97 protein-coding genes, 1 tRNA gene, 1 pseudogene and 1 other annotated feature (1 of these 100 cut by a window edge) are annotated in these 89,691 nt (G+C 35.0%); of the genes and pseudogenes, 80 read left to right on the plus strand and 19 right to left on the minus strand.

The window, feature by feature from the left end:
* From glnA to KHA87_RS04905, 3 genes are all read left to right on the plus strand, one after another.
* Window positions 1-875, plus strand: the 3' portion of a protein-coding gene (gene glnA / locus KHA87_RS04895; RefSeq protein WP_213092979.1) for a type I glutamate--ammonia ligase. 460 nt of this gene lie to the left of the window's left edge; the window shows 875 of its 1,335 coding nt (coding positions 461-1,335); the start codon falls outside the window, past its left edge; the stop codon is at window positions 873-875.
* A gap of 129 nt (window positions 876-1,004) precedes the next feature.
* Entirely contained in the window at window positions 1,005-1,178 is a 174-nt protein-coding gene (locus KHA87_RS04900) for a hypothetical protein (protein WP_213092980.1), read from the plus strand.
* 182 nt (window positions 1,179-1,360) lie between these two features.
* Complete coding sequence (locus KHA87_RS04905) at window positions 1,361-1,600, plus strand: hypothetical protein (protein ID WP_213092981.1); 240 nt, start codon at window positions 1,361-1,363, stop codon at window positions 1,598-1,600.
* Window positions 1,601-1,695: 95 nt separating this feature from the next.
* Here the strand turns inward: KHA87_RS04905 and lexA are convergent, their stop codons facing one another.
* A complete protein-coding gene (gene lexA, locus KHA87_RS04910) occupies window positions 1,696-2,319 on the minus strand; it encodes a transcriptional repressor LexA (RefSeq protein ID WP_213092982.1) in 624 nt (207 codons plus the stop codon).
* 161 nt (window positions 2,320-2,480) lie between these two features.
* Between lexA and yneA the strand changes: the two genes are divergently transcribed.
* The 7 genes from yneA (at window position 2,481) to KHA87_RS04945 (ending at window position 7,708) form a co-directional block, all read left to right on the plus strand.
* Entirely contained in the window at window positions 2,481-2,804 is a 324-nt protein-coding gene (gene yneA, locus KHA87_RS04915; protein WP_213092983.1) for a cell division suppressor protein YneA, read from the plus strand.
* 10 nt (window positions 2,805-2,814) lie between these two features.
* Window positions 2,815-3,462: a YneB family resolvase-like protein gene (locus KHA87_RS04920; protein WP_213092984.1), complete on the plus strand. Its 648-nt coding sequence runs from the start codon at window positions 2,815-2,817 to the stop codon at window positions 3,460-3,462.
* A gap of 107 nt (window positions 3,463-3,569) precedes the next feature.
* Window positions 3,570-3,800 carry a DUF896 domain-containing protein gene (locus KHA87_RS04925; RefSeq protein WP_213092985.1) on the plus strand — a complete coding sequence of 77 codons (231 nt, stop codon included), beginning with the start codon at window positions 3,570-3,572 and terminating at the stop codon, window positions 3,798-3,800.
* Between the two features lie 111 nt (window positions 3,801-3,911).
* Window positions 3,912-5,918, plus strand: coding sequence for a transketolase (gene tkt / locus KHA87_RS04930; RefSeq protein ID WP_213092986.1), 2,007 nt, complete (start codon window positions 3,912-3,914; stop codon window positions 5,916-5,918).
* A 160-nt stretch (window positions 5,919-6,078) separates the two neighbouring features.
* Complete coding sequence (locus tag KHA87_RS04935) at window positions 6,079-6,828, plus strand: polysaccharide deacetylase family protein (RefSeq protein WP_213092987.1); 750 nt, start codon at window positions 6,079-6,081, stop codon at window positions 6,826-6,828.
* 144 nt (window positions 6,829-6,972) lie between these two features.
* Window positions 6,973-7,413 (plus strand): sporulation inhibitor of replication protein SirA, encoded by a 441-nt coding sequence (gene sirA / locus KHA87_RS04940; RefSeq protein ID WP_213092988.1) that lies wholly within the window; start codon window positions 6,973-6,975, stop codon window positions 7,411-7,413.
* Between the two features lie 79 nt (window positions 7,414-7,492).
* Window positions 7,493-7,708 carry a YneF family protein gene (locus tag KHA87_RS04945; RefSeq protein ID WP_213092989.1) on the plus strand — a complete coding sequence of 72 codons (216 nt, stop codon included), beginning with the start codon at window positions 7,493-7,495 and terminating at the stop codon, window positions 7,706-7,708.
* A 66-nt stretch (window positions 7,709-7,774) separates the two neighbouring features.
* Here the strand turns inward: KHA87_RS04945 and KHA87_RS04950 are convergent, their stop codons facing one another.
* Entirely contained in the window at window positions 7,775-7,975 is a 201-nt protein-coding gene (locus KHA87_RS04950; protein WP_213092990.1) for a hypothetical protein, read from the minus strand.
* A gap of 187 nt (window positions 7,976-8,162) precedes the next feature.
* Between KHA87_RS04950 and KHA87_RS04955 the strand changes: the two genes are divergently transcribed.
* On the plus strand, window positions 8,163-9,914 hold the full coding sequence (locus tag KHA87_RS04955) for an ABC transporter transmembrane domain-containing protein (protein ID WP_213092991.1): 1,752 nt from the start codon (window positions 8,163-8,165) through the stop codon (window positions 9,912-9,914).
* 1 nt (window position 9,915) lies between these two features.
* Window positions 9,916-11,706, plus strand: a complete 1,791-nt coding sequence (locus KHA87_RS04960) for an ABC transporter ATP-binding protein (RefSeq protein ID WP_213092992.1) — start codon at window positions 9,916-9,918, stop codon at window positions 11,704-11,706.
* Window positions 11,707-11,743: 37 nt separating this feature from the next.
* Here KHA87_RS04960 and KHA87_RS04965 read toward each other — a convergent pair whose 3' ends face one another.
* On the minus strand, window positions 11,744-11,911 hold the full coding sequence (locus tag KHA87_RS04965) for an aspartyl-phosphate phosphatase Spo0E family protein (RefSeq protein ID WP_213092993.1): 168 nt from the start codon (window positions 11,909-11,911) through the stop codon (window positions 11,744-11,746).
* A gap of 331 nt (window positions 11,912-12,242) precedes the next feature.
* Between KHA87_RS04965 and KHA87_RS04970 the strand changes: the two genes are divergently transcribed.
* The 3 genes from KHA87_RS04970 to KHA87_RS04980 all read left to right on the plus strand — a co-directional run bounded on the left by KHA87_RS04970 (window position 12,243) and on the right by KHA87_RS04980 (window position 14,111).
* Entirely contained in the window at window positions 12,243-12,956 is a 714-nt protein-coding gene (locus KHA87_RS04970; RefSeq protein WP_213092994.1) for a cytochrome c biogenesis CcdA family protein, read from the plus strand.
* A gap of 103 nt (window positions 12,957-13,059) precedes the next feature.
* On the plus strand, window positions 13,060-13,416 hold the full coding sequence (locus KHA87_RS04975) for a response regulator (RefSeq protein WP_213092995.1): 357 nt from the start codon (window positions 13,060-13,062) through the stop codon (window positions 13,414-13,416).
* A gap of 206 nt (window positions 13,417-13,622) precedes the next feature.
* The gene (locus tag KHA87_RS04980) at window positions 13,623-14,111 is read left to right on the plus strand and encodes a CcdC family protein (protein ID WP_213092996.1); all 489 of its coding nucleotides are present in this window, start codon (window positions 13,623-13,625) and stop codon (window positions 14,109-14,111) included.
* Between the two features lie 49 nt (window positions 14,112-14,160).
* Here the strand turns inward: KHA87_RS04980 and KHA87_RS04985 are convergent, their stop codons facing one another.
* Window positions 14,161-14,586 carry a DUF2621 domain-containing protein gene (locus KHA87_RS04985; protein WP_213094246.1) on the minus strand — a complete coding sequence of 142 codons (426 nt, stop codon included), beginning with the start codon at window positions 14,584-14,586 and terminating at the stop codon, window positions 14,161-14,163.
* 132 nt (window positions 14,587-14,718) lie between these two features.
* On the opposite strand from KHA87_RS04985, the gene KHA87_RS04990 reads away from it, so the two are divergent.
* From KHA87_RS04990 to KHA87_RS05010, 5 genes are all read left to right on the plus strand, one after another.
* Window positions 14,719-14,815, plus strand: a tRNA-Sec gene (locus KHA87_RS04990).
* Window positions 14,816-15,296: 481 nt separating this feature from the next.
* Window positions 15,297-15,440 (plus strand): hypothetical protein, encoded by a 144-nt coding sequence (locus KHA87_RS04995; protein WP_213092997.1) that lies wholly within the window; start codon window positions 15,297-15,299, stop codon window positions 15,438-15,440.
* Window positions 15,441-15,490: 50 nt separating this feature from the next.
* Entirely contained in the window at window positions 15,491-15,634 is a 144-nt protein-coding gene (locus tag KHA87_RS05000) for a hypothetical protein (RefSeq protein ID WP_213092998.1), read from the plus strand.
* 601 nt (window positions 15,635-16,235) lie between these two features.
* Complete coding sequence (locus tag KHA87_RS05005) at window positions 16,236-16,838, plus strand: pyridoxamine 5'-phosphate oxidase family protein (RefSeq protein WP_249310135.1); 603 nt, start codon at window positions 16,236-16,238, stop codon at window positions 16,836-16,838.
* Between the two features lie 380 nt (window positions 16,839-17,218).
* The gene (locus tag KHA87_RS05010) at window positions 17,219-17,557 is read left to right on the plus strand and encodes a helix-turn-helix domain-containing protein (protein WP_213092999.1); all 339 of its coding nucleotides are present in this window, start codon (window positions 17,219-17,221) and stop codon (window positions 17,555-17,557) included.
* Between the two features lie 610 nt (window positions 17,558-18,167).
* On the opposite strand, the gene KHA87_RS05015 is transcribed toward KHA87_RS05010, so the two are convergent.
* Window positions 18,168-18,389, minus strand: coding sequence for a spore germination protein (locus KHA87_RS05015; RefSeq protein WP_213093000.1), 222 nt, complete (start codon window positions 18,387-18,389; stop codon window positions 18,168-18,170).
* A gap of 694 nt (window positions 18,390-19,083) precedes the next feature.
* On the opposite strand from KHA87_RS05015, the gene KHA87_RS05020 reads away from it, so the two are divergent.
* Together KHA87_RS05020 and KHA87_RS05025 are read left to right on the plus strand one after the other, a co-directional pair.
* Window positions 19,084-20,220, plus strand: coding sequence for an exonuclease SbcCD subunit D (locus tag KHA87_RS05020; protein WP_213093001.1), 1,137 nt, complete (start codon window positions 19,084-19,086; stop codon window positions 20,218-20,220).
* Between the two features lie 5 nt (window positions 20,221-20,225).
* A complete protein-coding gene (locus KHA87_RS05025) occupies window positions 20,226-23,360 on the plus strand; it encodes an AAA family ATPase (protein WP_213093002.1) in 3,135 nt (1,044 codons plus the stop codon).
* Window positions 23,361-23,459: 99 nt separating this feature from the next.
* Here the strand turns inward: KHA87_RS05025 and KHA87_RS22365 are convergent, their stop codons facing one another.
* Entirely contained in the window at window positions 23,460-23,585 is a 126-nt protein-coding gene (locus KHA87_RS22365; RefSeq protein ID WP_283249411.1) for a hypothetical protein, read from the minus strand.
* A gap of 171 nt (window positions 23,586-23,756) precedes the next feature.
* Here KHA87_RS22365 and coaW point away from each other — a divergent pair, with 171 nt between their 5' ends.
* Genes coaW through selB form a run of 3 tightly spaced genes read left to right on the plus strand, consistent with a single transcriptional unit; the run spans window position 23,757 to window position 26,701 of the window.
* Window positions 23,757-24,572: a type II pantothenate kinase gene (gene coaW / locus KHA87_RS05030; RefSeq protein ID WP_213093003.1), complete on the plus strand. Its 816-nt coding sequence runs from the start codon at window positions 23,757-23,759 to the stop codon at window positions 24,570-24,572.
* Window positions 24,573-24,608: 36 nt separating this feature from the next.
* Window positions 24,609-24,803: a hypothetical protein gene (locus KHA87_RS05035; RefSeq protein WP_213093004.1), complete on the plus strand. Its 195-nt coding sequence runs from the start codon at window positions 24,609-24,611 to the stop codon at window positions 24,801-24,803.
* Window positions 24,804-24,820: 17 nt separating this feature from the next.
* Window positions 24,821-26,701 carry a selenocysteine-specific translation elongation factor gene (gene selB / locus KHA87_RS05040; RefSeq protein ID WP_213093005.1) on the plus strand — a complete coding sequence of 627 codons (1,881 nt, stop codon included), beginning with the start codon at window positions 24,821-24,823 and terminating at the stop codon, window positions 26,699-26,701.
* Between the two features lie 52 nt (window positions 26,702-26,753).
* Here selB and KHA87_RS05045 read toward each other — a convergent pair whose 3' ends face one another.
* The 4 genes from KHA87_RS05045 to kynU form a co-directional block, all read right to left on the minus strand.
* Window positions 26,754-27,482 (minus strand): class I SAM-dependent methyltransferase, encoded by a 729-nt coding sequence (locus KHA87_RS05045; RefSeq protein ID WP_213093006.1) that lies wholly within the window; start codon window positions 27,480-27,482, stop codon window positions 26,754-26,756.
* 251 nt (window positions 27,483-27,733) lie between these two features.
* Window positions 27,734-28,564 (minus strand): tryptophan 2,3-dioxygenase, encoded by an 831-nt coding sequence (gene kynA, locus KHA87_RS05050; protein ID WP_213093007.1) that lies wholly within the window; start codon window positions 28,562-28,564, stop codon window positions 27,734-27,736.
* A 19-nt stretch (window positions 28,565-28,583) separates the two neighbouring features.
* Window positions 28,584-29,204, minus strand: coding sequence for an arylformamidase (gene kynB, locus KHA87_RS05055; protein ID WP_213093008.1), 621 nt, complete (start codon window positions 29,202-29,204; stop codon window positions 28,584-28,586).
* A 16-nt stretch (window positions 29,205-29,220) separates the two neighbouring features.
* Entirely contained in the window at window positions 29,221-30,495 is a 1,275-nt protein-coding gene (kynU, locus tag KHA87_RS05060; protein ID WP_213093009.1) for a kynureninase, read from the minus strand.
* A 204-nt stretch (window positions 30,496-30,699) separates the two neighbouring features.
* Between kynU and KHA87_RS05065 the strand changes: the two genes are divergently transcribed.
* The 14 genes from KHA87_RS05065 (at window position 30,700) to KHA87_RS05130 (ending at window position 44,215) form a co-directional block, all read left to right on the plus strand.
* Window positions 30,700-31,044 (plus strand): DUF485 domain-containing protein, encoded by a 345-nt coding sequence (locus KHA87_RS05065; RefSeq protein WP_213093010.1) that lies wholly within the window; start codon window positions 30,700-30,702, stop codon window positions 31,042-31,044.
* A complete protein-coding gene (locus KHA87_RS05070; RefSeq protein WP_213093011.1) occupies window positions 31,041-32,579 on the plus strand; it encodes a solute symporter family protein in 1,539 nt (512 codons plus the stop codon). The genes KHA87_RS05065 and KHA87_RS05070 overlap by 4 nt, the downstream gene beginning before the upstream one ends.
* Before the next feature lie 294 nt (window positions 32,580-32,873).
* Window positions 32,874-34,049 carry an ABC transporter substrate-binding protein gene (locus KHA87_RS05075; RefSeq protein WP_213093012.1) on the plus strand — a complete coding sequence of 392 codons (1,176 nt, stop codon included), beginning with the start codon at window positions 32,874-32,876 and terminating at the stop codon, window positions 34,047-34,049.
* Between the two features lie 106 nt (window positions 34,050-34,155).
* The gene (locus KHA87_RS05080) at window positions 34,156-35,034 is read left to right on the plus strand and encodes a branched-chain amino acid ABC transporter permease (protein WP_213093013.1); all 879 of its coding nucleotides are present in this window, start codon (window positions 34,156-34,158) and stop codon (window positions 35,032-35,034) included.
* Window positions 35,035-35,050: 16 nt separating this feature from the next.
* Window positions 35,051-36,028, plus strand: coding sequence for a branched-chain amino acid ABC transporter permease (locus tag KHA87_RS05085; protein ID WP_213093014.1), 978 nt, complete (start codon window positions 35,051-35,053; stop codon window positions 36,026-36,028).
* Entirely contained in the window at window positions 35,997-36,776 is a 780-nt protein-coding gene (locus KHA87_RS05090; RefSeq protein ID WP_481748335.1) for an ABC transporter ATP-binding protein, read from the plus strand. Before KHA87_RS05085 ends, KHA87_RS05090 begins: the two co-directional genes overlap by 32 nt.
* A complete protein-coding gene (locus tag KHA87_RS05095) occupies window positions 36,776-37,483 on the plus strand; it encodes an ABC transporter ATP-binding protein (RefSeq protein ID WP_213093016.1) in 708 nt (235 codons plus the stop codon). Before KHA87_RS05090 ends, KHA87_RS05095 begins: the two co-directional genes overlap by 1 nt.
* 409 nt (window positions 37,484-37,892) lie before the next feature.
* Window positions 37,893-38,480, plus strand: a complete 588-nt coding sequence (locus KHA87_RS05100; RefSeq protein ID WP_213093017.1) for a TerD family protein — start codon at window positions 37,893-37,895, stop codon at window positions 38,478-38,480.
* Between the two features lie 48 nt (window positions 38,481-38,528).
* Window positions 38,529-39,110 (plus strand): TerD family protein, encoded by a 582-nt coding sequence (locus KHA87_RS05105; RefSeq protein WP_213093018.1) that lies wholly within the window; start codon window positions 38,529-38,531, stop codon window positions 39,108-39,110.
* A 27-nt stretch (window positions 39,111-39,137) separates the two neighbouring features.
* Window positions 39,138-39,716, plus strand: a complete 579-nt coding sequence (locus KHA87_RS05110; RefSeq protein WP_213093019.1) for a TerD family protein — start codon at window positions 39,138-39,140, stop codon at window positions 39,714-39,716.
* 51 nt (window positions 39,717-39,767) lie between these two features.
* Window positions 39,768-40,502, plus strand: a complete 735-nt coding sequence (locus KHA87_RS05115; protein ID WP_213093020.1) for a DUF475 domain-containing protein — start codon at window positions 39,768-39,770, stop codon at window positions 40,500-40,502.
* A gap of 100 nt (window positions 40,503-40,602) precedes the next feature.
* Entirely contained in the window at window positions 40,603-41,793 is a 1,191-nt protein-coding gene (locus KHA87_RS05120; RefSeq protein WP_213093021.1) for an HpcH/HpaI aldolase/citrate lyase family protein, read from the plus strand.
* Complete coding sequence (locus KHA87_RS05125) at window positions 41,738-43,105, plus strand: phosphoribosyltransferase family protein (protein WP_213093022.1); 1,368 nt, start codon at window positions 41,738-41,740, stop codon at window positions 43,103-43,105. The genes KHA87_RS05120 and KHA87_RS05125 overlap by 56 nt, the downstream gene beginning before the upstream one ends.
* 15 nt (window positions 43,106-43,120) lie before the next feature.
* A complete protein-coding gene (locus tag KHA87_RS05130) occupies window positions 43,121-44,215 on the plus strand; it encodes a cysteine protease StiP family protein (RefSeq protein WP_481748350.1) in 1,095 nt (364 codons plus the stop codon).
* Window positions 44,216-44,223: 8 nt separating this feature from the next.
* On the opposite strand, the gene KHA87_RS05135 is transcribed toward KHA87_RS05130, so the two are convergent.
* Window positions 44,224-44,460, minus strand: a complete 237-nt coding sequence (locus tag KHA87_RS05135; RefSeq protein WP_213093024.1) for a hypothetical protein — start codon at window positions 44,458-44,460, stop codon at window positions 44,224-44,226.
* A gap of 134 nt (window positions 44,461-44,594) precedes the next feature.
* Here KHA87_RS05135 and KHA87_RS05140 point away from each other — a divergent pair, with 134 nt between their 5' ends.
* Both KHA87_RS05140 and KHA87_RS05145 read left to right on the plus strand, forming a co-directional pair.
* Window positions 44,595-46,205 (plus strand): YceG family protein, encoded by a 1,611-nt coding sequence (locus tag KHA87_RS05140; protein WP_213093025.1) that lies wholly within the window; start codon window positions 44,595-44,597, stop codon window positions 46,203-46,205.
* Between the two features lie 17 nt (window positions 46,206-46,222).
* On the plus strand, window positions 46,223-47,332 hold the full coding sequence (locus KHA87_RS05145) for a toxic anion resistance protein (RefSeq protein WP_213093026.1): 1,110 nt from the start codon (window positions 46,223-46,225) through the stop codon (window positions 47,330-47,332).
* Window positions 47,333-47,554: 222 nt separating this feature from the next.
* Here KHA87_RS05145 and KHA87_RS05150 read toward each other — a convergent pair whose 3' ends face one another.
* Window positions 47,555-48,517, minus strand: coding sequence for an FUSC family protein (locus KHA87_RS05150; RefSeq protein WP_213093027.1), 963 nt, complete (start codon window positions 48,515-48,517; stop codon window positions 47,555-47,557).
* 223 nt (window positions 48,518-48,740) lie between these two features.
* Between KHA87_RS05150 and pssA the strand changes: the two genes are divergently transcribed.
* The 5 genes from pssA (at window position 48,741) to KHA87_RS05175 (ending at window position 53,329) form a co-directional block, all read left to right on the plus strand.
* A complete protein-coding gene (gene pssA, locus KHA87_RS05155; protein ID WP_213093028.1) occupies window positions 48,741-49,232 on the plus strand; it encodes a CDP-diacylglycerol--serine O-phosphatidyltransferase in 492 nt (163 codons plus the stop codon).
* 99 nt (window positions 49,233-49,331) lie between these two features.
* Window positions 49,332-50,285, plus strand: a complete 954-nt coding sequence (locus KHA87_RS05160; protein ID WP_213093029.1) for a 2-hydroxyacid dehydrogenase family protein — start codon at window positions 49,332-49,334, stop codon at window positions 50,283-50,285.
* A gap of 113 nt (window positions 50,286-50,398) precedes the next feature.
* Window positions 50,399-51,352 carry a hypothetical protein gene (locus KHA87_RS05165; protein ID WP_213093030.1) on the plus strand — a complete coding sequence of 318 codons (954 nt, stop codon included), beginning with the start codon at window positions 50,399-50,401 and terminating at the stop codon, window positions 51,350-51,352.
* A 250-nt stretch (window positions 51,353-51,602) separates the two neighbouring features.
* The gene (locus tag KHA87_RS05170; protein ID WP_213093031.1) at window positions 51,603-52,487 is read left to right on the plus strand and encodes a YitT family protein; all 885 of its coding nucleotides are present in this window, start codon (window positions 51,603-51,605) and stop codon (window positions 52,485-52,487) included.
* Between the two features lie 227 nt (window positions 52,488-52,714).
* Complete coding sequence (locus KHA87_RS05175) at window positions 52,715-53,329, plus strand: ABC transporter ATP-binding protein (RefSeq protein ID WP_349305578.1); 615 nt, start codon at window positions 52,715-52,717, stop codon at window positions 53,327-53,329.
* Between the two features lie 65 nt (window positions 53,330-53,394).
* Here the strand turns inward: KHA87_RS05175 and KHA87_RS05180 are convergent, their stop codons facing one another.
* Window positions 53,395-54,303, minus strand: coding sequence for an MBL fold metallo-hydrolase (locus tag KHA87_RS05180; protein WP_249310137.1), 909 nt, complete (start codon window positions 54,301-54,303; stop codon window positions 53,395-53,397).
* 112 nt (window positions 54,304-54,415) lie between these two features.
* Here KHA87_RS05180 and KHA87_RS05185 point away from each other — a divergent pair, with 112 nt between their 5' ends.
* From KHA87_RS05185 to catA, 5 genes and pseudogenes are all read left to right on the plus strand, one after another.
* Window positions 54,416-55,498 carry an ArsR/SmtB family transcription factor gene (locus KHA87_RS05185; RefSeq protein ID WP_213093033.1) on the plus strand — a complete coding sequence of 361 codons (1,083 nt, stop codon included), beginning with the start codon at window positions 54,416-54,418 and terminating at the stop codon, window positions 55,496-55,498.
* 70 nt (window positions 55,499-55,568) lie between these two features.
* Window positions 55,569-55,721 carry a hypothetical protein gene (locus KHA87_RS05190; RefSeq protein WP_213093034.1) on the plus strand — a complete coding sequence of 51 codons (153 nt, stop codon included), beginning with the start codon at window positions 55,569-55,571 and terminating at the stop codon, window positions 55,719-55,721.
* A 216-nt stretch (window positions 55,722-55,937) separates the two neighbouring features.
* On the plus strand, window positions 55,938-56,393 hold the full coding sequence (locus tag KHA87_RS05195; RefSeq protein WP_349305555.1) for a DUF3995 domain-containing protein: 456 nt from the start codon (window positions 55,938-55,940) through the stop codon (window positions 56,391-56,393).
* A 13-nt stretch (window positions 56,394-56,406) separates the two neighbouring features.
* Entirely contained in the window at window positions 56,407-57,135 is a 729-nt protein-coding gene (locus KHA87_RS05200) for an isoprenyl transferase (protein WP_283249412.1), read from the plus strand.
* 110 nt (window positions 57,136-57,245) lie between these two features.
* Window positions 57,246-57,883, plus strand: a pseudogene (gene catA, locus KHA87_RS05205) (type A chloramphenicol O-acetyltransferase).
* A 49-nt stretch (window positions 57,884-57,932) separates the two neighbouring features.
* Here the strand turns inward: catA and sstT are convergent.
* Together sstT and KHA87_RS05215 are read right to left on the minus strand one after the other, a co-directional pair.
* Entirely contained in the window at window positions 57,933-59,180 is a 1,248-nt protein-coding gene (gene sstT, locus KHA87_RS05210) for a serine/threonine transporter SstT (protein WP_213093035.1), read from the minus strand.
* Between the two features lie 228 nt (window positions 59,181-59,408).
* The gene (locus tag KHA87_RS05215) at window positions 59,409-59,900 is read right to left on the minus strand and encodes a hypothetical protein (RefSeq protein WP_213093036.1); all 492 of its coding nucleotides are present in this window, start codon (window positions 59,898-59,900) and stop codon (window positions 59,409-59,411) included.
* Window positions 59,901-60,035: 135 nt separating this feature from the next.
* Here KHA87_RS05215 and KHA87_RS05220 point away from each other — a divergent pair, with 135 nt between their 5' ends.
* The 12 genes from KHA87_RS05220 to KHA87_RS05275 all read left to right on the plus strand — a co-directional run bounded on the left by KHA87_RS05220 (window position 60,036) and on the right by KHA87_RS05275 (window position 71,066).
* Window positions 60,036-60,872 carry a DUF2935 domain-containing protein gene (locus KHA87_RS05220; protein WP_249310139.1) on the plus strand — a complete coding sequence of 279 codons (837 nt, stop codon included), beginning with the start codon at window positions 60,036-60,038 and terminating at the stop codon, window positions 60,870-60,872.
* Between the two features lie 257 nt (window positions 60,873-61,129).
* Window positions 61,130-61,396 (plus strand): CD3324 family protein, encoded by a 267-nt coding sequence (locus tag KHA87_RS05225; RefSeq protein ID WP_213093037.1) that lies wholly within the window; start codon window positions 61,130-61,132, stop codon window positions 61,394-61,396.
* A gap of 315 nt (window positions 61,397-61,711) precedes the next feature.
* Window positions 61,712-62,350: a FusB/FusC family EF-G-binding protein gene (locus KHA87_RS05230; RefSeq protein ID WP_213093038.1), complete on the plus strand. Its 639-nt coding sequence runs from the start codon at window positions 61,712-61,714 to the stop codon at window positions 62,348-62,350.
* A 122-nt stretch (window positions 62,351-62,472) separates the two neighbouring features.
* Entirely contained in the window at window positions 62,473-62,796 is a 324-nt protein-coding gene (locus KHA87_RS05235) for a hypothetical protein (RefSeq protein ID WP_213093039.1), read from the plus strand.
* Between the two features lie 195 nt (window positions 62,797-62,991).
* On the plus strand, window positions 62,992-63,804 hold the full coding sequence (locus KHA87_RS05240; RefSeq protein ID WP_213093040.1) for a DeoR/GlpR family DNA-binding transcription regulator: 813 nt from the start codon (window positions 62,992-62,994) through the stop codon (window positions 63,802-63,804).
* A complete protein-coding gene (gene murA / locus KHA87_RS05245; protein WP_213093041.1) occupies window positions 63,791-65,104 on the plus strand; it encodes a UDP-N-acetylglucosamine 1-carboxyvinyltransferase in 1,314 nt (437 codons plus the stop codon). The genes KHA87_RS05240 and murA overlap by 14 nt, the downstream gene beginning before the upstream one ends.
* Window positions 65,100-65,717: an NUDIX hydrolase gene (locus KHA87_RS05250; RefSeq protein ID WP_213094252.1), complete on the plus strand. Its 618-nt coding sequence runs from the start codon at window positions 65,100-65,102 to the stop codon at window positions 65,715-65,717. The genes murA and KHA87_RS05250 overlap by 5 nt, the downstream gene beginning before the upstream one ends.
* Window positions 65,718-65,991: 274 nt before the next feature.
* On the plus strand, window positions 65,992-67,269 hold the full coding sequence (locus tag KHA87_RS05255) for a histidine--tRNA ligase (RefSeq protein ID WP_213093042.1): 1,278 nt from the start codon (window positions 65,992-65,994) through the stop codon (window positions 67,267-67,269).
* Window positions 67,270-67,388: 119 nt separating this feature from the next.
* Entirely contained in the window at window positions 67,389-67,916 is a 528-nt protein-coding gene (locus KHA87_RS05260; protein ID WP_213093043.1) for a DinB family protein, read from the plus strand.
* A gap of 53 nt (window positions 67,917-67,969) precedes the next feature.
* Window positions 67,970-68,226 (plus strand) — a binding site (T-box leader).
* 175 nt (window positions 68,227-68,401) lie between these two features.
* Entirely contained in the window at window positions 68,402-69,955 is a 1,554-nt protein-coding gene (lysS, locus tag KHA87_RS05265; protein WP_213093044.1) for a lysine--tRNA ligase, read from the plus strand.
* A 179-nt stretch (window positions 69,956-70,134) separates the two neighbouring features.
* Entirely contained in the window at window positions 70,135-70,542 is a 408-nt protein-coding gene (locus KHA87_RS05270) for a GNAT family N-acetyltransferase (protein ID WP_213093045.1), read from the plus strand.
* Between the two features lie 38 nt (window positions 70,543-70,580).
* Complete coding sequence (locus KHA87_RS05275; protein ID WP_213093046.1) at window positions 70,581-71,066, plus strand: tetratricopeptide repeat protein; 486 nt, start codon at window positions 70,581-70,583, stop codon at window positions 71,064-71,066.
* Between the two features lie 124 nt (window positions 71,067-71,190).
* Here KHA87_RS05275 and KHA87_RS05280 read toward each other — a convergent pair whose 3' ends face one another.
* On the minus strand, window positions 71,191-72,063 hold the full coding sequence (locus tag KHA87_RS05280) for a pentapeptide repeat-containing protein (protein ID WP_213093047.1): 873 nt from the start codon (window positions 72,061-72,063) through the stop codon (window positions 71,191-71,193).
* A gap of 216 nt (window positions 72,064-72,279) precedes the next feature.
* On the opposite strand from KHA87_RS05280, the gene KHA87_RS05285 reads away from it, so the two are divergent.
* The 6 genes from KHA87_RS05285 (at window position 72,280) to KHA87_RS05310 (ending at window position 76,487) form a co-directional block, all read left to right on the plus strand.
* The gene (locus KHA87_RS05285) at window positions 72,280-73,038 is read left to right on the plus strand and encodes an SDR family oxidoreductase (RefSeq protein WP_213093048.1); all 759 of its coding nucleotides are present in this window, start codon (window positions 72,280-72,282) and stop codon (window positions 73,036-73,038) included.
* 62 nt (window positions 73,039-73,100) lie between these two features.
* The gene (locus KHA87_RS05290; RefSeq protein WP_213093049.1) at window positions 73,101-73,517 is read left to right on the plus strand and encodes a DUF1801 domain-containing protein; all 417 of its coding nucleotides are present in this window, start codon (window positions 73,101-73,103) and stop codon (window positions 73,515-73,517) included.
* 229 nt (window positions 73,518-73,746) lie between these two features.
* Window positions 73,747-74,256: an RNA polymerase sigma factor gene (locus KHA87_RS05295; RefSeq protein ID WP_213093050.1), complete on the plus strand. Its 510-nt coding sequence runs from the start codon at window positions 73,747-73,749 to the stop codon at window positions 74,254-74,256.
* Window positions 74,257-74,268: 12 nt separating this feature from the next.
* Window positions 74,269-75,405 carry a DUF4179 domain-containing protein gene (locus KHA87_RS05300; RefSeq protein ID WP_213093051.1) on the plus strand — a complete coding sequence of 379 codons (1,137 nt, stop codon included), beginning with the start codon at window positions 74,269-74,271 and terminating at the stop codon, window positions 75,403-75,405.
* A gap of 292 nt (window positions 75,406-75,697) precedes the next feature.
* Window positions 75,698-76,213, plus strand: a complete 516-nt coding sequence (locus tag KHA87_RS05305; RefSeq protein ID WP_213093052.1) for an AAA family ATPase — start codon at window positions 75,698-75,700, stop codon at window positions 76,211-76,213.
* 109 nt (window positions 76,214-76,322) lie between these two features.
* On the plus strand, window positions 76,323-76,487 hold the full coding sequence (locus KHA87_RS05310) for a hypothetical protein (RefSeq protein WP_213093053.1): 165 nt from the start codon (window positions 76,323-76,325) through the stop codon (window positions 76,485-76,487).
* A gap of 118 nt (window positions 76,488-76,605) precedes the next feature.
* Here the strand turns inward: KHA87_RS05310 and KHA87_RS05315 are convergent, their stop codons facing one another.
* Window positions 76,606-77,460 (minus strand): VOC family protein, encoded by an 855-nt coding sequence (locus tag KHA87_RS05315; RefSeq protein ID WP_213093054.1) that lies wholly within the window; start codon window positions 77,458-77,460, stop codon window positions 76,606-76,608.
* A 242-nt stretch (window positions 77,461-77,702) separates the two neighbouring features.
* Between KHA87_RS05315 and KHA87_RS05320 the strand changes: the two genes are divergently transcribed.
* Window positions 77,703-78,272 (plus strand): histidine phosphatase family protein, encoded by a 570-nt coding sequence (locus KHA87_RS05320; protein WP_213093055.1) that lies wholly within the window; start codon window positions 77,703-77,705, stop codon window positions 78,270-78,272.
* Between the two features lie 62 nt (window positions 78,273-78,334).
* Here KHA87_RS05320 and KHA87_RS05325 read toward each other — a convergent pair whose 3' ends face one another.
* Window positions 78,335-78,892: a cysteine hydrolase family protein gene (locus KHA87_RS05325; RefSeq protein ID WP_213093056.1), complete on the minus strand. Its 558-nt coding sequence runs from the start codon at window positions 78,890-78,892 to the stop codon at window positions 78,335-78,337.
* Between the two features lie 318 nt (window positions 78,893-79,210).
* Here KHA87_RS05325 and solA point away from each other — a divergent pair, with 318 nt between their 5' ends.
* Window positions 79,211-80,335 carry an N-methyl-L-tryptophan oxidase gene (gene solA / locus KHA87_RS05330; RefSeq protein WP_213093057.1) on the plus strand — a complete coding sequence of 375 codons (1,125 nt, stop codon included), beginning with the start codon at window positions 79,211-79,213 and terminating at the stop codon, window positions 80,333-80,335.
* Window positions 80,336-80,760: 425 nt separating this feature from the next.
* Entirely contained in the window at window positions 80,761-81,459 is a 699-nt protein-coding gene (locus KHA87_RS05335) for an SGNH/GDSL hydrolase family protein (RefSeq protein ID WP_213093058.1), read from the plus strand.
* A gap of 83 nt (window positions 81,460-81,542) precedes the next feature.
* Here the strand turns inward: KHA87_RS05335 and KHA87_RS05340 are convergent, their stop codons facing one another.
* The gene (locus KHA87_RS05340) at window positions 81,543-82,352 is read right to left on the minus strand and encodes a DUF4405 domain-containing protein (protein ID WP_249310141.1); all 810 of its coding nucleotides are present in this window, start codon (window positions 82,350-82,352) and stop codon (window positions 81,543-81,545) included.
* Window positions 82,353-82,520: 168 nt separating this feature from the next.
* Between KHA87_RS05340 and KHA87_RS05345 the strand changes: the two genes are divergently transcribed.
* The 8 genes from KHA87_RS05345 (at window position 82,521) to KHA87_RS05380 (ending at window position 89,653) form a co-directional block, all read left to right on the plus strand.
* Window positions 82,521-83,291: an aminoglycoside phosphotransferase family protein gene (locus tag KHA87_RS05345; RefSeq protein WP_213093060.1), complete on the plus strand. Its 771-nt coding sequence runs from the start codon at window positions 82,521-82,523 to the stop codon at window positions 83,289-83,291.
* 86 nt (window positions 83,292-83,377) lie between these two features.
* Window positions 83,378-84,457, plus strand: coding sequence for an undecaprenyldiphospho-muramoylpentapeptide beta-N-acetylglucosaminyltransferase (locus KHA87_RS05350; RefSeq protein WP_283249413.1), 1,080 nt, complete (start codon window positions 83,378-83,380; stop codon window positions 84,455-84,457).
* Window positions 84,458-84,477: 20 nt separating this feature from the next.
* Complete coding sequence (locus KHA87_RS05355) at window positions 84,478-84,981, plus strand: GNAT family N-acetyltransferase (RefSeq protein ID WP_213093062.1); 504 nt, start codon at window positions 84,478-84,480, stop codon at window positions 84,979-84,981.
* 26 nt (window positions 84,982-85,007) lie between these two features.
* On the plus strand, window positions 85,008-85,514 hold the full coding sequence (locus tag KHA87_RS05360) for a GNAT family N-acetyltransferase (RefSeq protein WP_213093063.1): 507 nt from the start codon (window positions 85,008-85,010) through the stop codon (window positions 85,512-85,514).
* Window positions 85,515-85,749: 235 nt separating this feature from the next.
* Window positions 85,750-86,316, plus strand: a complete 567-nt coding sequence (locus KHA87_RS05365) for a hypothetical protein (protein WP_213093064.1) — start codon at window positions 85,750-85,752, stop codon at window positions 86,314-86,316.
* A gap of 383 nt (window positions 86,317-86,699) precedes the next feature.
* Window positions 86,700-87,254, plus strand: a complete 555-nt coding sequence (locus KHA87_RS05370) for a GNAT family N-acetyltransferase (protein WP_213093065.1) — start codon at window positions 86,700-86,702, stop codon at window positions 87,252-87,254.
* Window positions 87,255-87,273: 19 nt separating this feature from the next.
* A complete protein-coding gene (locus KHA87_RS05375) occupies window positions 87,274-88,164 on the plus strand; it encodes an alkaline phosphatase family protein (protein WP_213093066.1) in 891 nt (296 codons plus the stop codon).
* Window positions 88,165-88,316: 152 nt separating this feature from the next.
* A protein-coding gene (locus KHA87_RS05380) for an IS3 family transposase (RefSeq protein WP_213093067.1) occupies window positions 88,317-89,653 on the plus strand; the annotation gives its coding sequence in 2 pieces (ribosomal slippage) (window positions 88,317-88,704 and window positions 88,704-89,653; 1,338 coding nt in all).
* Window positions 89,654-89,691: the final 38 nt, after the last annotated feature.

Genomic DNA, 89,691 nt, shown 5'->3' on the forward strand with positions numbered 1-89,691 from the left:
GCGGATATTTTGACCTTGCCCCAACAGATTTAGGGGAGAACTGTCGTCGTGATATAGTACTTGAACTAGAAGAGATGGGATTTGAAGTAGAAGCTTCCCATCATGAGGTTGCACCAGGTCAACATGAAATTGACTTTAAATATGCGGACGCAATTAAGGCTTGCGATGATATTCAGACCTTTAAATTAGTAGTTAAAACAATCGCCCGTAAGCATGGTTTACATGCAACCTTCATGCCTAAACCGTTATTTGGAGTTGCAGGATCCGGAATGCATTGCAATCTATCCTTATTCAAAAATGGTAAGAATGCCTTTTTTGATACAAAAGGAGAACTTCAGCTAAGTGAAGTTGCATATCAATTTATTGCTGGTGTCATTAAGCATGCAACAAACTTTACAGCTGTAACAAATCCAACAGTAAATTCCTATAAGCGTCTTGTTCCTGGATATGAGGCACCTTGTTATGTTGCTTGGTCTGCACAAAATCGCAGTCCTTTAATTCGAATTCCTGCATCTCGCGGATTAAGTACTCGTATCGAAGTTCGAAGTGTGGATCCATCCGCAAATCCATACTTGGCAATGGCAGTATTATTAAAATCTGGATTAGACGGAATTAAAAATAATTTGAAGGCTCCAGCACCTGTTGACCGAAATATCTATGTAATGAATAAACAAGAGCGTGAAGAAGCAGGAATCATTGACTTACCAGCAACACTATTCCATGCATTAGGAAATCTAAAATCGGATGAAGTAATGGTTAATGCACTTGGTGATCATATTCTTGAGCATTTCCTTGAAGCGAAGGAAATTGAATGGGATATGTTCCGCACACAAGTCCATCCTTGGGAAAGAGAACAATATTTAAGCATATATTAATAGAGGAACCCCTTGATACCTTAGGTATACAAGGGGTTTTTTTATTATAAAAATCAATATTGGTATACAAAAACTTTTACATTGTTTCAGTTGAAATACAAATACTATGTCCAAAGGGGTGAAATGGTTATGAAATGGAATGAAGAAGCAGCTCCAAACAATAATATTCCTTCTGAAGTACTCCAAACCTCAAAATTTGCTTCAGATGAACAAAAAGATCATGAATTTTCAGAGGAGCTATCAGACGGTGGAGAAAGAGACGAAGCAATCAAAAGACAAATGAAAAATAATCGCAAAATGTAGCACCGTGTTGGGTGCTATTTTTTTGTCTTTATATCTAAAAATAAAGAGGAATGGCGTTTAGAAATGAAGAATAAAATATATAAGAGTTTTGATTTCTTAAAATAAAATATATTAAAAGATATTCATGTAGATACTTTGGACAAGCATAAGATAATACTACTAAAGTGGAGAGGTGGTGTATTATGCTACAGATATATGATGTTGCTATTATTCCTTTAATTATTGGGGTGGTAGAATTATTTAAAAGAGCTGGATTGTCTAAAAAGTATTCTCCATTCATTGCTGTTATACTCGGGCTTTTATTTGGAATATTTTATGTAAGTGGTAGTATAAAAGAGGGAATCATTATTGGTTTAATGCTAGGTTTATCTGCAAGTGGTTTATATAGCGGCACTAAAAACATGACGAAGGGGGACAAATAACGTCTCTAGTAAAATGTTTTTCTGCTGTATTTTTCGGTAGAGTTAAAGAAAAATCAAACCCCAAAAGGAATATGGATTCCCTTTGGGGTTTGATTTTAGTGAATTACTTGCCTATAAAGTCCAATCACTTTGCCAAGGATAGTAACATTTGGTAATATAATAGGTTCCATTGTAGAGTTTTCAGGTTGGAGACGAATGTAATCTCTTTCTTTAAAAAACCTTTTTACTGTAGCTTCATCTTCCTCGGTCATTGCTACTACAATATCTCCATTGTTTGCTGTCTGCTGTTGTCGAACTACTACATAATCACCATCCAGGATTCCTGCTTCGATCATACTTTCTCCAACGATTTCAAGCATAAATACATTTTCGTCTGCAGGTGCAATATGCTCCGGAAGAGGAAAATACTCTTCTACATTTTCGATAGCTGTAATAGGCAATCCTGCGGTAACCTTTCCTACTAGAGGAACATTCACAATGTTTTGTCGTGGAATTGTATCCTCCATTAGGTCGAGAACCTCAATTGCTCTTGGTTTTGTCGGGTCCCGGCGGATCAAACCTTTGCTTTCTAGTCTGGAAAGATGTCCGTGCACGGTTGAACTGGAAGCTAGTCCAACTGCCTCACCAATTTCACGTACTGATGGCGGGTATCCCTTCATTTTCACTTCTTGTTTAATAAAATCTAAAATATCCTGCTGCCTTTTTGAAAGTTTTGTCATATTTTACACCTCAACGATCGAAGATTCGACTTATTATTAATTTCATTATAGCATTACATTTCCAGATATACAAACATAAGTTCGAAAAATGTTGACAACAAACAAATGTTCTTATTATAATTAAGTCAATAAACGAACATACATTCGAAAGAGGCGGTTTTATGTTATTGTTATGGAAAAAATATTCATATGCTATTATTCTACTTGTTCTTTCATTCATACTTGGATTTTTTATGATATTACAGTTGGAGGATCACTCCAAAGACTATGAACATATTACGGTATCGGAAGGTCAAACATTGTGGGAAATTGCAGATATGTATAAAATTAAAAATGGCATGTCCCATACGGAATTTATTAAATGGGTGCAAGATGAAAATGGTTTAGGCTCCACTGATATTAAGGAAGGACAAAGTATTGTAATTCCAATAAAAATAAAAGATAAGGTTGAAAATGTACAACAATTAGCTTCAGATGCAAAGTAGGTAGTTATTAATGAATACTATTATTTATTGTAGGGTCAGTACCACAAAGCAAACACAGGAAACATCGCTTGCCCGTCAGGAAGAGGAACTTAAGAAAGCTTCACAAGATTGGAATCTTACAGTTGTCGAGATTATTAAAGAACAGGCTAGCGGCTATGATCTTGATAGACCTGGTGTTCTTAAATTACTTGATATTATTAAAACAGATAATATAGAGGCGGTTATTGTTCAAGATGAAACTAGATTAGGCAGAGGAAATGCAAAGATAGCCTTGCTTCATTGTTTAATAAAAGAAAATGTAAAGGTATATAGTTTAGACCATAATGGAGAATTGGTGCTTTCTGAATCAGATTCGATGGTGCTTAATATTGTAAGCATGGTGGAGGAATACCAACGTAAATTACATAATCTGAAAATTAAACGAGGGATGAGAAGAGCGGTGGCAAAGGGTTATCATCCCGAAAAGAATCTCCATGGAAATGGAAATATTTTGGGGAGAGAAAGAAAAGAAATTCCGGTCGAAGAAATTGTACGATTAAGAAATAATGGACTTACATTTGCTGAGATTGCTGCGACAATGCGTGGATTTGGCTATCGTATATCAAAAGCGACAGTGCATAGAAGATACCAGGAATATATAGAAGAACATCAACTCTAATTTTTTTTGTAGCTCCTTTCTTGATAAAGGGCTATTTTTTTAGTAACATAACCTTTATTAATGTAGTATAGATAGGATTTTTATCCTTCAAAAAAGGAGAAAAAATAATGCTTTCAAAAGATAAAATTGCAAGAATTAATGAATTGGCTAAAAAGTCAAAGGAGAGTGGATTGAGCGAGGCTGAAGCAAAAGAACAATCAAAGCTAAGAAGAGAGTATTTAGAATCTTTTCGTTCATCAATGAAAAATACAATAGAAAAAGTAAAAGTTTTTGATCCTAACGGAGATGAAGTAACTCCAAAGAAACTCCGTGACCTTCAAAATAAAAGACTTCATTAAATTAAGCTTTTAAATATTTTTTGAAAATAGATGGTAATTTATTGAGTTAATGAGATAAACATAAGATAATATTAAGTTGAACGTTACTTTATTTAGAGAGGATGCATAATATTGTTTGATAATACAGATAACCTAGCTGTTACGACCATACGGACACTTTCCATTGATGCTATTGAAAAGGCAAATTCAGGCCACCCTGGTTTACCTATGGGAGCTGCTCCAATGGCATACACGCTATGGACTCGTTACATGAATCATAATCCAAAGAATCCAAGCTGGTTTAACCGGGATCGCTTTGTCTTATCAGCGGGACATGGTTCCATGCTCTTATATAGTTTGTTGCACTTGTCAGGGTACGACCTTAGCATGGAGGAATTAAAGAATTTCCGTCAATGGGGAAGTAAGACACCTGGACATCCGGAATTTGGTCATACTCCAGGGGTTGAAGCTACAACAGGTCCACTTGGCCAAGGTATTGCTATGGCAGTGGGTATGGCAATGGCTGAACGTCATCTTGCTGGTATTTATAATAAAGATAATTTTGAATTAGTTAATCATTATACATATACCCTTTGTGGTGATGGCGATTTAATGGAGGGCATTTCAAGCGAAGCTGCATCTTTAGCTGCTCATTTGAAGCTGGGCCGATTGGTTGTTTTATATGATTCCAATGATATTTCCTTAGACGGTGACCTAGATAAATCCTTCTCAGAAAGTATTGAAGGTCGCTTTAAGTCATATGGTTGGCAGTATATTCGTGTTGAGGATGGCAATGATTTTGCAGCAATTGCTAAAGCAATAGAAGAGGCGAAATCTGATGTTAACCGTCCTACCATGATAGAGGTTAAAACAGTTATTGGATATGGTTCACCAAATAAATCAGGAAAATCTGCCGTTCATGGTGCACCACTTGGTGCTGATGAGCTTAAATTAACGAAAGAGTTTTATAAGTGGACATTTGAGCAAGATTTCCATGTTCCATCTGAAGTGTATGATCGCTTTAATGAAATGATTGTAGAAGCAGGGGCAAGAAAAGAAGAGGAATGGAATCAATTATTCGATGAATATAAGACGAAATATCCTGAATTAGCTTCTCAACTGGAATTGTCATTAAGAGGTGAGCTTCCTTCTAATTGGGATAAAGATATCCCTGTCTATGAAGAAGGCAAGAGTATAGCAAGCCGCGCTTCAAGCGGTGAAGTTTTAAATGCTATTGCAAAAAATGTACCTACTTTCTTTGGAGGATCTGCTGATCTTGCCGGTTCCAATAATACAATGATAAAAGGAGAAAAAGATTTCGCTCCTGAATCATTTGATGGACGAAATATTTGGTTTGGCGTTCGCGAATTTGCAATGGGTGCAGCATTAAATGGTATGGCACTTCATGGTGGAGTACAAGTGTATGGAGGTACATTCTTTGTATTCTCTGATTACTTAAGGCCGGCAATTCGATTAGCTGCCCTTATGAAATTACCAGTTACGTACGTATTTACTCACGACAGTATTGCAGTTGGAGAAGATGGTCCGACACATGAACCGGTCGAACAATTAGCAGCAATAAGAGCAATGCCAAATGTTTCTGTCATTCGTCCTGCAGATGGTAATGAAGCAGCTGCCGCATGGAGAGCAGCATTAACATCCAAGGACAAACCAACAGCTCTTGTTTTAACTCGTCAAGGGTTGCCAACTCTGAAATTAACTGCTGAAAAAGCAAATACCGGAGTTGAAAAAGGTGCTTATATTGTTTCGCCTTCTAAAAATGAAACCGCAGATGTGCTTCTTTTAGCTTCAGGCTCTGAAGTATATCTTGCAGTTGAGGCACAGACAGCACTCCAAAAAGAAGGTATTGATGCTTCCGTTATCAGTATGCCTTCATGGGATCGTTTTGAAAAGCAAAGTAAGGAATATAAAGAATCAATCCTACCGAAGTCTGTTAAGAAAAGATTTGCTATTGAAATGGCTTCTCCATTTGGATGGGACCGCTACGTGGGTGATGAAGGAGAAATCTTAGCTATTGAAGGCTTTGGTGCTTCTGCTCCTGGTGGAAAAATAATGGAGGAATACGGATTTACGGTTGAAAATGTAGTGAAAAATGTGAAGAATCTTTTACAAAAATAAAAGGTCAGGAAAACACGCATTCAATGCGTGTTTTTTGTTTTGGGAGTTAAACATCTATGTTGCGCCAGCGTACTGTAATTTTCCATTAATTTTGAGTCATATCATAACGATTAAAAGGGAAACTTTTATTAAATGATATTTTTACTGAGAGGATACCCTTATGAAAAAAATGTGGATATTTGCATTAATATTAATTGCTGGCAGTGCTTTATCAGGAAATAATATAGCTTTGTCAAAATCTACAATGAGATTTGAAATCGAAAAGTCAGGAGATGCGGTATGGAATGCAAGAACTCAGAAAAAACTCGTGGCATTAACCTTTGATGATGGACCTCATCCAGAATATACCCCTGATATCTTAAAGCTTTTAAAGAAGTATCATGCAAAATCAACTTTTTTTGTCATAGGAGAACTTGTAAAACAATATCCAGAAATTGTACAAGAGGAAGTAAAAAACGGACATGAAATTGCAAATCATACATTCAGTCATCATTTTAGAAGTAATTTATCGAAAAAACATTTAAAAAAGGAATTAAAAAAGACAGAGGAAATAATTAGAGAAATCACTGGTGTAAGTACTGCATTTTTTCGCCCAATTGGCGGTTATTATAATCAAAAAATTGTACAAACTGCAAGAAATTCCGGTTACCGTGTAATTATATGGACATGGAATCAAGATTCAAAGGATTGGAAAGAACCTGGTGCAGAAAAAATTGCAGAAAATATTCTCTCCGATACAATGCCAGGGGATATTATATTAATGCATGATGGAGGCGGAGACAGGAGTCAAACTGTTAAAGCACTGGAAATAATCTTACCGCAATTAAAAAAAGCCGGATATGAAATGGTTACTGTTTCAGAACTATTAATGAGAACGGAGTATGACGGGTTCCCTTTTTATCTGCCTTAAATAATTATATAAAAATTATTATAAAATTATAGTTTCGCGATAATTCGACAAAATAAACATAATTTTTAAACAATTTATGACACGCTCTATTTCTTATTTCATATATAATGATAGGAAAGAAAAAACTCGGGAGTGAGATTTTTCATGAGATCCTATCAAATTTATTCTATTGAAAACGAGGTCGCAGATTATTATTACGGACGAGAACGAATGTTTTACGATTTATTTTTGCAGTATTTATACGTTTCTGGGAGCTTAAAAGAAATTATTAGGAAGCAAATAAACTATATAACCAAACCTTTTCCTATATTAAATATTCACCATTTACTTAATCAAAGCTTTTTAAGGAAGAGTGAAATGATATGGGATGGAGAAAAGTATCTTTCTAAAAGAAATAGCAGTGAAAATGGAGTGGAGCTGCAAATAAGAGAGCAAATGCTGATTTTACATGCATGGGGTCACTTTGATTCGGAGTCTATCTTTTTGGAGGCTTTAAAAAAATATGACGGACGATTATTGGCAATAGATATTGAAAATGAACGATTTGGGTGGATAAAACCACTGAAAGAACGAAAATTCGTTTGAAAGACAATGGAAATATTGTATAATGGTTGAGGATTTAGTACACTGATAAATAGACAACATGAAGGAGGAAATAGAATACATGGCTTGGTGGGGTTATTTACTAATCGTTGTGGCACTACTTGCAGGAATTGCCATCGGATTTTTCATAGCACGAAAATATATGATGAACTACTTAAAGAAAAATCCACCAATTAATGAACAAATGCTTAAAATGATGATGACACAAATGGGTATGAAACCGTCGCAGAAGAAAATCAATCAAATGATGAATGCGATGAACAAGCAAATGAAATAATAAACAATCAACAGTTAAAAAGCCACTATTTCTTCATGAGAGATAGTGGCTTTTTCTTCGTTTCTTCTAATCCTGCCACGGATTATTATTATTAAACACATTTACCGCCTCATCAATTGCATTCATAACATTTTGGTCGCTTTGCTGACTCGTTTGATTATCCGTTTGTACATCATTTCTAACGTCCTCAGCGAAATTGTCGAAGGTTTTGTTCACTTTTTCCATGATCTGATCATTATTAGGAGAATTATCCTTAAAATTTTCCATTTTATTCACCTCTATGTAATAGAATGTCTATTGCATTGGAAAATATACATCTTGCCAAAGGAGTAATATAGAAATATTTTTTCTACATAAGTAATAGTCTCTCCTTCTTTTCTAAAGGCTAAATATTTGTTAAAATTAGAAAGCGTTTGTAAATTCAGATATTGATATGCGGGGAGGGGGAATTAATATGCGGGTCTTCATTGATTTAATGTGGTTTTTTAAACAGGAAAAGAAGCCTTATATAATAGGCATATCCATATTAGCTTTTGTTGCTGTATTACAACTAGTACCACCTAAAGTAGTTGGGTATATAGTGGATGAGATTAAGGATAACAAGCTGACGCCAGCCCTACTAACCAAGTGGGTTATTGTGTTAATTGTAGTGGCTGCATTAATGTATGTACTTAGGTATTATTGGCGAATTATGATTTTTGGATCTTCTTATAAGCTCGCACGTGTTCTTCGCAACAGGCTTTTCCATCATTTTACGAATATGTCTCCATCCTTTTATCAAAAAAATCGTGTAGGAGATTTGATGGCTCATGCCACCAACGACCTGCAGGCGATACAAGGAACAGCAGGAAGCGGCGTGTTAACACTGGTTGATTCCATTATGACCGGAGGTTCGGTTATTATTGCAATGGCAGCTACTATTAGCTGGAAGTTGACGCTTATTGCACTCATACCGATGCCTATAATGGCCATCTTAACAAGCTTGTACGGGTCCATATTACATAAGAGATTTCATAAAGCACAAGAGGCATTCTCTAGTTTGAACGATAAAACGCAGGAAAGCATAAATGGAATAAAGGTCATTAAAACCTTTGGACAGGAAAAAGAGGATATAATGTCCTTTGTTAAGCAATCAGATGATGTAGTGAAAAAAAATATAGCTGTTTCCAAAATAGATGCCCTGTTCGATCCAACTATTTCGATTATTATTGCTTTATCATTCTTCCTATCCATCATTTTTGGGTCAAGGCTTGTAATCCATAATGAATTAACGATTGGCCAATTAATTTCTTTTACAACCTATATTGGATTACTGACATGGCCGATGCTAGCGTTCGGAAGTATTTTTAATATTATGGAACGAGGAAGGGCATCGAATGATCGGGTGAAAAAACTACTAGCAGAACAGGTGGAAATTAAGGATAATCTTGATGCGATGAATGAAGCTCCAACTGGTTCCATCTCATACAAAATAGATGCTTTCCGATATCCAAATGAAGAAAAAGAGATATTACAAAATATTTATTTTTCTATAAATCAAGGAGAAACGCTTGGAATTGTCGGTAAGACGGGATCGGGAAAAACAACCTTGTTAAAATTGTTAATCCGCGAATTTGAAGGATATGAAGGGAAAATAACATTCGGGGATTATTCCATACAAGATTATAAAATGGATCGATTGAGGGAAGCCCTTGGCTATGTTCCGCAGGATCATTTTCTATTTTCCGCGACAGTTGGAGAAAACATTGCCTTTACGAATCCTTTCATTGAAAAAGAAAAGATAGAGGAAGCAGCCAAGCTTGCCCATATTCATCATGATATTGTTCAATTTACGGATGGATACGATACAGTAGTGGGGGAGAAGGGAGTTTCCTTATCCGGAGGACAAAAACAAAGGATTTCGATTGCTAGGGCACTTATTATGGATCCGGAGGTATTGATTCTGGATGATTCATTGTCAGCGGTAGATGCGAAAACAGAAGAGTCCATTTTAAAAGCATTAAAGGAAGAAAGAACCGGCAAAACAACGATTATAACTGCTCATCGATTAAGTGCAATAAAACATGCGAATTTAATTCTCGTATTGGAAGATGGAAAAATACTAGAACGTGGAAATCATGAGCAGTTAATGGAGCAGGGCGGTTGGTATAAAGAGATGTACGAACGCCAACAGCTGGAAGAGCTTGTAGAGCATGGGGGGAAATAATATGGATAAAATTTCAACAATGTCCGGGAAGGAACAACGAAAAGTATTATTTCGGCTAATGAGCTATGCAAAACCCCATTTAAAGATTATTGTATTCGCTTTTACATTATTACTGCTAGCGACTTTAGGGGATATATATGGTCCGATTATTATTCAAAAATTCATCGATAATTATTTAACTCCACGCCACTTTCCATATAAACCGCTTGTTACATTAGCAAGTCTTTATATTGGGATTCAAATATTTAAAGTAGTAATTTCTTATTTTCAAATCTTTAAATTTCAGGAAATTGCTATAAAAATTATTCAGCAATTAAGGATAGATGTATATTCAAAGGTTCAAACCTTAGGAATGCGATATTTTGACAAAACACCTGCAGGAAGTATTGTTTCTCGTATAACGAATGACACGGAAGCTATCTTTGATATGTTCGTGAATGTAATGGTTACTTTTATCCAAGGTGCATTTCTACTAATTGGTATATTTATTGCTATGTTTTCCTTAAATACAAAACTGGCATTGTTTTGCTTATGTATTTTACCGCTTATCTTTTATGTAATGGTATTATATCGGAAATTCAGCTCTGTCTTTTACCAAGAAATGCGTGAGCGCTTAAGCCAATTAAATGCAAAACTAAATGAATCACTACAGGGTATGTCCATCATTCAAGTCTTTCGTCAAGAGAAGCGGCTTAGAAAAGAATTTGCTGATATTAATGAAAGACACTATAAGGCTGGAATGCGAAATATAAAAATTGACGGTTTATTGCTTCGACCAGCTATTGATTTAATCTATGTATTTGCCTTAATCATTGTATTAAGCTTTTTCGGGATATCATCCTTTAATCACACCATTGAAATTGGGGTATTATATGCATTTATAAATTATCTGGACAGATTCTTTGAACCTGTGAATCAAATGATGTTTCGGCTTTCTATGTTTCAACAGGCGATTGTAGCATCCTCCAGAATTTTTAAAGTAATGGATGAAACGGAAGTATCTCCAGCACAGCTTGAGAATGAGAAACTGCGAATACATGAGGGGGAAATCGAATTTAGAAATGTTAGCTTTTCCTACGATGGTAAACGGGAAGTGCTGAAAAATATATCTTTTGTAGCAAAACCAGGTCAAACCATAGCATTAGTTGGCCATACGGGAAGTGGTAAGAGTTCCATTATTAACTTAATGATGAGATTTTATGAATTTGAAAAAGGGGATATTTTTTTAGATGGTAAGTCTATAAAGGAATATCCGATAGAGGAGTTAAGAACAAAAATGGGGTTAGTTCTTCAAGATCCATTTTTATTCTATGGAACGATTAAAGACAATATTCGACTTCATAATATCCACATTACAGATAATGAAATAGAGGAAGCGGCACGGTTTGTGCAAGCACACAGTTTTATTGAGAAGATGGATGAACGATATTCTCATAAAGTAGTAGAACGCGGTGCAACCTTTTCAAGCGGACAGCGCCAATTAATTGCATTTGCAAGAACCATTGCTACCGATCCGAAAATATTAGTATTGGATGAAGCAACGGCAAATATTGATACAGAAACAGAAGAATTAATTCAAGAGGCACTTCAAAAGATGAGAAAAGGCCGTACAACTATTGCCATTGCTCACCGACTATCTACCATTCAGGATGCAGATTTAATACTAGTTCTCCATCAAGGGGAAGTAGTGGAAAGAGGAACACATCAAGAATTAATTTCTATCGGTGGTTTATATCACAAAATGTATTTATTACAAAATGGAATGACAGAGCAAGTAGAGCATAGTATATAAAAAAAGAACGAGCGAATTTTTTTTCGCTCGTTTTATATTAATTAGTCGTCAATACAGAAGTGGTTGTTTTTCTGTTAATGTAATTTTGGTTATATTTATTTAGTAAAGTATCCAATTCTTGACTGTAAAAAATGGTATTGGGAGAATGTAATCCTTCATTCATGACAATTTCTATTAATTGAGCCCGTTTTTTTTCAATTAGCATAGATAGTTGTTCTTTTGTCACGGCTGTGGTCCTTTCATTTATAAGTAAACATGATGAACAATTAGTAATATAATATATTTAGTACTAGTATAACCAATCTTTTACACTTTTTCAAAAAAGAAGTTCCCTTTTCTCCAGTTATTCTAATTTATGTAAGAACCTATTGGATGAAAATATTAGAACATACAAATAAGAAAGAATCAAGTGCCACAAAAACTTCACAAGCTTTCTATTCATTTATATATCATAAATTTGGTAATATATTAGTAATAACGTATTCATATCGTTAAAAACACCAACATGGTTGAGTGATTATCAGGAGTTGTGATTTATGTCTAGTGTTGATTTGAATTTTTTTCTAGCACTTGGTGCTGGTTTTCTAAGTTTTATTTCTCCATGCTGCCTGCCCCTCTATCCAGCTTTTATCTCCTATATAACCGGAATGTCTGTAAATGAGCTAAAAACAGAAAACGCCATGCTTCAAAAGAGGAGTATGCTGCATACATTATGCTTTATACTTGGTTTTTCAATTGTATTTATTGCTTTAGGCTATAGTAGTTCCTTTATAGGTAATTTTTTTAGTGATTATAAGAATTGGATAAGACAAATCGGAGCAATTCTTATCGTCTTTTTTGGATTGGTAGTAATAGGGCTGATACAACCAAAATTTTTGATGAAAGAGCACAAATATCAATTTAAAAGCCGTCCACTCGGATTTATTGGATCCGTTCTGATTGGTATTGCCTTTGCCGCAGGATGGACACCATGTACAGGACCGATTCTTTTAGCGGTATTTTCTTTAACTGTAAATAATCCAGGATCAGCAGTCTTCTATATGATTGGATATATACTTGGATTTGCTATCCCATTTTTTGTGTTATCCTTTTTCATCGGGAAATTGCAATGGATCCGCAAGCATAGTGCCAAGATTGTCAAAATTGGCGGCGTGATAATGATTCTTATGGGAATAGCCCTATTCTTTGACTGGATGACTTTAATTACCAGCTATATGTCTCTATTATTCGGTGGATTTCAAGGTTTTTAAATTTTTCATCAATTTGATTGCATCTCTTATAGGCAATTTGATATAGTTAGATTGTTGATAGTACGTTCGGAAAAATGCTGTTAGGGATGAGGGGGAAGCATCTATGGCAAAAGTACTTGTAGTAGATGATGCAAAATTTATGAGAGTTACGCTGACCAATATGCTAGAGAACGGTAATCATCAAGTTATTGGTGAAGCGGAAAACGGACTGCAGGCAACAGAACTTTATCGAACACTTAAGCCTGATGTGGTTACAATGGACATAACCATGCCTGAAATGACTGGAATTGAAGCGGTGAAACAAATAATTAGCGAATTTCCCGATGCCAAAATCATCATGTGTTCCTCCATGGGACAGCAACAAATGGTGTTAAGTGCCATTGAAGCTGGTGCAAAAGATTATATTGTAAAACCATTTGATGAAAGTAGAGTAAATGCTGCGATTAGCAGAGTATTGTAAAAATCATTCGAAGCAACATTTCGAATGGTTTTTTCTTTTTTCCCCTACCAATCCAACTGTCAATTTGATTAGGTTTTTTATTGTTCATGTCTTATGCATTTGTGTTCTAAACAAAAATCGTTATAATAAATATGTAAACTTTGTTAATAGGGTATGGGAATTTAAATTATATAAGAATAACAACAATGTGAAGAGGATGATTGTATATGACGGAAATAATTGTCTCATCCATCATAGCCTTATGTATGGGTGCAATGGTCATATTTATTAGGCTGAAGGCATCAAATAAACCTGTTTCTGTGAAAAAAATTATTTTGCCGCCAATCTTTATGAGTACTGGTTTCTTAATGTTTGTAGTACCGTATTTTCGGTTGTCTTTTGGTGAAGTAGCGGAAGCTGTAGTGGTTGGGATGGTTTTTTCAACCTTATTGATCAAGACTTCACGCTTTGAAGTGAGAGAGAATGATATTTTTTTAAAGCGCTCGAAAGCATTTCCATTTATTTTAATCGGACTTTTAGTGATTCGGATTGTGATGAAGGTAGTACTCAGTTCGGAGATTGACCTTGGCCAGCTTAGCGGAATGTTTTTCCTTCTAGCATTCGGTATGATATTGCCATGGAGAATTGCAATGTATTTGCAATACAGAAAATTAGCAAGCGGTATGGACGAAAATATACAAACTAAAGGCGTTTAAAAAAGCGAAGCACTAGGAACAGTGCTTCGCTTTTTTTGTAAATCATTTTCTAAAATAAATGCTCGTATGGGGCTACATCTATTTGCATTTCATTAAGCTTTTTTCTTAGAAATTTATGATCCCTTTTGGGTGTTGCCAAAATATATCCCCGAATAACGTGATCTTGAGTAATGGACTTAGCTTTGTCCTCGAGCGCAATTTCACCAATTTTACCAGCGATTTTATGTCTAGCTACATCTCGGAATAATTCTGGTACCGGACTTACCAATTCCTCCAGCAATAATTTATTTTCATTTGTCCAAAGATTACGGGTGGAACTAACATAATGTTCTTCCCAATCCATAATGGATTTTCCATCTTCCTTCGGTAATTTCTTTAAAAATTTCCGGAACATAAAAAATCCTCCGATTGCCATTAATGAAACTAGCACAACAACCCAGAAGAGGATAAATAATAAAAACCAACCATGAAGCACCATCCAATAAACCTCCTAAGACTATCTATTAACATTATAGTAAAGTTTCAAACGAACAGACAAGCTTAAATACATAAGAATTCTTTTACTTGTGAATAGCTGCCATATTCTCTATAATGATAAAAGTGTTACGGGGCTGATTGTGTTGCTGGTGCATACCGGGGTCTTCAAAACCTTTTGGGAGGCGCGTGCCGTCTCTGCTGGGTTCGATTCCCAGGCAGTCCCGCCATAATATGCAATATAAAGGTTTATCAAACGTTAACAATTCATACCCTGAGTTATTTATTATAGATACAAAGGTTACACAGGATTACTTATAATTGAAACCTTGTGAATTTTTCTTGTCGCAAATACAAGTGCTAATGTAGGAAAGTCTAATGGATTTAGATTGATTTATTAGGTTATTAAAGATGATAAAGAAAATTACTTACTGACCATCTACTCCAAGAAGGATAAAGATAATCTATCTAAGCATGAAATTAAAAGATTAATACAATTATATTGTAGAGAAAAGATCTCCTTAATAAAACTTGTGGAGGTCTTTTTTATTTGTGGAAGTTAGTATCCTCTTTCATTTCTATATAGTTAAAATTGACTAGTAAAATTATCCTAATGAACACTTCAAGTTCTATATTAATCTTGAATAATGGTAAATGTAGGAATGGAAGAATTATATTAGAAAAAACTATCGGGGGAATAGACTAATGAAAATGATTAAGTCAGTAATAGCAAGTGTAATCATGTTACCACTGTTAATTTCTACAAATAATGTTTCTGCTGTATCAAGTGTAACACTTACACCAATAATTACACAATTGGGTTCTACTATTATAGTTCAAATAACGGAACTTTGAATAACTCTGATAGCTTAACATATCGTTTATACGAAAAAGTAGGAAATGATATGGAACTAGTTTTAGAAGATCCTAACGGCTTTGAAACTTACTTTGAAGATGTAGGTAAAAAAGGTACATTTGGTTTAACTGTTAGTGTTAATAAAAATAAAGAGAGTAAAATGGTATATTTTAAAGGTTACAAATTTGGTTAATATTTATGTCACATAGTCAATATCCTAGTTTTGATGCCGACATACTGCTGGTGCAACTCGTTTCCCTTGTAACACAGCCGGAACCGTTACTACTTACAGAGTTGGAGGTAACGGATGGGATAGGCAGGAATACAGGAAGTATATGACAAACTAATTATGGAGTAGGTATGTCGATAGTACAGGTGCATGGACAGCGTGGGTTAAAATAGGTCCTGTATAATCCGCAATTGGAGAAAACTTCGCTTTTTTATCGCAATTGGTGTGGGGCAAGCCTAGCCCCGTGCACGTCTTTTAAATTGGAATACGTTGATTTATCTCTTGATTTAACGGATTGATTTATCGTGAGGTCTTCCAAACCTTGTTAATTAAAATTGGCCAAAAGTTACGGGTGAAGGAGGTATATTTTAATTGTCATAAGTTATACATAATATTTCTGAATGTAGAGGGTGAGGTACCTTCACCTTGTACAAGAGCCATCCTCTTAATGAGAGACAGTGCTTATTCTATTTGCTGTGTTTTTTCTGAGAAGTACTTTCATCAGTTTTTTGTTAAACTAAATTAGTAAAATGATTACAAAAAGCATTGAAAGGATTGTACAGAATTGTCTCAAGGAGAACGAATACTGCAAAAACAATATGGCACTACGAAGAGAGCTATAGCTTTTTATAATAATCAAATGCTCAGTTATTTAAATGAAGAAATGACGAAATTTATATCGAATCAAGGTATGGTGTTTATAGCGACAGCTGATGCAAACGGAAACTGTGACTCTTCTTTTAAAGCTGGATCAAAAGGTTTTGTGCGTGTTATTAATGAAAAAACATTGATATATCCTGAATATAGAGGAAACGGTGTTATGGCAAGCTTAGGAAATATTATAGAAAATCCCCATATAGGACTATTGTTTATAGATTTTTTTGAACATCAAGTTGGACTGCACATCAATGGGAAAGCTTCTATTATTGAAAATAACCAATTATCTTCGTTAAAAGTGTCAGAAAAAATGGTTAATGATATAAACGAAAAAGAAGGTAATAAGCCAGAACGATGGGTTGTAGTCAATGTGGATGAAGCTTATATTCATTGTTCAAAACATATACCGAAGTTGAATCAATTGGACAAAACAATACATTGGGGTACTGATGATATTAAACAAAAGAGAGGCGATTTTTTTAATGCAAAAAAGAATAATAGGATGAGGTAGCCAAAATTGCGGTGAAAGTAGAATATTTTAATTGTCATTTTCACAAATTAAGATTAACTCTTTAGAATGTCTCAAACTCAATAAAAGCTCTTCTCATCAGAGAGGGGCTTTTATTTTATTCGTAATAATAGTTTTTACGTTTTTAGCTTTATCAGTAGCTGTAATTGAAAGCTTAGTTCCTTTTTTTGCATTTTGATAGTTACTTTGAAGGAACCTGATTTGTGTGCAATAGCTTTACCGATTACTTTTTGACACATGTAAAATGGGAGATTGATTCCTTTTTATTAATGCAATTTACAAGAAAGAATTTCCATTGTTTATTTTAAATTCTCCATTTACGATAATGATGAAATTTAAAGTAGAAAGAAGTGGAAAGTTAAGTGGTCGACAATAAAGAATTTGGTCAATATATTAAAGAGCTTAGAGAAAATAATGGATATTCAAGCCAAAGAAGTTTCGCTTCAATGCTAGGGGTATCAAATGCAACCGTTGCTCGTATTGAACGCGGTGAAGTCGAAGCCAGTATCGAAACCCTGCAAAAGATGGCTAAATTTTTTAATTTGAATTATTTAGATTTAATGGATAAACAAACTGGATTAATTAAAACTCAGAACAGATCCGAATCACTTTATGTAAAAATTAAAATGCTTAAGAAGGATCAAATTGATATTATAGCAAGTTTAGTAGATGAGTTTCTAAAATTAGAAGGTAAAATATAATTATTTTTGAAAGGGCCAGCAAATATGAACTGCCCCCCAATGGTTAGACACCATCTAACTATTGGGGAGCAGTTCATATCTGGTTTCTTTTTATTTTAAATATATTTGAAAAAGGCCCATTTAAAAATGTATAAAAGCCCTAAGATAAATGAAATGTACAAACCCTCTTTCTTTTTCATAAATTACAAAGTATGTACTATCAATCTTGAAGGAGGAAGCAGTTGTGAATTTATTTAGAAAACAACGTTTAAAATTGAACAGAATCCTATTATTTATAGTGGTGATTGTAGCATTTCTTCCATGCTTATTCGTAATGCCAATAAAAAAACGCAAGTATATAAAATTACCTTAATTAATGCATCCTAAAAGGGTGCTTTTATTTTGCCAAAAGATGAATAAATGAAATTAGTTGATCATTTAAACCGAGATACAAGAAAGAAGTTGGAGGAACTGAAAAAAAAGGAAACCTCCAACAAGGATAAAAACGTAAAGATAAATTGTATCAGGAGAAAGTTGATTGAAATTAAAATCATGAGAATGAACCGTAATATCCAAACAGCATGTGAATCACTAAAATCTACAAACGCCCTCTCAAATGAGAGGGTGCTTCTTAATTATTTCCTGTCATAGGCTGTTCAAAGATGCTAGTGTCAAACGTATTATTTATACTGAAAGCAGTAAATTCTATGTTGATTACAGCTGTTCCACCTCCACTTGAACCATGTGTGGTTTTAGCTGCAGTCTTTGGCGAAATGAATGCAGTATCTCCAAAATTAACAGCCGCAGTTCCTCCTACATTTAAAATTTGAGAATTTCCTATAAAAGCTGGCATTATTCTCACACTCCCAAATGAAAAGTCTTACATTCAATACATATAGCTTATTCGCTTTGTCCATAATGGAGTGGACTAACATCTTGACAATACTCAAGAAAAAGCACTTATCATTCAAAAGTGGCTTCATCTTAAAAAAATTAGGATCAATAACAGTATCCGAAATGAGAAAAAGGAGTTTCAACAGGATAGATACTAAGCTTACTCGAATTTAAATTTCTCGAGGAGAAAGATAAAAAATCGGGAAGAAGCTATAGAAAAAGTGGCAACAGCAAAAAGTTATTCAAATCTAACAAATCTTTTTCCCTGTTACATGGAAATCCCCTAGTGGAAAAATATATGGATCCGATTGAAAAGAATAAAAATTACATAAAAAGTCAGGAGAGTTAGAATATTACAAAAAGGTTTGGAGGCATATAAAGAGCCCTTTCGATACAAAAGGGTCTTCTTTGTATATCTCATTTTGATCTTCAATAATTTCGGTGTCTTTTGAGTTTTAGGTATAAACTCATAAGCTTTCTTCTTGTCTGTTACAACATAATACTTTTAAAATATAGTTAATTTCATATAGAGTATCATAAGAACGAGTATTCCCCTTTTTGTATGCTTTCTTGAAATTATCCACATAAAGTAAGAAGTACTTTCCCATTTTGCTATAATAGTATTATCAAATGATCCAGTTGAGGTGATAGCAGTGAAGTTTATTCATACTGCAGATTGGCACTTAGGCAAGCTCGTACACGGAATTTATATGACCGAAGAGCAAAGATATGTATTAGACCAATTTGTTCATTTAGTGGAGGAGGAAAAGCCTGATGCAGTTGTGATTGCGGGGGATTTATACGATCGATCTGTACCTCCAACAGATGCTGTAGAATTATTAAATGATGTCCTATATAAGATTAATGTAGAATTGAACACCCCGGTATTGGCGATTTCAGGGAATCATGATAGTGCTGAAAGATTGTCTTTCGGTTCTTCCTGGTACCGGAGAAGCAAGTTTTTTATGAATGGAAAATTAACTAGAAATCTAGATCCCATCCATCTAAACGGGGTTAATTTTTATTTAGTTCCTTATTCGGAGCCAGGTTTAGTCAGGGATGTATTGGATGATCAATCAATCCAGTCTCATGATGATGCTATGAGAACGATAGTAGGGAGAATCGAAGAATCCTTAAATCCAAATGAGCCGAATGTTTTTGTTGGACATGCTTTTGTACTGGGAGGCAAAACCACTGATTCCGAAAGAATACTGTCAGTCGGCGGATCAGGATGTGTCTCCAATGATTGCTTTAGTCCTTTTTCCTATACTGCCCTCGGCCATTTGCACAGTCCAGATGCCATTCAGCATGATTTCATTCGATACTCTGGATCTCTATTAAAATATTCCTTTTCAGAAGCGAAGCAACGGAAGACGGTATCTATCATTAATATGGATGAAAAAGGAAACATCCAAATCGAAGAGCGGACCTTAAAACCAAAGCAAGATATGAGAGAACTGGAAGGCTATTTGGAGGAAATATTAGATCCATCCTTCTATCAAAATCAAAAACTGGATGATTATTTTAAAATTACGCTAAAAGATCATGGAGCATTACTAGATCCAATTAATAAGCTTCGCAAAGTCTATCCAAATGTTCTTCATTTGGAAAGAAAAATCGATCAAATAGACTTGAAGACAAAGCAATCATTTCAAGCGATAAAAGGAAATATGAAATCAGAACTATCATTATTTGAGGATTTTTATCGGGAAATGACCACTTTGGAATTTTCGGAAGATAAGAAGGAGCTCATTGCATCGATTATCGATAAGGTGAAGGGAGCGGTATAGCCAAGATGAGACCACTAAAATTAACTATGCAGGCATTCGGACCTTATGCAGGAAAGGAAGAAATTGATTTTCAAAAGCTTGGAAACAGAACGATGTTCGTCATTTCGGGCAAGACCGGCTCAGGAAAAACAACTATATTCGATGGAATAAGCTTTGCTATTTATGGAAAAGCCAGTGGGGATGATCGTGGCGGTAGTGATTTGCGAAGTCAATTTGCTCCAGATGATTTGCAAACGGAGGTTTCTCTTGAATTTTCATTAAGGAGTAAAACGTATTATATTTGGCGGACCCCGCAACAAGAGAAAAAAAAGGCACGCGGAGAAGGGTATACCCAGATAGGGGCGAAAGCGGAGCTGTACATCGTCCATAGTGATGGAACGAAGAATATTATTGCCACTAACGTACGGGAAACGGATGAAAAAATAAAAGAAATTGTGCAGTTAGATGCAAACCAATTTCGGCAAATTTTAATGATTCCTCAAGGGGAATTTCGCAAACTATTAACATCCGAAAGTAAAGATAAAGAAATGATTTTACAAAAATTATTTCATACCGAGCTTTATAAGCGAATTGAAGAAAGACTTAAGGAAGAGGCAACCGTTTTAAGGAAAGTGGTGGAAGTAAAGGTAAATGAACGTTCTCAGCATTTAAAAAGTATATTTTACAGGGACAATGAAGAGTTAAAGGAACTGCTTGCTGAAGAGAATCCGAATGATATTAAAGTGTTAGAGCTATTAGAAGCCCAAATTCAACAAATAAAACAAGAGCTTAAAGTGGAAAACGCTAGATTTGAAAAAATAAAAGAGACTAGAGATGTAGCGAAAAGAAATCTGGATGAAGCTACCGCACTGGCTAAACAATTTGAGGAGCGGGAGTTGTTGTGGAAAACGAAAGAAAATCTTGAATCCAGACAGGATGGAATAAAAAACAAACAATTAGAAATTGAAAATGCTTATAAAGCATTTAGGCTAGAGCAACAGGATTTGCTATGTCACCGCTTAAGAAAAGAATATGATCAATTTAAACAAGAATTAATCGATATAGAGAAAAATATTTTAATCACCAAAAATAAAGAAATGGAAACGGAACAACAATTTAGACAACATGACGCGAAAAAGGAAGAAATAGATAAGATTGCTGAAGAAATAACAAGTCTCATGAATCTGAAGGATGAAATATATTCCCTGCAAATGAGCAAGGAAAAGGTAGACCAAGTATTTGCAGAAAAACAGACATTGGAAAAAGATATTCAAGTTGCTCAAAAGGCGATAGAGGATATTACACTTAAGATTTCAAAGCGGAAAATGGACATTAAACAGCTGGAAGAAGTTCGTATTCAAGTATTTGAAAATGAAAGGGAGCTGTCGAAGTGGACCGATGATTTGAGTAGGTTAAAAAAAATCCAATCCCTACTTCAAGAACATATCCTGCAGGAAAAAAGCTATAAGGAAAGTCAGCAAAAATATGAAAAAGCAGTAGAACGTTTAAATGACATGAAAAGCACCGTGGCAGTGTTAGAAGAGAATTGGCAAAATGGACAGGCAAGTATTCTTGCTTCGAAATTAATGGATAACAATCCATGCCCGGTTTGTGGCTCTAATCATCATCCTGCACCTGCTCACAGTGACGTGCAAATTCCGACGGAGAATGAATTGAAATCGGCAAGACAAGATGTAGAACACCATGAAAAGGAAAAGCTAGCAGCTGAGTCTGCATGGTTGGAGTCTAAGTCAAAGTATTCCTTAACGGAAACAACAATAGCGGAAAAAATAGAGGAAATAACCCTTAGTATTCAAGATTTTTCAATTAAAAATCTTGATCCTCTTATGAAGCATTATGCTAGTAAACAAAAAGAATTGGAAGAAACGTTAAAAGGCCAAAAAAATCAAATTAGTTTACTGCCTTCCTTTGAAAAAGAATTAATCCACTTAGAAACGCTGGAAAAAGATAAAATAGATAAGCTAGATCAGCTTTTAAAAGATGAAAAAGAAACTGGGTCTCTTTATATTCAGCAAAGTACGAAATATGAGGAAACAGTAAAGAAAATACCGGTTGAGCTGCGTTCCGTTCACCAATACGAGGAAAAGCTAAACAGTGCTCAAGTATTAAAGAAAAAAATGCAGAATGCATTAGAATTCGCCAGAAATGAATGGCAAAAAGTAAAAGAGCAGTTATCAGGGCTCGTTGCTTCCCAAAAACAGCTAGATACACTGGTTCAAAATACCGAGGATAAGCTGCAAACAGAGCGAAATGTTTTTAAGTCAATGTTGGAGGAGAACGGTTTTGAGAATTATCAGCAGTTTGCTGATTCAAAACGGACAGAAGCAGAGATTAAGCAGCTGGAGGGTATAGTACAATCCTATCGTGAGGAATATCGATCTGTTTCCGATCGTTTGAATGATATGAACGAAAGATTAGAGTCTGTTTCACAACCTAATATTGAAGATTTGCAAATCCAATTTATACAGTTGGAAGAACAGATTAATCACATAACAGATCAATTGACTAATATTAAAATGAACATTAGCCATAATGAAACAATTAAGGAACGGGTTATGTCAATTAATAGTGAAATTAAAAAGGCAGAAGAACAGTTTCATTTAATTGGACATTTATCCGATATTTCGAAGGGTCAAAATACGTATCGAGTAACGTTTGAAAGATTTGTACTTGCTGCGTTCCTAGACGATATCTTACTTGTTGCTAATTCACGCCTTACTAAAATGACAAGCGGACGTTATACGTTACAACGGAAAACAGATCGTTCTAAGGGGAATGTCCAAAGCGGTTTAGAGCTTTTAGTTTTTGATCAATATACAGGGCAAGAGAGACATGTTAAGACATTATCTGGAGGAGAAAGCTTCAAAGCGTCTCTTGCTTTGGCGCTTGGACTTGCGGATGTTGTCCAGGAATATGCTGGAGGAGTTTCATTAGAAACCATGTTCATTGATGAAGGGTTCGGAACCTTGGATCCAGAATCCTTAGATCATGCAATTGAGGCTTTAATGGATATTCAGAACAGCGGCAGATTGGTAGGCATCATTTCACATGTGCCGGAATTGAAGGAAAGAATAGATGCGAGACTAGAAGTGGTTGCCTCGCAAAATGGCAGCTATACAGAATTTAAATTTCTTAGTTAATAAATTCTGCTATCCCCCTTTTGAATTGAATAAAGCAAATATCTCTTATTCCTCTCATATAATGAAAGGGGTAGGCAAAAGGGGGATTTTCATGTACTTTTATTTTGCTATTGTTTTATTTTCCATCTGCTTTTCTACTTTTTGGTGCTTTTTTCGTTTTAAAAAACTTTCATATGTTCGAAAAATCTTTATCGAAGCAGTACTTTGTAATTTTTGCATATTCATGGCAGGCTCCTCCTGGTGGATAATTTCACAAAAGGAAAAATCCATTGTTGTTCCGGGTATCATCTATTACATCTTTGCTTTTTTTTTAATTGTTTTTTTGAATAAAATTACAATATCCTTGCAGAGGGATAAAGATACAAATGAATCTTTGCAATGTAGGAAGTGAAATCATTGATTAAAAAAATCGGAATAGATGCAGGTGGAAGTTTTATTAAAATTGCATATGAAGAAAACGCTAAATTGCATTATAAGTCGTTTTTAAGCAATAATGTGGATGAAACGGTAACATGGATTAATTTGCTTTTTTCCGATGCACAAAAGATACTTACAGGCGGAAGAGCCAAGGAGCTTCACAGAAAATTAAAGGATGAGGTCGAAATAATTTCTGAATTCGATGCAGCTTTATATGGAGTGAAGTATATTCTTAATGATGAATATCATATTTCGTTAGACGATTACCTAATAGTGATTATTGGCACCGGTACGTCTATCTTATTGGTTAAAGGTGAACAACAGGTTCGTATTACAGGAAGCGGCATGGGAGGGGGAACCTTTCTCGGACTTGGCTCCTTGTTAACAAATATACATCAGTATGAGCAATTAGTGGAGCTAGCTGCAAATGGAAATCGTAATTCTATCGACTTAATGGTTGCAGATATATATGAGAATTCAGATACACCTATCCCTGGTGATTTGACTGCTGCCAATTTTGCAAAGGTATATGGTGAAAGTGGTCTTACCACACTAAGTGATAGGATGGCTTCTTTAGTGAATATGATTGCAGAAACCATTTGTTTATTAATTCAGCAGTTCGTTCATACCAATAATATTCAACATGTTGTTTGCATAGGTGGAGGGTTAAAAGGAAATATTCCTCTCCAAATGGCATTAAAAAGGAATTTTCATCTTGTGCAAGTAACATCCTATTTTCCAAGCTCTGGTCAGTTTGCTGGTGCTATTGGAGCCCTATATAATAACAATCAATAACTAACACAATTATTACAAAAAATGGCGGTGCTTTTTTTGGAAAAAACGTATTATGTTGCAACCCTATTTTTCGGGTTCATTATTACACTAGCAATTTTATGCTTCGCAATAGTTAGTTTCTATCTTCATTATCCTTGGGCAGGTATTCTTTTTATTATTATTTTTCTTGCAGGTATTTCAATGAATGTAGTATTTGCAAAAAAATGGATTCAAAAGAGTAATAAAGGGTAGCTTACCAGGTGGATCTTATGAAGAAAAGATATTTTACTGTAGGCATGGCGGGGCATATTGATCATGGAAAAACGGCTTTAACAAAAGCATTAACAAATGTTGATACAGATCGCTTAAAAGAAGAAAAGGAAAGACAAATTTCTATTGAATTAGGATTTGCGCCACTTTATGACGATGACAAGACGCAAGTCTCGATCATCGATGTGCCAGGACATGAGAAATTTATTCGCAAGATGATTGCTGGTGTAGCAGGAATAGATTTTGTGATTTTGGTTATTTCGGCAGATGAAGGTGTAATGCCGCAAACGATTGAGCATGCTGAAATATTATCATTTCTAAAAATCAGAGACGGGATCATTGCACTAACGAAAACGGATAAGGTGGACAAGGATGTATTAGCCCTTGCAATGATGGATATTCGTGAATCATTAAAAGGGACAATGTTTGAAAAGCTGCCTATACTGCCAGTTAGCAGTATCACCAAACACGGCTGTGAAGAATTAAAATCTACTATTTTGGAAAGATTAGCTGTTCAACCGGAACGCTTTTCAGATGGTGACTTTCGAATGCCGATTGATCAGGTCTTTACGTTAAAAGGACAAGGTACCATCGTGCGTGGAACTATTTATGAGGGGAATGTTAAGGAAGGAGACACTCTTTTACTCCATCCGAATGATCAAAATGTAAAGGTTAGGCAAATTCAAGTTCATCATCATCGTGTAAAAAATGCTTACTCCGGTCAACGTACTGCATTGAATATTTCGGGAATTCCTTTCCATGAAATAAAAAGAGGGGACACACTTGTAAGCACTAAGGGCCTAAATACAACCAATACATTGGATGTAAATATTCATGTGGTGCAAAATCTAAAACACATGATTAAGCAGCGAATGCCTATTAATTGTTATATTGGCACCACAGAGGTGACAGGGAAAATTGTTTTTTTCGATCGTAATGAAGTGATGAAAGAAAATAATGAAATACTATGTCAATTAAGACTTGATGCGCCTATCGTTGCTAAACGAGGAGACCGTTTCATTATTAGAAGGCCATCTCCATATGAAACGATCGGAGGGGGCTGGGTAATTGATCCATATGGAAAACGGTATAAATTTGGTATGGAAACGATTCAGTACCTACAACAAAAGAGTTCAGGCAGCCTTTCGGAAAGACTGTTTTCATTTATACAGGAAACAAAGGCAAAAGAAAAAAGCCAAATTTTATACGACTTGTCCATAAAAGTACAGGAGCTTGAAAAAATAATTAATCATGAGGATTGGATCTTGTATGATAATCAATTTATCACTCATATTTCCATAGTGAACAATTTGATAAAGGAGATAGAGGAGAAGCTAATTTCTTTTCACACAGATTTTCCATTACAAATCGGAATGAACAAAGCAGAGCTTTTACAATACTTACAAATCATTTATCCTATACACTTAATGGAATATTGCTTAACGAAAGGTTATGAAGAAAGCAAGTGGATCTTTGATGGACCATATATTTTAATGAAAAATTTCCGTCGACACATTCCTGAAAGGTGGAACAAGCCTGTTGCCAAACTATTGGCTTTAGTCAAAAAAGATGATTGGCAAGTGGATAGCCTTTTTCACTATATGGATAATTTGAGTATTGAAAATAAAGTATGGAAAGAAATTACTGGATATTTAGTTGAACAAGGCTCTATTGTTCCATTAACGGAAACTTTATACTGGCATAAGGAAACATTCCTTTATTATGCAGAAAAGTTAAAAAACAATACCCGTAGTTCATTCGAAATGCAAGAGGCAAAAAATATTCTTGGTTTTTCGAGAAAATACTTAGTTCCCTTTTTAGAGACTTTGGATAGAGAAAAGGTAACAATCAGAAACGGTAACGGAAGAACATGGAATTAAGCCAGCTAAAGAGAAATGCCCATTACGATATATAAACGTAATGGGCATTTCACTATGCTTCTTTCTTAGCACGGAATACTCGAAAACCAATTAAATGTCCATACATATTAGTCAGTTCATTATGTGCAAAAAGGATGCTAACTAAATCGGGTGACACATTGGGAGACATATGAAATTCCGGGTCCAATAGTGGCTGTGGCTGCTGCAAATGTATATGAATGGAAGAGCCTGCAAGTCTTTCTATAGCAGAAAAACCAGCTGACTTCATTTCTTCCATCCACTCTTTCTCCGTTAAGACATTGTCCATTCCATAAACCGTACATATATTTTGTTTTTCTTCATCACTTAGCGGCCCTTCTGCATTCATATCAAGGTCTATTAATATTCCGTTTGACTTTAAAACACGGTAAAATTCTTTCAAAGATTTGTTTATATTAGTAAAGGCTGTAACCGACTCCGCGATAACAATATCAAAGGATTCGTCCGGATAAGGCAATTCTTCAATACTTCCCTGAATAACAGGAACGGAGAGATTTTCCCTAATAAAACGTTGTCTTGCTTTCTCAACCATAATTGGGTGATGATCAATGGCTGTAACCTGACATTTATATCTATCAGCAAGATAGGCAGATGTTTGACCGGTTCCGCACCCTGCATCTAAAATGGAAGTTTTCGTAGTAATTTTTTCATTTTCCAGAATTTGTTTTGTAAGATGCAATCCTCCTGGATGTGCACCACCTATTCCATAAGATGCTAAAGCATCTTGATAAGTAGATTTCAAGCTTTTCACCCCTAGAATTCAATTCTTTATAAGACTATTTTCGCCATAGATGGTTATGTTTCGTATAATAGTTCTCAATACGCAATGAGTTAGGGTACGGTACTACTATTTTGCTATACTAAATGATTTATATGAATTAAGCATACCCTTCATTTTGCGAAAAGAGCCTCTGTTTCAACATCATATGAATTCGGGGTGATTGTGTGACAAACTATGGGTATATACCCAGTTTTAAAGTACAAAAAAATGCTTTATATTTTTGTTCGCAAATCCCAAAGCTCAGGAAAGAAGCGGTGATCCAACACTTTTTTGAGATAGCTGACACCTGCTGAACCGCCAGTCCCAGTTTTATGTCCTATTATTCTTTCAACGGTTTTCATATGGCGGAAACGCCACTGCTGAAGCCAATCCTCTATATCTACTAGTTTTTCGGCTAATTGGTATAAATCCCAATATCGATCGACGTTTTTATATACCTCCAGCCAAGCGGCTGCAACAGTATGGTTTCCTTCGTATGGTGTAGAGTAATCTCTTTCCAAAAGGCTTTGTTCAATGTAAAAGCCTTCTTTGGCTAGTGCCATAATTGCAACATCATATATACTTGGTGCATGGAAAGCCTTCACTAGTTCAGCATGAAGGGTAGGCTCCTTTTGATAGATGGCAAGTATATGCTTCGTTTTATATCCAAGAGCAAATTCTATCATCCGATATTGGAAAGATTGAAATCCAGATGCTTGCCCTAATTTATCTCGGAATTCCATATATTCGGATGGGGTTAAAGTTGAGAGGACATCCCACGCTTGAATTATCTGGGTTTGTATTTTTGATACCCGTGCGAGCATTTTAAATGCGGGTGCCATTTCTCCTTCCTGAATTGATTTTATAGCAGCATTGATTTCATGGAGTATTAATTTCATCCAAAGCTCGCTAACTTGATGAATGATAATAAAAAGCATTTCGTCATGATGGTCAGATAATCTGTTCTGACTTGATAAAAGCTTGTCGAGTGTTAAATAATCTCCGTATGTCATTTTATTAGTAAAATCAGTAATGACCCCTTCGTTTATATGTTTATCTGTCATGTTCCCACTCCCTTGGAATTTATAAAGGTTTTATTATTGCTCTTACCGGACTTCCATCTGCCTCTTCTATTTTCAATGGAAGTGCTACTAGATAATAGTCCCCTGGATGGATCTCATCTAAGACAACGTTTTCTAAAATGTGGACTCCGTTATCAAAAAGTGCATGATGGGTTTCTAAATCCTTACTGTCGAGCGGGTCAACAGAAGGTACATCCACTCCAAACAGTTTTACTCCTATTTGATGTAAATAAGGTCCCAAGTCAGAACAGAAAACCGGAATGCTGTTTGGAAATATAGTTGGTGTGGAAGTTGTTTTTGTTTTCAATAGAAGCCTGCTTACTCCTTCTAAATCATAATCTTCCAGTTCCTTCGCACCAATTTTATTCAAATGGGAAACATCTATGATTCTGGCATTTCCAACATAAATGGAAATATCCAAATCCTTTACTTTTCCTCCATTTGTATCAAAATGAAAGGGTGCATCAATATGGGTTCCAGTGTGAACACTCATGATGACCTTTCCAATATTTACTGAACCGCTCTGTTCTTTCGTAACCTCCACCTCATAGTGAAAGGGAGTATCTCCGGGCCACACGGCAATATTATTTGTTAATGGCTGCGAAATATCAATCCATGTCATTATTTTTTCCTCCTTGCTACGCTATTACATCTCTAGTATTCTCAAATTCTCTATACTTTTTAAGATTCATAATATCTTTTAAGATAGTTATGGCATGATAGACATCTTCATATGAATTATAGAAGGCAACGGGTGCAAAACGTATCCCATTAGGTGCACGAAAATCTGGAATTACTCCATTTGCCTTCAGTGCCTTGCAAATACTCGCAGCCTCTTGGTGTTCCAGGAATACATGCCCGCCACGCGTAGACTCGTCTAATGGATTCGCAATGGTTAAGCCAAAATCAATTAATTCTATATTAATCAGTTCTATCATATAATTTGTAAGCCTTATTGATTTTGATCTGAGCTTATCTATCCCGGCTTCTGCAAACATTTCTAATGAACCTATTAAAGGAGCCATGCTTAATAAGTGTGGTGTTCCAATTTGAAATGTACCTGCTGCATTTGCAGGGGTCAATAAATGATCCATGTCAAATTGAACTTCCTTTTTGGAACTAAACCAACCGGCAAGTCCGGGGATTTTACCAAAATGATTCTGATGGACAAATAGTCCTCCTACACTTCCAGGTCCCGCATTTAAATATTTATAATTGCACCAGAATGCAAAATCAACATCCCAATCATGAAGGGAATGGGGGATTGCACCTATGGAATGGCATAAATCAAAGCCGATTAAGATATTTTGTTTGTGTGCGGCTTCCGTAAGGCGCTTCATATCAAGAATTTGTCCGCTTCGATAAAGGACACCGGGCAGTACGACTAAGGCAATTTCCTCGGTCATCGCCGCTATAATATCATCCTCATTAAGTGTCCTGCCATCCCGGCTAGATACTTTAACTAAATGAGTACTAGGATCCAAACCTTTTAGCTTTATTTGGCTTTGTAATGCATATATATCTGAAGGGAAATTTAATTCATCTGCTAATATTTTCGTCTTATTACCTTCAGGCTTATAAAAGGTGGCGGCAAGCTGATGAAGATTTACAGTTGTGGAACCGGTTACAATTACTTCGTCAGGGACAGCTCCAACTAAAGGTGCAGTCAATTTCCCTAGTTTTTCTGATAAATAAAACCATGGATATTTTCCATTTGTCCAGCCATCAATACCTAATTGCTTCCAAGATTCTAATATTTGCAGGCAGGATGCCTCTGCCCGTTTGGAAAGAAGACCTAATGAATTACCATCCAGATAAATAGTATCTTCTTTTAAATAAAATTCCTTTTTATATTCCGCTAACACATCTTGCTCATCTAACATTTTCGCATAGGCAAGGGAATCTCTTTCCATAATGGTTCCTCCTAGAGTAGTTGGTCATCGGTAATTTACAAGAACATTCTTTATCATTTAAATGTTCCCATTCTTTAACTATACATTAAATTTTCTCGAAACTGAAAATACAATATATTTTTAATATTAAAATAATATTGACAACCATCCAGTTTCATCCTTACTATTAAATAGTAAGAAAAATTTTGAAAAGGAGTGGGGTAATTGGAAATTAAAAAAAAGCTACATGATCCAAAACATATTGATTTTGAATCGATTGCTGAATCAAAAAAGTTTAAGGAATTAATATCTACTAAGAAAAAATTCATCATCTCTTGTACTATCTTCTTTCTAGTATTCTACTTCGCATTACCTGTTCTTACCTCTTACAGCAAAATTCTAAACACAAAAGCAATAGGTGAAATCAGTTGGGCATGGATATTCGCCTTACTGCAATTTATTATGACTTGGGTTTTATGTACGATATATGTCAAAAAAGCAGCTTCCTTTGACAAGCTTGCTGAGGAAGTAATCTCTGAAAATATTTCTGAAGGAGAAGTTGGGGCATGAATGGAAGCGTCATTTCTTTATTTCTAATAATTGTTGCTCTTACGTTAGTTATTACTTATTATGCAGCGAAAAAAACGAGAACCGCTAACGAATTTTACACAGCGGGCGGTGGTTTAAACGGCTGGCAAAACGGTTTGGCCATTGCTGGAGACTATTTATCCGCGGCTTCCTTTTTAGGTATTGCGGGAATGATTGCCTTAAATGGATTTGACGGATTTTTCTATAGTATCGGGTTCCTAATAGCTTATCTAGTTGTATTATTTATAGTGGCTGAGCCAATGCGAAATCTTGGAAAGTATACGCTTGCAGATATGATTAATTCAAGATTTGATGCAAAAAAAGTCCGGGCTGTAGCTGCATTGAGTACAATTACGATCGTCATTTTTTATATGATTGCACAATTAGTTGGTGCCGGTGCTCTTATTCAATTATTATTTAAGATTGATTATTCGGTAGCTGTCCTCATTGTGGGAGTCATGATGACGATTTACGTTTTATTTGGTGGAATGACCGCAACCAGCTGGGTACAAATTGTAAAAGCTGTTTTACTAATGGTTGGAACCATCGTAATTTCTATCCTTGTTTTAAGTAAATTTAATTTTAATATTGTAAATATGTTTCATCAAATGAAAACGATTACACCACTTGGCTCCGATTATTTAAATCCGGGTGTGAAGTATAAAATGCCTTTGGATACCCTTTCATTAATGCTTGCCCTAGTATTGGGTACTGCTGGTTTGCCACATATTTTAATGCGATTCTTTACGGTAAGAAATGCAAAAACAGCAAGAAGTTCAGTAGTTACCGCTACATGGGTAATAGGTATTTTTTATGTGTTAACCATTTTCTTAGGATTTGGTGCCGCAGCATTTGTCGGCTTTGACAAAATTAAAGAAGCAAATGCAGCAGGAAATATGGCTGCACCATTACTTGCAGGAGCCCTTGGCGGAAACTTTCTAATGTCCTTCGTATCCGCGGTAGCATTTGCAACGATTCTAGCGGTAGTGGCAGGGCTTGTTTTATCTGGTGCATCTGCATTTGCGCATGATATCTATGGTCAAATTATCAAGAAAGGTAAAATATCCGAAAAGGAACAAATGAAAGCAGCAAGATATGCTTCTGTAGGAGTAGCAGTTCTTTCTATTATTCTTGCTTTATTTGCGCAAAAAATGAATGTTGCCTTTCTAGTATCACTTGCATTCTGTGTGGCGGCTAGTGCAAATCTTCCTATTATTATCTTTACAATCTATTGGAAGAAGTTCAACACGGCTGGTGCAATCACCGGTATGCTTGCAGGCTTATTATCTTCCCTAATTCTTGTTGCTATAAGCCCCAATGTATTCTCGCCTGAGGCAGGTGCGGCTATCTTTAAGGGTGAACCGCTTATTACACTAACAAATCCAGCGATCATTTCCGTACCGCTTGGATTCATAGGAGCATATCTTGGAACAGTAATTTCAAGAAAACAGGATGCAAAAAGGTTTGCAGAAGTGTCTGTGAAAGCTAATACAGGCTACCACGAAAAAGAAATATAAGAAGAAAAAGGTAATGCCAGTGAATAAATTGGCATTACTTTTTTATGTATTTTTTCCATATAAATAGTAAATTCACATAAAAATGGGATAAAACACTCTCTTTTAACAAGTGATTTTATTATATAATTTAGTATTTTCAAAAACTATTTTTCTAAATATATAGACGGAAGCTAAATAATTTTGTACAATGTTTTCAGAATATTAGTTTTTATAGGAATAATCTCAATTAAACAAACTTAATGAGGATTATTCAGAAGTAAGAAGTAAAAAAATACAAAAAAGCGGGGGCAGAACATGAAAAACAAAAAATTCGCAGGAATCATGATGTCTTTATTGCTATCAACAGGAGTTATTGCCGGATGCGGATCTTCTTCAACTGGCGGTTCTGGTAAAGACAGCAATACAATTGTCATTGGAGAAAACCTTGAATTATCAGGTGGCGTTGCTTCTTATGGCTCATCGGGTGATAAAGGTATCGCACTTGCACTTGAGGAAATTAACAAAAAAGGCATAAACGGTAAGAAGCTGAAAGTTGTAAAGGTGGATAATAAGTCTGATGCACAAGAAGCAACAAGTGCAGCGATTAAATTAATCAGTCAAGATAAAGTTTCAGCTATTATTGGTGCAGCAACGAGCGGGAATACACTAGCACAGGTGAAAATTGTCGATGATAAGAAAGTTCCCCTTATTACAACATCTGGGACAAACGAAACGATTACATATGATAAGGGTAAACTAAATGAATTTGTATTTAGAACTTGTTTCATCGATCCATTCCAAGGGATTGTATCTGCTAATTTCGCAAGCACAAATTTAAAGGTTACAAAGGCAGCTGTCTTTATTGACAGTTCCAGTGACTATGCGAAAGGCCTTGCAAGTAACTTCAAAAATACCTTTACTCAAAATGGTGGAAGTGTTGTAAGCGAAGAAGCGTATTTAGCAAAAGATACTGATTTTAGAGCTCAGCTTACACGTATTAAAGCAAAAAATCCAGAAGTAATCTTTGTTCCAGGTTATTATGAAGAAGTTGGGCTTATTGTTAAGCAAGCACGTGATTTAGGAATTAAGGTTCCTATTATGGGAGGAGATGGCTGGGATTCTCCGAAACTAGTGAAAATTGCCGGCGCCGAAGCACTTAACAATACTTTCATTACAAACCATTATTCTTCTGGAAACACAGAAGACCAAAAAGTACAAGATTTCGTAAAAGCATTTAAGGCAAAATATGGCCAAGAACCTGATGGATTTAATGCACTTGGATATGATGCACTTTATTTAATTGCAGATGCAATCAAACGTGCCGGAAGTGGAGATCCAGTTAAAATTCAAAAGGCACTCGCTGAAACAAAGGATTTACAGCTAGTTACAGGAACATTTACATTTGATGAAAAACATAATCCGGTAAAATCTGCCGTTATTTTAGAATATGTTGACGGAAAACAACAATTTAAAGCGAAAGTTAATCCTTAAGAATAACAATTGAATAGGGGGACTTGTCCCCCTATTCTCATTTTAAAAAATACTGTGTTCTTTACCCTTTAAAAGTGGAAATTGATATACAAGGAGAACTGCCATTATGGAATTTATACAACAATTAGTGAACGGTATATCTCTCGGAAGTATATATGCCCTTATTGCACTCGGTTATACAATGGTTTATGGAATTGTTAAATTAATCAATTTTGCACACGGCGACGTATTCATGGTCGGGTCATTTATTGGCTTTTATTCCATTACTTTTTTACATTTAGGATTTTTTCCGGCTTTATTATTGTCCATGCTCGTCTGTGCTATTTTCGGAATGCTGATAGAGCGCATTGCCTATAAACCATTACGTAATGCTACTAGGATTGCTGCTTTAATTACTGCGATTGGTGTTTCTTTATTAATAGAATATGGAATGATTTATATACGCGGACCGCAGCCTGATGCATATCCGGTTAATGTACTTTCTAATAAAACATTTGACATCTATGGGGTTAGTATAAGCAGCCAATCAATATTAATTTTAGTTACTTCCATTGTACTAATGATTCTTCTTCAATTTATTGTTCATAAAACAAAAACGGGAAAGGCCATGCGTGCTGTCTCCCATGACGCAGAAGCTGCGAAATTAATGGGGATTAATGTAGATCGAACCATTTCTTCTACATTCGCCATTGGATCAGCGTTAGCTGGTGCAGCAGGTGTTATTTTCGGAGTATATTATATTAAAATTGAGCCTTTAATGGGGATGATTCCTGGTATTAAGGCATTTGTTGCAGCGGTGCTTGGAGGAATCGGTATAATCCCTGGGGCAATGGTTGGCGGTATATTGCTTGGAGTGATTGAAGCAATTGTCAGTGCACTTGGATTATCCCTTTGGCGAGATGGTGTAGCTTTCGTCGTCCTAATTCTAATTTTAATTTTCCGACCATCAGGGCTTTTTGGTAAAAACGTCAAGGAAAAAGTATAGAAAGGAGACGAATTATATGCAAAAGATAAAGCAGTATAAAAATTTTTACATGTATTTAATAGCCGCAATTATCGTATTTGCCGTAGTTCAGTTTTTGATTACAGGACAAATCATCAATGATTTTTATATTAATACTCTATTTGTTATAGTAATCAACATTATACTAGCAGTCAGTCTCCATTTAATCATAGGGATCACAGGTCAATTTTCGATTGGGCATGCTGGATTTCTTTCTGTAGGTGCTTATTCGGCTGCAATCATAACGATGAAATTACAGTTACCTTTTCCATTGGCATTATTGGTTGGGGGGATTGTCGCAGCGATTGCAGGGCTAATCATCGGTATTCCGAGCCTTCGTTTAAAAGGAGATTACTTAGCAATTGCCACGCTGGGCTTTGGAGAAATTGTCCGGATAACTTTGCTGAATATAGATTATGTCGGTGGTGCCAGCGGTATGCTGGTGGATAATTTAACTACTTGGCCATGGGCTTTTGTGTGTATGGCTATAACTATTATAGTTATACTGAATTTTACGAATTCTACTCATGGAAGGGCATGCATATCTATTCGTGAAAATGAGATAGCTGCTGATGCTATGGGGATTAATACCACTTATTACAAGGTATTAGCATTTGTTATTGGTGCTTTTTTTGCCGGTATTGCCGGAGGATTATATGCTCATAATTTTTACATCATTTCACCCGGATCTTTTGGGTTTATGAAATCCTTTGATATTTTAATTATTGTAGTATTAGGGGGATTAGGCAGTCTATCTGGATCCGTAATTGCGGCTATCTTGCTAAGTATTGTATCCACTATCTTGCAGGATTATCCGGAAACAAGAATGATCATATATTCTCTTGTACTTATTTTAATGATGCTTTTCCGCCCGCAAGGATTATTAGGTACAAAAGAGATTACTTCTTTCTTCAAAAAAGATAAGTCAGCGAATGGGGGGAAGCATGATGGAAAACAATCTGTTATTAAAGGTTGAGAATGCTGGAATTCAATTTGGAGGCTTAAAGGCGGTTTCTAATACAAATGTTGAAATCAACAAAGGGGAGTTAATCGGACTGATTGGTCCAAATGGTGCAGGCAAAACGACATTTTTCAACCTTTTAACAGGTGTTTATGTACCCACTGAGGGAAATATTTATCTTGATGGAGATCGGCTGAATGGATTGGCACCATATCAAATAACGCGCAGAGGCATCAGCCGTACCTTTCAAAATATCCGTTTGTTCAATGAGCTATCAGTTCTTGATAATGTTAAGGTAGCTTATCATACAAATTCTAAGCATGGCATATTTAGCTCTATTTTTAGACTTCCAACCTATTTTTCTGGTGAAAAAGAAATGGAAGAAAAAGCGATTGAATTTTTGAAGATTTTTCATCTTGAAGAATATTTACATGAGAAGGCAAAAAATTTACCATATGGGCAGCAAAGAAGATTAGAGATAGCTCGTGCCCTTGCTACCCAGCCTAAGCTTTTATTATTGGATGAGCCTGCTGCGGGAATGAATCCTCAAGAAACAGAGGAATTAATGAATCTGATCAGCTTCATCCGCGAAAAGTTTTCCCTAACTGTATTACTTATTGAACATGATATGCAGCTTGTTATGGGAGTTTGTGAAAGGATATATGTACTGGACCATGGCCAGCTAATTGCGCAGGGAACTCCGTCTGAAATAAGAAATAATCCTAAGGTTATTGAAGCATATCTAGGTGAGGAGGTCTCTTGATGCTAAAAATAGAAAATATCGATGTGTTTTACGGGAATATTCATGCATTAAAAGGTGTTTCACTTGAGGTAAATCAAGGGGAAATTGTTACATTAATTGGTGCAAATGGCGCAGGAAAAAGCACTCTCTTAAAAACCATTTCAGGATTGCTCAAGCCTAAAAATGGAGGAATACACTATGAAGGAAAATCCATTTCAGGCAAGCAAGCTCAAACTATCGTAAAGCAAGGCATCTCTCATGTGCCTGAGGGAAGAAGAATTTTCGCCAATATGAGTGTGTTGGAAAATTTGGAACTCGGTGCTTTTTTAAGAAAGGATAAAGCTGGAATACAACAAGATCTTGATAAAGTTTTTCAGTTATTCCCACGCTTGCTAGAACGAAAAAAACAATCGGCAGGAACATTATCAGGTGGGGAGCAACAGATGCTTGCAATGGGGCGCGCTTTAATGGCAAAGCCGAGGCTACTGTTGTTAGACGAGCCTTCTATGGGATTGGCACCTTTACTGGTAAAAACTATATTTCGCATTATTGAAGAGATTAATCAAACCGGAACAACGATTTTATTAGTAGAACAAAATGCTAATATGGCACTTTCAATAGCAAATCGAGCATATGTGATTGAAACAGGTCGTGTCGTACTTTCTGGCACTGCGGAAGAGTTAAATGCGAGCGATCAAGTGAAAAGTGCATATTTAGGCGGACATTAATATAAAAATCCAAAATGGCTACCAAGCTGTTTTGGATTTTTATTATGCTGTTTTCTTATAAAATATTTGTTTCTAGTATATTGTACTATAACCAATTATAGTCAGAGCTCGGGGTATTTTCTCTTAAAATAGTTATTCATATATTGCAAAAAAATAAGGAGTTCCTAAGAATTTCCTCTGAAAAATCAACAAAGTGTAAGAAATGAGCTTTTATTCAGCATAGAAGAGACAATTTCCAAATAAAAGATGAAACTATTTTCTTTTAGAAATCGTAAAATAATTAACAGAACAGACAATTTTTCCACCACAGTACATAGGAAGATGATGGTTTTGTGTTGGAAATTGTCTAGGAATAAAGTAAAATATTAATATAATTTGTCGAATACATACATTGAAGGAGTGAGTTTTGATGGCAATTTCATTAGCAAAAGGTCAGAAAATAGATTTAACAAAAGGAAATGCAGGTCTTAGTTCTCTATTAATTGGTCTTGGATGGGATCCAGTGAAAAAAAGAGGATTTTTTGGTATGAAATCACCAAATATTGATTGTGATGCATCTGTTATAATGTTAAATGAGGCCGGAAAATTAGAAAGCAAGCATGATGTTGTATATTTCGGAAACTTAACAAGCGGGTGTGGAAGTGTTCGCCATACTGGTGACAATCTAACTGGTGATGGTGATGGCGATGATGAACAAGTTCTAATAGATTTACATAAAATTCCTGATAGAATTCATTCCTTGCAATTTGTAGTTAATATTTATCAAGCAATGCAAAGAAGGCAAGATTTTGGCATGATTGAAAATGCTTTTATTCGTATAGTTGATAATAAAACTAATACAGAACTGGCACATTTTAACTTAACCGAAAATTATAGTGGGTTTACAGCATTAATTCCTGGTGAAATATATCGTCACAATGGAGAATGGAAATTTAACGCTATTGGGCAAGGCACAAAGGATGGCTCAATAGGAGAAATTGCGAACAAACTCGTTTAATATCTTAACCTGATTTCCAAAGTAGTGAAAGAGAAAGGATGAATTATAATGGCAATTAGCTTATCAAAAGGACAAAAGGTAGATTTAACAAAGTCAAATCCTGGACTTCAAAACATTGTTGTAGGATTAGGATGGGATGTAAATAAGTACGATGGTGGAGCAGATTTCGACCTTGATTCTTCTGTATTTTTATTAAACACGGAAGGTAAATGTGCTTCAGAAAATGATTTTGTATTCTTCAATAATTTAAAAGGTGGAAATGGATCTGTTATTCACAATGGAGATAACCGTACAGGACAGGGCGACGGCGATGATGAATCCATTTCTGTTAATTTAGCTCAGGTACCAAGCAATATCGAAAAAATTGCATTTACGATTACAATTCATGAGGCAGAAGCGCGGAACCAAAATTTTGGACAAGTTTCCAATTCATTTGTAAGAATCGTGAATGAAGCAAATGGTGAAGAATTAATTCGTTATGATTTAGGTGAAGATTTTTCTATTGAAACAGCAGTTGTTGTCGGTGAATTATATCGTCATAATGGGGAATGGAAATTTAATGCAATTGGTAGCGGCTATCAAGGCGGATTGGCTGCATTAGTTAGGGACTTTGGTTTAGACGTTCAATAAAAAATATAATTCTATGAGGTGATTATTATGGGAATCGTACTTAGCAAAGGACAAAGAATTGATTTAACAAAAACGAATCCCGGACTTACCAAAGCTATCATTGGACTAGGTTGGGATACAAATAAGTATACTGGCGGTCATGATTTTGACTTGGATGCCTCTGCGTTTTTGGCAGATGCCAATGGAAAAGTAATAAATGATTTAGATTTTGTTTTCTATAATAATTTAATGAGTCCTGATGGAGCTGTAGAACATACAGGAGACAATCGTACTGGAGAAGGAGATGGAGATGACGAGCAAATAATTATTCATTTTTCCAAGCTTTCTCCCCATGTTGAAAAAATAGGGATTACGGTAACTATTCATGATGCAGAAGCACGAAATCAAAATTTCGGACAGGTTTCCAACGCTTTTGTAAGGGTAGTTAACCCTGAAGATAATCAAGAAATTCTCCGTTTTGATTTAGGAGAGGATTTTTCCGTTGAAACAGCAGTAGTTGTTTGTGAGCTATATAAGCATCAGGGAGAATGGAAATTCAATGCGATCGGAAGCGGTTTTTCTGGTGGCTTAGCTGCCTTATGCCGTAACTATGGTCTTTCAGTGTGATGTTTTTTTAATAATAAATAAGGGATTTACTTCGGAGGAGTAGTAAAATTAATGGCACAGTTTTTTCATGATTTATTTCACAATTATGGGCAATTCTTTTCAGTAGATGCAGTGACATCCGTATTGACGAATCCTGCAAGCTGGGGAGTTATTTTCAGTTTAATTATTCTAGAAGGACTTTTATCAGCGGATAATGCCCTTGTCCTTGCCGTAATGGTAAAACATTTACCTAAAAAGCAACAAAAGAAAGCACTCTTCTATGGAATTCTTGGTGCTTATCTTTTCCGTTTCCTTGCAATCGGCCTAGGTGTATTTCTAATCAAAATTACGTGGGTAAAAGTGGTTGGAGGCTTGTACTTATTATGGTTGGCCTTGAAAAATCTCCTCAAAAAGCAGGAAGAGGACGATGGAGTTGAAAACAAAGGCTATGGCTTCTGGAAAACCGTTCTATTAGTCGAATTAATGGATATTACATTCAGTATTGATAGTGTAATTGCTGCTTTCGGCTTATCCAACAAAGTATGGGTGCTATTTTTGGGAGGAATTCTTGGAGTTCTAATGATGCGTGGAGTAGCACAATTATTCCTAAAATTAATTGAGAAATTTCCAGAATTCGAAACTACTGCGTTCGTATTAATTGCTATTATTGGTATTAAAATGATTGCAGCTGCATTTGGATTTGATGTAGGTGAGATTGTCTTCTTCAGCATTCTAGTTGTTATTTTCTTGGCAACATTTGTTGTTCATGCCGTTCGAAAAAAACCAACAAATGGTGAGAGCAAGTAAACATTATATTAGATATTAAAGATAGAATCGATAGGGATAAAAGAAATTTTATCCCTTTTTATTACCTTTTAGGATATTAGTAGAATAGGAGACTTTGGTAATGAGACATTTTCAATTCCTATCGGATGACCAGTACAACTCCATATTTCAAGTCTCGCCTGGTACTTGGTCGGCAGCATCACCAAAGGAAATATTGGCTTATGCACTTGGCGGTACACTTTATATGCCTGGCACTAGAACTCAAATATCTAATGATATCCTAAGCGGTAAATTTTTAAACGGAAAATACGCTGGTCTTACCTCAATGGTGATTTGTTTAGAAGATTCTATTAGTGATCATGAAGTTATAAAGGCTGAGATGAATTGTGTTATACAATTACAAAGGATTTACCAATCCATATGCAGTCAGGAATTTTTAGAAAGCAATCTTCCGCTTATTTTCATAAGGGTAAGAAATCCTTTCCAAATTCAAAAGATTATCGATGACCTTGGATCTGCCTCAACTTTATTAAGCGGTTTTGTTCTGCCAAAGTTTAATGCTACGAATGGCAAAGAATTTCTAGAACAAATTTATAGGGTAAATAAGGCTTATAACCTAAGCCTGTATGCTTTACCAATATTAGAAACACAAGAAGTAATCTATAAAGAAACTCGAATGGAAGCATTACTCTCTATTAAGAATCTACTCGACCAATATTATGAATTTATTTTAAATATTCGTATTGGTGCTACTGATTTTTCGGGTCTTTTTGGAATTAGAAGGGATAGTAATACAACCATATATGACACTGTAGTTATACGTGATTGCATTTCTGATATTTTAAATGTTTTCGGAAGGGGAGATCGGGAGTATATAATTTCTGGTGCTGTTTGGGAGCATTTCCACACTGGAATACCTTTAGGAGAATCCAATTTATTTCAAAGTGATAAAAAGATAGAGTTCCCAACCATTCTAAATAATCAAATAAATAAGGCGTTCATTCAAGAGCTATATTTAGATAAAATGAATGGAATTATAGGGAAAACAATCATTCATCCGTCACATATACAGTTTGTACAGGCATTCCATGTTGTTACACATGAAGAATACATGGATGCACTGTCCATTATAGAAAATGCCGATACGAACAATGGCGTCATTCCAAGTACGTTTCATAACAAGATGAATGAAGTGAAGCCCCATTATCGTTGGGCTAACAAAATCATATTAAAATCAAAAGTATATGGGGTGCTTCATGAGCAGCAAAGCTTTATCCATCTCCTCGGACTTCATGACCGAGTACATATATAAAATACAAAATAAAGTAAAGATTAAAGTAAAAATAACAGAAAATGATTATCAAATTCCTCCGCAGTATATATTTGATATGGCTGCAAGAATAAATAAGAAACGTGCGTTTTTATTTGTTAGTAGGGTGCTTGGAAAACATCTTCCGGTTCATCCATCAACACCATTACTTGCCAGTGCCTTGTTAGCCAGCAAATATATGAAGGAAGTTTTACATATTCAGGATGATCAGCTCGAGATGAAACTTCATGCGTTTATGGAATCCATAATAAAAAATACCGATGCACTTGATTGGAAGACTTTCCATCTTAAGAATAAAACTATTTTTATAGGATTTGCAGAAACGGCTACTGCCCTAGGTCATGCTGTATTTGAAAATTTTCAAAATGCCTTTTACTTTCACACTACAAGAGAAAGACTGGATAATAAATCTTCCGTCATTCATTTTGAAGAGGAGCATTCCCATGCATCTTCCCATTATTGTTATGTCGATCACAACCATTTAGATAATTCATATCCCATTGTTTTTATTGACGATGAGCTTACAACCGGCAAGACAGTCTTAAATATTATTCAATCTATTCATAACAGGTTTCCACGGAAAAGCTACACAGTCCTAACCCTGCTGGATTGGAGAAATGAAAACTATATACAGCAATTCCGTCAAATGGAAAGGGAATTAGGAATAGCAATTGAGGTAGTATCACTATTTAGTGGTAGGATAGATTATCATGAAGCAGATAATATTTTGGATGAACAACTGACTTTATACCAATCGAATAATCCATTAGGAAGAATAGTGTATATTGATTTAGCTTCGATTCCAAACCAAACATCGCCATATTATCATCATCTTTCATCCGGATCCAATTATTTATGGCAAACGGGAAGGTTTGGAATAGATAGCGCGGAGAGAAATAAGTGTGAACGATTTATTCGAAAGGTAGCACAACAGTTATTACCATTTCGGCAAGGTGGAAAGACACTATGTATTGGTGATGGGGAACTGATGTATATACCAATGAAAATAGCAGCACAAATGGGTAATGAAGTTTTTTTTCAATCGACAACAAGGAGTCCAATTTTTTCCTGCAATGACAAGGATTATTTGATACAAAGTAAATACACATTTCCTAGTCCTGCAGATAGAATGATTCAAAATTATTTATATCAAATAGAGCCCAATATGTATCATGAGGCTTTTGTCTTTTTTGAAAGGGAGTATGAGGAAGATGCGGTCGCACCTCTGCTAAATCAATTGGTACAACTAATTCCATCTGTTTTTGTAGTTACTTTAAGTACTAAGAGAGGATGATAGTATCCTATGATAATGGTTCATACTAATCCTTTTGGAAGCTACTCTAATGATGATGTAATTTTTCTACTTAAGGATATAAGCAATGAAATCTATGAGACTTCTATAATGGACAAGGAGGAACTTATTCAATCCGGTAAGCATTATTCAGAAATGCTACCGCTAGAATTGGAACCAACTGTTGAATATAAATCTTTATTTTTTAAAGCATTAAAATTAAATAAAAACAAGATTGCGAAGACAGTTCAAATTATTGCGGAACACATTTTCAGCCAAGAAGGAAAGAAGACACTTTTAGTTTCGTTAGCACGTGCGGGTACACCAATCGGAATATTAGTGAAAAGGTATATATATTTGAAATATCACGTGTCCCTACCTCACTATAGTATTTCGATTATTAGAGGACGTGGTTTGGACGAAAATGCAATCCGATTTTTAAGACAGAATTATCCTGATTATCAATTCCAATTTATTGATGGCTGGACCGGAAAGGGTGCCATTAAACGTGAATTAGATTCCTCTATTCACAGAATTAATCAAGCTGATGGTTCAAATATTTCTAATTCACTTGCAGTGTTATCCGATCCTGGTTATTGTGCGAATATCTACGGCACACGAGAGGACTTTCTTGTTCCTAATGCATGCTTAAATGCAACGGTTTCCGGTTTAATCAGTCGTACTGTATTAAATGATGAATTAATATCAGAAAGTGATTTTCATGGTGCAAAATTTTACAAAAGTTTTAAGGAACAAGATGTTTCGAACTTATTCATTGATGAAATTTCTCAGCAATTTCCATTTATTTTAGAAAATGATGAAGATGTATTTCAGATGTCCATTGAAACGGAATTGAGTTGGAAAGGTTTAAAGGAAGTACAGCTCATAAAGGAGAAATTTGAAATCAATGATATAAACTTAATTAAACCTGGAGTAGGAGAAACGACAAGAGTTTTATTAAGAAGAGTACCTTGGAAAATACTTGTTCGCAATAGAATGGATGAAAATATCATTCATATTATGCATCTAGCGAATGAGAAGAAGATACCTATTGAAGAATTTCCAGAGATGTCCTACTCCTGTTGTGGAATAATAAAACCGCTTAAGATATAGGGATTGATTTATTTCCTTACTTTAAAGCATTTGGTAATCCAATAAAGAAAAATGACAAGAAGGAGAAATGGGATAAATACAAATAAGAAGTTAGGCTTTGGACTAATTAGTGTTTCTGTAATAAAGGAAAATAATAATGCAAATCCAATAAACTCAAAAAATAATACGATTCTAAACTGAAACATCTCATTTACCAAGTCTTTCGTTTCTTCCGTGATTTTCTCGTTGATTTTGTATTTAAACATTTCCATAGACCTCCATATTAGTCTATATTCTTATTAGTATGCAATAAAATGAAAAGTATTATACATCCATGATTTTGTAAATAAATTCGTATTTATATTTTAACTAGGATATTTTTGAAAGGAATGGAACCGCTGTGAATATTCAACCGATTATGGCTGACCTCGATCAACAGGATTGGCAGCGATTATTAGCGGCACCTTTATCCCAAAGAGGTCAATATAGTAATGAAGATGATCAATTACAATATGTACAGGTATCTGGGAAATTTTTGGGTACTCCTATGGACGAGGATGAATATCTTGAATTTCTTTATACATTTATCCACGATTCACCGTTTCCAATTCATCACTTAGATAAAGAATTAGACAAAACGATATCCAATGATGTTTTCCAAGCAATCCAAAAAATCATGAACATTCACCATGATGAAAAAGGGCTATCAATAAACAGATTTGTCGCTTTTATGGAAGGGGAGCGACTACTTCCGTTAAAGGAAAAAGGAGAATGGTATAGACATTATAGGTCTAGCTATATTCAGCTGCTGCAGGTATTTCAAAAGAATCATCCCGATTTATTGCATCCTGATTTTCGCAGAATTATAGTGGACACGGTTAAATGGTCTTGGAATCACATCTCTCTTTGGTTAGAAGATATGGATTTACGGGAGGAAGTCCCGAGAGTGCTATGGTATGGGGATGCAAGTAAAAGTCAAAGTTATTTTCTATATTTTTTGTTTTTGCTAGGCTTTGATGTTTTGCTGTTTCACCCGGAAGGAAAGGATATTTTGACAGAGTTTAAAGATGATTCCATTCCTGTTTTTACATACCCGACGACAAAAATACTAATGCCTTTTCCAGAAGAGAAACCTGTTCGAAAATCAACGGTTGCGAAAAAGGCATCGGAAGAAATGGAAAAAGTACTTCATTCTGATAATTCTTTATTGTATAGACCGTGGCAATTTCGTTCGTATAAGCCGCAATCCATTACATTAAAGACTACCTATGATGAGATTTTTTTAATAATGAGAGAAAAAGCTTTTATTCGTCCAAGCTTTGAAGTCAAAAAGGATACAGTCTATATTCCAAGTATTTTCGCAAAAATATTTGGCGTATCAACGAATCAAAAGGAATATTGGAGCAGAATTCATGAATTGACAGATTATGAGTTAACGAGTATATATACCCGTTTTCCTATTACAAAGCCCGTTAAGGGGAATCAGCTATACCATTATCAAAATGCTTTGACCGATGGAAAGCTGGATCCTATGAAAATGGTGAAAGGAAACTGGTGGCGATACAGGCAAATGCCGGAAGGGTTGCAGCTTGGAATTGCCTCTGCGATTTCAAGATATGTTGATAAAGCATCCCTCACGAAATTGGAGCATGAAACAGAGGAACAACTAAGATTGTATATGTTTGCTGCTGTAATGGAGCTACCTGAATCGATAACGAAATTACTTCAGCAATATGACTATTCCCAAACTGTTCCAAGGCTCGTTATCTATAATAATGGCAATAGCGGAGATTTATCTAGAAGCGATGCAGCCTTGCTTTTATTATTAAATGAACTAGGCATTGATATTGTTTTATATAATCCGACAGGACAAAATGATATCGAGCTTTTTATAGACTCGAATCTGTTTGATGCCCATTGGTTAGAGGAAATTAGTTTTGAAGAGGATTTTGAGAAACACCGAAATAAGCCAGGAACTATCATTAAAAAATTTATCCATAAATTATTTTAGAAAAAGGGGAAATGACGATGTCAGTTAATGTGAATGAATTACAAACACTCAATCTTGAAAAAAAAGAAGAAGTCCTACAGAATGCGAATGATTTAAAGCTTCAGCTTCGTAATGATAACGAAGTTGTACAATTGGCACAAAGCATTGATACAAAAGATCAGCTTGCCCTGCTTGAATTTGGTAAGGAACCGGCAAATGAAATATCTGCATTTTCTGGACGTGTTCTTAATTCGATAAAATCCAACAGTATGGAAGAATCAAGTGCCTTATTAAAGCAGTTAGGCAAAATTATGGACAAGTTTGACAGTAAGGATTTTGTGGAGGATAAGGGTCTATTCTCCAAAATGTTCGGTAAAGGGAAGAAATTCATCGAAAAAATCATGGCCAAGTATCAAACAATGGGCAGTGAAATTGATAAAGTTTATGTGGAAATCAAAAAATATGAAACAGAAATGAAAAATTCCACTATAACATTAGAACAATTATACGAGCAGAACTTTAATTATTATTTAGAACTGGAAAAATACATTGTTGCGGCAGAATTGAAAATTGAGAATATCAAAAATAATGTCCTTCCACAATTAGAAAACCGTGTGGCAAACATGGATCAACTAGCACAAATGGAGCTCGATACTGTTCGTAATGCATTAGAACTATTAGAACAGCGTGCTTATGACTTGGAAATGGCAAAGCAGGTTGCCTTTCAATCAGCACCGCAAATCAGACTTTTACAAAGAGGAAATACGAAGCTTATCGGGAAAATTAATTCCGCTTTTGTCACTACCATACCAATTTTCAAAACAAGCTTAATCAATGCTATTGCAGCGAAGCGCCAAAAATTAGTAGCGGATTCCATGAGCGAGCTCGATCGTAGAACGAATGAAATGCTGATTAGAAATGCTCAAAACGTTTCTGCCCAGTCAGCAGAGATTGCCCGTTTGGCAGGAAGCTCCAGTATTAAAATTGAAACAATTGAAGAAACATGGTCCATTATTATGAAGGGATTAGAGGAAACGCGTGCCATCGAGGAGGAAAATGTCCGTAACCGTGAAGATGGAAAACGAAGACTTCAAGAGTTGCAAAACAGCTATGAACAATTTAAAAATAAAGTGGTCTCTTCTAAATAGTCCAATAAAAGCTTAAGGATGCAGTTCCTTAAGCTTTTTATAATATTCTCTTGTCTCTTCGAATAAAAAATACTTGGTATAGAACGCAAACAAGACCTAATAATCCTAAACCAAGCAGTATATCAGATAGGATGTTAGAATACTTGTTTATGATGGAAGCGAGAAATATACAAATAATAGATACTATTGTGATTATCCATTTCATTTTGTCTTAGTCTCCTATTAGAATGATTCCAAGTTAGTCAAGAATCGATTTACTTCGATGGTTAGTAGGTCATGGTAAGTAAAATTACTCTTTCCGTTTAAAGAAATCTTTTCCATTGGTTGAAAGCTTATTAAACAATCTGCTAATTTGCGAAAACAATCTGCCCAATATTCCCTTTCTTGACTAGTTAATGGCTGAGAGGAGTTCCAAAGTTGGATGGTATCATAGAAAGACTCTAAAATATAAAATTCCTTTCTTAATATGGAAAACTTTCTGCTGCCCTCCAATAATATTTTTTTGCTTTTCTTTGAATACGGATGATAACGTAGGCTGTTTTCCGCTTTATTTATTTGTTGGGCCGTGTCTTGAAAGCATTTCATAACATTTTGGTTCATGTCCTCTTTAAAAAAATTTTGATTGGATGCTCCGTTCTCTATCCATACCGCAAGGCTCTCTAGCTTTGTAATAAGCTGAGCTTTTAATTGATTTATTGAATCCATTGCAGAGGTAGTAAAATTAGGCGGCACAATATATGCATGAATTAATAAAGTCACTATGATGCCAATGGCCGTATCGATTAATCGAGATAGCCCGTATCCGTGCAAATGAGGCGCAAATACAAGAATGAGAAGCGTCGAAAGAGCTATTTGATGAATGGAAGTCATATTTGCCCCAAACATAAGTGCTACTCCCGCACAAATAAGCAAAACAATGGCAATGGTCCACCCTTTTAAAGGTAACTCCGCTGACAATAATATTGTAACGATAATACCAAATACAGTACCAATCATTCTTGATATTCCAAAATGGATGGATTTATTTATAGTCGCCTGAAGGCAAATGATAACGGAGATAGCTGATAAATATGGATACCTTGAACCGGCCCAAACGGAAATTTGCCAAGCAATTCCGGAGCCCAGAGCCATTTTAAAAATGAAGATGAATTTTTCGCTTAAAAAAAAAGAACTTTTCTGTTTCAAAAGTATAGACCACCTTAGAAAATATATAACTTCTTTTATATTGTTGCTGAATTAGTGGGAATTTATTTAGATAAATACGATAATCCTGTTGAATGAAAGCTTCTTCAATCCTAAAGAAATTACATGGGAGAAAACCCCATTGCGAAAAGAGTAAATGAATACATTCTTGATTTTCATACAACAATAGGAGGGAAGGCTTAAATATTCGAAAGGTGGAACTGTTTTGCTGCAACTAATAACAAGATCACTTCCAAATTTATTTACGATCGGTAATTTAATATGCGGTGTTAGTGCAATTACGTTAAATATGGAAGGGCTCACTAGCGAAGCCGCTCTAGTTATTTTTTTGGCAGCGTTTTTAGATTTATTTGATGGAAGGATTGCCAGAAAGTTAAAGGTCAACAGTGAATTCGGAGTAGAGCTAGATTCATTAGCAGATGTAGTAAGCTTTGGGGTTGCACCAGCTTTAATCTTCCATACCATTACACCACATACCATTTTTTCGCAACTGGCCTTTATTCTGTTTCCAACGTTGGGAGCCTTGAGACTTGCACGATTTAGCGCTAAGCCAACAGTTGGACATTTTATTGGAATTCCTATTACTTTAGCTGGTCTAATTATTGCAGGTATGGAGGTATTTCTTTATACAAATACATGGATTACCATAGCTCTTGCCATCCTTATGGTAAGCCCGATTAAGGTAAAAAAGTTTTAAATAAGTCTAATTCATTGCCTGGATTTGATGAAAGCGCTATGATAAGGGTAAAAAACCGCAGATTTTTTTGCGGTTTTTTAATGAGAGTAGGGTGAAAAAATGGGAAAAATATTCATATCAGGGAAAATACCCCAAATCGGGTATGACTTATTAAAAGAGCATGAGGTTGAAATTTATCGCGGAGAAGAACTCATTTCAGAAGCAGAATTAGGAGAGAAAATTGCTGATGTGGATGCATTGCTTTGTCCATTATCAACTCCTGTTACTAGAAATGTCTTGGAAACAGCAAGGAATCTGAAAATCGTTGCCAACTTTGGGGCAGGCTTTAACAATATTGATGTCCAATATGCGAAGGAAAACAATATTTTTGTTACCAATACACCGGGTGTTTCAACAGAAGCTACTGCTGAATTGACTTTGGGAATTATTTTAGCTTTAACACGAAGAATTCCAGAAGGTGATCAGCTTTGTAGGACAAAAGGATTCTCTGGCTGGGCACCATTGTTCTTTTTAGGTAAAGAGTTGACACATAAGACTTTAGGAATCATTGGTCTAGGTAACATTGGACAAGCTGTTGCAAAAAGAGCAAAGGCTTTTGGAATGCAAATTATCTATACAGGTCCTAGACGAAAGGATAAAGCGATAGAAGATGCTTACGGTGCTTCATTTGTTACATTAGATGAGCTTTTACACCAATCCGATATTGTTTCTATACATAGCCCTTATAATCCCTCAACACACCATCTTATTACTGAAAGCCAATTAACTAAGATGAAGAAAGAAGCTTTTCTAGTAAATGTTGCGAGGGGTGCAGTCGTCAATGAAAGTGATCTTGTTAAAGCTCTGCAAAATGGAACGATTGCAGGTGCAGCTTTAGATGTTTTTGAATTTGAACCGTCCATTACGGAAGAATTAAAGCAAATGCAAAATGTTGTACTTACCCCACATATCGGTAATGCAACAATCGAAGCCAGAAATGCAATGGCTGAATTAGCAGCGAAAAATATATTAGAAGTTTTAAATGGCAATGAACCAGTAACGTCAGTATTTTAATTGGATGGGATATTTTTTTATAAAAGCCCGATGAAGGACGTTTTTAGAATAAAAAGAGCAGAAATGTCCTTCATAAGCGGAATGAAAGACATTTTAAGAGAAAAAGGGGAGAAATGTCCTTCATAAGCGGGATGAAAGACATTTTAAGAGAAAAAAGGGGAGAAATGTCCTTCATAAGCTGGATGAAAGACATTTTGAGAGAAATAAAGTCCAAAATGTCTTTCATAAGCGGGATGAAAGACATTTGGAGAGAAAAAAGAGCCAAAATGTCCTTCATAAGCGGGATGAAAGACATTTGGAGAGAAAAAAGAGCCAAAATGTCCTTCATAAGCGGGATGAAAGACATTTGGAGAGAAAAAAGGACAAAAATGTCCTTCATAAACGGAATGAAAGACATTTTGAGAGAAAAAAAGGCCAAAATGTCTTTCATAAGCGGGATGAAAGACATTTTGAGAGAAAAAAGAGCCAAAATGTCCTTCATAAGCGGGATGAAAGACATTTTGAGAGAAAAAAGGACAAAAATGTCCTTCATAAGCGGGATGAAAGACATTTTTAGAAAAAAAAGGGCTAAAATGTCCTTCACAAGCGGAATGAAAGACATTTTGAGAGAAAAAAGGGCCAAAATGTCCTTCATAAGCGGAATGAAAGACATTTTGAGAGAAAAAAGGACAAAAATGTCCTTCATAAGCGGGATGAAAGACATTTTGAGAGAAAAAAGGGCCAAAATGTCCTTCATAAGCGGAATGAATGACATTTTTAGAAAAAAAAGAGCCAAAATGTCCTTCATAAGCGGGATGAAAGACATTTTGAGAGAAAAAAGGACCAAAATGTCCTTCATAAGCGGAATGAAAGACATTTTGAGAGAAAAAAAGGCCAAAATGTCCTTCATAAGCGGGATGAAAGACATTTTGAGAGAAAAAAGGGCCAAAATGTCCTTCATAAGCGGAATGAAAGACATTTTGAGAGAAAAAAGGACCAAAATGTCCTTCATAAGCGGGATGAAAGACATTTTGAGAGAAAAAAGAGCCAAAATGTCCTTCATAAGCGGGATGAAAGACATTTTGTAAGAAAAAAGGGGAGAAATGTCCTTCATAAGCGGGATGAAGACATTTTAAGAGAAAAAAGAGCCAAAATGTCCTTCATAAGCGGAATGAAAGACATTTTGTAAGAAAAAAGGTCCAAAATGTCCTTCATGATAAAAGAATATTGATATAAATTTACACATATACCTACTCACTTGGAGGGGTTATTTTTTTTGTGTTTGTTTCATTTTTGCTATAATTTAATTAACATCAAATAGAGGGAGAAAAAAATTACATGACAAGTAGTGGAATTGTAAAATATAAGCATAGGAGATTAAAGAAGAGAAAAGTATTACAACGTGGAATTGCCATTTTGATCGGTGGTATTATTGCTGCAATTGGGTTAGAAATTTTCCTAGTTCCAAATAGCGTAATTGATGGTGGAATTACGGGTATTTCTATTATGCTAGCACATTTAACTGGAATACCACTCGGTGTATTTATCTTTGTATTAAATCTACCGTTTATATTTATCGGTCGTAAGCAAATTGGTAAAACCTTCGCATTATCTACGTTATTTGGTATCATCGTCTTATCGTTTTTTACCGCATTATTTACTCCTGTTCCTGCCTTTACACAGGATATTCTATTAGCGACAATCTTTGGTGGTATAGTAATAGGTACTGGTGTAGGGATTGTCATTCGATTTGGGGGAGCAATGGATGGAACAGAAATACTTGCTATTCTGGTTAACAAGAAGCTCCCATTCTCAGTTGGAGAAATCATAATGTTTTTGAATGTGTTCATTTTGGGAATAGCAGGCTTTGTTTTTGATTGGAATCGTTCTATGTATTCTATTATCGCATATATTATTGCCACCAAAACAATAGATGTGGTAGTTCAGGGTCTTGATCAATCAAAATCAGTATGGATTATCAGTGATAATTATAAGGAAATTGGCGATGCCATTTTAGCTAGATTAGGTCGCGGCGTTACATACTTAAATGGTGAAGGTGCTTTTACAGAAGATGAAAAACAAGTGATATTTTGCATTATCAACCGTTTGGAGGAAGCCAAATTAAAAACGATTGTAGAGGAATTGGATGAAAAGGCATTCCTGGCATTCGGAGATATTGCAGAGGTACGTGGAGGCAATTTTAAAAAGAAAGATATTCACTAAGAGAAATAACAATAATACAAGCTTTGCTTCAATTTGAGGTAAAGCTTTTTAATTCAAAAATTATTGTAACTTATTTACAATATTTAATTCGTTATGTAAAATTGCAAATATATAGTAAATTGACAGTCCTTGAATAGAAAGAGGTCTAAAATGATAAAAAAATAGAATGTATCGATGTTGGCAAATCATTTGCAGGCGACGGTGTTAATACAAATGCTGTCCTAGATATTAATGTAACTTTCAGTAAAGGAGAATTTATTACTATCGTTGGTCCTTCAGGGTCAGGAAAATCAACATTCCTTAGTCTGCTAGGAACCCTTGATGCTCCAACCTCAGGAAAGATTTTATATGATGGGGAAGAAGTTATAACCAAAAGTAAAAATAGTATCGCGGATTTTCGTTTTGAACACATCGGGTTTATTTTCCAACAATTTCACCTCCTACCTACTTTAACCGCACTTGAAAATGTCCTCTCACCATTGTTTTCACGAAACGTTTCTTACAATAAAGTTCAACGTGCAAAAGAGGTTTTAGCACAGGTTGGCCTAGCTGATAAAGAAAATTCGCTACCATCCCAGTTATCTGGTGGGCAGCAGCAAAGAATTGCCATTGCCCGTGCGATTGTCCACAAACCTGACTGGCTCCTTGCAGATGAACCAACTGGTAATTTGGATTCTGAGTCGGGAGATCGTATCTTTGAATTGATACACGAGCTAAATATTCATGAAGGATGCGGAGTGTTTTTCGTTACCCATGATCTAAAGCTAGCTGCTAAAGCAAGTCGGATGATAACCATGAAAGATGGAAGCATTATGTCAGATAATCGGATAGCGGTTGTTTGATAATCTAATTTTGAAAAAAGATTAAATCGTATGAGATTCCATTTCTTCATACGTTTTGTCTTTTTTTAATTAATACCTTGTGAATTTTCTTTAAGCAGCTTTAAATTTCGTATAAAATTTTCACTAGCTGACCATTTTTGAAATTTAGGTGGTATGGAAAGCTCATCTAGATTCCTATTTTCTTTAACTAAAGTGGTTATTTTATTTATATAATTCATTAAAGATTTCATATCATGCTTTGCTCCAACCGGCCCATGCCCGGGAACCGCTATATCAATCTCCATTTTTTTCGCTTCATTCAAAATTCGAATCCAATTTTCAGGATTGGATTCCTCGAAAAGCGAAGGGTGCGTATCAACAAATAATAAATCACCCATGAAGATGACCTTGTCGTCTGGAAGATATAAAATCGCGTCGCAGAAAGAGTGTCCCCCACCTAATGTAAAAAGTTCTGCCTGCCTTTTTGAACCATGAAACATGACTTTGCTATTAAATGTTTGATGCGGGAGTACTAGCTCTAGAGAGGGCAGTGAAGTCGCTATTTCTTTTAAAAAGCGAATTTGATTCTCCAACCCTATGTCATTTTTTTCTATTAATGATTCAATAAATTGCAAAAGACCTTTTATATCATTCTTCTGTTTTGCAATTCTTTCAGGATGAAGCTCCTTCATTTTTTGATATGTCGTACTACTGGAAATAATATGACTGTCTTTAAAAATCTGATTGCCGCGCACATGGTCTCCGTGCCAATGACTATTAATAACCCATGTAACTGATTGACCTGTTATGCTTTCAGCAAAATGCTGTAAGTCCTCCGCCGCTTGTTGTGTATTGAAAGTATCAAAAACAATCGTTTGATCACCTAGATCTACAAAACCCGCGTTTCCAACAGAGCCTCCGCCATCCTTTGCAATTGCAGCATATATTCCATCCTTCAGCTTTTGCAGCTCAAAATGCTTGCTCTTAAAATGCATCTTCATCGACCTTTCTATTAAAAATTGTGTAGTATTTGGACCTATTATATGATGTTAGTAATATAGAAAACTACTTATTGAGTAAAGAGTAAATCAGTTAGAGGTGCACAAAATGTCTTTTACATTACGCTTTTCCAATTTTTCAGCAGAGCAAATTGCATTTGGTTATTCCGCTGCACATGAAACACTATTAGCACTGCATGTATTTGTTGATTGCAAGCACCATCCATTGCATATACCGTGGGTTTTAAATGCCCGGAAAAAGGTGCATACCGCATTAAAAGAAGAAATAGAATCCTTTAGTATTCTTTATAAAAGGCCAATTGTTACATTTTGGGATAATCACAGTAATACTACTTTTACTACTTTTGAACGTGAGCTTGATCTATTGGCTCAAAAACCAATTGAATTTTACTCCAGTACAGTAATGGGTATTATCTTGAACGATAGGGCAGCAGATGAAATGAATATTCATCAAGTTGAACAAAAATTTTCGGATATAGCCTTGAAAAGGTACCCTGAATCAGGACAGGTAATTACAGAGTTATTAAATAACCCTGAAAAGAACAGAGCTCGTTTTATTCGTATGCTGGAGGACTTTTGGAAGGTTTGCTTGGAGGAAGAATGGCCAAGGATAGAGGAGCTATTTGTAAATGATATTTCTTTAAGAGGCACTACATTATTGAAGGAAGGACCATTACAGTTGTTATCGAGCCTATCTCCAGAAATAGCCGTTTATCCAAGTGAAAATAAGGCGGTAATTAGGAGAGTTTCGAAGGATTACATATTTATTGATGAACAGGAAGAATTATTTTTAACCCCATCGTATTTTGCCTGGCCACATTTATTTGTCAAACGGGATAAACCGATTGGGATTAATTATTCCATAATGGAAAATCAGCTGGAAGCTGCGAAGCCAATCCCTCCAGAGGAGCTTATAAAATTTTTGCGAGCAATTGGGGATTTCACGAGACTGCAAATAGTAAAGTATTTAGCCGACAGACCACGATCTACTAGAGAGCTAGCAGGATTAATAGGAGTGACAGAGGGCGCAATTTCTAAGCATTTAAAACAGCTTGGGGAAGCTGGGTTAATAACAGCAAAACGGGATAGCTATTATGTTTTCTATCAATTAATAGAACAGCCATTAAAAGACTTTCCAAATGGTTTAAGCAAATTTCTCCTAAAAAATTAAAGGAAAATCGACTGGTATAAGAGAATGAAAGGATTATCTGATTTCCATTAAATAAATATTGGAGAGTATTATGTCTGAATATACTGAAATCAGAGGTGCGCATATACATAAACTAAAGAATATTGATATCCCCATTCCTAAGGGAAAATGGACAGTGGTTTCCGGAAGCCGAAAGTCCAGCAGAATATTCGATGCTTTAAATGAGGAAGATAAGCGGCCATAAATGCAGTGTAGAGAATTTGGAGGACAAGAACTAAATGTTATACCGGAGAGCAATTTTATTTCCATTATCCAAGCCACTCCAACTTCTTCGAGTAAAGCGTATGGAGATATGAATGAAAATATATTGAAGAACGCAATAATGTAAAATACTTTCAAAAGAAAAAACTATTTTGAGATTCACTTTCTGTTATCTGAAATAACTAAGGGAGTGATAAGTGTGGGGAAAAGTAAAAACTATTATGCTATTGCAGGTGCGTTTTGGTGCATGTTGTTTTCTCTCATAAGTTTTTATTGGGCTAGTGGGGGAATGCTAGGAGTTAAAACTTTAGGTGGAATAATGTATCAAAAAGCATTGGAAAGAGAAGATTCATTTATAGCCATTGTCTGGATAACAGGTTTAATTAAGCTGGCTGGGGGCTTCTTTTTACTGCTTCTCCTGCGAAAATGGTCTAAATTAGTGAATCGGACTCTATATTTCATAGCTCTCATTGGTGGAATTTTACTATTTTTATATGGCTTAGTTAACTTTGGAACCATTTTTCTTTCAGTAACTGGCTATATCTCACTTCAAATAGAAAACTTCGCTGCTATGTGGAGACTCTTTTTTTGGGAACCTTTTTGGATGTTAGGCGGGGCTTTGTTTATTCTTTCTGCGTTCAAATTTTCTAAGTAGAATAAAGCAAATATTGAGGATAGAGGAAGTTGATGAAAAAGTGAAAGCGAACATACCAACACATATTGCAATTATGATGGATGGAAACGGAAGATGGGGAGTTCAGCAGGGACTAACGAGAAGTCAAGGTCACTTTGCAGGTGCTCAGACAATGGAAAGAATCATTGAGGCATCTCTAGAATTAGGCGTAAAAATATTGACCTTATATGTCTTCTCATCGGAAAACTGGAAAAGACCAAAGGAAGAGGTACAATATTTAATGGATCTTCCTGCAGAATACTTAAATCAAAAGCTGCCTAAGTTTAAAAAGAATAATATAAGAATTTGTATTTCCGGAGATATGGATGGGTTGCCTTTACATACCCAAAATGCTTTCAAAAAGGCAATAAATGAAACTTCCAGTAATAATCAGCTGATCGTTAATTTTGCTTTAAACTATGGGGGCAGAAACGAAATACTAGCTGCCGTTAAATCCTTAATAATGGATATAAACAACTCTAAGGTACAAATAGAAGAAATAAATGATGATCTAATCAATAATTATCTTTATACAAAAGAACTTCCTGATCCGGATATTATCATCCGAACTGGAGGAGAAAAAAGACTTAGTAATTTTTTGTTATGGCAGTCTTCAAAATCGGAACTATGGTTCAGTGAAGTGTTTTTTCCTGACTTCACCAAGGAAATGCTGTTACAAGCGATTAACGATGTAAATCAAAGAAAACTGGAAATAGAAAGATAGGCATAAGATAAGTTTATAAAACGGCAAAGTAATTGAAGGGGTGAAGAAAATGGTGAAAGCAGATAAATTAGCCTCCTAGAATCAAACTATATTTTAGGAGGCTAATAAAATTGAAATTCCATACAATTGATCGAGAAAACTGGGAGAGAAAGACGTATTTTGAGCATTATTTGCATCAAAACTGCAATTATAGTATATCAGCAAATATCGATATTACTTTGTTACTAGAACAGTTACGTAATAAAAGTTTAAAATTATACCCTGCCTTTATTTTCATAGTAAGTAATATAGTGAATTCTCATCAAGAATTCCGGACTTGTTTTAACGAAGAAGGTGTATTGGGCTATTGGAATCAAATGATTACAAGCTATACCATTTTTCATCAGGATAAAAAATCATTCTCCAGCATTTGGACTGAATTCACCAATGAATTTTCTACTTTTTATAAAAAATATCAAATGGATATGGATTGTTATGGTGATCTAAAAGGTTTTGATACAAAGGGAAATATTCCTAAAAATATATTTCAAGTATTCCTTGGGTAAGCTTTACGGGATTCCATTTACATATTCAACATGATAATGATTATTTACTTCCCATCATTACTGGAGGAAAATATTTTTATCAACAAGACAAAGTATTATTACCAGTTTCCATGCAATTACATCATGCTGTATGTGATGGATATCATGCTGGTATATTTTTCGAGAAGCTGCAACAATTATCTTTTAAATGTAAACTAACATAACACTTTAACAAAGAAATCCCTCTATTTAGAAAATAGAGGGATTTCTTTACTATATGGCTTTTTTAACCGCTTGTTTCATGGCCGTTTTTTGCCCTTCTAAGCGACGCTTTCTAAATTCTGCCGTTGCAGTGAAAAGTACATCGGTTGAGGAGTTAAGTGCCGTTTCACAAGAGTCCTGCAGAACTCCTACAATAAATCCTACCCCAACAACTGTCATCGCAACATCATTTGGAATTCCGAATAAGCTGCAAGCCAATGGGATCAATAGTAAGGAACCGCCTGCTACTCCAGAAGCACCGCAAGCACATATTGCGGAAAGAATACTAAGGATTATGGCTGTCGGAATATCAACTTCAATGTTAAGTGTATGAACTGCAGCAAGTGTTAATACAGATATGGTTACAGCTGCACCAGCCATATTAATGGTTGCACCTAAAGGTATGGAAACGGAATAAGAATCTTTATCCAAGCCTAGTTTTTCACATAATTTCATATTAACAGGAATATTTGCAGCGGAGCTACGTGTAAAGAATGCCGTAATACCACTTTCCTTTAAACATTTAAATACGAGTGGAAACGGATTTTGTCGGGCACATACATATACGATGATTGGATTGACAACAAAAGCTACAAATAGCATACATCCAATTAATACCGCAAGTAATTTTCCATAACCAATTAATGAGCGAAGACCATTTGCTGTAATAGAATCGATGACTAGGCCCATTATTCCAAATGGCGCAAATTTTATCACCCAAGTAACAATTTTGGATAATGCATCTGAAAAATTAGATATCATAGTTTTGGTAGTATCGGGAGCTTTTTTCAGAGCTAAACCAAGTAAAATTGCCCAAGCTAATATACCAATATAATTTGCATTGAAAATGGCTTTTACTGGATTATCAACGATGTTTAACAGCAAGGTTTTAAGCACCTCTACTACGCCACCGGGAGCCGTCAAATTCTCTGTACTCTTTGGTAATGTTAAAGTTACTGGAAAAATAAAGCTCACAATTACCGCTACTAACCCAGCTAAAAAGGTGCCTAATAGATAAAGGACTATGATAGACTTCATATTTGTTTTTTGCCCGCTCTTATGTTGTGCGATGGCAGACATTACTAGGAAAAATACTAATACTGGAGCGATACCCTTTAAAGCGCTTACAAATAAAGAGCCTAGAATAGTAAATGGCTTAGCAACGGCTGGTATCGTAACTGCGAGAATTATACCAATGATCAATCCTATTAGTATTTGTTTGACCAAACTTAATTGATTCCACTTTCTTATTAAACCCATTCTTGTTCCCCCTTGTTGATAGAGCTTAAAATACGCTTTTTCATCTCCCTAAAAAGAAGATAGACGTTGGAATTGTATCTATTATTTCACTATTCCAATTTAATAGTATTATAAGGAATATTTTGATATACTACAATAGTTTTTGTGTTTTTTATTTACCCATTAAAAGAGAGAGACTTTTACTGGAGTAGCCTCTCTTTCAAAAATTATTTCTAAAATGCTACTATTTCATTGTTTTTTTGGATAATTTTCAATAGTAATTTGATGGTTATATTTCTCATAAAAAAATTGAAAACCATACATAACAACCGATTTTATTAAAAAGAGAATGGATAATTTAAATTTGGAAAATCTCACTAATGAGACATATCCAACCTTTTTAAAATAATGAAGGAGAATGTAGGTGAAAAATGCATCGATAAGTAAATTTGTTTTCATATATAAAGCGAATTTTCCAAAGGTGTATTTAAAAATCCATATGGATCCAACTAAAAAAGGACCAAATATTAATGGAAATTCTCCTAATACATTTGGTTTTATTCGAATTGGAAACCACCACCATTTATTCTTTTCCCCAATGATTCCTTCTATTATGAGATAAAAGCACATAAATAAAGACCCTGGAAGAAATCTTTTAAACGTCTTGGATCCGATAAATGGGATAGAGAGCCAAGGTAAAATTGTCATAAGAAGAGTAAACTTATAGGTGTTTTTCATCATTTCTACTTCCCTTTAGTCTATTTAGATAGTTTTATTTTTCCTATTTTTCTATATGTTATGTGGGAATATTTATTCGTAATCATCTCTTGGTATTATCTTTCGTATTTATATAATAGGCAAAGGAGGAGAGCGAAATTGACAAAAAAATTGATTTCCATTTGGGAGGAGCATTTTTTTTGGTTGGAGGTGTTGCAGGACCACGCTTTTTTTGTGCGAGATCATTTATCTGTCACTGAGGTTGAATATGTTCAAACGGCACAACAATATATTCAATTATTTGGTAACCTACTTGGAATGATCAAAAATATACCTAAAACACGGGAAGCTTCAGATGAATTAATGATTGAATTTTCCAAGCAGGCATGGTCAGTGGCTAGAGGATATTTTGAATTTGAAGGAAAGCTTCAATCATTAAGAATTGATAATAACGTTAATTTGAATTTATCCCCGACCTATTTAAACGGAACATTGGCAGAGAACCAGGAATACTTACGCATTTTAAATTATCTGGTCCAAGGAATGGAGCCTGAACCACTTTCCTTAATATATTTGATGGATTTATGGCTAGAAGACCAATTAGGGCATGCCGTTTTATTTCGAAATTTAGTGGACCCAATTGAGGTCTTTTCCACAAAACAAATAGAAGGGTATATAAATAAATATCAGGTATTTATTGTTCAAAATCATCACTTAAAAGGATATTTAAGATTTAAAGAGCCTGGATTTGCACGGCAGCAGGAATTTGCTCGTGAAGTTGGGCAAACAACCATAGAAATGAGTCGATATATATATAGTATGGTAACAAAATATAAGGAAAACAAGGTTTTAAACAAGACTACTCTACGATTTTTGGAGCATCATTTTCCGGAAACATGTTATTTCATTAAAAAACTAAGCTTTTATGATCCAAGTATACAGGAACCTGCAAGTCGATGTTCACTTAGAAGACCTTCGTATTTATCCAGCATCTGATCATGTTGCAAATTATAAAGAAATGAACATGACAATACAGGTTGATTGAAAGTATAATATTGGTGAAAGAAAAATTAGTAGGGGAGGCAATTATATGGCAATCACAATACTATTGCCTAAATTTTTAACTACTCATGCAAAGCCTGAATTTGGGAAGGCGATACTTTGCATGGGGTCTAATATATAGTTCATCGCCATTTCATGAAAGGCTTTGCACCTTATTTGATAGGAAAAAATAAATAAGGGGCTGGCTAAAATTGAAATATGTAAAAGCAAGCACGGTATTACCGGAGAAACTCATCATTGAAATTCAAAAATATGTTCAGGGAGAATCTATTTATATACCTCGAAAGGAATCCACCCGTAAAAAATGGGGAACGAAATCTGGAGGAAGAAGCTTCATCGACAAGCGGAATGCTGAGATTAGAAATGCCTTTAAGAAAGGAACGACCATTCAAGGGCTTTCTGATAGATATTTTCTCTCTGTGGAAACAATAAAAAAAATCGTTTACTCGAAGCGCTGAGATTTTCAGTGCTTTTTTATTATTGCTTAGGAATTTATATAATTAAACCTTGTGGATAATTTTAGAAAAGTTGTTTACGTCTAGCTTCACCGCCTATCGGCTAGTGGATTTCTCCGTCTCCTCCCTACGATAAGTCAACATCAGCTCGTGAACTACCTCACTGTGTTTCCTTTATCTCAGTCGAAGACTACAAAATCCATACGCCGATGGACAAGGCGCTTGCGCATTTGTTATGTATTTTTTCTTTATATTCATTTTCTACATATGATCTAATGTCAAAATCACTTAAAGTAATAAGTGTAAGGAGGTAATAAAATGGAATTATTTATTCGAGCGGATCAATATCAATTTATAAAATTGCAAACGCAAATTCTCATAAATGGTCATTCTAGTGTGAACGACAGAAAAGTGTTAAATGCCTTAAAGTCATTAACGTATGATAAAGTAATGAACGTATTTTCCGACTTAAGCATGGAACAAAAACAACTATTAGAGCAGATATCAGATGTGGAGGATAGCCAACTAGCAGAAGCTTTCATAGGAAAAATAAAGCCTTACGTTATCCCATTTAAAGAGGTAACTGAACAGACGGTAAAAAAGTTATTTCCGAAAGCAAAAAAGTTAAAGCTGCCTGCTTTGGATGGCGTGGATTTTAAAGAAATAAGCTACCTTGGTTGGGATGACAAAGGGTCCAATAAAAAGTATTTGATCGCACCTCTAAATCATAAACTTATTGGACTTCATGGAAACTTTACATCTTCTTCGAAAAAAGGTGTTTGTGTGCTTTGCCAACGCCATTCGGAAATTGGACTCTTCATGTCAGAAATAAAGGGAAAGGTTCAAGGCACTTACACTAGAAGAGGGAATTATATTTGCCAGGACAGTATAAAATGCAACGAAAATTTAACATCCCTTTCAAAATTAGAGGAATTTATTACACTTTTAAAAGGCTAGTAGGAGCAATCTGGAAACTCAGGTTGCTTTTTTTGTTTTGAAAAATCCAATTATCTGAAACTAAAAGTTTTCCCTTTCGTATTAATACTTAAAAGCTCGATAAAAGGAAGGAGATGAAGTTAATGTATTTTGGAATTCAGACCTTGCCCAATATATTTATCGACAATGACACAAAGCATGACCTTTTAGACCTGCATTTTTTTATAGAAGGATCTAAAAGCTGGGAAGAGAAGGTGAAGAAAGTTAAATCGAATGAAAGGAAAATGCTAACCATCTATAACCGCAATATGGTTGGAGAAAAAAAGCTGTATATGCAATATAAAAATGAACAATATGAAATATTTAAGCTGACAAAGGATTACTGGTCCAATATATTAGTGAAGATTGATGATGTAAGTCAGGATAATCGATTGTCTCTTACCATTACACCTAATTTTTCTTTATAAATTGGAAGTAAAAGGTGCCTTCTTTGACGCGATTCCTGTTACTGGGAATCGCATTTTTTTGTACAAAGCCAAAATTAAATGATGCATAAAAATGAAACAACGTGAAAAATAGCGAATAAATACATTGACAATGATGAACTAAAATGAATAAGATGAAATTAGCGAAAAATGAAAAAAGCTGAAAGGTTGTTTTGCATGTTAGCGGAGGAGCGCAGACATAAAATATTAGACATCATTCAAGAGGAAGGTCGTGTCATTGCTAAAGACTTAGCTGATATGTTTGAAATTTCCATCGACTCTATACGGAGAGATCTTACGATTATGGAGGAACAGGGATTACTTCAGAAAACATACGGTGGCGCGATAATAATAGATACCATTCCTAAGGTGCGTACATTGCCACAGCCGGAATCTACTAGATATGGTTTTGCGGCACCGCATCAAAATTCTATATCCAAGTTAGCTGCTTCTTATATTAATATGCATGATACAGTTTTTATCGGCGGGGCCGGTATTCAGTTTGGAATGTTAAAATATCTTCCGTTTAACTTCCCTTTTACGGTAATTACTAATTCCATTAAAATTGCCGAAGCAATCAGAAAGCGAGAAAATATCACTTCTTACTTAATTGGTGGAAAATTAAGAGCCGATTCAGCCGGAAGTATGATTGATACATTAGCGATAGAGATGATTCGAAAATTCACATTAGATAAAAGCTTTTTAACCGGTGGCGGTATTGATTCTAAGGGAATTAGTACAGCTACACCGGAAGGAGCTGCTTTTTCACGGGCAGTTTCAGAGATTTCACGAAAAAATATTTGTCTAGCACCTTATGAAAAAGTAGGACATCGGATGTTTATCATGTCTGTACCAATAGAAGCAATTGATTTGATGATTACAGACCAAGGGGCATCGGAGACAGCAATTCAAGATATAAAAAGAAAACAAGTCGAGATTATTTTTGCAGATGAAAAGGAATTGGAGAGAGAAAATAATGAAATGGCTTAGTATAGAGCAAACACCGCAGTTACAAGGAAGCGTTACAATACCTGGTTCAAAAAATAGCTCACTTGCTTTGCTTGCTGCTGCCTGTTTAGCTGATGACACTGTTACATTGCTGGGAATCCCCAATATTGCGGACTACCGGGTTATCTGTCAATTAGGAGCAGAAATGGGAATAGAAATAATCAGAGATTCTTCTGATGCAGTATATATAAATGCAAACAATATTTTCAATACGAGTATGGACCCAAATAAATCTTCTGCCTTTAGAACAGCTTATTATTTTATTGGAGCATTACTTTCAAAATACGGAAAAGTATCATTAGGATACCCTGGAGGAGACAATTTTGTCAGCCGACCAATTGATCAGCACATAAAGGCATTTGAAAAAATGGGAGCGAAATTCACTTTTCATCAGGATTACTATGAAGTGGAGGCGCAAGAATTAACAGGAGCAACTATTTATTTCGATACAATTACCTCTGGAGCAACCATTAACAGCATGCTGGCGGCGGTTCGGGCAAAAGGTACTACTACATTGTTAAATGCGGCGCGAGATCCTGAAGTAATTGATACAGCTATTTTGCTTAATAAAATGGGAGCGAAAATAAGCGGTGCCGGTACGGATACCATCCGCATTATAGGAGTATCGCAATTGAGCGGTTGTGTGCATACTGTCATTCCCGATCGATTAATTGCCGGAGCTTTTTTAATTTCTACCGGTACAGTGGGGGGAACTGTTACAGTTAATAATGTCATCCCTGAGCATTTACAAGCCTGTATTTCAAAATTACAGGAAATTGGTTTCGAATTTTTAATCGAAGGCAATTCTATTACGTCCTACTCAAATGGAAAAATTCAGGCTACGAGAGTTCGTACTGCTATGTATCCGGGATTTCCTACGGATATACAGCAGCCAATGACTGCGCTCTTAACTCAAGCATCTGGGAAAAGTATTATCAGCGATAAAGTATATCCTAATCGATTCAATCATGTACCGCAGCTAGTCAGAATGGGAGCGGACATAAAAGTACGTTCTGGAGTTGCCTTTATAAAAGGGAAAAGCCCGTTAAAGAGTGCTGTCGTTCATGCTTCTGATATCCGTGCAGGCATTTGTCTTATACTTGCCGGTTTGGCAGCGGAAGGAGAGACAATGATTACAGGTGTAGAACATATTGAACGTGGCTATGAAAATGTAGTAGAAGCATTTCATGCATTAGGAGCGAAACTTACATTAAGGGAATCTGATACATTTGATGATACAGATCTTGATGCTCTCCAGAAATTCGGAGGTGTTCCATATTAGTCAAAAATGGCTGAACTGGGCACAAAGGATTCAAGCTATAGCACAAGCTGGGCTTACCTTTTCCAAAAATGAATTTGATACTGAACGATATGAAGAGTTACGGAGAATTAGCGCCGAAATATTGGAAGAGCATACAAGTGTTAAAAAAGAAAAAATCGTCGATATTTTTCAACACGAATCCGGATATCCGACACCAAAAGTAGATGTGCGCGGGGTAGTGTTCCACGAAAATAAAATTTTAATGGTAAAGGAAAAAAATGATAATAGATGGTCACTACCCGGGGGATTCTGCGAAGTAGGCTTGTCACCAAAAGAGAATATTGTGAAGGAGATAACGGAGGAAGCAGGGTATAAAGTCGTTCCGACAAGATTGCTGGCATTATTTGATATGAGAAAGCATGGTCATCCTCTACAAGCATTTCATTATTATAAACTGTTCATTCTATGTGAAATTGTTGGAGGGAAAGCCAAAACAGGAATAGAGACGAAGGATATATGTTTTTTTGAAGAGGATCATTTGCCAGAGCTCTCTACTGCAAGAAATACACACTCTCAAATCAAAATAATGTTTGAGTTTCTTAAGAAACCGAAAAAGGAGACAATAGTCGATTAAATCTAATACATAAAAAATCTTCTCCAATAAAATCTAATTTTAATTGAATTGTATTTTATAATATGCTACATTAATTGGAAATTAGAGGTGAGAAAGAATGCTGACAAACAGGAAATTCTTCACTCAATTCCATCATCATAACCATTAGCCTTGCTATTCGATTATTAAAAATCGTTATATAGGAAGGCTATTTCTTATGAAACCGCATTGATTAAGTTTTTGACATTAATCAAATGCGGTTTTTTATTTTACTCAAAAAATGGAGGTAAGCAAAATGAAAAAAATGGACTATCAAAATGTAAAGGGTACCCAGGATTATTTACCGAAGGACGAAGTAATACGGAGAAATGTTAGGAGAACTTTTGAAGATATTTTTATCCAATATGGATGTAAACCATTAGAAACTCCTATATTAAACTACACTGAATTATTAGCATCAAAGTATGGTGGAGGGGCTGAAATTCTAGAAGAAATGTATACATTAACAGATCGAGGCAAAAGAGATTTAGCATTAAGATATGATCTCACCATTCCATTTGCGAAAGTAGTCGCATTGAATCCGACAATAAGTATGCCATTTAAAAGATATGAGATAGGAAAGGTGTTCCGAGACGGTCCAATAAAAACAGGACGTTTGCGCGAATTTACCCAATGTGATGTAGATATTGTTGGAGCTCCATCCCAGATAGCAGAGGCAGAGTTAATGATGATGGCATTGGATGCATTTGAAAAACTTAATGTACAGGTAACTATTCAATATAATAACAGGAAGCTGCTTTCTGGAGTACTTGAAGTGTTCGGAACTCCAATAGAGAAAATGAATAAGGTAGTTTTAATTCTAGATAAAATAGAAAAGGTTGGACTTGAAAAGGTGCTTGCGGAGCTTTCGGAACAAGGGATATCAAGCGGTTCAGTCAAATTAATGGAACAGTTTTTAACAGAGAAGAATAATAGGAACTTGGATTATTTTGAAAGCTTTGCGGCTGAAAACGAACAGGCTCGTCAAGGGCTGAAGGAATTAAAGGAGCTTGAATCGTATCTGCGTTATCTTATGGTAAACGAGCAATGTGAATTTAATCCTTTTTTAGCAAGAGGATTAGAAATTTATACAGGAACAATTTATGAAATATTTTTAGAAGATAAAACGATTAAGTCAAGCATAGGCAGTGGCGGTAGATATGATCATGCTATTGGCGGGTTAATAGGATCTAATGAAAAAATTTCTACGGTTGGAATTTCATTTGGTTTAGATGTTATATATACTGCCTTATCATTGAAAGAAATGAATAGTAACAATCCAAGTGTAGATTTGTACGTGATTCCTATTAATACCCTAAGAGAATCGTTATTCGTAGCAAAAAGCTATAGAAGACAAGGGTACAAAGTGGAATTAGAATTGGGAAATAAAAAGCTGGGGAAGGCATTAGAGAAAGCAAACAAGGAAAAGATCCGCAAAGTCATTATTATAGGGGAAGATGAGGTGAGAAATAATCAATATAGGTTGAAGGATATGATTACAGGGGAGGAAAGCATGGTAGAATTCCGATATTAGCGGAAAGACGGTAAAAAGTAAAAGAGACCTTCTAATGTATTAAATATGAAACATGAATAGGATCTGGAACGTATATAATATCAAAGACTTTCTATCTATAAGGGATAAGGGGAGATAGTATGAATCTTAACTTCATGGAAGCTATCGAAATATTAGAACGGACACCCAATACACTGGAGCATTTTTTATCTGGTTTGTCCGAGGGGTGGCTGAATTGCAATGAGGGGGACCATACCTGGAATGCGGTGGAAGTGGTGGAGCATTTAATAGAGGCAGAAAAAAATAACTGGATACCAAGATTAGAATGGTTAATACGTGAAGGAGAGAATAAAGTTTTTCCACCCTTTGATCGTTTTTCTCATCTAAATGCAGGAACTGAAAAGTCGCTCCCACAAATTTTCGAGGATTTTAAATCTATACGAACCGAAAATATGATGAAACTTAAAAATCTAATAAATCCTGAAAAAGATTTTGATTTAATAGGATTGCACCCTGAATTTGGTCAAGTAAGATTAAGAGAATTACTAGCAACATGGGTCGTACATGACTTCACTCATATTTCTCAAATCGTGAGGGTAATGGCGGAAAGATATCGGAAAGATGTGGGACCATGGGAAGCGTATTTAGGTATTTTAAAAAAGAAATAATGAAAAATTATTGTTGAAAACATTCCAACAATTTGTTAATATCTTTTCTAATACAATTGGCGATGAAGAGATGAGTAGGTAAGAAGGTACATTACAGAGACCCTCGGATGGTGAAAAGAGGGATGGAAATTCTTATCGAAAAAAGCCTCTGAGCTTTGCACGGAACTAAGAATTTACTTAGGGATGCTGCGACGTTTTCCCACGTTACAGGGATAGGGTATCGCTGAATAATGCCGTACCTGATGAGGCTTGTTGAGTGATCAATAAGCAAACTGAGGTGGTACCGCGAAGTCAAACTCTCGCCCTCAAGATTGAAAAATCTTGGAGGTGGGAGTTTTTTATTTTGTCTTGAATAAAGGTTCTTTTCTTGAACGTTGTTAATTTTTTGACCGAAAATCTTAATGACAACCGAAAACTTGTTAAGAATGAATTAGAAGTTCATATGAAAAAAGTGTAATAAAACATATTTGGATGAGGTGAAAAATATGCATTGGGCATTTCAAATTGCAACAAGGCTAATAGAAAAGTACCCAACAAAAAAGGTTTTTACTTGTGCTTCAGGTATCAGCCCTTCTGGTTCTGTACATGTTGGGAATTTTAGAGAAATCGTGACAACCTATTTTGTCGTAAAAGCATTAGAAAGCTTGGGGAAAAAAACAAGATTTATTTTTTCTTGGGATGATTATGACCGGTTAAGGAAAATTCCCCAAAATGTAACAACCTTGGATAATTCTCATATTGGCATGCCATATTCAGATGTACCTAACCCTTATGGGCCAGGCTCTTATGCACAATATTTTGAACTGGAATTTGAGAGATCCTTGCATGCCTTTGGAATTAAACCGCAATTTATATATCAAAGCGCTGAATATAGATCTGGAAGATATACTTCATACATTCAAACTGCATTGAAAAGAAGAAAGGAGATTTATGATATCTTGATGGATTTTAAAAGTGGGGTGCCTTCCGAAGTGGAACGCGAAAACTTTTATCCAATCTCTTTGTATTGCCTACATTGTAACAAGGACAATATAACCATTACATCTTTTGATGAGCCTACCGGAAAGTTAGAATACAAATGTATTTGTGGATATAGTGATAGAAAGCCATTGGAGGAATTAAGAAATATTAAGCTTAATTGGAAAGTGGACTGGGCTATGCGTTGGATGGTGGAGGATGTCATATTTGAACCAGGCGGACGAGACCATTCAGCTGCAACAGGGAGTTACAATGTCTCAAAGGTAATTGCAAAAGAAATTTTTGAATATGAGGCACCTGAATATACCCCGTATGAATTTATCGGTTTAAAAGGAATAACCCAAAAGATGTCCAGTTCATCAGGTAATGTTATAACACCTAATGATTTGTTACAAGTCTATACTCCAGAAATCATTCTTTTTCTATTTGCAAGATATAGGCCTAATACAGCTTTCGAAATTGGATTTGATGAGGATGTACTCAGAAATTATGCAGAGTATGAAAGGTACTTAGCATCATATAAAAACGGGTTTTTGGAGGATGAAGACATCAAGAGTTCATTGGAAATAGCTGGTGCAAGTCAAGCCGTAGAATATCCCAGTTTTTCTAAAATAGCAGGTATTTTTCCACTTATTGATTTTAATAAGGAAGTATTGCAGCAAATTTTTATGCAAGCTGGTGAAGAATATCCAATTGAAAAAATAATATCAATTAGCACAAGAGTCTCCCACTGGATTAAAACATGGAATCCACACCGTGTAATCCAAATCAATCAAGAAAAAAATATATTGTATTATAGTCGTTTAACAGATGAACAAAAAGATAGAATAAAGCAGCTTGTATTCATTTTGTCTTCATACCCAAATTTGGATGGAGAATCTTTAATGAAAGAGGTCTATGCAATCTGCCATACTCAGGATAAAAAAAGGATGCGGGAGTGTCAAAAACAGTTATTCAAAGATATTTATCAATTAGTTTTAAATGAAAGTAGCGGACCTCGTATTCCTCTACTCATCAGTGCTGTTGGTAAACAAAAGGTGATTGGTTTACTCTCCTTTTAAAAAAAGACGCCTCGTTTATTTGGGGCGTCCTTACTATATGGAGGAAGGTAAAGCTAAGAATGTACTTTTATAACAGAAAATATATATATAATTTCTATTTTCAATATGGTGTAATAAGGGAAGCTATTAAAAAAATGTGTTCGATTCGCAGTTGAAGTTAGAATTAGGGAGGAATGAATATGGAGAACCGAATACTTTATACAAATGATCCTCCCAAGGATTTTAAACAACTACTAGAATTATACGAATCCTTGGGGTGGAATTCCTTAAACCTAGCTGTAGATGAATTAGAAAGTATGTGCATGCAAAGTTGGTTTGCTGTTTACGCTTTTGATGGTGATCATCTAGTAGGAATGGGTCGTATTATTTCAGATGGAGTAATAACTGGTTTAATATGTGGGGTATGTGTTTTACCAATCTATCAATCAAAAGGAATAGGGAAGGAAATTGTAACACTCTTAGTTCAGCATTGTGAAAAAAATAGGGTTATCCCGCAGCTAATGTGTGTTAATAATTTAGAAGGTTATTATGAAAAGCTTGGATTCAAAAAATTTACCATTGGGATGACCAAGCAACTCAATCGGTAATAGAGTGATTATTTTAGAATTTATGGGAGGTAACCGTGTTGGAAAAGGAATTAAAAAGAGCAATAGATTTACGAAATAATGGTAATCTTATAAAATCTAATGAAATTCTTTTAAAATTGGTAGAGGACTTTCCGACGGATCCGTACATTAACTATCAAAGTGCCTGGAGTTTTGATGTATTAGGGGAGGAGTCAAAAGCAGTTCCATACTATGAAAAAGCTATTAGCCTCGGCTTGTCTGGCGAGGATTTAGAAGGAGCATTTTTGGGGTTAGGAAGTACTTATAGAACATTGGGTGAGCATGAAAAATCAAAGGAAACTTTTCTGAAGGGGATTGAATTATTTCCTAATAACAAAGCAATGAAAGTATTTTACTCTATGACATTATATAATTTAAAAGAACATCATTCCGCTATGGAATTATTGCTAAAGTGTTTAATAGATACTACATCTGACGCTGAAATTCTAAAGTATAAAAAGGCAATTGATTTCTATTCAGATAAATTGGATCAGGTTTGGACTTAAAGACTGTGAGCAATAAATGATTAGATATCGGCGGACACCAGTTCCTTTTTTTGTGACAAATGAGGGCATTTCTATATGTTTTTGTTTATAAGGTATTTGTGTCCGCTTAACCATCAAATTTGTATCAATTTGTAACAAATAACGGAATCCTAATCCGTTCTATTAATATGTTTTTTTTAACTTGTTTCCAATGGGAAGGGATGCTTAAAGACGAAGGAAGTTTAGTATTTTTATCCCCTTTTGCTGCATTAACCTGAGCCTGAGTAAGAAAAATACAGCCAGTAAGATTGGCTCCGCTGATATCAGCATCTCTTAGGTCAGCACCGATAAAGTCTGCTTTTTGGAGATCTGCATTTCTAAGATCTGCGGCAATAAGCAAAACACCTCTTAAGTTAGCACCAGCGAGATCAACCCCTTGAAGCTTTGCACCGATAAGATCACGTCTATTGTTTATTTTATATTTTTTGTTCAAGGTTTTTGTTCTTACCAGTTCACTAGTTCGTATAAGTAATTGGTTTATCTTTGCTCTATGCTCATGAACATTTATTTCTAAAATTTCTTCAGCGTGCAGCTTAGTTAGTTGATCCGTTTCTTCAAAGCTCTTCCACAATTCATGATGAATAGTTTCAGCAGCGTTATGGTTTAAAGCGTCATTTAAATACCAAAGCATTTCATGAAGCTGCTGTATAATAGGAAACACTTGAAACATTTCATTAGACAGTTTGGTATCAGTTCTCCAATCATTTCCTTTATATGTGAATTGAGAAACCTTTTGCCCTGCTCCAAAACACTCAAATGCAGAACAGCCACGAAAGCCTTTATTTCTGAGGTCTTTATGAATACTGCATTGAAAATTTGATTGTAAGTTTCGGCAAGGTGTTCCACCCGCTTTATCGAAAGCAAAGTCTGCAGATTTTCCATAAGGTAATGCAACACAGCATAATCCAAAGCAATTCTGGCAATCTGCTTTTAAATAATTAGTAATAGGATTGGTCATTGGATTCACATCCTTATATATCAAAAGTTAGTATTAGAGATAAATAGTTACTATTTGTCATTATATAGAAAAAATAAGTTTTGATAAAGTTTGCATTTTTTTAGGGATATAATAAGTAATTGGTAAAAATACCAATTATGATATAATTTACTATAATATTAGTTGGCCGCTAAAAGGTTTTTTTGTAAGAAATATAAACATAGGGGAGAAGAAAGTATGCATAACTTAAATAATAAAATCGCTCTTATAACTGGAGCGAGTTCTCCAAAAGACATTGGCTCCGCTATTTGCCGAAGATTGGCTTCTCAAGGAATGGATATTTTCTTCACCTATTGGAAAGCAGAAAAAGTAGGCTGGAAGGAAAGCCTCATAAAAGAAATGGAAGAATTCGGCGTTCGCTGTGATGGCTTAGAGGTAGATTTGTCGAATGCAAATGCTGCAGATTGCATTCTGGATTCTGCAACTTCCTCCTTAGGTTTTCCTTCCATCCTTGTTAATAATGCAGCACATTCTGCTAGCGACGGATTTAGGAATTTAGATGCAAATACATTGGATAATCATTATGCAGTTAATATGCGATCAACCTTCCTATTATGCGTGGAATTTGCCCGCCGATACGAGAAGCTTCACAAGGATTCAGGGAGAATTATTAATTTGACATCCGGACAAGACATAGGAGGAATGCCTGGAGAACTAGCGTATGTTGCAACAAAAGGAGCAATTTCAGCATTCACTAAAACCTTAGCAGTTGAGGTGGCTCCTCTAGGAATTACAGTGAATGCAATTAACCCGGGTCCGACTGATTCAACATGGATGACGGATGAAATTAGAGAACATCTTCTACCAAAGTTCTTAATGGGAAGAATCGGCTTGCCTGAGGATGCTGCTCGGCTGGTAGGATTTCTTGCCAGTGATGATTCAACATGGATAACAGGACAAGTTATTCATTCTGAGGGTGGTTATTTCCGGAGTTGAGAAACACTTAATTCTAGAGAAAGTTTTAAAAGTTCAATGAAAAAAAGGAGGACTATTTATCCATGTACGAATTAAAAACAAAAGAAAACGATAATGATGTGATGGAGTTTATTGGAAAAGTAGAGAATGAAAAGAAACGCAATGATGCTTATGAGTTATTGGATATTTTTACCATTACAACTGGTTATCCTGCAAAAATGTGGGGACCTAGTATCATCGGGTTTGGTTCCTATCACTATAAATATAAATCCGGACACGAGGGGGATGCCCCATTAGTCGGCTTTTCACCACGTAAAGCGAAGATCAGCTTGTATTTAACATCGGGTGAACCGATTAAAGAAGAATTGCTAAATGAATTAGGGAAACATACAAAAGGAAAAGGCTGCGTGTACATTAATAAACTTGCAGATATTAATGTAGATGTATTAAAGGAAATCATTAATTATTCTATTAGCATTAAAAGCAATAGTTCATCCTAGTACTTTAGCCTAAGTAGAGTGGATTTTTATCCAATATTTGAGGTATAGAATGTGCTAAACGAAATATTTATTTAGAAAATTGATTAACTTAACTATGTTACTGTAAATGTATACTGATGGAAGAGTAGACCAGGATTTATCTTGGTTTCTTTTTTTCTTTATTAAAATAATTTATGTTGACCAATAAAAGTGGAGACTGTTGCGTCTACTTAATGAAGGGAGGCGTAAAATGGAACAATTTAATTATCAAAGAGCTGAGACATCCATCGAAAATCTGGAAGAATTCAAGCAGCATTATGTGGCTTATAAAAAACATGTATTTGCAATGGCGTTATCTATTTTAAGGGATTTTGAATTATCCGAGGATGTGCTTCAGGATGTGTATATGAAACTATTTCAGTATATGAAGCACCAGAAGATTAAAAATGTAAAGGCTTGGTTAATTAGTGTATCCAGAAACCGCGCACTTGATCTATATCGTAAAAAGAAACGAGAAATAACTGGATTTGAACACGAATATTTTGAAAAATCACAATATATGGCAGACGATCCAGTAGACAAATTAGTTTTATCAAAATATTTAAGTCTATTAGATACAGAAGAAAGACAAATTGTCATATTGAAGGAAATCTCCGGAATGAAACACAGGGAAATTGCTTCTATCATGGAAATGCCATTAGGAACGGTACTTTGGAAGTATAGGGTTGCTTTGAAAAAATTAAAAAATGCTCTGGAGTAGGAGGGAAATCTATTGGAAAAGGAAAAAATAGTGAAATCTCTAGATCGAGCAATCGAAAAACAGATACCGGATGTCTGGGATGATATGATTGATCAAATTCAACGAATAGAGAAACAAGGGAACAGTAGCAAAGTTCTGGTTAAAGGAAATTTTAATAGTCGATCCAAAAACAGAAAAATTTATGCAAGAATATCGTTAGTTGCCGCTATCTGCATAATTTCTGCGCTAGCAGTAACCTTTACACCAGTTTTAGCGTCTATACAGCAAATGTATGATAAGATTTTTTCAAGTAATCATATAGATGATTCAGGTGTAAGAAAGGCTGCTAAAGACGGAGATGGACTGGCAGTCAATCAAACCTATTATGATAAAAAGAATGATATAACCGTACATTTTCAGAGCGTATTAACGGATGATAAGGAAACTAAATTGTTATTAACCTATCAAAGTAAAACGACCAATTTGAAAAATTATTATATTGATATTTTTGAGGGGAAAAGTTCTATTCATTTAATTGATGACAATAGTAACAAGAAACTAAAATGCGTTGGCTGGGGAAGCAGATATTATAATAGTAAAAAAAATATGGTAGCGGAAGCTCTATCATTTGAATCAATAAAAGATTTTCAAGGACAAAACATTCGATTACAAGTTGAAAATTTGACTATTTATAAGAACCAGTCCGTTCATAAAGTAAAAACAACTTGGCCGCTTTCTTTCAAGCTGGATAAAGCGGCATTAGCTCCAGATAGAAAAATGGTAGAGGTTAATAAAGAATTTAAATTTGAAAACCAAACATACAAAATTAAAAAGGTGGAGTTTTCGGCTTTTGAAACGAGAGTGGTTGTGTCTGGTTCGGATACAAAAATATTGACCGATGAAACTGGAAAGAAGTACAAGGTCATGAGTAAATTGGAATCGAAATTTTTGAGTGCCAGAAAGATAGATAAAAAGTACGGATATATAGTAGATAATAAAAAAACAGGTGTATTTTTGAAAACAGCTGGAAAAAGAGTGGATCCAATCTTTAGTAAGGGTGAGGTTCAAGGGAATCCAGACGAATACTTAATGTTCTTTGCTCCGGTAAATGATTACCATAATTGCACACTTGAAATAGGGGACAATTTAGAAATTCCATTAGTCAAGTAATGAATATAGTATTATGATAATTAGCATAAGGCAAATCTGAATTTATGGGTTTGCCTTTTTTATAATTGACAAAAAATGATCATTTTCTCACAATCTAGAAGGAATTTAGATATAACAAATAGAAGATGGTAGGTAATTACCTTTCCACTGTCCCGATTATCGAATCAATCGACATTTATAGTTGCGGACAGCAGCGACCATGACATTCATATGGATAGACCTGATATTATTATTGATTGTTTAAAGAGGCTCCTTGTTTAGCTATTTTCATTACTTTGTTAGGGTGGTACATTTGCAAAAGAATATTCCTAAAAAAATACATATTATTGGCTCAGTAGGAAGTGGAAAAACGACATTAGCAAGAAAATTATCCTCTAAGCTAAAGATCCCATATTACGAATTAGATAATGTGGTATGGGAAAGGCATAAAGAGGGTGATATTAGGAGAACAGTGCAGGAGCGGATTAACTATTTGAATACTATTTTTCAATCGGAGAAATGGATTATTGAAGGAGTTCATAATGAGGATTGGGTATCAGATAGTTTTCAACAGGCAGAAATTATTATTTATTTAGATACGAAATATTCTATTAGAACCTATCGAATTATTAAAAGATTTATATTACAAAAACTAAGAATTGAGAGGTCACACTATATGCCAACAGTAGAAATATTTTTAAAAATGTTTAAATGGAATCGGCATTTTGAAGAAGTGGGAAGACCGAATTTTTTCAAAAAATATAAAAAATACAGCGATAAAATATTGATTGTTAGTAAGAAGAAATCTTTAGATCAATATTTTTCGTAAAGGCAGAAGACCAATCTTGAAAATGTCTTTCACCACTTTTGTAAAGGTGTTTTCGTAGAGTTAGTTGTTTTCTTGTATTCAATTCATGTGTAAAAGGAGATCGAATATAATGAAAAAAGACGTGTTGGAAAAAATTAAGGTAGTTTGTTTTTTAGTAATAGCAGTAAGTTTGGCTATTATTGCTTGGAAATCGATTACCCAAGTTAATGAACTACAACAGATAAAAGAAGAGATATATCAATTAGGAACAAGAGTTAGCCAATTGAATGGGTGACAAATATCACGTAAACTCCAAATGGGCTCTTTTATAAATTCCTCTAAATATTTAACAGTGTTAACAATAATTCAACTTAGTAGAAAAGCACTCGTCTTAAAACGAGTGCTTTTAAATTTTAAAGTACTTCCAGTTGGATGCGATTTCCCGAGGGATCTTGGGTAAATAGGCGACCATCTTCTTCTGTTACGGAAGCACCTATATTTTTTAATTGCTGAACAATAGAATTTCTTTTTTCCTCATTTGGAAGCATTAATGTAAAGGAAAGTAGTCCCACACTATTGTCTTGCGGTGCAGGTGCACCAATTCCATTCCATGTATTTAATCCAATGTGGTGATGGTATTTACCGTCTGAGATGAAAAGTGCTTGATTACCATATCGACAAACCACATCAAACCCAAGTCCCTTTGTATAAAATTCTTCTGTTTCCTTCAACTCTGCTACGTGTAAATGAATATGTCCCATGACCGTTTTAGCAGGTAGACCATTCCAAGAGCCATCTTGTGCTTCTGCTAATACACTTCTTGCATCTAATGGTTCCGTTGTCATCATTACCTCATCGTTTTTCCATTCCCATGAGGCAGGTGGACGATCTGTATATATTTCAATTCCGTTTCCATCTGGGTCCGATAAATACAAGGCTTCACTTACAAGATGGTCAGATGCACCTTGTAGTGGATATCCAATTTGAATAAAGTGCTTTATAATTTTTCCTAAATCAGCTCGAGTGGGCAATAAAATAGCAAAGTGATATAAGCCTGTAGTTCGTGGTTGCTTTGGAATAACGTTTTTGGGCTCCACTATGGACAACAAAGCAGTTTTACCATCAGCGGTCAGTTTTGCACTAGAATCTGTTTGTTCTAATACTTGAAAACCAATTATGTCTTGGTAAAAGGAAAGGGAACGTGCTAAATTACCAACTTTTATACTAACCTCTCCAACGAATGTAACAGGAGCTTGATGAAAATTCATGAGTAGTCCTCCTAGAAATTAATCAATTATAAATTAAGTTTAAAAAAGTTATTAAGTTACTTTATGTAAGTAATTGTACTTCTATACATTCATTTCGTCAAGTGTTAATTAAAATTATCTTTAATATTAGCATCTAGAGGAATATTATCAAAATAAGGAGAATTATGCTTTGAAGACGAATTGGATAAGTTCATCTCTATGGCAAAGATAGTAGCATGGAATATAGGAATACGGAGGAGTATATGAAAACGTATATATACATGGTAAGACATGGTGAATCACCCAAAAAGGGTAAAAGTGATAGAACGAGAGAACTAACGGAAAAAGGGAAAAAAGATGCCGTGCATGTTGCCGATTTATTGGAAAAAGAGGGCATAGAAGTTTTGGTATCTAGTCCATATACTAGGTCTGTTCTGACAATTCAGGAGTTGGCAGATCGTTTAGGGCAGGAAATTCATATTTTTGAAGATTTAAAGGAAAGAATATTTTCGACAATGGATATGCGAATATCTGATGCAGAATTATATCCAATACTTGAAAAGTCGTACTCTGATCCAAACTATGCTTTAAGAGGAGCAGAGTCCAATAATGACTGTCAAAATCGGGCTATAAAGGTTTTGCAGGAATTATTAATTACTTATCAAGGCAAAAGGATAGCAATTGGCACACATGGAGCAGTAATGACGTTGATGATGGGCTTCTATGACAAGCAGTTTGACTACAATTTCTTACTTCAAACATCGAAACCGGATATTTTTAGAATGGAATTTAATGGGCAAGAATTGGTGGAAGTGAAGAGATTGTGGCAGTAAAAAGAAGACCGGAAAAAAATTCCGGCCATGTTAACTTTACTACTGACAATTTTAAATTTCTATTATCTGTAGTTATTATGAAGGGGATTAAACAAATCCTCTTCTGCTTTTCTGACCATGGAAAAATGATCAACATTATAATGTCCGTGCAGGATTGAGTTATGATGTTTAATGATTTGTTCGGCTGGCAAATTCAAGCTATCAGTAGTGGAGTGACCATCTTCCACAAGTGTAACATCAAACCCGTTAACTGTTGCTGCTCTTACAGCTGTATCGATGCAATGTTCTGTTTTACATCCCATCACAACCAAATGTCCGATTTGATTATCCTTTAGTGTATTTAATAATGGTGTACCATAGAAGGAACTCGTCGCTTTTTTATCAAAAATCAGGGCATTAGAAGGTACCGTTATGTCCTGGTGAATTTCGAACCCGGCTCCTTTACCCTCAGCTACATCTAGATCCCTTATAAATACGGTTAAGATTCCGTGCTTTTTTGCTTCTGTAATGACAGTATTGATGTTTTGAAGTAGTTCCTCTTTTTTATAAACGTTTGGCTCGTTATTGCTGCCGTCCATTAGGTCTTGTTGAGCATCAATAATTAATAATGCATGATTCAAAAAATTACCCCTCTCTTTTATGCTGTAGCTATGTTCACCCATTCATATCTCTTAATTTTCATAAAGACCGCCCCCTTAATCTTGTATTAATAATAAATATTCGTTTTTTTTTCGATAAAGTCCTGCATTTAACTGATTTTGATCGAAGAAACTTTATAGAATCCTCAGAAATAACAAATCTAACCACGAAAATATAATTTTTAGTTTAGTGCAAATAAAATTTAACTGCCTATATAGGTAATTTATTTAAAGGTCTTTACTGAAAAATGCTAAAATAATAAATACACATAAAAATATTTGTTCTATAGGAGGAAGCATATGCACTATGATGTAATTGTCATCGGAGCAGGGTCCATGGGAATGGCTGCAGGATATTTTTTAGCAAAGAGCGGAAAAAAGACTTTATTATTAGATTCCTTTAACCCACCGCATAATAAAGGAAGCCATCATGGTGACACTAGAATTATCAGACACGCTTACGGAGAAGGTGAAGAATATGTGCCGTTAGCATTAAAAGCACAAGAGCTATGGAATGAATTGGAGGAGGCAACTGGAAAAGAACTGTTTCTTCAAACTGGAGTTCTTAATATAGGGAAAGAGGATTCGGAATTTATCCAAAATATTATAACCAGTTCAAAAGCATATTCCTTGCCAGTAAATGTTTTATCATCCAAAGAAGTGAATTCAAGATGGTCTGGAATTACCATCCCAGATGATTACATAGGATGCTATGAATCTACATCTGGAGTTTTAAAGTGTGAAGATTGTATTGAGGCTTATCGAGATCTTGCAGTTCAGTTTGGAGCTGAAATTATGACGAACAGCCGAGTAAAAGAGATAACGAATCATGGTAATAACGTAACGATAAAGACGGAACAAAACACATTCTACGCTGATGCAATTGTTATTGCTGCAGGAGCTTGGTCTGGTAAGCTTCTTTCTAAGTTAGATTTAAATCTACCACTCAAGCCTGTAAGAAAGACATTTGCTTGGTTCAACACGGATGAAAAACGATACAACCATTACGATTTTCCAGCTTTCTCATTTGAAACACCGGAAGGAACCTATTATGGTTTTCCTAGCATTCATGGTACCGGACTGAAGGTTGGCCGACATGATGGAGGATATGAAATTAATCCTGATGAACCCATAAAAGGATTTGGTGATTTGAAAGAAGATGCAGGAGATCTAGAAAACTTTTTAACTCATTTTATGCCGTATAATAAGGAATTGAATTACGGTAAAACGTGCATGTATACACTTACACCAGATGAGAATTTCATTATTGATTTGCATCCGAAATATACAAATGTTGCTATTGCTGCAGGATTCTCTGGCCATGGCTTTAAGTTTAGCAGTGTTGTGGGGAAAATATTAAGTGATTTAATTATATCTGGGAAGACGGAATTAAATATTTCTCCATTTTCTATCAAAAGATTTTAATACAAATGGAGATCATTATATTATTCACTCATGCATAGCGAGTAAAAGAGGCGAGAAGGATAATAACGGAGATTCCATTACTCGGAAATGGTGGTATGAGAATAAACTGGAAATATCACTTAGGGAAAAGAAATGTGATATTTTCTCAATGGTATACAAAATCAAATGCGGTTAGAAATAAAACCGAAAACATTCTATGTTAAATCCTCATGATAAATTATGAGGATTTTTTTATGTGTAGTTTCATTATTTTGTCAAAAACAAGTTGTTAAAATGTTGCGAAAATTTTTTATAATAAAAATAAAAAACGGTTTAATTTATAGAAAAGGTAAACATAACTAAAAAAGACATTAATTTATAAAAGATGTAAAAAAGTATTTTTGATAGCCATTGCTCCAGTTATTATTCAAAAAGGGGGAGAAATAATGAAAGTTGGTTTGGTTGGAGATAGTTTAACGGAAGGGCGTCCAGGTGTGTCTTTTTCAAAATTATTAATGGAAAAATTCCCCGATATTAATATAGTTAATCTTGGAAAGCCTGGTGAAACGGTTAAAAGTTTACATACCAGATTAACCAAGACGATTTTAACTACAGATTATGACCTTCTTTTTCTTTGGATTGGAGTCAATGATGTATATTCCAAAATGTTAAAAATGCAGGCACAGCCTGTTGTAAAAAACCAAGAGGAATTCCATGAGTATTTTAAAAGAGTATTAGATTTGGTAACTGTCTCTCCAAAACATGTTGTTACCGTATCACCAGCATTGGTTGGTGAAAACATCAAAAATGAAGCAAATAAAGACATTAGAGAGTTGTCTAAAATCATTGAGTCACTTTCAAATAAATATTCCAATGTTTGCTTTTTAAATTTGCAATCCGTGTTTGAGAAATATTTATCGGAAGCTACTAGCTCGGATTATATTAGCACAGGAATTTTCAGAGTAATGATAGATGTTCTGTTTTATAAAGACCAAAAACGAATAGATCAATTATCAAAGTCGCGTGGGCTTCAGTTAACTTTGGATGGTATCCATCTAAACAGTGTTGGTGCAGCCATAGTAGCGGAAAAATATGCAAAAATCATAGAAAACCTCTTGGTCAAAACTAATACCAAACGTAAATAGAATTATTCAAAACTTGGGTTATGCATTTACATAAAAAAGAAGATGAATCACACATCTTCTTCACATTAGTATATGGCGAATACCTATACCTCATTTTCTTTTAGCATTAATCTCTTTTGCTTTCTGCGTTTTCCCAAATACCTTCTATCTAAATAATAGGTTGGTATGATGATAATAGTAAATATAACTAAATATTGCAGGATTGTCAGAAAAGGATTTTTCTTGCCGTGATGTTCGAATTTATCTGCATGTTTTTGAAAATCTTTTATTGGTGGTCCTTGGAAATTCACATTACTATTGCCTGAATCTGATGGAAAATTCCTTTGCTCGAATTGTTTAAAATCAGTAGTACTTGTTTTAACAGTGGACGAATACCATTGAATTCCTCCGAATAAGATGATGAAAGAAATGAGAACCGATACAACTATTCCTTTTCTCCATTTTCCTTCTTTACCCTTGAATATTTTTTTGCAGATTCCTTTAATCCATTGCCAGTGAACCCCTATATGAAGACCAACTAATACTAGAGTAATATTAGCTGCAAGGTTGTGCAAACCCCGCATCATATGATTTCCTTTAAGAGCTAATGAAGGAAAAACTACTCTAGAGATCAATATTCCTGTAACGATAATAGCAGACATGGAGAATAATAAAAGTATATTTAATAAATAGCTAATACGCGTTTTTACAGGAAGCTTCGAATCAAATATTTTCTTGGTTGTATTTTTTACCCAGCTAAAATTCAGTCCGATATGTGTAAGAATGGCTACTCCAAACACGAGACCTGCTATTTCATGAAATGGCAGTCCACTTAATACTCGGGGATCCATTAAAAGTGCAAAGGTAAGTGCCAATAGAAAATCCAAAATAATTTTTATATAATTCCTTTTCAAGTTCATTCCTCCAGAGAAAATTCACTTCTTTATCTATTGTTAATTTTACCTGCGGATTCTTAAAGTTTTATTAAAATGTTGATGGGAAATTTTATTTTTTTGAAGGGGAAAAACTTATTTATAAAGAACTTTACAATAAATCACAAAATAAGATGGAGAGAAAAAATATTGGAGATGCATTTACAGAGAAAATTGGAGAGTATAGTTGGAATCATTAAAGATGAAATCCTATTAAAGGATCAGGGGTGTACATCAACGGTAAGTAAACTAATTACCGATAGAGGTATTTATTTGTTGAAAAGCTCGGTTAAGGAAAAATATCGTGAATGGCTAAGAAAAGAGGCTAATCTATTAAAAAAATTAAGCAGTATTAATATTATTCCAGTACCTGAATACTTTGGTTTTATTGATCAACAGGACAGCAGCCATTTGATCATGTCTTTTGAAGAGGGAATCACTTTAACCACAGCTCTACAAAATACAAAAAATATTATGGAAAAGAAATCTCTCATTAGGAGTTTCGGTGAATTTCTTTGTCAGCTTCATGAAAAACAAATCGTGGAACCATTTCATCATCATAATAATTGGTTAGAGGAGCAGCTGATGAAAGCGGAAGAATATTTATTTCGCGGCGAATCAGATGGAAATGCGGAACTTCTCGAGAAGCTAAAGGCTAACAAACTACATCCCGTTAAACAAACAATCATTCATGGCGATTGCACAACCGACAATGTTCTTGTAATAAACGGACAGGTACGATTGTTTATCGATTTATCAGGTATGACAGTGGGAGACCCGAGGTATGATGAATCACTGGCTATCAGAAAGTTTGTAAAGGATGAGGAATACAAGCAGGCTTTTTATCAGGGATATACACGATATAGGGTATCGGATAAGGAGCTTCAGTATTTTGATGAGGGTTTATATGAATTTTTTTAATTCATGATACATAATCATACAGGGCAAATTATTTATGTTGCCAAAATGAGAAAAGGGAAATTGCAATGGTAGTATTAGGAGATAAAATGATGAAAAAAACAATTGTATTTACAGGTGGAGGCTCTGCTGGCCATGTAACACCGAATATAGCATTAATAAATGAAATCAGACCCGAGTGGGATATTTATTACATTGGATCAAAAAAGGGAATTGAAAAGGAGCTAATTCAAAAAATAAATGTTCCGTACTATGGTATCAGTAGCGGCAAACTTAGAAGATACATAGATGTGGAAAATGTAAAAGATGTATTTAGAGTGATGAAAGGCTGTGTAGAGGCAAGAAAAATTCTCAAAAAAATCAAACCAAATCTAGTGTTTTCTAAAGGTGGGTTTGTTTCGGTTCCGGTTATTTTAGCAGCTAAATCACTTAAAATACCTGTATTCATTCACGAAAGTGATATTACACCGGGATTAGCAAATAAAATCTCGCAAAGGTTTTCCACTAAAATATATACTTCTTTTGAAGAGACAATAAAGTTTTTTCCGAAACAGAAAACAACTGCAATTGGTTCTCCTATAAGAAAGGAAATTCTTAAAGGATCCGCTGAAAATGGAAGAAGTCTTCTTGGTTTTAATAAAGAAACCCCAATATTAACAATAATGGGTGGGAGTCTAGGAGCTAAAAAAATTAATGAAGCAGTTAGAAGTTCATTAAAAGAGCTAACGGTAAACTACCAAATAGTACATTTGTGCGGGAAAAATAATGTGGATAAAAGCTTTTCTAATATTTCTGGGTATAAGCAATTTGAATACGTTCATGAAGAGCTTTCTGACATTTTACAAGCTACCGATCTCGTAATTACAAGAGGAGGCTCTAATGCCATTTTTGAATTTTTGGCATTAAAAATCCCAATGTTGATTATTCCTCTAAGTTTAAAGCAAAGCAGAGGGGATCAAATCCTAAATGCGAAAGCTTTTGAAGAAAAAGGGTACTCCTTAACTTTACAAGAAGATGAGCTTAATGAGGAGACGCTAGTTAAATCTATAAATAAACTTAATAGTAACAAAGTAGTTTATAAGAATAATATGAAAGAATCGTCCAGTGGTGAGGCATTACAAATACTAGTAGAGGAAATGAATCAATTCGGTTCTTCTTTGTCAAAGTGAAAAAGAGAGGAAGTAAAGCTATGAATATTCGTATTTTAAAAGAGAACGATGCCCCAATTTATCAAGATTTACGGTTAAAAGGATTAAAAAATAATCCGGAAGCTTTCGGCTCTACTTATGAAAGAGAATCCGCATTTACCCTTCAAATGATAGAGGAGCGTATAAAACCATCAGAAGACAAATTTGTTCTTGGCGCCTTTAATCCTTCTGATTTATTAGTAGGTATTGTTACTTTTATGCGTGAAACTAGTTTGAAAACCTCTCATAAAGGAAACATCTTCGGAATGTTTGTGGCATCTGAAGTTAGGGGGCAGGGAGTAGGAAGATTGCTCCTACTAGATTTAATAGAAAGAGCAAGAAATTTCGATGGAATGGAACAACTTAATTTAACAGTTGTTTCAAATAATACCGCTGCTAAGAAACTATATTCATCCCTAGGATTTACTGTATATGGTGTAGAAAGGAATGCACTTAAATTCGATGGCGAATACTTTGATGAAGATTTAATGGTTTTGTTTCTATAAATGTAAGAACTAAAGGAGGTAAAGGTATGAGCACACCAGTCATTTGTACGGAAAGATTGGTTTTAAGAAAAATGGAGAAAGAGGATGTACATAACCTTTTAGAAATTTTCTCAGACCCGGAAGCGATGAAATATTATCCTTCCACAAAAGATGAGAAGGAGACTATGAATTGGATCGAATGGACAATAGGCAATTATGAGAAGCATGGTGTTGGCCTTTGGATAGTGGAGGAAAAAGAAAGCGGTAAATTCCTTGGTCAATGTGGAATAGTTCCACAGGAAGTAGATGGTATGACCGAAATGGAAATCGGATATTTATTTGCAAGAAGAGTATGGGGAAAAGGATATGCCACTGAAGCGGCCTTAGGATGTAAAAATTACGGATTTGAACAATTACAGCTTTCAAAGCTGGTTTCATTACCAGATGTAAATAATTTTCCGTCTCGAAAGGTAGCGGAAAGAATTGGGATGACATTAATCAAAACTATTCCTAAATGGGGGAAGGAGGTCTGTGTATATTCTGTTTCAAAGTAAATCGGAATGATGTAATCGGATGGTAGTAGTAACAATAGCAATTAAAACAATAAAAAACGCTATATCGATAAATATTGGTTTTGGATTAGAAGTATAAAATTATTATTAGCTTCCATATTCCGGAGTTTAAATAATGATTAATTTGGATTTTTATATTTTCCTGTCACATCTATGTTTATGTCAAATCAATATAAGAAACATCAGGTTAATATAGACACCAAACTGGGGGGGTTTGATGAAAAAGAGCTATATTTTTTTAGCTATTATCATTTTGGGTTCTTTGTTTGCATATTCCGTTCATATTACAAATGAAAATAATCATTATGCCGATTATATAAATGAGAGATTAAATAATTTAATTAAGCCAAATGAAAGCGATATTTCTCAAGCTGATATGATCATTAAAGATGCTATAAATAGTAAACAAATATCGACCAATGATGTAAAAGGTTTGGTTTCGCTTTATGGGGACTTTGCGGCCAATATACAAGAACTTCAAAGTATTGAACAATATATAACAGAAACTTCACAGTTCGGAGAAACAAGTAAGAGAACATTATTTTCGATTCATAATAAGTTCAGAAGTATGCAATTTAAAGGTAAAATGGTTAAACTGACGGATAATCAAATGAATATCTTACAAGAGATTAGTAAAATGAATCAGGATTTGCTAAAAGTTTTAAAGCCAACAGTTCAACAAGAGTATAAAGTTAAGGAAGACCAATGGATAATGGTCATAAAAAAAATGGATATTGCAACGCAAAAATATGATGACTCATTTTGGACTTTAGTGGATGAATAAGTGCTAAAAAGCGAAAGCACAGAGGTTGTTAAAATCTCTGCGTTTTTCTTTTTCATTTAGATGCTAGAAACATTGCGATTCAACCAACCATATGATGTGTAAACATATTTTCTCTAATGCACAACTGAACTTCTTAGAGATCTATACACCTTTTTTTCTGTTAGTTTTACTGTTCCTGTTTAGAGTACTATTGTCGCCGCAAAACAATAGTAGTAACGATATTTAGAGTATCGTTTAAATAAAAAAAGATCCAATTCATATTTTCCGCGAGTATCATCCAATTAATAAGATCTTCGTTATATCAACCAAGTTGTATTAGTATGAAGAGCAAGAATGTTTCTAATGTATTGCTGCAATATTTTTTAAGAAGGGGGCATTATGCTATGGGGTTTGTGGAAAAGAGGTATTTTAAAAACAAGAATGGTAACACCTTTGTTGTGAGAACAGCATTACCGAAAGAAGCGAAGAAGATTTTAATGTTTAATCAAGAAATAATTCGTGAGGCACCTTATTTAGTTACAACTGCAGAGGAATTTCAATTGACGATCGATCAAGAGAGACGATTATTAAAAGAGATGATGGATGACAATGGAAAATTAGCGATAATAGCAGAATATCAAGATTGCATTATAGGATTTTTGGATTTTCATAACGGTCCCAAAAAAAGACTAATGCATCAAGGCGCTTTTGGAATGAGTGTAGGAGAAAAGCATAGAAATCAAGGAGTTGGTAATGCATTACTCACCGTTTTGCTAGATTGGACAAAAGAAAATCCTTTGATTGAAAAAGTTTGTCTGGAGGTAGTAGCTAATAACAAAAACGCGATTTCCTTATACGAAAAGTATGGCTTTTATAAAGAGGGACATAAATGTAAGGCTATAAAAGTGGATGATAAGACATACTATGATTTAATATCGATGGCCCTTTTAATGAATTAAAGGAAATCAGGTGACACATATGAAAAAAATTATAATACTGTTAATGGTTATAATATCATGTCTTTTATCTTCGTGTAGTGGTGAGAATAATGGGAAAACCATACATAAAAAACTGGAACAAAACGTTGCACAGATACCAAACAAAGCTCTCCCGCATATTGATCATATTGTGATTGTAGTGGAAGAAAATCATTCCCACAAAGAAATAATCAACAACCCTTCAGCGCCATATATCAATTGGTTGATGGAACAAGGGGCAAATATGATGAATTATCATGCCATCGAGCATCCAAGCCAGCCCAATTATCTTGATTTATTTTCAGGTTCGAATCAGGGAGTAACAAGTGACAGTGCGCCAGACTCAAAGTTTTCTAAACCCAATCTTGCAAGTGAGCTTCTTGCAAAGAATTTAACGTTTGCTGGATATTCTGAAGGAATGCCATACGTAGGGTATGATGGGGAAAGCACAAAAGATCCAAGTGGGTATGCTCGGAAACATAATCCATGGGTGAACTTTTCCAATGTTCCTAAGTCAAGTAATCAACCTCTAGAAAGCTTTCCAACGGATTTTAATAAGTTGCCAACTGTATCGTTTGTCATACCGACTCTTAGAAATGATATGCATGATGGCACTATTCGCCAAGCGGATGATTGGTTGAAGCAACATCTAGATGCATATGTGAAGTGGGCTAAAACACATAATAGCCTATTAATAGTTACGTGGGATGAAGATGATAATTCGGCGAGTAATAAAATCCCTACATTTTTTGTCGGACCTATGATTAAAAAGGGAACTTATAGTGAGAAAGTCAACCATTTTGATCTATTAAGAACAATCGAGGATTTGTATGGACTTTCCCATGCAGGAGCAAGCAAGAACGCACATCCCATTACGAATATTTGGAGATAAACGAGTCTAAAACTTTTTTTATGTCTATTTTACTGAAAAAGAAGCTCCTCATTGATAAAATGTACCCTATAGAGTAGACACTTTAAAAAAAGAGTCTGCCCTATAGGGTACTTTTATGTATAATGAGGAAAAATGGGGATTGGGGATCAAATATGAGTAAAAAAACATTCACACAGGGAGAAATTTCGAAGTTATCAAATAATTTCTATGTAAAGTCAGTAAGCTCAAAAGGGATTACTTATAGAGATGAATTCAAACGTTATTTTATTGCCGAATATGAGAATGGTAAACTGCCTAAACAAATTTTTGAAGAATGTGGGTTTGACATAGAAATAATTGGAGAAAGAAGGGTTCGATCATCAACTAGTAGATGGTGTGCTGCTTATCGAAAGAATGGTATCACTGGTTTAACAGATACCCGAAAAGAGAATACTGGCAGACCTAGTGAACGTGAACTTAAATTAGAAGAAAGATATGCAAGGCTAGAAGCTCAAAATAATTTATTGAAAGCTGAAAATGAATTGTTAAAAAAGATAGAATTAGCCGAAAGGAGGCTAAAGGGGAAGAAATAAAACTTTCAGCTGAACAAAGGTACTTATTAATCCACTCCATAATTGAAAAGTATAAGCTTAAAAATAAGCTTCGTTATTTGTGTGACATCTCAGGCGTATCCCGTTCGGGATATTATAATTACTTTACTGTATCCTCACACAAGAATAGAGAAGAACGGGAAAAAAAGGACGAGAAGCTAAGAGACGTTATCATAAAGGCATATAAATTTAAGAATCGCAAAAAAGGGGCTCGCCAGATTAAAATGACATTGGCTGATCAATTTAAGGTTGTTTTCAATTTGAAACGTATACGGCGTATTATGAAGAAGTATGGTATAGTCTGCCCGATTAGAAAATCGAATCCTTATCGAAAAATGATGAAAGCAACGCAAGAACACAGGGTTCTGCCTAACTTGTTACAACGACAGTTTAAGCAAGGAACACCTGGAAAAGTCCTTCTTACTGACATTACCTATTTATTGTATGGACAAGGAAAGAAAGCCTATCTATCGACCATTAAAGACGGATCAACCAATGAAATCCTGGCTTACAATGTTTCTGATCGTATCACTTTAGATATAGCAATGGACACACTTTGTAAACTAAAGCAAAATCGAAAGGTTAAGTTAGCACCCGATGCTTTTATACACTCTGACCAAGGCGTTCACTATACCAGCCCCCTATATCAAAAAAGAGTGAGAAAATATAAGCTTGGACAGTCAATGTCAAGGAGAGGAAATTGTTGGGATAATGCCCCCCAGGAATCATTTTTTGGCCACTTTAAGGATGAAGCCTTTATCAAACCTTGTAACACACTTGAGGAACTGAAGAAAGAAATTAATTCTTATATGATTTATTATAACAACTTCAGATACCAATGGAATTTAAAGAAGATGACCCCTGTTCAATACAGGAATCATCTTCTTAAGATTGCTTAACTCTTTTTTAAAATGTCCTTTACAAAGGGTACACTTTA

The sequence above is a fragment of the Bacillus sp. FJAT-49736 genome (assembly GCF_018343615.1).
Taxonomy (GTDB): domain Bacteria; phylum Bacillota; class Bacilli; order Bacillales; family Bacillaceae_C; genus Margalitia.

Bases quoted from the DNA above. Each gene is read 5' to 3' on its own strand.
- KHA87_RS05230 (WP_213093038.1), top strand. From the start codon at position 61,712: ATGGAATTATTTATTCGAGCGGATCAATATCAATTTATAAAATTGCAA.
- murA (WP_213093041.1), top strand. From the start codon at position 63,791: ATGAAATGGCTTAGTATAGAGCAAACACCGCAGTTACAAGGAAGCGTT.
- KHA87_RS05110 (WP_213093019.1), top strand. From the start codon at position 39,138: ATGGGAATCGTACTTAGCAAAGGACAAAGAATTGATTTAACAAAAACG.
- KHA87_RS05090 (WP_481748335.1), top strand. From the start codon at position 35,997: ATGATGGAAAACAATCTGTTATTAAAGGTTGAGAATGCTGGAATTCAA.
- KHA87_RS04955 (WP_213092991.1), top strand. From the start codon at position 8,163: ATGCGGGTCTTCATTGATTTAATGTGGTTTTTTAAACAGGAAAAGAAG.
- KHA87_RS05335 (WP_213093058.1), top strand. From the start codon at position 80,761: ATGAAAGTTGGTTTGGTTGGAGATAGTTTAACGGAAGGGCGTCCAGGT.
- KHA87_RS04920 (WP_213092984.1), top strand. From the start codon at position 2,815: ATGAATACTATTATTTATTGTAGGGTCAGTACCACAAAGCAAACACAG.
- KHA87_RS05125 (WP_213093022.1), top strand. From the start codon at position 41,738: ATGAGCAGCAAAGCTTTATCCATCTCCTCGGACTTCATGACCGAGTAC.
- KHA87_RS05115 (WP_213093020.1), top strand. From the start codon at position 39,768: ATGGCACAGTTTTTTCATGATTTATTTCACAATTATGGGCAATTCTTT.
- KHA87_RS05255 (WP_213093042.1), top strand. From the start codon at position 65,992: ATGAAAAAAATGGACTATCAAAATGTAAAGGGTACCCAGGATTATTTA.
- KHA87_RS05240 (WP_213093040.1), top strand. From the start codon at position 62,992: ATGTTAGCGGAGGAGCGCAGACATAAAATATTAGACATCATTCAAGAG.
- KHA87_RS04980 (WP_213092996.1), top strand. From the start codon at position 13,623: ATGACGGAAATAATTGTCTCATCCATCATAGCCTTATGTATGGGTGCA.
- KHA87_RS04945 (WP_213092989.1), top strand. From the start codon at position 7,493: ATGGCTTGGTGGGGTTATTTACTAATCGTTGTGGCACTACTTGCAGGA.
- KHA87_RS05360 (WP_213093063.1), top strand. From the start codon at position 85,008: ATGAGCACACCAGTCATTTGTACGGAAAGATTGGTTTTAAGAAAAATG.
- KHA87_RS05180 (WP_249310137.1), bottom strand. From the start codon at position 54,303: ATGCATTTTAAGAGCAAGCATTTTGAGCTGCAAAAGCTGAAGGATGGA.
- KHA87_RS04935 (WP_213092987.1), top strand. From the start codon at position 6,079: ATGAAAAAAATGTGGATATTTGCATTAATATTAATTGCTGGCAGTGCT.
- KHA87_RS05320 (WP_213093055.1), top strand. From the start codon at position 77,703: ATGAAAACGTATATATACATGGTAAGACATGGTGAATCACCCAAAAAG.
- KHA87_RS05185 (WP_213093033.1), top strand. From the start codon at position 54,416: ATGTCTTTTACATTACGCTTTTCCAATTTTTCAGCAGAGCAAATTGCA.
- KHA87_RS04970 (WP_213092994.1), top strand. From the start codon at position 12,243: ATGTCTAGTGTTGATTTGAATTTTTTTCTAGCACTTGGTGCTGGTTTT.
- KHA87_RS05290 (WP_213093049.1), top strand. From the start codon at position 73,101: ATGTACGAATTAAAAACAAAAGAAAACGATAATGATGTGATGGAGTTT.
- kynB (WP_213093008.1), bottom strand. From the start codon at position 29,204: ATGACATGGATTGATATTTCGCAGCCATTAACAAATAATATTGCCGTG.
- KHA87_RS05085 (WP_213093014.1), top strand. From the start codon at position 35,051: ATGCAAAAGATAAAGCAGTATAAAAATTTTTACATGTATTTAATAGCC.
- KHA87_RS05095 (WP_213093016.1), top strand. From the start codon at position 36,776: ATGCTAAAAATAGAAAATATCGATGTGTTTTACGGGAATATTCATGCA.
- KHA87_RS05165 (WP_213093030.1), top strand. From the start codon at position 50,399: ATGTCCTTCATAAGCGGGATGAAAGACATTTTAAGAGAAAAAAGGGGA.
- KHA87_RS05365 (WP_213093064.1), top strand. From the start codon at position 85,750: ATGAAAAAGAGCTATATTTTTTTAGCTATTATCATTTTGGGTTCTTTG.
- KHA87_RS22365 (WP_283249411.1), bottom strand. From the start codon at position 23,585: ATGAATATGCAAAAATTACAAAGTACTGCTTCGATAAAGATTTTTCGA.
- sirA (WP_213092988.1), top strand. From the start codon at position 6,973: ATGAGATCCTATCAAATTTATTCTATTGAAAACGAGGTCGCAGATTAT.
- KHA87_RS05375 (WP_213093066.1), top strand. From the start codon at position 87,274: ATGAAAAAAATTATAATACTGTTAATGGTTATAATATCATGTCTTTTA.
- KHA87_RS05080 (WP_213093013.1), top strand. From the start codon at position 34,156: ATGGAATTTATACAACAATTAGTGAACGGTATATCTCTCGGAAGTATA.
- solA (WP_213093057.1), top strand. From the start codon at position 79,211: ATGCACTATGATGTAATTGTCATCGGAGCAGGGTCCATGGGAATGGCT.
- KHA87_RS05145 (WP_213093026.1), top strand. From the start codon at position 46,223: ATGTCAGTTAATGTGAATGAATTACAAACACTCAATCTTGAAAAAAAA.
- KHA87_RS05000 (WP_213092998.1), top strand. From the start codon at position 15,491: ATGGAACTAGTTTTAGAAGATCCTAACGGCTTTGAAACTTACTTTGAA.
- KHA87_RS05280 (WP_213093047.1), bottom strand. From the start codon at position 72,063: ATGACCAATCCTATTACTAATTATTTAAAAGCAGATTGCCAGAATTGC.
- KHA87_RS05070 (WP_213093011.1), top strand. From the start codon at position 31,041: ATGAATGGAAGCGTCATTTCTTTATTTCTAATAATTGTTGCTCTTACG.
- KHA87_RS04975 (WP_213092995.1), top strand. From the start codon at position 13,060: ATGGCAAAAGTACTTGTAGTAGATGATGCAAAATTTATGAGAGTTACG.
- KHA87_RS05130 (WP_481748350.1), top strand. From the start codon at position 43,121: ATGGTTCATACTAATCCTTTTGGAAGCTACTCTAATGATGATGTAATT.
- KHA87_RS05235 (WP_213093039.1), top strand. From the start codon at position 62,473: ATGTATTTTGGAATTCAGACCTTGCCCAATATATTTATCGACAATGAC.
- KHA87_RS04950 (WP_213092990.1), bottom strand. From the start codon at position 7,975: ATGGAAAATTTTAAGGATAATTCTCCTAATAATGATCAGATCATGGAA.
- KHA87_RS05160 (WP_213093029.1), top strand. From the start codon at position 49,332: ATGGGAAAAATATTCATATCAGGGAAAATACCCCAAATCGGGTATGAC.
- KHA87_RS05260 (WP_213093043.1), top strand. From the start codon at position 67,389: ATGAATCTTAACTTCATGGAAGCTATCGAAATATTAGAACGGACACCC.
- lysS (WP_213093044.1), top strand. From the start codon at position 68,402: ATGCATTGGGCATTTCAAATTGCAACAAGGCTAATAGAAAAGTACCCA.
- KHA87_RS05295 (WP_213093050.1), top strand. From the start codon at position 73,747: ATGGAACAATTTAATTATCAAAGAGCTGAGACATCCATCGAAAATCTG.
- KHA87_RS05270 (WP_213093045.1), top strand. From the start codon at position 70,135: ATGGAGAACCGAATACTTTATACAAATGATCCTCCCAAGGATTTTAAA.
- KHA87_RS05025 (WP_213093002.1), top strand. From the start codon at position 20,226: ATGAGACCACTAAAATTAACTATGCAGGCATTCGGACCTTATGCAGGA.
- KHA87_RS05190 (WP_213093034.1), top strand. From the start codon at position 55,569: ATGTCTGAATATACTGAAATCAGAGGTGCGCATATACATAAACTAAAG.
- KHA87_RS05015 (WP_213093000.1), bottom strand. From the start codon at position 18,389: ATGCCAGCTTTTATAGGAAATTCTCAAATTTTAAATGTAGGAGGAACT.
- KHA87_RS05285 (WP_213093048.1), top strand. From the start codon at position 72,280: ATGCATAACTTAAATAATAAAATCGCTCTTATAACTGGAGCGAGTTCT.
- selB (WP_213093005.1), top strand. From the start codon at position 24,821: ATGAAGAAAAGATATTTTACTGTAGGCATGGCGGGGCATATTGATCAT.
- KHA87_RS05215 (WP_213093036.1), bottom strand. From the start codon at position 59,900: ATGATGAAAAACACCTATAAGTTTACTCTTCTTATGACAATTTTACCT.
- KHA87_RS04905 (WP_213092981.1), top strand. From the start codon at position 1,361: ATGCTACAGATATATGATGTTGCTATTATTCCTTTAATTATTGGGGTG.
- KHA87_RS04995 (WP_213092997.1), top strand. From the start codon at position 15,297: ATGATTAAGTCAGTAATAGCAAGTGTAATCATGTTACCACTGTTAATT.
- lexA (WP_213092982.1), bottom strand. From the start codon at position 2,319: ATGACAAAACTTTCAAAAAGGCAGCAGGATATTTTAGATTTTATTAAA.
- KHA87_RS05310 (WP_213093053.1), top strand. From the start codon at position 76,323: ATGAAAAAAGACGTGTTGGAAAAAATTAAGGTAGTTTGTTTTTTAGTA.
- KHA87_RS04900 (WP_213092980.1), top strand. From the start codon at position 1,005: ATGAAATGGAATGAAGAAGCAGCTCCAAACAATAATATTCCTTCTGAA.
- KHA87_RS05355 (WP_213093062.1), top strand. From the start codon at position 84,478: ATGAATATTCGTATTTTAAAAGAGAACGATGCCCCAATTTATCAAGAT.
- sstT (WP_213093035.1), bottom strand. From the start codon at position 59,180: ATGGGTTTAATAAGAAAGTGGAATCAATTAAGTTTGGTCAAACAAATA.
- KHA87_RS04925 (WP_213092985.1), top strand. From the start codon at position 3,570: ATGCTTTCAAAAGATAAAATTGCAAGAATTAATGAATTGGCTAAAAAG.
- yneA (WP_213092983.1), top strand. From the start codon at position 2,481: ATGTTATTGTTATGGAAAAAATATTCATATGCTATTATTCTACTTGTT.
- KHA87_RS05170 (WP_213093031.1), top strand. From the start codon at position 51,603: ATGACAAGTAGTGGAATTGTAAAATATAAGCATAGGAGATTAAAGAAG.
- KHA87_RS05370 (WP_213093065.1), top strand. From the start codon at position 86,700: ATGGGGTTTGTGGAAAAGAGGTATTTTAAAAACAAGAATGGTAACACC.
- KHA87_RS04960 (WP_213092992.1), top strand. From the start codon at position 9,916: ATGGATAAAATTTCAACAATGTCCGGGAAGGAACAACGAAAAGTATTA.
- KHA87_RS05350 (WP_283249413.1), top strand. From the start codon at position 83,378: ATGATGAAAAAAACAATTGTATTTACAGGTGGAGGCTCTGCTGGCCAT.
- KHA87_RS04965 (WP_213092993.1), bottom strand. From the start codon at position 11,911: ATGCTAATTGAAAAAAAACGGGCTCAATTAATAGAAATTGTCATGAAT.
- KHA87_RS05075 (WP_213093012.1), top strand. From the start codon at position 32,874: ATGAAAAACAAAAAATTCGCAGGAATCATGATGTCTTTATTGCTATCA.
- KHA87_RS05120 (WP_213093021.1), top strand. From the start codon at position 40,603: ATGAGACATTTTCAATTCCTATCGGATGACCAGTACAACTCCATATTT.
- KHA87_RS05135 (WP_213093024.1), bottom strand. From the start codon at position 44,460: ATGTTTAAATACAAAATCAACGAGAAAATCACGGAAGAAACGAAAGAC.
- kynU (WP_213093009.1), bottom strand. From the start codon at position 30,495: ATGGAAAGAGATTCCCTTGCCTATGCGAAAATGTTAGATGAGCAAGAT.
- KHA87_RS05100 (WP_213093017.1), top strand. From the start codon at position 37,893: ATGGCAATTTCATTAGCAAAAGGTCAGAAAATAGATTTAACAAAAGGA.
- kynA (WP_213093007.1), bottom strand. From the start codon at position 28,564: ATGACAGATAAACATATAAACGAAGGGGTCATTACTGATTTTACTAAT.
- KHA87_RS05315 (WP_213093054.1), bottom strand. From the start codon at position 77,460: ATGAATTTTCATCAAGCTCCTGTTACATTCGTTGGAGAGGTTAGTATA.
- KHA87_RS05105 (WP_213093018.1), top strand. From the start codon at position 38,529: ATGGCAATTAGCTTATCAAAAGGACAAAAGGTAGATTTAACAAAGTCA.